The organism is Niastella sp. sgz303648, assembly GCF_059587045.1.
This window is the reverse complement of sequence record NZ_JCAPSW010000014.1, coordinates 1-115,343: the sequence shown is the minus strand read 5'-3', so window position 1 is coordinate 115,343 and position 115,343 is coordinate 1. Positions and strand designations below refer to the sequence as shown.

Annotated in this window: 75 protein-coding genes (1 of these 75 running past the window's edge); 39 read left to right on the top strand and 36 right to left on the bottom strand. The window is 43.7% G+C overall.

Annotated elements, in window-relative coordinates:
• Nucleotides 1–565 carry the final stretch of a glycoside hydrolase family 28 protein gene (locus tag AC59IL_RS30260; protein WP_496555983.1) on the top strand. The gene continues 746 nt to the left of window position 1, outside the view, so only the last 565 of its 1,311 coding nucleotides appear in the window; its start codon lies off the left edge, out of view; the stop codon is at nucleotides 563–565.
• 92 nt (nucleotides 566–657) lie between these two features.
• On the opposite strand, the gene AC59IL_RS30255 is transcribed toward AC59IL_RS30260, so the two are convergent.
• A complete protein-coding gene (locus AC59IL_RS30255) occupies nucleotides 658–5,691 on the bottom strand; it encodes an IPT/TIG domain-containing protein (RefSeq protein ID WP_496555982.1) in 5,034 nt (1,677 codons plus the stop codon).
• Nucleotides 5,692–5,898: 207 nt separating this feature from the next.
• Here AC59IL_RS30255 and AC59IL_RS30250 point away from each other — a divergent pair, with 207 nt between their 5' ends.
• Nucleotides 5,899–6,795 carry a hypothetical protein gene (locus tag AC59IL_RS30250; RefSeq protein WP_496555981.1) on the top strand — a complete coding sequence of 299 codons (897 nt, stop codon included), beginning with the start codon at nucleotides 5,899–5,901 and terminating at the stop codon, nucleotides 6,793–6,795.
• A gap of 92 nt (nucleotides 6,796–6,887) precedes the next feature.
• Here AC59IL_RS30250 and AC59IL_RS30245 read toward each other — a convergent pair whose 3' ends face one another.
• Nucleotides 6,888–11,912 (bottom strand): LamG-like jellyroll fold domain-containing protein, encoded by a 5,025-nt coding sequence (locus tag AC59IL_RS30245; RefSeq protein WP_496555980.1) that lies wholly within the window; start codon nucleotides 11,910–11,912, stop codon nucleotides 6,888–6,890.
• 418 nt (nucleotides 11,913–12,330) lie between these two features.
• Nucleotides 12,331–13,164, bottom strand: a complete 834-nt coding sequence (locus AC59IL_RS30240) for an MBL fold metallo-hydrolase (protein WP_496555979.1) — start codon at nucleotides 13,162–13,164, stop codon at nucleotides 12,331–12,333.
• 108 nt (nucleotides 13,165–13,272) lie between these two features.
• Between AC59IL_RS30240 and AC59IL_RS30235 the strand changes: the two genes are divergently transcribed.
• Nucleotides 13,273–13,662 (top strand): winged helix-turn-helix transcriptional regulator, encoded by a 390-nt coding sequence (locus AC59IL_RS30235; protein ID WP_496555978.1) that lies wholly within the window; start codon nucleotides 13,273–13,275, stop codon nucleotides 13,660–13,662.
• Between the two features lie 64 nt (nucleotides 13,663–13,726).
• On the opposite strand, the gene AC59IL_RS30230 is transcribed toward AC59IL_RS30235, so the two are convergent.
• Nucleotides 13,727–16,162, bottom strand: a complete 2,436-nt coding sequence (locus AC59IL_RS30230; protein WP_496555977.1) for a TonB-dependent receptor — start codon at nucleotides 16,160–16,162, stop codon at nucleotides 13,727–13,729.
• A 249-nt stretch (nucleotides 16,163–16,411) separates the two neighbouring features.
• On the opposite strand from AC59IL_RS30230, the gene AC59IL_RS30225 reads away from it, so the two are divergent.
• Complete coding sequence (locus tag AC59IL_RS30225) at nucleotides 16,412–18,220, top strand: DUF885 domain-containing protein (protein WP_496555976.1); 1,809 nt, start codon at nucleotides 16,412–16,414, stop codon at nucleotides 18,218–18,220.
• A gap of 51 nt (nucleotides 18,221–18,271) precedes the next feature.
• On the opposite strand, the gene AC59IL_RS30220 is transcribed toward AC59IL_RS30225, so the two are convergent.
• Both AC59IL_RS30220 and AC59IL_RS30215 read right to left on the bottom strand, forming a co-directional pair.
• Complete coding sequence (locus AC59IL_RS30220; protein ID WP_496555975.1) at nucleotides 18,272–19,090, bottom strand: M15 family metallopeptidase; 819 nt, start codon at nucleotides 19,088–19,090, stop codon at nucleotides 18,272–18,274.
• Between the two features lie 113 nt (nucleotides 19,091–19,203).
• Nucleotides 19,204–19,758, bottom strand: coding sequence for a porin family protein (locus AC59IL_RS30215; RefSeq protein ID WP_496555974.1), 555 nt, complete (start codon nucleotides 19,756–19,758; stop codon nucleotides 19,204–19,206).
• A 253-nt stretch (nucleotides 19,759–20,011) separates the two neighbouring features.
• On the opposite strand from AC59IL_RS30215, the gene AC59IL_RS30210 reads away from it, so the two are divergent.
• Complete coding sequence (locus AC59IL_RS30210; protein ID WP_496555973.1) at nucleotides 20,012–20,680, top strand: FAD-binding oxidoreductase; 669 nt, start codon at nucleotides 20,012–20,014, stop codon at nucleotides 20,678–20,680.
• Nucleotides 20,681–20,768: 88 nt separating this feature from the next.
• Here the strand turns inward: AC59IL_RS30210 and AC59IL_RS30205 are convergent, their stop codons facing one another.
• The 5 genes from AC59IL_RS30205 to AC59IL_RS30185 form a co-directional block, all read right to left on the bottom strand.
• Nucleotides 20,769–21,536 (bottom strand): rhomboid family intramembrane serine protease, encoded by a 768-nt coding sequence (locus AC59IL_RS30205; RefSeq protein ID WP_496555972.1) that lies wholly within the window; start codon nucleotides 21,534–21,536, stop codon nucleotides 20,769–20,771.
• Nucleotides 21,537–21,649: 113 nt separating this feature from the next.
• Nucleotides 21,650–24,238 carry a TonB-dependent receptor gene (locus AC59IL_RS30200; protein ID WP_496555971.1) on the bottom strand — a complete coding sequence of 863 codons (2,589 nt, stop codon included), beginning with the start codon at nucleotides 24,236–24,238 and terminating at the stop codon, nucleotides 21,650–21,652.
• Nucleotides 24,239–24,390: 152 nt separating this feature from the next.
• Nucleotides 24,391–25,944 carry a RagB/SusD family nutrient uptake outer membrane protein gene (locus AC59IL_RS30195; RefSeq protein ID WP_496555970.1) on the bottom strand — a complete coding sequence of 518 codons (1,554 nt, stop codon included), beginning with the start codon at nucleotides 25,942–25,944 and terminating at the stop codon, nucleotides 24,391–24,393.
• A 28-nt stretch (nucleotides 25,945–25,972) separates the two neighbouring features.
• Entirely contained in the window at nucleotides 25,973–29,107 is a 3,135-nt protein-coding gene (locus AC59IL_RS30190; protein ID WP_496555969.1) for a SusC/RagA family TonB-linked outer membrane protein, read from the bottom strand.
• A 282-nt stretch (nucleotides 29,108–29,389) separates the two neighbouring features.
• Complete coding sequence (locus AC59IL_RS30185) at nucleotides 29,390–30,256, bottom strand: cyanophycinase (protein WP_496555968.1); 867 nt, start codon at nucleotides 30,254–30,256, stop codon at nucleotides 29,390–29,392.
• A 249-nt stretch (nucleotides 30,257–30,505) separates the two neighbouring features.
• Here AC59IL_RS30185 and AC59IL_RS30180 point away from each other — a divergent pair, with 249 nt between their 5' ends.
• Together AC59IL_RS30180 and cphA are read left to right on the top strand one after the other, a co-directional pair.
• On the top strand, nucleotides 30,506–31,411 hold the full coding sequence (locus AC59IL_RS30180) for an isoaspartyl peptidase/L-asparaginase family protein (RefSeq protein ID WP_496555967.1): 906 nt from the start codon (nucleotides 30,506–30,508) through the stop codon (nucleotides 31,409–31,411).
• 218 nt (nucleotides 31,412–31,629) lie between these two features.
• A complete protein-coding gene (cphA, locus tag AC59IL_RS30175) occupies nucleotides 31,630–34,287 on the top strand; it encodes a cyanophycin synthetase (RefSeq protein WP_496555966.1) in 2,658 nt (885 codons plus the stop codon).
• A 61-nt stretch (nucleotides 34,288–34,348) separates the two neighbouring features.
• On the opposite strand, the gene AC59IL_RS30170 is transcribed toward cphA, so the two are convergent.
• The 7 genes from AC59IL_RS30170 to AC59IL_RS30140 form a co-directional block, all read right to left on the bottom strand.
• Entirely contained in the window at nucleotides 34,349–35,824 is a 1,476-nt protein-coding gene (locus AC59IL_RS30170; protein ID WP_496555965.1) for a PAS domain-containing sensor histidine kinase, read from the bottom strand.
• A 3-nt stretch (nucleotides 35,825–35,827) separates the two neighbouring features.
• Nucleotides 35,828–36,280, bottom strand: a complete 453-nt coding sequence (locus AC59IL_RS30165) for a response regulator (protein ID WP_496555964.1) — start codon at nucleotides 36,278–36,280, stop codon at nucleotides 35,828–35,830.
• Nucleotides 36,277–37,776 (bottom strand): sensor histidine kinase, encoded by a 1,500-nt coding sequence (locus tag AC59IL_RS30160; protein ID WP_496555963.1) that lies wholly within the window; start codon nucleotides 37,774–37,776, stop codon nucleotides 36,277–36,279. Before AC59IL_RS30160 ends, AC59IL_RS30165 begins: the two co-directional genes overlap by 4 nt.
• Before the next feature lie 2 nt (nucleotides 37,777–37,778).
• Nucleotides 37,779–38,360 (bottom strand): chemotaxis protein CheB, encoded by a 582-nt coding sequence (locus AC59IL_RS30155; RefSeq protein ID WP_496555962.1) that lies wholly within the window; start codon nucleotides 38,358–38,360, stop codon nucleotides 37,779–37,781.
• A 64-nt stretch (nucleotides 38,361–38,424) separates the two neighbouring features.
• Nucleotides 38,425–39,234: a CheR family methyltransferase gene (locus tag AC59IL_RS30150; RefSeq protein ID WP_496555961.1), complete on the bottom strand. Its 810-nt coding sequence runs from the start codon at nucleotides 39,232–39,234 to the stop codon at nucleotides 38,425–38,427.
• A 41-nt stretch (nucleotides 39,235–39,275) separates the two neighbouring features.
• Nucleotides 39,276–43,319: a response regulator gene (locus tag AC59IL_RS30145; RefSeq protein WP_496555960.1), complete on the bottom strand. Its 4,044-nt coding sequence runs from the start codon at nucleotides 43,317–43,319 to the stop codon at nucleotides 39,276–39,278.
• Nucleotides 43,320–43,592: 273 nt separating this feature from the next.
• Complete coding sequence (locus AC59IL_RS30140; RefSeq protein ID WP_496555959.1) at nucleotides 43,593–44,108, bottom strand: OsmC family protein; 516 nt, start codon at nucleotides 44,106–44,108, stop codon at nucleotides 43,593–43,595.
• 171 nt (nucleotides 44,109–44,279) lie between these two features.
• Here AC59IL_RS30140 and nrtS point away from each other — a divergent pair, with 171 nt between their 5' ends.
• The 5 genes from nrtS (at nucleotide 44,280) to AC59IL_RS30115 (ending at nucleotide 48,355) form a co-directional block, all read left to right on the top strand.
• A complete protein-coding gene (gene nrtS, locus AC59IL_RS30135) occupies nucleotides 44,280–44,477 on the top strand; it encodes a nitrate/nitrite transporter NrtS (RefSeq protein ID WP_496555958.1) in 198 nt (65 codons plus the stop codon).
• Between the two features lie 182 nt (nucleotides 44,478–44,659).
• Entirely contained in the window at nucleotides 44,660–45,793 is a 1,134-nt protein-coding gene (locus AC59IL_RS30130; RefSeq protein WP_496555957.1) for a TIGR03118 family protein, read from the top strand.
• Nucleotides 45,794–45,923: 130 nt separating this feature from the next.
• A complete protein-coding gene (locus AC59IL_RS30125) occupies nucleotides 45,924–46,715 on the top strand; it encodes a DUF4241 domain-containing protein (RefSeq protein WP_496555956.1) in 792 nt (263 codons plus the stop codon).
• Nucleotides 46,716–46,766: 51 nt separating this feature from the next.
• Nucleotides 46,767–48,188 carry a S41 family peptidase gene (locus AC59IL_RS30120; protein WP_496555955.1) on the top strand — a complete coding sequence of 474 codons (1,422 nt, stop codon included), beginning with the start codon at nucleotides 46,767–46,769 and terminating at the stop codon, nucleotides 48,186–48,188.
• 14 nt (nucleotides 48,189–48,202) lie between these two features.
• Nucleotides 48,203–48,355 (top strand): hypothetical protein, encoded by a 153-nt coding sequence (locus AC59IL_RS30115; protein WP_496555954.1) that lies wholly within the window; start codon nucleotides 48,203–48,205, stop codon nucleotides 48,353–48,355.
• A 32-nt stretch (nucleotides 48,356–48,387) separates the two neighbouring features.
• On the opposite strand, the gene AC59IL_RS30110 is transcribed toward AC59IL_RS30115, so the two are convergent.
• Nucleotides 48,388–48,726, bottom strand: a complete 339-nt coding sequence (locus AC59IL_RS30110) for a cupin domain-containing protein (protein ID WP_496555953.1) — start codon at nucleotides 48,724–48,726, stop codon at nucleotides 48,388–48,390.
• 270 nt (nucleotides 48,727–48,996) lie between these two features.
• Between AC59IL_RS30110 and AC59IL_RS30105 the strand changes: the two genes are divergently transcribed.
• Nucleotides 48,997–50,040, top strand: coding sequence for a LacI family DNA-binding transcriptional regulator (locus tag AC59IL_RS30105; RefSeq protein WP_496555952.1), 1,044 nt, complete (start codon nucleotides 48,997–48,999; stop codon nucleotides 50,038–50,040).
• 58 nt (nucleotides 50,041–50,098) lie between these two features.
• On the opposite strand, the gene AC59IL_RS30100 is transcribed toward AC59IL_RS30105, so the two are convergent.
• Nucleotides 50,099–51,133 (bottom strand): LacI family DNA-binding transcriptional regulator, encoded by a 1,035-nt coding sequence (locus AC59IL_RS30100; protein WP_496555951.1) that lies wholly within the window; start codon nucleotides 51,131–51,133, stop codon nucleotides 50,099–50,101.
• A gap of 835 nt (nucleotides 51,134–51,968) precedes the next feature.
• Between AC59IL_RS30100 and AC59IL_RS30095 the strand changes: the two genes are divergently transcribed.
• From AC59IL_RS30095 to AC59IL_RS30085, 3 genes are all read left to right on the top strand, one after another.
• Nucleotides 51,969–53,918, top strand: coding sequence for a heparinase II/III domain-containing protein (locus AC59IL_RS30095; RefSeq protein ID WP_496555950.1), 1,950 nt, complete (start codon nucleotides 51,969–51,971; stop codon nucleotides 53,916–53,918).
• 71 nt (nucleotides 53,919–53,989) lie between these two features.
• Nucleotides 53,990–54,463 (top strand): response regulator transcription factor, encoded by a 474-nt coding sequence (locus tag AC59IL_RS30090; RefSeq protein WP_496555949.1) that lies wholly within the window; start codon nucleotides 53,990–53,992, stop codon nucleotides 54,461–54,463.
• 147 nt (nucleotides 54,464–54,610) lie between these two features.
• A complete protein-coding gene (locus tag AC59IL_RS30085) occupies nucleotides 54,611–55,144 on the top strand; it encodes a DUF4199 domain-containing protein (protein WP_496555948.1) in 534 nt (177 codons plus the stop codon).
• A 352-nt stretch (nucleotides 55,145–55,496) separates the two neighbouring features.
• Here AC59IL_RS30085 and AC59IL_RS30080 read toward each other — a convergent pair whose 3' ends face one another.
• The 4 genes from AC59IL_RS30080 to AC59IL_RS30065 all read right to left on the bottom strand — a co-directional run bounded on the left by AC59IL_RS30080 (nucleotide 55,497) and on the right by AC59IL_RS30065 (nucleotide 62,114).
• A complete protein-coding gene (locus AC59IL_RS30080; RefSeq protein ID WP_496555947.1) occupies nucleotides 55,497–56,492 on the bottom strand; it encodes a DUF4466 family protein in 996 nt (331 codons plus the stop codon).
• 157 nt (nucleotides 56,493–56,649) lie between these two features.
• Nucleotides 56,650–57,054, bottom strand: a complete 405-nt coding sequence (locus AC59IL_RS30075) for an SGBP N-terminal domain-containing protein (protein ID WP_496555946.1) — start codon at nucleotides 57,052–57,054, stop codon at nucleotides 56,650–56,652.
• A gap of 55 nt (nucleotides 57,055–57,109) precedes the next feature.
• The gene (locus AC59IL_RS30070; RefSeq protein ID WP_496555945.1) at nucleotides 57,110–58,987 is read right to left on the bottom strand and encodes a RagB/SusD family nutrient uptake outer membrane protein; all 1,878 of its coding nucleotides are present in this window, start codon (nucleotides 58,985–58,987) and stop codon (nucleotides 57,110–57,112) included.
• Between the two features lie 13 nt (nucleotides 58,988–59,000).
• Complete coding sequence (locus tag AC59IL_RS30065) at nucleotides 59,001–62,114, bottom strand: SusC/RagA family TonB-linked outer membrane protein (RefSeq protein ID WP_496555944.1); 3,114 nt, start codon at nucleotides 62,112–62,114, stop codon at nucleotides 59,001–59,003.
• Between the two features lie 801 nt (nucleotides 62,115–62,915).
• Between AC59IL_RS30065 and AC59IL_RS30060 the strand changes: the two genes are divergently transcribed.
• Nucleotides 62,916–63,698, top strand: coding sequence for an RMD1 family protein (locus tag AC59IL_RS30060; RefSeq protein ID WP_496555943.1), 783 nt, complete (start codon nucleotides 62,916–62,918; stop codon nucleotides 63,696–63,698).
• Here AC59IL_RS30060 and AC59IL_RS30055 read toward each other — a convergent pair.
• The 4 genes from AC59IL_RS30055 to AC59IL_RS30040 form a co-directional block, all read right to left on the bottom strand.
• The gene (locus AC59IL_RS30055) at nucleotides 63,687–64,292 is read right to left on the bottom strand and encodes an SET domain-containing protein (protein WP_496555942.1); all 606 of its coding nucleotides are present in this window, start codon (nucleotides 64,290–64,292) and stop codon (nucleotides 63,687–63,689) included. The genes AC59IL_RS30060 and AC59IL_RS30055 overlap by 12 nt on opposite strands.
• Nucleotides 64,293–64,772: 480 nt before the next feature.
• Nucleotides 64,773–67,130, bottom strand: a complete 2,358-nt coding sequence (locus AC59IL_RS30050; protein WP_496555941.1) for a beta-L-arabinofuranosidase domain-containing protein — start codon at nucleotides 67,128–67,130, stop codon at nucleotides 64,773–64,775.
• Nucleotides 67,131–67,361: 231 nt separating this feature from the next.
• Complete coding sequence (locus tag AC59IL_RS30045; protein ID WP_496555940.1) at nucleotides 67,362–69,038, bottom strand: DUF885 family protein; 1,677 nt, start codon at nucleotides 69,036–69,038, stop codon at nucleotides 67,362–67,364.
• Nucleotides 69,039–69,235: 197 nt separating this feature from the next.
• Nucleotides 69,236–70,156, bottom strand: coding sequence for a dihydrodipicolinate synthase family protein (locus tag AC59IL_RS30040; protein ID WP_496555939.1), 921 nt, complete (start codon nucleotides 70,154–70,156; stop codon nucleotides 69,236–69,238).
• Between the two features lie 332 nt (nucleotides 70,157–70,488).
• Between AC59IL_RS30040 and AC59IL_RS30035 the strand changes: the two genes are divergently transcribed.
• From AC59IL_RS30035 to AC59IL_RS30025, 3 genes are all read left to right on the top strand, one after another.
• On the top strand, nucleotides 70,489–71,367 hold the full coding sequence (locus AC59IL_RS30035) for an AraC family transcriptional regulator (RefSeq protein WP_496555938.1): 879 nt from the start codon (nucleotides 70,489–70,491) through the stop codon (nucleotides 71,365–71,367).
• A gap of 472 nt (nucleotides 71,368–71,839) precedes the next feature.
• Nucleotides 71,840–75,808 carry a T9SS type A sorting domain-containing protein gene (locus AC59IL_RS30030; protein ID WP_496555937.1) on the top strand — a complete coding sequence of 1,323 codons (3,969 nt, stop codon included), beginning with the start codon at nucleotides 71,840–71,842 and terminating at the stop codon, nucleotides 75,806–75,808.
• Between the two features lie 77 nt (nucleotides 75,809–75,885).
• Nucleotides 75,886–78,006, top strand: coding sequence for a T9SS type A sorting domain-containing protein (locus AC59IL_RS30025; protein ID WP_496555936.1), 2,121 nt, complete (start codon nucleotides 75,886–75,888; stop codon nucleotides 78,004–78,006).
• A gap of 290 nt (nucleotides 78,007–78,296) precedes the next feature.
• On the opposite strand, the gene AC59IL_RS30020 is transcribed toward AC59IL_RS30025, so the two are convergent.
• The 3 genes from AC59IL_RS30020 to AC59IL_RS30010 all read right to left on the bottom strand — a co-directional run bounded on the left by AC59IL_RS30020 (nucleotide 78,297) and on the right by AC59IL_RS30010 (nucleotide 81,003).
• A complete protein-coding gene (locus AC59IL_RS30020; RefSeq protein ID WP_496555935.1) occupies nucleotides 78,297–79,592 on the bottom strand; it encodes an MFS transporter in 1,296 nt (431 codons plus the stop codon).
• Between the two features lie 72 nt (nucleotides 79,593–79,664).
• Nucleotides 79,665–80,114, bottom strand: coding sequence for a rhodanese-like domain-containing protein (locus tag AC59IL_RS30015; protein ID WP_496555934.1), 450 nt, complete (start codon nucleotides 80,112–80,114; stop codon nucleotides 79,665–79,667).
• A 217-nt stretch (nucleotides 80,115–80,331) separates the two neighbouring features.
• A complete protein-coding gene (locus tag AC59IL_RS30010) occupies nucleotides 80,332–81,003 on the bottom strand; it encodes a metalloregulator ArsR/SmtB family transcription factor (protein ID WP_496555933.1) in 672 nt (223 codons plus the stop codon).
• A 143-nt stretch (nucleotides 81,004–81,146) separates the two neighbouring features.
• Between AC59IL_RS30010 and AC59IL_RS30005 the strand changes: the two genes are divergently transcribed.
• From AC59IL_RS30005 to AC59IL_RS29995, 3 genes are all read left to right on the top strand, one after another.
• A complete protein-coding gene (locus tag AC59IL_RS30005; RefSeq protein WP_496555932.1) occupies nucleotides 81,147–81,698 on the top strand; it encodes a TlpA family protein disulfide reductase in 552 nt (183 codons plus the stop codon).
• Between the two features lie 2 nt (nucleotides 81,699–81,700).
• Nucleotides 81,701–82,186 carry a hypothetical protein gene (locus AC59IL_RS30000; RefSeq protein WP_496555931.1) on the top strand — a complete coding sequence of 162 codons (486 nt, stop codon included), beginning with the start codon at nucleotides 81,701–81,703 and terminating at the stop codon, nucleotides 82,184–82,186.
• A 122-nt stretch (nucleotides 82,187–82,308) separates the two neighbouring features.
• Nucleotides 82,309–82,524: a GDCCVxC domain-containing (seleno)protein gene (locus AC59IL_RS29995; protein WP_496555930.1), complete on the top strand. Its 216-nt coding sequence runs from the start codon at nucleotides 82,309–82,311 to the stop codon at nucleotides 82,522–82,524.
• Here the strand turns inward: AC59IL_RS29995 and AC59IL_RS29990 are convergent.
• The gene (locus tag AC59IL_RS29990) at nucleotides 82,439–82,804 is read right to left on the bottom strand and encodes a hypothetical protein (protein WP_496556043.1); all 366 of its coding nucleotides are present in this window, start codon (nucleotides 82,802–82,804) and stop codon (nucleotides 82,439–82,441) included. The two genes, AC59IL_RS29995 and AC59IL_RS29990, sit on opposite strands and share 86 nt — an antisense overlap.
• A gap of 7 nt (nucleotides 82,805–82,811) precedes the next feature.
• Here AC59IL_RS29990 and AC59IL_RS29985 point away from each other — a divergent pair, with 7 nt between their 5' ends.
• From AC59IL_RS29985 to AC59IL_RS29945, 9 genes are all read left to right on the top strand, one after another.
• Complete coding sequence (locus AC59IL_RS29985; protein ID WP_496555929.1) at nucleotides 82,812–83,189, top strand: hypothetical protein; 378 nt, start codon at nucleotides 82,812–82,814, stop codon at nucleotides 83,187–83,189.
• Between the two features lie 380 nt (nucleotides 83,190–83,569).
• Nucleotides 83,570–84,208: a DUF6266 family protein gene (locus AC59IL_RS29980; RefSeq protein WP_496555928.1), complete on the top strand. Its 639-nt coding sequence runs from the start codon at nucleotides 83,570–83,572 to the stop codon at nucleotides 84,206–84,208.
• Nucleotides 84,209–84,488: 280 nt separating this feature from the next.
• Nucleotides 84,489–85,163, top strand: coding sequence for a response regulator transcription factor (locus AC59IL_RS29975; protein WP_496555927.1), 675 nt, complete (start codon nucleotides 84,489–84,491; stop codon nucleotides 85,161–85,163).
• Nucleotides 85,160–86,425 (top strand): PorY family sensor histidine kinase, encoded by a 1,266-nt coding sequence (gene porY, locus AC59IL_RS29970; RefSeq protein WP_496555926.1) that lies wholly within the window; start codon nucleotides 85,160–85,162, stop codon nucleotides 86,423–86,425. Before AC59IL_RS29975 ends, porY begins: the two co-directional genes overlap by 4 nt.
• A gap of 64 nt (nucleotides 86,426–86,489) precedes the next feature.
• Nucleotides 86,490–87,872, top strand: coding sequence for a TolC family protein (locus AC59IL_RS29965; RefSeq protein ID WP_496555925.1), 1,383 nt, complete (start codon nucleotides 86,490–86,492; stop codon nucleotides 87,870–87,872).
• A gap of 5 nt (nucleotides 87,873–87,877) precedes the next feature.
• Entirely contained in the window at nucleotides 87,878–91,027 is a 3,150-nt protein-coding gene (locus AC59IL_RS29960; RefSeq protein WP_496555924.1) for an efflux RND transporter permease subunit, read from the top strand.
• 13 nt (nucleotides 91,028–91,040) lie between these two features.
• Nucleotides 91,041–92,135 carry an efflux RND transporter periplasmic adaptor subunit gene (locus AC59IL_RS29955; protein WP_496555923.1) on the top strand — a complete coding sequence of 365 codons (1,095 nt, stop codon included), beginning with the start codon at nucleotides 91,041–91,043 and terminating at the stop codon, nucleotides 92,133–92,135.
• Between the two features lie 398 nt (nucleotides 92,136–92,533).
• Entirely contained in the window at nucleotides 92,534–98,431 is a 5,898-nt protein-coding gene (locus AC59IL_RS29950) for a T9SS type A sorting domain-containing protein (protein WP_496555922.1), read from the top strand.
• Between the two features lie 418 nt (nucleotides 98,432–98,849).
• Nucleotides 98,850–100,781, top strand: coding sequence for a T9SS type A sorting domain-containing protein (locus AC59IL_RS29945; protein WP_496555921.1), 1,932 nt, complete (start codon nucleotides 98,850–98,852; stop codon nucleotides 100,779–100,781).
• Nucleotides 100,782–100,870: 89 nt separating this feature from the next.
• Here AC59IL_RS29945 and AC59IL_RS29940 read toward each other — a convergent pair whose 3' ends face one another.
• Entirely contained in the window at nucleotides 100,871–101,383 is a 513-nt protein-coding gene (locus AC59IL_RS29940) for a hypothetical protein (RefSeq protein WP_496555920.1), read from the bottom strand.
• Nucleotides 101,384–101,653: 270 nt separating this feature from the next.
• On the opposite strand from AC59IL_RS29940, the gene AC59IL_RS29935 reads away from it, so the two are divergent.
• Entirely contained in the window at nucleotides 101,654–102,136 is a 483-nt protein-coding gene (locus AC59IL_RS29935) for a YybH family protein (RefSeq protein ID WP_496555919.1), read from the top strand.
• 207 nt (nucleotides 102,137–102,343) lie between these two features.
• Here the strand turns inward: AC59IL_RS29935 and AC59IL_RS29930 are convergent, their stop codons facing one another.
• Nucleotides 102,344–105,118, bottom strand: a complete 2,775-nt coding sequence (locus AC59IL_RS29930; RefSeq protein WP_496555918.1) for a DUF8696 domain-containing protein — start codon at nucleotides 105,116–105,118, stop codon at nucleotides 102,344–102,346.
• A gap of 459 nt (nucleotides 105,119–105,577) precedes the next feature.
• Between AC59IL_RS29930 and AC59IL_RS29925 the strand changes: the two genes are divergently transcribed.
• From AC59IL_RS29925 to AC59IL_RS29915, 3 genes are all read left to right on the top strand, one after another.
• Nucleotides 105,578–106,582: a sensor histidine kinase gene (locus AC59IL_RS29925; protein ID WP_496555917.1), complete on the top strand. Its 1,005-nt coding sequence runs from the start codon at nucleotides 105,578–105,580 to the stop codon at nucleotides 106,580–106,582.
• Entirely contained in the window at nucleotides 106,576–107,265 is a 690-nt protein-coding gene (locus AC59IL_RS29920) for a LytR/AlgR family response regulator transcription factor (RefSeq protein WP_496555916.1), read from the top strand. Before AC59IL_RS29925 ends, AC59IL_RS29920 begins: the two co-directional genes overlap by 7 nt.
• Before the next feature lie 244 nt (nucleotides 107,266–107,509).
• Nucleotides 107,510–109,702, top strand: a complete 2,193-nt coding sequence (locus AC59IL_RS29915) for a DUF5723 family protein (RefSeq protein WP_496555915.1) — start codon at nucleotides 107,510–107,512, stop codon at nucleotides 109,700–109,702.
• 364 nt (nucleotides 109,703–110,066) lie between these two features.
• Here AC59IL_RS29915 and AC59IL_RS29910 read toward each other — a convergent pair whose 3' ends face one another.
• On the bottom strand, nucleotides 110,067–110,645 hold the full coding sequence (locus tag AC59IL_RS29910) for a DUF4136 domain-containing protein (protein WP_496555914.1): 579 nt from the start codon (nucleotides 110,643–110,645) through the stop codon (nucleotides 110,067–110,069).
• 313 nt (nucleotides 110,646–110,958) lie between these two features.
• Between AC59IL_RS29910 and AC59IL_RS29905 the strand changes: the two genes are divergently transcribed.
• On the top strand, nucleotides 110,959–111,174 hold the full coding sequence (locus tag AC59IL_RS29905) for a hypothetical protein (RefSeq protein WP_496555913.1): 216 nt from the start codon (nucleotides 110,959–110,961) through the stop codon (nucleotides 111,172–111,174).
• 260 nt (nucleotides 111,175–111,434) lie between these two features.
• Here the strand turns inward: AC59IL_RS29905 and AC59IL_RS29900 are convergent, their stop codons facing one another.
• Entirely contained in the window at nucleotides 111,435–113,576 is a 2,142-nt protein-coding gene (locus AC59IL_RS29900; protein WP_496555912.1) for a response regulator, read from the bottom strand.
• 77 nt (nucleotides 113,577–113,653) lie between these two features.
• Between AC59IL_RS29900 and AC59IL_RS29895 the strand changes: the two genes are divergently transcribed.
• Both AC59IL_RS29895 and AC59IL_RS29890 read left to right on the top strand, forming a co-directional pair.
• On the top strand, nucleotides 113,654–114,058 hold the full coding sequence (locus tag AC59IL_RS29895; RefSeq protein WP_496555911.1) for an Hpt domain-containing protein: 405 nt from the start codon (nucleotides 113,654–113,656) through the stop codon (nucleotides 114,056–114,058).
• Complete coding sequence (locus AC59IL_RS29890) at nucleotides 114,055–114,747, top strand: LytR/AlgR family response regulator transcription factor (RefSeq protein WP_496555910.1); 693 nt, start codon at nucleotides 114,055–114,057, stop codon at nucleotides 114,745–114,747. Before AC59IL_RS29895 ends, AC59IL_RS29890 begins: the two co-directional genes overlap by 4 nt.
• Nucleotides 114,748–115,343 lie beyond the last annotated feature (596 nt).

The window sequence follows — 115,343 nt, the reverse complement described above, 5'->3', positions numbered from 1 at the left end:
CAATTGCACCTATGGCTTTGGACACGGTTTATCGATTGGCAGTTATACCAAAGGTGGGGTATCAAACTTTCTGATTGAAAATTGTTCGTTTAACAATACCGAATGTGGCATTCGTATAAAATCGGATCGGGACCGCGGCGGCCTTGTTCAAAATCTTACTTATCGTAATCTTAAAATGACAAACGTTGGTATACCTATTTTGATATATGCAGCTTACAATGCAAAAGAACGCGACTATAGGAACCTGCAGAAAATAACGCCTGAAATTGCTTCCACCTATCCTTCGGCGCCCATTGGCGATCTGACGCCTGTTTATAAAAACATAACGTTCCAGGACATTACCGCAACTACCCAAAACGGAAAGCGTGCAGGTTTGATTTGGGGCCTACCCGAAGCGCCGGCATCTAACATCAGTTTTCAAAATGTAATAATTACTGCCGAAAATGCGTTCGGCGTTTTCTTTGCCGGGAACGTACGGTTCGAAAACTGCCAGATTATTACCAGTGAAGGCAGGAATAAACTGGCAGTTACAAATGCCGAAGTGTTCATTGATGGGAAAAAGTAAAAACAATAATAAATATCGGGTACAACTGTTTTGCTTCAGAAGCATTTATCAATGATTCAACATTCACAAAAAGCAAGCGTCCCCATCAATGGCTATTGCACAGCAAACACCCGGCTTAAATTACGAACACCCTCATTCCAGATTATAGTATATACCCCCGACATCAGGCCACTTACGCTGGTTACTGTTTGGGTGGCGTTGCGTGCCGGAATAATCGTTTTTACTTCATGGCCCAATATGTCGATAAACCGCAGCCTTGCATTTTTTACCGAAGCAGGGTGTTTGATGATTAAAATATCATGAGCAGGGTTCGGGCTCACTGTCAGTTCCTTTGAATTAACATTAGCAGGATCAACAATGGCCGTTACTTTACTATAAACAAACCCGCTGTGTGTTGCCGTGCCGCCGGGCGTAGTTACACTTACATCGCCCGATGCACCTGAACCAACAACAGCTGTAATACTGTAATCTGAATTTACCGAAAACGAACTGGCAGCTACACCACCAAAACTTATGGCAGTGGCGCCGGTGAAGCCGGTGCCGGTTATGGTAACAGATGTTCCTGTTCCTGCTGTACCGGGTGTAAATGATGTTATGGCTGGTACCGGAAACCAGGTAAAGCCGCCAAGCGTTGCCGTATTGTAAGGGGTGGTTACGCTTACATCGCCCGATGCGCCCGTGCCTACGATGGCAGTAATACTCGTATTTGAATTTACAGTAAATGAGGTGGCTGATATATTACCAAAACTTACGGCTATAGCCCCGGTGAAATTGGTGCCTGTAATGGTAACTGCAGTACCTGAATGGCCGCCGGCAGGTGAAAAAGCGGTAATGGTTGCGGGAGGAACAAAAGTGAATCCCGCCCGTGTACCTGTACCATCAGGGGTGGTTACACTCACGTTGCCGGTTGCACCATCCCCAACCGTGGCATAGATCATTGAAGAACCGATTACAGAAAATGCTTTCGCCGGTACGCCGCCAAAACTTACAGCTGTAACACCGGTTATATTTGAACCGTGAATGGTTACCGCAGTACCTGTTGTGGCTGTTACAGGCCAAAAATAATCTACAGTAGGCGGAGGATTTTTATAGGTAAATCCGGCTATAGAACCTGTACCTCCGGGACCTGTAACCGAAATATTTCCCGAGGCTCCCACCCAAACAACTGCTTTTATTATGGTATCTGAAATTACAGTAAATGAGGAAGTATACACACCTCCAAAGCTTACCTGGGTTACACCGGTAAAATTAATACCCTTGATGGTGATAGTATCATTTAAGGTGCCACTGGCAGGAGTAAAAGAAGTTATGGCAGGAAGCAGGCCATATAAAAACCCGGGGGCCGATTCAACTCCATTTGGCGTAGTAACAGTTACACTACCTGCAGCTCCCGAACCAACTACTGCAGTAATGGTTGCAGGCGATTGCACCGTGAAAGAGGTTGCCGCAACGCCACCAAAACTAACTGCAGTTGCTCCCGTAAAATTTGAACCTGTTATGGTAATCACCGAGTCTGCAACACCGTTCTTAGGGGAAAAAGAAATGATATGCGGACCGTTGGTTTTGTTTTTAAAAACATAGATGATATTAGAGGGTGCTGAGTTACCTCCGGCAGATATAATTTCAGGTCTTCCGTCATTATCCAGATCGCCTGTACAAACCCAGGCCATCTGGCCATTGCTATTATCAGTATAGGTTTGATTGGTTGCGAAACTGAGAGAATCGGCCGTGCTGTTGTTTTTGATCGCACTAACTGTGCGCGCCACATATTCATGCGAGAAGGCAAAGTCGGGTTTGCCATCTCCATCCAGGTCTTCTGCTGTTATAGAAAGCGGTGCAACACTTCCGGTCATAAGATCCTTTCGTACGGGTAAGGAAATAACACCCGGGGTAGAATTATTTTTTAAAACCGATATACTGTGAGATAATTCAGTATTGGCAATGGCTATTTCGGATTTGCCATCGTTATCGAGGTCACCAATAAATATATCCGTAGGACCAAAGGAATTGAGATGTTCAACCAATGTGGCAAAACTTACAGCCGGCGCAAAGGATAAGCTGCTGCCGCTGCTTATGTTTCGAAGCACAGCCACAGAGTCGTTATTACCGGTTAACACCACAATATCAGGTTTGCCATCGCCATCCACATCGCCCACCTTTACCGCAGTGTTGGTTATGCCCACCGGTATATCAACCCGCGCCCCCATCGAAATATTGTTAACAACACTTGTATTTTTGATTATCGTAATAAAGTAACTGTTGGTAAACACAATATCCGGTTTACCATCAGCATCCAGGTCGCCTGTGGTAAAATTCATCGCATTATTGCCTATGGAATAATCGGTGCGTTTTGTAAAATTTATGGAGCCGGGTGCAGATGCATTTTTAAAAATACTTAGCGTGTTCCAAAGCGAACCCATCGACACTATATCCTTTTTTCCATCGCCATCCATATCCACACTTTCAATATACATTAAAGGCGAGGGGCTGGCATAATCTATTTTAGGTTCAAAAGAAATGCTTCCTGCAACCGAATTATTTCTGAGTACCGAAATACCAGATCCTGAATAATTGGCCGAGGCCAGATCATTTTTTCCATCACCGTCAAAATCGGTAATACAAACAGCGTTTGGCGACAAGCCGGTAACAAAAGTGGAATACTCACTGAAAGAACCTGATGTTATATTGCCACCACCGGTAAAGGTGGGAATAAACGGTTTGGGCGAATGGGCGGTTAAAAAATTTGAGGTAACAGAAACGGCGCCATAAGCTGCACCCGGCGGCACCTTCACAACAAGCGTGTTGGCCGAAACAGATTGTATGGTTGCTCTGGCAGGTCCGAAATAAATGGTATTAAACGTATCGGTATTAAAATTATTACCGGTTATTGTTACTACTGTTCCAACGGGTCCGTTTGCCGGTGAAATTGAAGTAATGACGGGAGCCGGTGGCGAAACAAATGTAAACCCGGTTAATGAATCAGCGCCGCCGGGCGTTGTTACCTTAACAAAACCCGATGCGCCGCCAAGCACAACAGCACTGATAGCGGAAGATGAAAGCACTGTGAATGAAGCTGCCGGTATACCACCGAACCGCACATCTGTGGCGCCGGCAAAATTGGCGCCGGTAATGGTTACTTTGGTACCGATGGTTCCGGTCGTTGGCGAAAAAGAAACTACATCGGGTGCAGGTATAAAGGTAAAGCCGCCCAACGTGGCTGTGCCACCAACAGTAGTAACCGAAACATTGCCTGAGGCGCCGGTACCAACCACGGCATTAATTGTTGTTGCATTTACTACCACAAAAGAAGCTGCGGGTACGCCGCCAAAACTTACCGCTGTGGCTCCTGTAAAATTATTTCCTGAAATGGTGATTGTTTGTCCTGTGATACCTGTTGTTGGTGTAAACGAAGTGATGACGGGAGCAGGCACATACGTAAATCCATCAAGCGAATTAACGCCATGCGGCGCTGTGACCGTAACAGCGCCTGAAGCACCGCTGGCTACCACTGCAGTAATAGTGTTATCGTTTACCACCGTAAAAGAGGCAGCAGGCACCCCGCCAAAACTTACATTTGTTGTACCCGTAAATTGAACGCCCTGTATGGTTACAGTGGCGCCGGTACCGGCAGTAACCGGAGTAAAAGAAACAATCTGCGGTTTGGTGGTTCCGTTTTTCCAGATCGCCACTCTATACAGGCCCCCTTCAAAAGATATGTCAGGCTTGCCATCACTATCAAAATCGCCTGTTAATATTTGAGTATTGTAAAGCGATGCATACTTTACTATTGAATTAAAAGCAATGGCCCCGCCGGTAGTACTGATATTTTTAAAAAGCCCTACCGAATCACCACCGTTACCGGCAATTAAATCAGGCTTGCCATCGCCATCGAGGTCATTAACAGCTATGCCATCTGTACTTTTTGTTGTTGAGAAATTCACTAAACTACCAAATGAAATAGCGCCCGGTGTACTGGTATTTCTGAAAACAGCAACATTTGTACCCGTTAAAAAATAGGTGACTAACAGCTCAGGCTTACCATCGTTATTTAAATCGGCGACTACAACATTATCAGGTTGGCCGTTCCCTGTAATGTCAACCTTTGATGCAAAGGAGGCCAGGCCGGGCGTGCTTGTATTTCTGAAAATTGTTATCCCGTTCATAAAATAATTAGGCACAACAATATCTACCTTTCCATCTCCATCAATATCTGCCGTTCTTATTTCTTCAATCGACCCGCCGAAAGACTGCAGATCTATCTTTGGTGCAAAAGAAATTGTGCCGTTGCTGCCTGTGTTTCGAAGTACCGAAACATATCCTTCCAGATTAATTGTATTGATAACAAGATCGGGTTTGCCATCTTTATCAATATCAGTTACCGAGATGCCGGAAGGCTGGGTAGCCGTAACAAAATCAACTTTCGCGGCAAAGGAAATGGCTCCGCCGCTGGTTGTATTCCTGAATACAGAAACTGTATTCGCGGTCAGGTTAGTTACCACCACATCGGGTTTTCCATCGCCATCAATATCTGCTATAGCAACCGCCCTTGGGTTTTGCGATGTAGTAAAGTCAATTTTAGGTGCAAATGATATATCGCCTCCTGCGGTTGTATTGCTGTAAACCGACAAGGTGTTATTGATCCTGTCGATAGTAACTACATCAATTTTGTTATCATCATTAATATCGCCGATTGCATATTTGGTTGTTTCGATATTTGAGTCAGTCGAATCGGCCCGGCCTGCGAATGTAAAAGACTGGGGCGTAAACTGCGAGGCGCCACCGCTAAAAGTAACAATAAAGGGATTGTTTGAATACGCCGTAAGACCGTTTGCAGTAACACTAATTGGCTGAAACATGGCCCCCGCCGGAACGGTAACAGTTAATGCCGATGTGGTGGCCGCTGTAATATTGGCTTTTATCCCTCCTATTAATACAATGTTACCGGCTGTTGTTGAACTGAAATTGGATCCGGTTATCGTAACAGAAGTTCCTACCGGCCCCGAAGCGGGCGAGAAAGAATTAATAACCGGTTGCGTTAAACCTTTCAACGAAATGCATAAAACAAAAAAACAAAGAATGGCTCTCTTTTGAAGGAGTTTAGTTTTGGCTGAAGTAAGAATCATCATCGGATCAGGGAATATTTGGGAAAATAGAAAAATTTGTCGTTAAGCGGAAATATTCTTTATTCACTACTATCATCGCCGGTATATGTTCATGCACGGATATCGGCTAAAACTGCACACTTATTGCCCAAATCGACACGCTTATCAAAAAAAATGAGCATTTTAACTGAATCAATATTATTTTAATGGCAACAGCCAACATAACAGCATATGGCAACAGACGGAATAAAAATTATCGATGGCGACCTGGCCAGAGACACCTACAACCAAATAATGGATTTGTACGATTGTGATGCCAGTATTGAAACCATCAGAAAAGAAGTTCCTTTAGTTAAGACCGACCTGGGAGAAGACACCGACTTTTATCACGAGATTTTTACCACTTCCTATGCGCTCGCATTTTGGGAAATCGGGGCATTGACAGAAGATATACTGGAAGAAGTTAAACGGGTTATAGCGTTAAAAGCCGGTGTTAAGGTATGGACAGAAGAGTGCGATGAAAATGAAGGAAGGAAACGTCAGAAAGAACTGGAAAAGCTTTTTAAAAAAATATCCCGCCCAAACCTGAAAATCAGGAAACGGAAAAAATATGCGATTATAAAAAAACTCTATTTTCAGCCCGACGACTTATTGACCTTTCAACTTTCTGACAACAATTATTGTGCTGTTATATGTGCCAGGGTGACTCAAAAACGCGGTCAATGTACCTATGATTTAGCAGCAACAACCTATAAAGGCAAAGCCAAACCAACAGTTGAAGATTTAAAAACCTGCTTCATTGCGGGACTAAAAATTGGTTCAGGATATGACCCGAATACGACTTTATCATACCAACCCAATGTTGATGAAATCTGGCATTATGCGAAGGAGGACAATTTTTTCTTTGGTCTTGCCTATCGCCTCGTAACTCACAAAGATATTATTTCGTTCAGGGACAAATTTGAAGTGGTGGGAAAACTGAAGATAAAGGAAAGTTTCAAAAAAAACGGCAGTTATGGTTATGAATCTTCATTTGCCAGATTTGAAAGCATTTTCAGGGATCTGGACGGCCACATGAAAATATTCGGGCAACAAAAATTTCCTGTAACCTTATTATGTGAAGTATAACAACAGATAATTTTCCACTCTCATCATAATTGAACAAAAAAGCCCCCCGTAAAAACAGGAGGCCTTGATTGCTCTGTGCTGTCTGCAAACGTTTACTCTTTTATTATTTTTTGAATGGTTATTTGCTGTCCGTTTTTCACACGTACATAATACATCCCGGCAGCTAAACCGCGTAATGAAATGGTAGTGATTGCATTCGTGAGGTTTCTGGCAATCACCATTCTACCCAGGGAATTGTATATCTGTACAGCGGCGTCGTTGTTCAACAAACTTACCTGTACCGTAATATGATCTGTTGCGGGGTTGGGATATATAGCGGCGTCGCTTCCGGCACCGGGGTTTTCTGAACCACCCGAAGCATTATCACAGGAACCCAGCTTATCGCCATGGCATAAATGTGATTGTACGGCTGATGCGGCTACACAAAGGGTATGGCCGTTGTGACAAACCATTACTTTATTGTTACGATTGCCACATGCAACATCCTGCGTTTTGATTACGATCGAAGCACTGGTATGGCATCCTTTTGCATCGGTAACCGTTATAGTATAAGTGGCCGCTGAATTGACTGTTATCGATGCTGTTGTTTGTCCTGTACTCCATAAATAAGAATAAGGTGCTGTTCCGCCTGCGGGCCGCGCCTGAATAGTAAGCGTAGCAGGTCCGTAACCTATGTAAATGGTATTCTTTGAAATACCTGCAGTGTTCATAACATATACATCAGGAATAGTTGCTGTTACAGGAATAGGATTGGTATCATCACAATCTGTATTATTGGCAACTCCGCAGGCAACCGGCCGGCCGGCCCCTAAACCATCTCCATCGTTATCGCCATACAACAAACTGCTGTCGTTGCAATCTGTATTGTTATCTGCATAACCTGCCGGTGCAACGGCCACTGCCATCCATTTTGATATATTGGAACCATAACCATCATTATCTCCATCAACATAGTATAATTTATTTACTGTTAATTTCTGCACTACGGGTGTTGCCCCTGCATAGCGGGCATCGCCTGCCTGTGTGGCGGTTATGTTGGTTGTACCGGCGCCTGTTATATGAATCAGCCCTCCTGTAATAACAGCAACGTTTTCATTGGAAGAAGTATAGGTAACGGGTAAACCTGATGAAGTAGCAGCAGCAGCAGCAAAGTCGCTGTCGGTAACCTTTTTCTCTTCCAGAGCATTAAATGTAATTGTCTGTTCTTCTTTCATGGCTTCTGTTATTTCAAAAGCGCTCAATGCCCTGTTGTATATTTTGAACTCATCAACTGATCCTTTTAACAGCGGGTCGTTCCATTGTGATTTGCCAATATAGTTCTGATTGGTGTTGCCCAGATCAGCAGGTGTAAGCGTTATCGCACTACCCGATGTCACCAATTCGCCGTTGATATACAAATTAACGGTATTGCCCGACTGGGTTACGGCTAAGTGCGTCCAGGTGTTTAACGGAAAGGCATAGGCATAGCTAACCGATTGCTCTGCACTTGTGTTCTTTATGCCATAACGAATGGTTGACAAGCCGCCGCTAACACTGGCCTGCACAGTCAGGAACATATAATTAGAGGTGCCTGTGCCGAAATCAAAAACACGCATCCAGGTACTGAGTGCATCCATTTTCACCCAGGCAGCAATAGTAAAATCATGCAAGGAAGTGGTTAGCCCTTCACCCAGCGTTGCATAGGAAGTTGCTGTACCATTCAGCTTCAGCGCGTTGGCTGTATACCCAGTGTCACGAGTTGCAGTTGCTGCGAGTGTTCCATGGTAGCCACCCCAGCTATCTTCGGCAAAGGTGCCTGTGCTTTCATTAAAACTAACATATAAATGGCGGCCTGCCACCGGCTTACCCGATAACACAGCCGTTTCAGGACTTTGTCCTGCGCCGTTATAAGCAATTACTTTATAATAATAAGCAGTGCCATTTACAGCAGTACTATCTTCATACCGTACGGCATCTACATTGGTTGCTATGGTGTCGTAATTACCATTTTCGGTTCCGGAACGTAATACATCATACACTGCATCGTATATAAAATCCCATGTTAATGTTATTTTAGAATCGCCCGAAGCAATATGCGGATTTTGAACAGCTGCCGGTGCAACGAGGTCTTTTGTTCTCAGCTGCAAAACAGTTGAGGTATCGCTTTCCCCGGCAGTATTCAACGATGTAACCACATAATAATAGGTTGTAGCGGGGGTAAGCTTTTCATCGAGGTATTCTAATTTGGTGGTCCGGGCAGAGATCGTATCAAAAGGTCCGCTGGCGCTTAACGATCGCTTCAGGTTATAGGAACGTGCATTCGTTCCGGCAGTCCAGCTTAATTTGATCTTTGTAGCGGCCAACACTTCTCCAGTAAGGCTCGATGGTGCAACCGGTGCGGCATCTGACACCACATCATAGGTTGCAGAATAAGCAAACTGGTCACCGGTTACATTAACCGCTTTTACGCGATAAGTTGCTTTTGTAAATACACTATCTACATATGACACCGTACCACCAATATCATAGCCGGTAAACTCCTGAACAGCTACAAAGGCTGTATCCCTGCCGTTGACTTTTCTTTCCAGAATATATTTTGAACCTGTTTCTCCATTTAAATCTTTCCAGCTCAGCGTTACCTTAAAATAATCGTCGCTGTTGATGGAACCTGAAATCGGCGCACACACCAGCTTCCAGTCATGCACATATGCTTTTTGCGGGTTGTAGGCGAAATCTGATTTGTTGGCTGCATAATATTTTCCGGCAAGCGTAAGTGTATCGGCCAGCACCATAGCCCTTTTGTTTTCAACCCAATCATAAATGGCATATCGTTCAACAAATGAGGTTGTATCCAATACCTGCAGAATGCCTTTTATGTCGTTGTATTGCTTTTCAAATTGCGCCTGCTGATCCGTTGGCCAGCTTTCGGTTGTCCAGTTGGCGCCGTTGTTCCATTCGGTAATCCACAGCGGACGCTTTACTCTGTCGTAAATACTTTTTAACTGTGAGTACCATTGTTGCGGCGTTAATCCTCCCCAGTAAGCATGTATGGCTACAAAATCAACCCGGTAGTTCAACGCATCGCATTTAGCGAGGAAATCGGTGATCCAGCTGTTTTGCGGACTCGCCGGTGCAGGTGAACCTATGCGCAGCCCCGATTTCATCATATCGGGCCATTGACTAAAGGCCTGGTCTACGGTCAGGTTCGACTGGCTCGACTGGTCGGGCTCATTAAAACCAAGCAGGTGATTGACGTTCTTTTTATTATTGATATCCGTCCAGGATGGCCACCCCCCATTTTGCCTGATGATGGCATAATCATAATTGGTTGAAGCCGATCCGGCAATATTCCAGTCATAATACCAGGTACAATTTATTTTCGCGGGAGACCATCCTGCTTTTCCTTTTTTGCTGATCCAGTCCCACCTGAATACACGGATAAATGAAACGGAAGTATCTAACCCCTGCGGCATCGTATTCACAATAAGATCATCGTCATTGGCAATAAACACGCGGCTGTAACCCGATCCATCGGCATTGTTAGCCAGTGTGGCCATATAGCCTCTGTGTAGTTTGAAGGATCTTATTTTGTTATTGAAACTATCGAGGTTATTATGATAGGTTTCTATTTCGTACGCTTTTGTATTTCCCGAAAGGTTGGTGCCGGTAAATACTTCCAACGCTTTTGCTGATGTTGCATTGCCGTTCGGAATCACTGCCGTTCCGTTTTTATAAATGGCAATACGCACGGCTGAATTATTGGAAGCGGGAACTCCGTTAATGGTAACTTTATTGAGCCAGTTTGCAATTACATCAGCCGGTTTTATATTGTCGAAGAACAGCCATGAATCTTCACTATTCAATTCAACCGTTGAATTTATCAATGGTGTATTATCGCCGGTGAGATGCAGATCGGTTTTGCCGGGCACCACAAAACTGGTATTAAAAGTGGGCAGAAAAGAAGCTACCCTATCGGTAACAGTAACCTGTTGTTTTGGCCCCGTAACAACGCCGGCAGGCGCATAAGCTGCATTTTCGTAGGTTACCGAGCTTATTTCCATATCAACAGTTCCGGAAGGATAGTTTTTCCCAAAGATGAACCTTGGGTTGATATCCGTTTTATTTAACGATAATTCTGCAATTGAAAACAACGCCCAGTTGCCGGTAAATGTCAAATAGTAAGTTCCGGCTTCCTGTGAAGTAAAAATAAAGTCTTCCCTGTTGAGCGCTCTTGTTCCGCTGGTGGTGAAAACATGAGAAGTAATTCTGTCAGCAGTGGCAGTAGTTTTACCTACGCCAACCGTTATTGTTTTACTGCCTGTTGCATTGGAAACGTAGGCATGCAACATACTGAAATCATAGGTGGTATTGGCCTCGAGCGTTACAGGATAACTGTATACGGTATTCTGTATACCGCTTCCATCCCATCTTACATACAGCACCCGGCCGGTATAAGTAGCGCCGTTGTAGGTGTGTAAGTTTCCTCCTGATGATGCATTTACATCGAGGTACCTCGAAGTGCCTGCGGTGGTTGAATTGGCAGCGGCAAATAAAGTAGTAGATGTAGTTCCTGTATAGGCCCATCCGTAATCACTCGGCTTGCCGGTGTTATTGGGCGCTGTGCCCGCCCAGTTTGAAATCAGTGAAGGTCCTTTAACGGTATTGATCAATTCATCGGTTTCAACACCAGCTGCAATATCTTTTATGGTTGAAAGAGGTTCAGTATAAATATAAGCGCCGTTTTGATAAATGTAGGCCGAATCGTTATTAACGGCTATCCGTATGGTATGATACTGCCCCGCGCCGGAGGCTGTTAACGACTTAGTAGCAGCCAATTGCGATGTGAGCTTCAACGCAGCCGCATCCAACGATAACCTGAACCCTTTAACTTTAGCATTACGGGCTTCCATATCAAGTCCGCGCCCTGTAGCAGCATTCACTTTCGCCACTACTTCGAGGGTGTAATTATCAGGTATTGCATGTTGCGTTACAAGGGTATCTGTTTGCGAAGGATTCGAAAACGTTCTTCCCGAAAACAGCGTTTCAGCAAGTGTTTGTTTTACGGGTAAATTTGGAGCCTGAGCCACCATTTTTAAACTGCATACGATAGTCAGTACAAAAAGTAAATACTTGTACATACCAATAAATAATTGAATAAATAATAAAATTTATACGTAATGCGGGTTGCCGGTTAGCCAATAATGCTACCGGAAAAGCTAATGAAGCAGAAAAAGAAAGTCCCGGTATAAACCTTCCGGTGGCTCTTTGAATTAAAAATTAAAAGAATATAAATAATGTACTCCCTGAGAAGTGAAAAAAGTTGATGGTACATAAATGCAAGCGTTAGTTAGGTAATAAAGTAGGTGATCAGTAATAACATGCACAATTTATACCTAACCGCAGGACCGTTCAGGGGGGAAATTCACACAAAAATGTGGTGATTTTAGTAACCGGGGGCTTTATTGCCTCCATTATGCGCGTAGCACACAAAAGATGTAGCAAACCCATAATAAAAATTGAATGGCCCCGCCTTTGAACGGAGCCATTTTCAACTATTTAGTGCGCCAAACTCACCAGTTCCTTCCCTACCCTGTCTGCCGAAAGCCCTACCATAAATCCGCAACCATAATCGGGATAGGCAGCCAGCATCGACTGCTCAAATGACTTTCGTGTAGTATCATCGAAAATACCGGCGCCGTTGGTTGCTTTAAGTACATAAGAACAATAAGTAAGAAAATATTCTTTTTGCTTTTCAATGGCTTCAAAACCGCAGGTCGCGCCATGACCAATGTAGTATGAGCTAAAATCTTTAAGAACAGGTGAATACCTTTCAAGATTGGCCAGCCAGCGAAGAATACTGCCATCATTCATATAGGTGTGATTATTGTTGTAAATGAAATCACCCAAAAAAGCAGCCTTGTTTTCATCTTCCATAAGCCAGATAGAATTGGCATCACAGTCGCCGCCGGAACCTATATCCATCACCGTAAAATTGATGCCTGCAATGCGCACCTTTTCCCCATCCCTTACAAGTTGATTGGGATAGATCCATTTCGGTATCCACTCGTTGCCAAACATAGCAGACCATTGTTTGTGTTTGGCCTCCTCTGTTTCTGCCATTAGCTTTTTTACCGAAGGCAATGCATAAATGGGCAGGTCGTTCTGCGACACCAGATTGTATGTTCCTGCAATGTGGTCGGGATGGCCATGCGTAAGAATAATACCGGCGATAGGTTTTCCCAAATCGTCGGCTTTTTGTTTTAGCCTTCTGCTATCGCTCATCGTTAAAGTAGTATCAACAATAACGAGCTCTTTTGCTGTTTCTACAATAAAAGCATTTACCTGCAGCATGGGTTCCGCTGAAGTGTATTGATGAATTTTTGTTTGCATGTTAATTGAATTTGATTTGAACTATACTTTTTTCAGTAGCAAATATGAGTAGAGTATCTTTGACACACAATAGCTGTCAAATTTGACAGGTTGCAAAAAATTGATAAAATGATACTTAAAGGAAAGAATGTAGCTTATAAACTGCAGGGAAAAATTTACCACTGCGCCATGGACATTACCATGGATTATATAGGCGGCAAATGGAAAGGTGTAGTGCTTTGGTATTTAAAAAACGGCACGCTCCGTTTTGCTGAACTTAAAAAACAAATACCCGACATTACTGAAAAAATGCTCAGCATTCAATTGCGTGCACTCGAAGCCGATGGACTGATCAAACGGAAAGTGTATGGTAACAAACCTCCTATCCGGGTTGAGTATTCCCTCACCGAATTTGGAACTACACTGATACCTGCATTAAATGCCATTGCGAAATGGGGACGGGATCTTGGCGAAAACAGCGGAGAACTTGTTGACGCAAAAACAAACAACCAAAGCTGACCGCAATGCGCAGCATTCTATAAACCACGGGTAAGCGAGGCCCTTTTCATTATCTAACTCCCGCCTAATTTCCTGAAGGCGCTGCTGGCTTGCTCAGCACATCATCATTATTCACCCCTTTCTTCTTCGATACGTTTTCGGTGAGTTTGCCAAAGTTCCAGGTAAGCGCCAGTACCGCGCCACGCCTGATCAGGCGAGTGGTATTGGTGTTGTAGAAATTCTGGTCTTTGGTGATGTTTTTGAAATCATGCGTTTTTTCGAAGTAATTCACCGCCCTTAAAGAAATATTGAGTTTATCCTTAAATACTTTGTAATTGAAGGCCACATTATGCCAGGTGTTGAACGGATAAGTAGTTTGAATGGTCTGGGGCTCTCTCCACAAACCGAGGTAACTGCTTATGGTAAATTTATCGGTGAATTTGTAATTCGTGCTCAGATTGAAATAGCCTCCGAAACCGCTGTTCGATTGCGATGCATCGGAATTATTGGTTACCCGGGCAAAACGAAGTGATCCGTTTACAAACAGGCTCCATTTGGGCGTGATCTTCGTACTGAAATTTGCATTCAGGCTCGACTGAAATTCCTTGCCAATATTCAAACTGGTTGTTTTTGTAATACCTGTTTGCGCATCAAAGGATGAATACTGCAGAATTTTATTGTTACTATAACTTCCTTCGACATTAATGCCGGCAAATGTATTTCCCTGACCAAATCGTACCTGTCCCGAAATTGCATGCACGGTTTGCGGGCCCAGGTCGGGATTGCCAAATGAAATATTCAGCGAGTCGTTGTTGTTCACAAACGGGTTCAGATCCCAGATATAAGGTCGCTGTAATCTTTTTGTATAACCAAATACCAGCGTTGTGAGGCTGCTTACCCGGGTAGTGAACTGAATGTTCGGAAGCAACGTAGTATAATTACTTTTTACAGTTGTATTGGATGAAACAAAATTGCCGTTTACATTGGTGTATTCAACGCGGGCGCCGAGCCGTAAACTCGATTTCTTTATTTTCAAACTGTACATGCTGTACAAACTGATCACATCCTGCCCATATTTAAAATAATTTGTGTTGGCTGTATTGGTTTTAAAATTTGCCGTTTCATCGTATTTGATCAAACTCTGGTAGTCGGAACTGGCCCGGCGTAAAATGGCCTTTGCCCCCGCTTCGAGTTTACCGTTTTTGTGTATGGGTATGCTGTTATCGGCCTGTATGGTATATTGATTGTTGATGGCATAACTATTATTATTCAAATACCGGTCAGTGCCGGGGTTATCCTGGAAGCTGCTGAGCTTTGCATCATTTTTACCAAACTCACCCAAAAATCGTAAGCTAAACTCTCTTTCCTTATTCTTTTTAAAATGTTTTATATAATCGCTTCCCACATTTACACCGGGGTTACTGGCGTTGTTGCTGAGGTGATAATAGCTCACTGTTGAGGAAGAAGCGGCAAAATCGGTGGTGATCGTTTGGTCCGACACGGTTCTGTTACTCCAGCTATCGATATTGGTATATAAACTAACTGTATTCAAACTGTCGATCTCCCAGCTTAATTCTGCATTGCCAAAACTCCAGGCCGAATTATTGTATTGATCGCCATCGAGCGTTCTTTTGGCATAAGCAGTTGATGTTGTAGGAATGGTGATATTGGTATTGTGCTGTTTTACCGGATCAGAAAATCCGGTATTGAAAAAAACACTGAGTCCAAAATTGCCCGCCTTCGCATTACCATTAAGAGATAAAGCATTCAGCTTGTCGCTGGTTCTTGAAAAAGTTGAAACAGAGCCATTGTACCCCACTACCTTTTTCTTTGTGATGATATTGATCAGTCCGCCTATACCTTCACCATCATATTTTGCAGAAGGCGTGGTTATCACTTCGATCTTTGAAATCATCGCCCCGGGAAATGCTCGTAATGCTTCTTTCACGTTTCTCGCGAACATGGCAGTTTCGCGGCCATTGAGCAGCACTTTGAAATTTGATTTACCGTTAATTTTTATATTATCCTCACCGTCTACAGTTATAAACGGGGTCTTCCGAAGCAAATCGATGGCGGTTTCGGTTTTGTTGGTGGGATCGTCTTCTATATTAAAAACTATTTTATCATCATTCTGCTCTACCATCGGCCGTTGGGAAGTTACCACCACTTCTTTCAGCTCACCTGATGTTCTTGATAACTGCACACTACCTGTCTGCATATCACCTGCCTGCGAAGAAACTGTAATATCAACCCGCTTTTCGGCAAAACCTGTATGCGTAAAAGAAAGAATATAATTACCTGAATCGGGTTTATTCAATTCAAAACTCCCGTTCTCTTTCGATAAAGTTGTTTGCAGGGGTTTCGCATTATTTAATTTAAAAATGCGTACGGTTACAAAAGCAAGCGGCTTGCTGCTGTCGGAAACCGTTCCTGATAACTTTAATTTGGTTTGTGAAAACGCGCAAACAGGCAGCATGAACAGTACTGCATGTATAATAGCAGAAAGTAATAACCTTCTCATGGCTTTTGGTTTTGCTTGTGGTTGGGCGAATCGGACGTAAGAATAACGAATTTATTCGTAGACATATATTTTTATGTGATGAAAGGCGTGTAACACGGGATGCGGGGTTTTATAGTCATATATGTCATATTAACAATACACGAAAGCCTGGAAATGTGGGCTCACCGTTCATCCCATTCTGTTATCCGTTCGTGAATATACCGGCAACGAGCGTATTTTTTAAATATCTTGTTGCTGAAAAATACATCTATGAATAAATTAATACCGGTATTACTGGCGGTATGTTTAATGGCGGCCTGCAAAGACAAAGTGGCGCAAACCGCGCCCGCAGAAAGCAATAAACAACTGGCCGCCCTGTTTGAAAAATATTATAACGATCGCATGGCCCTGCTGCCTGTTGAAGCCACCATCAATGGCGACAACCGGTATAATGATCTGCTGCCCGCAGAGTTTACCGACAGCTACCGGCAAAAACTGACCGATTTTTTTACCGTCAACCTGAATGCGGTTAAACAATTCAACCGCGACTCGCTCAACGAAACCGATCGCACCAGTTACGATATCTTTAAACGCGAAATGGAAATGAGTATCGAAGGATTGGGGCATCAATACCTGCCCACCAGCGATTATTCAATAGATGGCCATGTGCCATTTAACCAGTTCTGGGCCCTTCCCCTGAGCCTGGGTCAGATGGGAAGCGGTGCAGGCGCACAGCCTTTTAACACCGTGAAAGATTATGACAACTGGCTGAAACGCGCAGCAGCTTTTAATGCCTGGGCCGACAGCTCCATTGTTTATTTCAGAAAAGGCATGGCATCGGGAAATGTACTCCCTGCAAAACTGGTGGTGAAAATGATCCCGCAAATGCAGGATATGGTGGCAAAAGAGGTAACCAAAAGTCTGTTTTACGACCCGGTAAAAAAGATGCCCGACAGCTTTCCTGAAGCAGATAAAAAAAGATTGACCGCTGCATTTACTGCTCTTATTCGCGATTCGTTGTCGCCTGCCTTTCAAAAGCTGGCCGTTTTTTTAAAGAATGAATATCTGCCCAAAGCCAGAACAACCACTGGCATTTCGGCTGTGCCCGACGGTTCTGGCCTGTACGATTACCTCGTACGGCAATGGACAACCACATCAAAAAAGCCTGAAGAAATTTATAATACCGGTTTGGCAGAAGTAAAACGCATTCGCGGCATTATGGACAGTGTAAAAAATGCCGTTGCATTTAAAGGTGATCTGAAAGCCTTTTTTGAATATATGCGTACCGACAAACGCTTCATGCCTTATAAAACTCCTGATGAAGTTTTGAATGCCTTTAGAAAAATACAGGCCACTATTGAACCTCATCTGAAAGACATGTTCGGGCATTTTCCGAAAATGAAATTCGAGATCAGGCAAACAGAAGCATTTCGCGCTGCCAGCGCAAGCGCCGAATACAAACAGGGCACTGCAGATGGAAAACGCCCCGGCATATTTTATGTACCCATTCTGGATGCCACTAAGTTTAATACTACCAGTGGTATGGAAAGCCTATTCCTGCATGAAGCCATTCCCGGTCATCATTACCAGGTGTCATTAACACTCGAAGACACTACCCTGCCAACCTTTCGCCGCTATATTTGGTATGGCGCCTACGGCGAAGGATGGGCTCTGTATTGCGAAAGTCTTGGCAAAGAATTGGGTTTATATACCGATCCATACCAGTATATGGGCGCTTTGGGCGATGAAATACACCGCGCTATTCGTTTAGTGGTAGATGTGGGTATGCACACCAAAAATATGACGCGCGAACAGGCCATTGCCTATATGATGGAAAACGAAGCCATATCAGAAGATGGCGCTGTAGCCGAAATTGAGCGGTATATGGCCATACCTGGCCAGGCTTTAAGCTATAAGATCGGTGCGCTGAAAATTCGTGAGCTGCGCAACAAATACAGTCAGCAGTTGGGTAACAAATTTTCCCTGGCCAACTTTCATGATGAGTTCCTTCATTTTGGCTGCATGCCGCTTGAACTGGTTGAAAAGGATATGGATGCATGGGAAGCCGGCAAAAAATAAGAATATCTATCTTTTTAATGATTAATCATAAGCCACCTTTTACCGGGTGGCTTATTTATTTATCACCAACAACTCGGGCCTGTATTCAAAATGCATCGTATCATAGTGATACCATTTACCGCCCCAGATGAATCCGTACTTTTCAAATATCTTTACTATCTTAAGTGGTATTCTGTTTTTATATGTCAGATCAATTTCCTCCCCTTTTGTTTTCCATGCCGCATTATCCCATTGCCAGTAATTCGAGAAATCGATATTAATGTCGATGGTAATGCCAAAACAATGCGTGCTTAACCGGTTGGTGCCGCTTATGGTTCGCCACATAAAAGTGCCGCCCGGTTTCTTAAGAAATTTCGTTACCTCAGGGTAATTATCCAGCTCCTCAGAAATTTTCTTCAGCTTATCGGCCACTCCATTTATTTTTGATACCCTTATTTTTTGATTTACACCCTTTGGCAGCCAGATTATTTCAACCAGGTTGGCTTTTACCTCCTGCTCTGTATTGCCATACATTTTTCGAAAAAAAGGTTCATACCGTATGCGGCCGGGATCATTATATTTTTTGGGAGCACTAAAATCATCGCGTGGATAGGTCATGGCACAAACCTGGTCTTCAAGGTCTGCACTATCGAGCAATGCCCTGAACGACTTATTACGTTTTCCATCGTCAAACACCATTTTCGTATTATCGTACCAGATCACCGCATTATCGGTAGCGCCAATGAATTTACCAGGATAAGCAGCCATTAGTTTTTTTATACAAGCCTGAATATCTCCTGTTTTTGTATCAATGGGCGGTGTATTTATCTCTTTTACTTTTGGCAGAAAAATTACCGCAATAAAAACAGAGGCCGCTTTTTTTAATATCATATCCCTTTTTTGATCCATTCAAGTTATTAAGAATATCGATCGTATGCAAATGAAGAAACCTCACCCCGCTCCCCTCTCCTGAAGGAGAGGGGCCGGGGTGAGGTTAAGGTGCTTTATTGATGACGGAACTGATAAAACAATCCAAGCTGCCAAACGCGGTTCATCAGGTCGGGACTTGCTTTACTGATGTCGGTAAGCCCTAAATTATACCGGGCATCAACACCCAGGCGCATTGGCGAAAGATAGCTGGCGCCAAAAGACCAGGCGACATCAGCAGTCCTCATGTCGACATCAACTTTAGTATTACCGCTTTTAAACTTTGATGTAGTTAATATACCTAATTGCGGGCCTGTTTGTAACCGAAAACCATTTCCAAACATGTATTGAGCCAGAACAGGAACATTTATATAATCCAGTTTCATTTTACCACTTGAATATTCGGCTCCCTGGGCAGAATAAACAACTTCGGGTTGAATGGCAAAAGTTTTACTTAAATGAATATGCGCCAAAGCTCCGGCATTAAATCCTGTTCTCGCATCTGTATTACTGTTGGCGTCGTCTTTCAGGTTGGCAAAGTTTACACCACCCTTTAAACCAAACTCAACATGCTGAGCAAACGCCATATTAACCAGTATAACGGTTAATGCAGATAAAAAGATTTTCTTCATAACTGATATTTTAATTAACAATGCTGATACTACTAATGCAAATGCAAGACCAGCACCCCAATAACTCTAACACATTGGTTCACAGGTATTGGCAAAAGCATCAATTTGGGTTATAATACCACACATGGATTTTAACAGTTTAAACATGTATTAATCATTGCTTTTGTTGCCGGTATGAAAGGAGCATCATAACAAGCTGTTAATATTTGCTTTTTAATTGGTAGCTTGCTATAGGTTAATAAATTGGTTGCTTATGGAATCGCATATAGTTAAGATCATCTCCATTAATCAGGTGACACACGATGTAAAAAGTTTTCGCTTCGAAAAACCTGAAGGATATAAATTTGTTCCCGGGCAGGCTACCGAAGTTTCAATAAACAAACCCGGATGGATCGAAGAACGGCGTCCATTTACATTCACCTCATTGAATAATGAACCCACACTTGAGTTTACCATTAAACGGTATGCCGATCACAATGGTGTAACCAACGCACTGCATCAGCTAAACGAAGGCGATGAATTGATCATACGTGATGTGTGGGGCGCTATAGAATATAAAGGCCCTGGTTATTTTATTGCCGGCGGAGCAGGCATTACACCTTTCATAGCCATACTGCGGCAATTATACCTCAACAACCAGTTGGCGGATAATGTGCTGTTCTTTTCGAATAAAACAACGGCCGATATTATTTATGCAGAAGAATTAGCCCGTATGCTTGGCACAAACGCCGTTTATATTATTACCCGCGAAAAAAAGGAGGGTTTTGTAAACGCAATTATCAATGAAGAGTTTTTAAAAGCACAAATAACAGACTTCAGCAAACATTTTTATGTATGCGGTCCCGATAAAATGATCGCTGATATTAACGCAGCGCTTGAAAAACTGGGAGCTACAGCAGATTCTGTAGTATTTGAGAAATAATAATCCTGAGCAAAGTCGAAGGACGCGGAAACACACCCTTCGACTTCGCTCAGGGCGCGGAGGAATCCTTCGACTTCGCTCAGGATACTCACCATTGACTATTTCTTTTTTTCTTTCGTCGCGACAAATAGTCTTTTGCGAATATGCCTGCCAGTATCAATCCGAATAAAAAGCCGCCAATATGCGCTGCGTAGGCTACGCCACCGGCTTCCTTTCCGCCCAGTGCGCCTAATCCGTTCACTACCTGAAAAGCAAACCATACACCCACCGCCAGAAATGCAGGCACCGAAATAATAAGAAAGAATATCCAGAGGTGCACACTTCGCCCGGGATGTAATCGAAGGTAAGCGGCCAATACAGCAGAAATAGCACCGGAAGCACCCAAACTGGGGATTAACAGGTTTTGTCCTAATATAAACGTGGCGAACACATGGCTCAACCCGGCGAGCATACCGCACAATAAATAAAACAGGAGATATTTCAAATGACCCAACGCATCTTCTACATTATCGCCAAAGATCCATAAGTACAACATGTTACCGGCCAGGTGAGCCAGTCCGCCATGCATGAACATCGAAGTAAACAAGGTTAAAAAAACGGGAATGGAGGTAACTTCTAATCCCGGTAACTCAAACCGCTGACCGGTATATGGGTCCCGGAGAATTTTTGCATTGGTAACAATATCATTACCGGTTAATATTTCGCCGGGAACGGTTGCATATGCAAAAGTAAAATGTGTATCGCGACCCCAGTTCTGCCAATAGATAAAAACAAAAATATTAAGTGCGATGAGAAGGTAATTAACTATAGGAGTTGTTTTCCTGTCTCTGTTGTCGTCACCAATTGGGAAAACCATTTTTTTATCAAAAATATGCAAATGCTGTTCCCCGCGGAAGAAAACTGGCAATTTGCAATAGGCAATTTGCAAACCTGCCTGTTGCCTATTGTTTATTGCCCATTGCCTATTGTCTATCGCTTATTGCCTATGGAATAAGTTATGGTCGTATAATAAAATCCTCCTATTTGCGGGCCGCCTAAAAATGAATAATAGTAATGATTCAGCAAATTGGTAGCGCCCAGTTTTATGCCCAGCGAAGGTTTGGCAAACGAATACTGTACCATACAATCAACATTAAACACCTGCGGCACATTACCGTTTACCAAAAAAGATTGCCAGTAAAAACCATTCTGGTATTTGAACGATACATTAAACCCAAGGGTGCTATATACATTATTTCCTTTAAAACCGCCATTCACTATCCACGATGGTGTATTAAAACCATCTTCCAGACCATCGTTGGCGCTGGTTCTTTTCAGGGTTTGATAACTGGCATTGGCCCATATTGAATAATGATTGCTTAACAGATACAACACATCTATTTCGGCGCCGTAATTATGCACTTCTGTTTTTGAGTTTGTCCACAACCGGTATCGGCTTTGTTTATTATTATCATATAATGAGGCAGGCATCTGCGCGCTGTCGCTGGTATTGGGTATGCTGGCTTCTATCTGTGCAATGAAATTCGAATACAGGTTGTAGTAAAAGTCGGCGTCGATCGATAGTCTGCTGCCGGCCATAATACCCCTGTACCCTATTTCAAAGGAGTGCATTTGCTCGGGTTGCAGGTAGGTATAGGTATTTCGTTGTAAAAGGCCTTTGTTCTTTTCGATGGCCGCCGCCTGAGTCATTCCCTGCGTATTTACATCATTATTTACCGCCGCCTTAAAATTATCGATGGAGCTCTTTAGCCAACTGTTCTCGAAAATACCGTTCGACATAACTTTCAATCCGCCAACGCGTTTTACACCGCCGCTGTTGATATTCGAAAAGCCTTCAAAGATACTTGGGAACCGGTAACCGTTCTGATACGAAAAACGAACGAAATCATTTTTGGTTAAACTATATACTGCTGTTAATCGGGGATTCCATTTCAGCTTAAAATATTCATACCCCGTTGCACGCAATACGGCGCTTACCTGTAATTTTTCGTTCAATATACTTTTTGAAGCATGCACAAAAAATCCATAACTGGTATAATTTAAATTATGTCCCGAATCGATTGGATTAATAAAATAATTGCCATCGGGCACAATGATATAATCCCTGAAGTCGGCCCCTGCCTGTAAATTATAACTGGTATGTAACAGCTTGCCCAGATTAAGTGTTGCTTCGGTATGTACTAACCGTGCTTTTACTTTCAGGGCTGCGCCAATATCCCAGTTATTGATCTCCTGTAATTGTTTTAATTTATCATTGAATGCTGCGGTGCCGGGCTGCGGCCTGCCTGCATCGGCAAAGTCTCTTGCTTTATGATGTGCCGTAGCAACATCATCACCCGCACTAACGTCTTTGTTCCATTCTGTTGTATAATCCTGGTACCATTTGGTACTGCCTTTAAAACCAAGATCCATAGTTTCGGCCATCGACCGCAGGTTGTACGAGTGACCGGTATTTTCTGAATTGATATAAGCCCTTGCCTGCACCAATTGATTTTTGAATTGCACAATATGCTGCTGCAGTAAATAATCCTGCAACCTGAAGCGGTTCGATCGCTGGTATATATTATTAAGATAGGCTGCGCGGTATGTATACGATATTTCTGAATTACTGTTTGGCCGGTAGTAAACCGATGCATCGCCTTTTATATTCTGCAAATGATAATCGGCTACATCTCTTTCATAGTAACCGGTGCGGGCTACAACATAATTTTTGCCACCCAGCGTAAGTGTTTTGCGATTCGATGATTCGTTGCCATAACCGTTCACCGCATCATAACCCGGGTTATCAGCGCCGGTTAAACCTGTTGTTTGATTGGCGGTGGGGTTCAAATCGTTGTGGTTATCGGCAATCCAGTCGTACCCTTTGTTAAAACCGCCATTGATTTTAAAGGCCCATTTTTTATGGAGAACCTGCGCCCAGCGAATATTTGTTTCATTGTACAATCTGGCCGAAACCTTATTAGGATCGTTTACATGATTTACACCCACCTGCTGCTGTATACTTAAACCGGGTGTGGCGAAGGGATCTTTAGTAGTAAAATTAGCCAGTCCGTTGGTAGCATTCATACCATATAAGGCCGAAGCTACGCCCTGAATAACTTCAACATGGTCGATGTCGAGATCGCCGGGCGATAATGCATTGGCAATGGGAGCGCCTATATGCGGCGACTGGTTATCAATATTATCTATCATTTGCACAAACCGCACATTGGTGGTATTGGAGAAACCACGGGTGTTGATGATCTTAAAGCCAAGTCCGGGTACAATCATGTGTACGCCTTTCATGGAACCTATGGCATCAAAAAATGAAAGTGCTGCGGTTTGCTGTATTTGCGAAGTGCTTAATTTGGAAATGCTCACCGGTGCAGTAAGCTGTTTCTCTGATAATCGGGAGGCCGATATAACAATTTCCTGTAACACATGCACCTTGCGTACGGTATCGGTTGCGGCTGGCTGCTCCTGGGCAAAGGAGGATGCTGCATAAGTAGTTAAGCATATAATACCGGCAACTATTCTTTTTACAAAACCTGTACATTGGTATATCCGGGCCGTAAGCATACAAGATAAGCAGTTAAAATGTTCGTTATTTCTTTCAGTACATAACGACACAAATATAGAGAAATATGCTTTACTCCAAAAAAAAGTGCCGCGGCCCTATCCTTCGACTTCGCTCAGGATAAAGGCCACGGCTCCTTCGACTCCGCTCAGGATTATTGCGGATACCCATCATTTTGCGTGAGGTCGATATTCAAATCTCTTTCCGACTGAGGAATTGGATACACCAACCGGTTGGTGGTTACCTGATACGATGCCGGCGACAGGTAACCATATAGTTGTTTTATTTTAATACCATACGCATTTATTACTTCCACCGCTTTACCGGTGCGCACCAGATCGTGCCAGCGATGGTTTTCAAAAGCCAGCTCTACCCTTCTTTCATGGGCAATGATATCGGTCAATGCCGTTTGATCGGTTGTTGTAATATTATGTGTAGCATTCCCGAACGCCCTGGTGCGTACCCTGTTTAACGGCACCAGTGCTTCGGCTGATTTACCCTGCAGATTTTGCGCTTCGGCCAGTAATAACAAGGCATCGGCATAACGGTATACGGGCCAGTCATCGTTGGTATTGCCTTTATTGGCATGCGGGTTTAAATATTTTTTAATATAAGGTACCCCCACTTTGCCCGATGCAGGCGTGTAATTGATAATACTCTTATTGGCAGAAATAGTAAAAATGTTATTTGAGTTGTAGGTGCCTTCTGCAACCGCTATCGAAGCATCTTTGCGCGTATCATCGGTTTCATAGGCATCAATCATATCCTGTGTGGGTGTGTTCCATCCGCCGATACCGCTGTTATTGGTAGCCACACCGGTTACAACGGTTGTATTATTGCTACGCGGCAAAAAGTAATAAATAAACTGGCTTTGCTGGCCACCCTGTAAACCTTCGAGGTATTGCACTTCGAAAATCGATTCCTTGCTGTTTTTATTGGTGGTTGAAAAAACATCTGAATATTTGGCTAACAGATCGTATCCCATGGTAGAAAGCGAAGTGAGCAGCGTTTCTGCATCTGCATATTTATGCTGGTTCATATACACTTCGGCCAGCAGCATGGTAGCGGCGCCTTTGGTTGCCTGTCCGCTTTGCTTACCCGAAACAAAAACAGGGTTGGCCATTTTGGCAATGGCATCTTTTGCATCGGCTTCAATTTGCGCATATACTTCCTGTACTGAAGAGCGGGTTAAAAAAGCCTGTTCTGCTTCAGTAACTTCATGCACAAACAAGGGCACGCCACCGAAATACCTTACCAGTTTAAAAAAGTAAAAAGCCCTGAGAAACTTTGCCTGTCCTACGATATCATTTTTTGCTGCATCGCTTAGCGTACCTCCATCGATGCGGTCGAATATCATATTGGTGCGCGAAATGCCTTTGAAACAATGAAAGTATACAGCATTTGAATAGTTATTCGAAGGATCGTCCATAAAATCGGCAATATTCTCCCGCATGGTATAAGCCGTTCCGCGGTTCACCGCGTAGTACTGGTAATGCGTATTATCTGTGCGCATTTCGCCGGTATAAAAATCATTATCCATTAAATCGCGCAAAGGTGTGTAGGCGGCTGTGAGCGCCATCCTGAACTGCGATTCGGTTTTATAAAAATTCGCTTCAGCAATCTGATCTTCGGGAACCAGTTCTATAAAACTTTTTTTACACGATACCGCCACACATGCCAGCGCTGCAATTATATATATCTTCTTCATATCAATATTTTAAATTGAGTAGAAAACATTATTTGAAACTTGCCGAAAACCCGATGGCAAAAACTCTTGGAACGGGATAAGCATTTTCGTCGATACCAATATTGCCATCCAAACCATTCAAGCTTACTTCGGGATTGATGCCTGAGTATTTGGTTAGAATAAAAGCATGTTGCACCGAACCATACACCCGTACGCTTTTAAAAGCGAGGTTGGACTTTAATGGTACACTATAACCCAGTGTTATATTTTTTAGGGAAAGATAGGAGCCGTCTTCGACCCACTGGCTGTTTACCGAACGGCCCAGGGCAGTTGTGCCCGACAACGTTCTGGGATAAACGCCTGATCCGGGATTTTCGGGCGAGCGCCACCTGTCTTTTACAGCAGCCAGCAATCCTCTTGCGCCATCGAGATTTGTTAAGTAGGCCCATTTTGAGGGGTTTAATATTTTACCGCCGTAGGAGCCTGCAATGGAAACCGACAGATCGAAATTTTTATAACTCACCTGATGGCTCATACCAAATAAAAAGTCGGGATTGGGATTGCCAATGAACGTGCGATCGTTTTCATTGATCACTTTGTCGGTCACCACGTCTTTCATTTTTATTGTGCCCACTGCCGAGCTGGTGCCATATTGCGGCGAGTTGGCCAGATCTGCGCTGTCTTTATACAATCCCTGAAAAACAAATCCAAAAAATTCGCCCAGCGAATGTCCTTCCTGGTTGCGATAGTAATCAGATGTGATGGTATTATTTCTACGGATAAATCCGGGCGCCAGTAGTTTTTTGATCAGGTTTCTGTCGAACGAAATATTGAATGCAGCATTCCACTTAACCGGCCCGGTAAGAATGTCGGCGGATACTGTAAACTCGTGCCCCCAGAATTCCAGCACGCCTACATTAGACGATATGCTCGAAAATCCTGAAGCACGTGGTATTGGTCTATCCTGTATCAACCCATCCGATATTTTGTGGTAAAAATCATAGGTAACCGAAACCCTGTTATTAAACAGTGACAAATCGAGGCCGATATCCAGTTGCTTGTTGCGCTCCCAGCCAAGCCAGGGATTGCGCAGTGTTGAAATAGTAGCACCGGGCACCAGCACGCCACTGAACACATAATTGCTGCTGGTTACCTGCGAAAGACTGGTGTAATTACCAATATTATTATTACCCGTAATACCATAGCTGGCACGTAGCCTCAAAAAACTGACTGAACGGCGGAACCTTTCCATAAAATGTTCATTGCTGATGATCCATCCTGCCGAAACAGAGGGAAAATCACCCCATTTGCGCTCAGATCCAAAGCGAGATGAACCATCGCGACGAACTGCTGCCGACAACAGGTACGTTCCTCTGAAATTATAATTCAAACGGCCGATAGCCGATAACAAAGAATAAGCGGTTGTATTGCTACTGCCTGAAGTTATAGAGGTAGCGGCGCTGATCCATTCAACATCATCACTGGGGAAATTGGTACCGTTAACAGCATTGCTTTCCTGACTGAACTGCTGCACCGAATAACCGGCCAATGCTTCGATATGGTGTTCATTGAAAAAAGTTTTGGTGTAATTCACCATTCCTTCTGCCGTCCACGAATAGTTGTCGATCGAACTGCTGGTACCCGTGGCTGTTCCATCTGTTGAAATAGAGATTGGCGAATAGCGGTTACGTGTTTCGGCTCCTTTATCCAAAGCAATATTGCCTTTTAACACCAGGCCTTTGATCAGCTCATAATTGGCGTATCCATTGGCCAGGATGCGCGTGGTTTTATAATCGTCTTTTGTTTTCATGTATTGCGCATAGGGATTCACATTAGCCACCATGCCCGCCGTTTGAACATATAACGGCATGTTGCCGGCACTATCAACCGGTGCAATCAAAGGACTTGCCTCTACTATCTTTTCAATTAACCCGCCTACGCCTTCGGTGGTTAACCGGTTATTATGATCGATGCGATAGCTGGGCGCAATACCAAATCCTGTTTTCAGCTTATTGTTAACCAAACTAAAATCCTGGTTAAAGCGGAACGAAAACAGTTTGCTGCCTGTATTTATAATAACGCCCTGCTGTTCCTGGTATCCGGCCATAATGGTCGACGATGATTTGTCGGTAGCCGATGAAATCAGCAGATCGTAATTTTGAATGGGCGCTTTGCGGGTAAGCACATTGAACCAGTTGGTTCCTTCGCCATATCGTTCGGGATTTTTATACTCAGCGGCTAAAGTAACAGGAGTTGTTTCATACTTAAGATGATCTTCATAATACTCATTTTCAAATTCGGCAAACTCACGGGCATTCATCATACGGGGTCTTCCTTTTTGAGGAATTACCTGGGTTCCGTAATAGCTGCTGAACTCAACTTTGGCATCACCTGCTTTGGCATGTTTGGTGGTAATTAATATAACGCCATTGGCCGCCCTTGACCCGTATAGCGAACTGGCAGAAGCGTCTTTTAATACCGTGAAGGTTTCAATTTCCGAAGGGTTGATATTATTGATGCTGCCCGTAATAGGTACACCATCTACCACAAACAAAGGCTGGTTGCCCGATGCCAGCGATGCGGCGCCTCTGATACGGAATTCCATTCCACGGCCCGGAGTACCGGCATTTTGCCCTATTTGCACACCGGCAATTTTTCCCTGCAACTGCTGTGCAAACTGGCCAACCGGCATATCTTTTACATCGGCAGCTTTTGTTTGAACAATTGAACCGGTAACTTCCTGCCGGCGCTGCTTACCATAACTCACTACCACTACATCAAGATTGGCGGAATTATCTTTCAATACAACAAACAGGGGCTCTCCTTTGTCAAAATCAGGGTTTTCTTTTCGAATGATCTGCGTTGTATAGCCCACATGCGAAAACGTAAATATATATACGCCTTTTTCGCCAATATTATCGAAGGCAAAAACGCCGTCTTTACCGGTTACTGTTGAATGCCTGGCGCCAGTGGTTTCGTTTTTAAGGTCAACGGTAACTCCCTGCAGCGTTTCGCCGCGTTCATCTTTAACCAGGCCTTTTACTCCCTGCCTGTTTTCCTGTGCCTGTGCCGGAAAAGCAAGCCACAAACCAACCAAAAACGGCAGTAACCACATAAGGATCGCCTGCCGCTGCACTAAGGGCATAGTTAACCCCTTCACTACTTTGTAGCGATGTTTCATCATACTTAATATTTAATTAATGAGATTTTTGATAACAGATCGCAACCTGTTTCTTAATGTTCTGATAAGAGAGGCCCTGGAAACATCCTGCATGCCTGGTCATCTGCCACGGGATGTTGCCGGGTTGGTTTTGTGACTGATAAGTAATACGTGTGGTTGGGCGATTACCACTATTGCCGCCGCAGTTTTTTTTGTTAACAGGCAGTCGGAAGCCAGAAGCATGAAATCAGCATCAACCCTCAGCAATACACTCTATTTCCCACTCGCCACTTACTTCCTGCCTTTTCATACTTCCTGCTTATGCCTGATGGTTTGATCGGTAGCTATATCATAAACCTCACCGTGCGAAAGAATGTGTACAATAATATTTTCAACCGAAATGGGCGTTCTGTCGGGAATATCTATCAGGTTGGTATAGGAAATGTTTTTTCCATTTACAATGGTCACAATACCCGAACCAATTACCTCGAGATTGTTACCGCCCGAAATAATGATGCCGGTATCTTCGGCCAGTCCAATACCCAATATACCGGGCTGAACGGCTACCGCCTGCGCCAGCCGGTTAAAACGGCCCCTTTTTTCGAAATGGGTATCGATGATAACGTTTGAAATAAATTCAAAACCGGTCGAGAATTTTATTTCTCCTTTAAGATGTGCTTTTGTGGCATTACCATCATAGATCATGGTACCGCCCATGGCCATGGCGCCGGCACTGGTGCCGGCGATCACTACCGCTTCGTTTACATATCGTTGTTTGATAATACTCATCAGTTCGGTGCCGCCCAATATTGAAGTTAAGCGAAGCTGATCGCCGCCGGTGAAAATAATGCAGTTGCAATCCCTGATGCGTTCAAGATGTTCTTCGGTATCTACCTGTTCGCGGCTGGTAATAAAAAGATGCCCTATGTTTTCACAGCCCAGCTGGCCAAAGGCGGCGCAATATGTTTTTTCCATTTGCTCAGGCATCGAAGAAGCTGTAGTTACCAGTTCAATTTTGGATGGGCCTATTTGCTCAACCAGTTTAACAATGCGGCGCAATATACCCGCTTCAAAAAAATCAAAGCGATTGGCTGGCTTACGGCCTTTTTGGTAATTGATTCCTTTATCCTCGGCGCCACCTATAGGAACCAGTACTCCTTTGATAGCTGTCATGTCCACATTAATTTAATAGATCCACACTTCAAATTTATCACATGCATCCGATGGGTATTCAAGGGAGGCTTTCTCTCTAAGCAAACCGATCGGATGCCTTTCACGCATTTCTGTTTATCAATTTCATTAAATTAAGTAACTTTTAATTACAAAAGCCACCTTTTCCTGCAGGCATCCAACGGGTTTTCGGATACCTAAAGTTATTGAACTTTGGTAAGGCCGCCTTTTAATTACCTTTAAAAACCGTTTATGAATGAACATATTGCCATTGCCATTCACGGAGGAGCGGGAACCATATCAAAACAAAAATTAACCGGCGATTTGCGTGCAGCATATGAAAACGCCCTGAAAGAGGCGCTTGATGCGGGGTTGAACATTTTGAAAAACGGCGGTTGCAGTCTCGATGCAGTTGAGGCTTCGGTTATTGCGCTTGAAGATTGTCCGTTTTTTAATGCAGGGCGGGGATCGGTTTTTAACAGCAAAGGCGGTCATGAAATGGATGCCGCGATCATGGACGGCAGCAATCTGGCTGCAGGCGCTGTAGCCGGTATAAGCCTTGTAAAAAATCCGGTAAGGGCGGCACGTACCGTAATGGAAAAATCGAATTATGTATTGCTGATCGCCGAAGGCGCCAATGAATTTGCCAAAGCACACCAGCTGCCTATGGAAACAGCATCCTATTTTTATACCGACTTCCGTTATAACGACTGGCAAAAAAAGAAACAGGGGCTTACGCAAAACAAGCAGTTAGGAACAGTAGGCGCTGTGGCGCTCGATAAAGAAGGCAATCTTGCCGCAGCTACCAGCACCGGCGGCCTTACCAATAAAATTTATGGAAGAGTGGGCGACAGCCCGTTGATAGGCGCCGGCACTTATGCCAATAACAATACCTGTGCTGTATCCTGTACCGGCGAAGGTGAACAGTTTATCAGGGCCGTTACCGCTTATGAAGTATCGTGCTGTATCGAATACAAAAAAGTTTCATTACACCAGGCATGTGCGCTGGCTATGCAAAAACTTGAAAAGATAAACGGAAGCGGCGGTCTTATTGCCGTTGACCGCATGGGGCATATTTATATGCCCTTCAACACCGAAGGCATGTACAGGGCCTGTTACCATCCCGACGGAGTAACTGAAATCAAAATTTTTGATTAACCTCCGGATCACCGGCCCTCTGCAAATCAAAGTTCGCAATTGGCAATTAGCAATTGCAAACTACCAACTGCAAAACTTTCTTCCCATCCTTAAGAAATCACAAAATCCCGTGCCACCCCCACCCTATGGCTTGCTGCTGCATTAAAATTTAATGGTATAAAAATTTTATTATTAACTGCGCATTGCACTGCACATTGACCAAAACAAATTATAGCCATATGAAAGTTTTGGATATTAAAACAACCGAAGGGCCTAACTACTGGTCGGTTTACAGACATCGCCTTGTAGTTGTGTTGCTTGATATTGAAGAGCTTGAAGAAAAGCCAACCGACAGGATTCCCGGATTTTACGACCGCATTGTACAACTGATGCCTTCACTCATTGACCATCAATGCTCGGTAGGCATAAAAGGAGGATTTTTAAAACGTGTGAAAGACGGCACCTGGATGGGGCATGTTGTTGAGCACATCGCCCTTGAAATACAAATACTGGCCGGTTTGCATGTAGCTTTTGGCCGCACCCGCCCCGCCGGCAAAAAGGGTTTGTATTATGTTGTATTTGCTTATCAGGATGCCGAAGCAGGCAGGTATGCCGCCAAAGCAGCCGTTCGTATAGCGGAAGCGCTGATAAAAGGAAGCAACTACAAGGTTCAACATGATATCGATGCGCTGAAATCAATTGCAGCAGAAAACCGGTTAGGCCCCAGCACCAACGCCATTGTGCAGGAAGCCATAAAAAGAAATATTCCCATTATAAAACTGAACGACGATTGCCTGATACAACTGGGCTACGGTTCGGCACAAAAACGAATTGAAGCAACTATTGCATCAACCACCGCCAGTATCGGTGTTGATATTGCCTGCGACAAAAACGCCACCAGGCAATTACTGCAATCGAACTATATTCCTGTGCCCGAAGGAGCTACCTTAATGCATGAAGAAGAACTGGAAGCTATTATCAACGATATCGGATATCCGGTCGTTATTAAACCCGTAAATGGCAATCAGGGCAAAGGCATCACTACCAATATTTCCGGTTACATCGATGCAATGAAAGCGTTCAGGCATGCAAAGGAAATTGCATCAACTATCATTTGCGAAAAGTTCATTAAAGGGTACGACTTCCGTGTACTGGTTATCAATTACCGGTTTGTTGCTACAGCGCTTCGTACGCCCGCCGCAGTTACCGGCGATGGCGTGCACACCATCAGGGAACTGGTTAACAAACTAAACGACGATCCCAAAAGAGGAAATAAACATGAGAACCTGCTTACCCGCATTACCATCGACGAAGCTACTCAGGCTATGCTAACCGGCCAGGGTTTAACGGCCGACTCCATTGCAGCCGAAGGGCAAACTATTTTATTGAAACCAACAGCCAATTTAAGCACAGGCGGAACGGCCGAAGACGTAACCGACGAAGTGCATCCTGCCAATAAAGCTATGTTCGAACGCATTGCGCGCATAATCGGCCTCGATATTTGCGGCATTGATATTATAGCACCTTCATTAAACGAACCTTTGAAACAAAACGGACGCACCACAGGCGCCGTTCTTGAAGTGAATGCAGCACCCGGCCTGCGCATGCATCTGGCCCCGTCGAAGGGCAAACCCCGTAATGTGGGCAAAGCCATCATTGATATGCTTTTTCCCAATGGCAACAATGGCCGCATTCCCATAATTGCCATTACCGGAACCAATGGTAAAACAACCACCACCCGTTTGCTGGCCCATATCACCAGGCAGGCCGGGTACAACGTTGGTTATACAACAACCGATGGTATTTATATTGATGACCAGATGATCGTAAAAGGCGATTGCACCGGGCCGGTATCAACAAAAACAGTTTTAAAAGATTCCGGTGTTAATATGGCTGTATTGGAATGTGCAAGGGGCGGCATTTTACGCGCCGGTCTTGGATTTGATCATTGCGATATAGGCATTGTTACCAATGTGGCTGAAGATCACCTCGGCATGCAGGGCATCGATTCGCTCGAAAAGCTGGCCCGGGTAAAATCGATCATTGCCGAATCGGTTTGCACCGGAGGCTGTGCCATTTTAAATGCCGACGACGAACGGGTATATAACATGCGTGACATTGTTTCGGCCAACGTTGCCCTGTTTTCCCTGACGGCCGATAACCCGCGTATAGCACAACATATGCAACAGGGCGGTTTGGCAGCAGTTTATGAAAAGGGGTATATAACCTTACTACACGAAAAAATGGTTTATCGTATAGCTCATGTAAAAGATATTCCCATTGCTTTTTCAGGAGCAGCCACTTATAACATTGCCAATATATTACCGGCATGCATAGCTGCCTATGCACAAAATATAGATATCAAACAAATTGCAGCGGCCCTGAAAACATTTGAGGGCGGCCCCGCCATGCTGCCCGGAAGAATGAATGTATTTGATTTCAATTCGTTTAAAATTATAGTCGACTATGCACACAATGCTCCCGGGTTGCGCGCCATTGCACCGTTTATTCAATCGTTATCGGCATCGGTAAAAACAGGCATCATTACAGGCGTGGGCGACCGGCGCAGCGAAGATATTGTTGCCCTTGGCGCCGAAGCAGCCCTGATCTTTGACGAGCTGATCATTCGCCACGACAAAGACCTGCGCGGCAGATCGGCCGAAGAAATAGACCGGCTAATTTATAAAGGCATACGGCAGGTAGCCCCTGCAAAAAAAGTATCCATTGTTCCCGATGAAATAAAATGCCTGAAACAGGCATTGAAGAAAGCCGTTCCCAACTCAGTAACAATAGTATTTGCCGAGCATATAAAAGAAGTTATCGAACTGTTGCAAAAAGCGATAAATACGCTTAATGCTAAACGCTTAAAGCCTAACGCTAAATACACTCTACTTTAAGCATCCTGCGTTCAGCATTTTGGGGTTTGCGTTCAGCATTTTGCGTTCAGCGTTCTGCGTTCTATACCAGCTCCCTGCACTCTTTCGGCAAATGCACCTGCAAGGTACATCCGGTGCCCTGGGAAGATATTACCTCCAGTTTTCCGTCGAACAGTTCAATGCGACTGAGAATATTGGTTAATCCAACGCCCTTTCTTCTTTCTTTCGGATCAAAACCTTTTCCATCGTCCTGGATCAGCAAATCAATGAAATTGTTATTGGCGGTTAATTTAATAATTACATTATGGGCCTGGGCATGCTTTATAATATTATTGAATTGTTCCTGCACAATTCGATAAAGGGCCAGCTGTTGCTTTCCGCTTAAATTATTAAGATTATCTTTCTCGCAATGGAAATTAATGGCAAAGGGATTAACGAGTTGTATGTTTTCAATAAGATCGTTTACAGAATCAACCAGTCCGTTTGTATCTAAAACCGGTGGCACCAGGGATTTTGATATTTTCCTGATTTCATTAATGGCCATTTGAAGATTCTTCACGCTCCGGAGCAACAGTTCATCGAACATTTCAGGTTGTTCCATCGAAGCCTCAATATAAGCTTTCGTCACGGCCAGTATCTGGTTGATGTTATCATGCAATTCCCTGCCAATTTCAGCCCTTTCCTTTTCCTGGCTTTCGATAGAAGCATGCACCAGTTTTCGCTGATGATCAATCCGCTCTTTGGCTATCTGGTCAGAATATTTCTTTAGTTGTTGTTCGGCGTTTATTTTTTCGGTTATATCCTGACAGGTGCCAATAAAACTGGTACCTGAATCATCAGTACGTTGCGAACATCTTCCTTCAATATATTTTTCAACGCCCGATCTGGTGATAATGCGAAATTGAATGGGTGTAAAACTTCCGGTTGCCATAGCCGTTGTCTGAGCTTTTACAACCATCGGCCGGTCTTTGGGAAACACCATCCTGAAAAATTCCTGAGCCGATAAAAAATCACCGGGTTTCAAATCGAGCAGATGGTACATTTCATCTGAACAGGCAATCAGGTGGCCCTGCCGGCTAATTTCCCAACTGCCTATTTTGGTGATCACCTGAGCCTCTGCCAGCCGGCGCTCACTTTTAAGCAGGTTCATTTCGGCAATGGCTTTTTCGTGCCGTTCGGTTGATTCTTTTAATGCACGTTTTATTTTTGGAATAACCGTAAACAATTTGTCTTTCAGCGCATAATCGGTTACGCCATTTTTGATCATCTCCACAGCCCGCTCTTCGCCTACGGTGCCCGACACAATTATAAACGGCACATGCGCACAGGTTTGTTGTTTAATATGAAATGCTGTAATGCCATCGAACCCGGGAAGCGAGTAGTCAGACAAAATGATATCGGGACTATAGCTTACCAACGCCTTAGTGAAATCATCTTTTGTTTCAACTAATAATGACTCAAAATTCAGATCGCCCTTTTTTAATTCATACATCAGCAATTCAAAATCGTTCTCATCGTGTTCGAGTATTAAGATTTTCGTGGTTTTTTCTTTACTCATAACTTACAATTGAGAGGGTTGATTTAATAGTAACCAGTAAAAGCCCAGGCTCGATACCGCCTTTATAAATCCTTCAAATTCTACCGGCTTTACAATATAACTGTTAACGCCCAGTACATAACTTTCCTTTATATCCTTGTCTTCTTTTGAAGAAGTAAGCAACACAACAGGAATAACGCTGGTGCGCTCGTCGCTCTTTAATTTTCTCAGCACTTCCAAACCATCTACCTTAGGCATTTTCAGATCGAGTAAAATAAGTTTGGGCAAATGGTCAATATCACGGTCGACATAAGTTCCTTCGCAAAAAATATACTGCAACAACTCCTCGCCGTTATTTAAATGAAGCAGGGAATTGGTAATGCCATTTTTTTTAAGGGCGCGAATGGTAAGTTCCGCATCATCGGGATTGTCTTCGCAAAGAACAATATCAATTTTACTGTTGTTGTTTTCTTTCATACTGTATGGCTTATATGTTTTGGTAATGAAAAATAAAACGTAGCGCCTTCGTCGACCTTTCCCTCGGCCCAAACCCGCCCGCCATGCTTCACAACAATTCGCTGAACGATCGCCAGGCCAACACCGGTGCCCTCAAATTCTTCATTGGTATGCAATCGCTGAAACACACCAAATAGTTTATGCGCATATTGCATATCAAATCCGGCCCCGTTGTCTTTTACATAATAAACGTTGTCGTCGTTTTTTTCAAAGGAGCCTATTTCGATCTCAGGTTGATCTTTTTTTGCTGAATATTTTATAGCATTCGAAATAAGATTGATATACACCTGCGACAGCAGGGCCGGATCGCCGTTTGCAGGCAGCAAGGCATTCACGGTTATGCGCGTTTTATTACCTGCCTGCTTTTGGCAATCGGTCACAATAGATTCTACCAGTTTATTCAAGTCGACCGGCAACCGCACTAATTCCTTACGGCCCATGCGCGAAAAGGCCAGCAGATCGTCGATCAGGGCGCCCATTTTTTTGGCATTATTCCTGATCACATTCAGCATACGCGCTGCCTCGGTATTAAGATGTAGTGAGTGGTCTTCCTGTATCATTTGAGCGTAGCCGTTAATGCTTCTGAGCGGGGCTCTCAGATCGTGCGATACCGAGTAAGAAAAAGATTCCAGTTCTTTATTGGTAAGCTCCAGCTCCAACACATTGCGCTTCAGATTGGCGTTCAGGTGTTTAATTTCCTCATCGGCTTTTTGTTGCCGTGAAATATCACGGCCGTTGGCAAACCATAAACCATGCCGGTGCGCAATGTTCCAGCTAAAACACTTCGATGTTCCGTTGCTGCAATACATGCAGGCTTCGAAAGAAAATGTTTTCTGTTGTTCTTTGGTCAGTTGCTGTACTTTCAAACCATCTTCTTCGGCAATAAATGATAACAGCGAAGAACCCTTCATTTCACCGGCAGTATATCCCAGCAGGCCGTGGGCAGCATTATTCACTTCTTCGATCTGCAGCGTTTCGGCATTGATGATGCAGATCAGGTCGGCCGAATTATTGATGAGCAATGCATATTTCTCCAATGCCAGATTTTTTTCAATCAGTTCTTTTCGCTGGCGGTGCAATTGCAGCAACACGGCCACTTTGGCTTCGGTAATTTCAGGATTCAGCGGCTTATACAAATAATCAATAGCGCCTTCTTCAAACCCTTTCATCACAAACTTATGGTCCTGCAATTCGGCCGATACAAAAATGATGGGTGTTTCGCGCGTTCTTTTGTTCGATTTCAACAGCTGGGCCACTTCAAAACCATCCATGCCCGGCATTTGCACGTCCATCAATACAAGATCAATTTCCTGTTGCAATGCAATTTTTAATGCTTCATTACCACTGGTAACACTGATCAGGTTCCTTCCGGGCCGCATCAATATCTGCTCCAGTGCATAAATGTTATTCACTTTATCGTCGACAATTAAAATCTGATGTTCTGTCTGATCGGGCATGATTATACTTTTTTTATACTGCTTAACAAAAACCGGCTGATTTCATCGAGCTGCATAATATATTGTATACAATCTGTTTTGATGGCCGCCTGCGGCATTTCGGGAAACTCGGCCGTTGCCGGGTCCTGTGCAATTGTTGTGCCCCCATGCATTCGTATCTTTTGTATACCGGCGGCGCCGTCGTTATTGGCGCCCGTAAGAACAATCCCCAATAACCTGTTTTCAAAAACCTCAGCAGCCGTTTCAAATAAAATATCAATTGAGGGCCTGCTGAAATTCAGGGGCACATCATTCGATAACGAAAAAGTGCGATTTCTTTCAATCAGCAAATGATAATCGGGCGGAGCCAGGTATATGGTACCCGGTTTCAACGGCTCTTTTTCATCGGCCTGTTTAATGTGCACTTTACATTTTCGTTGCAACACTTCTTCGAGCAGCGAGCGATCGTCACGTGCCCGGTGCTGCACCATAATGACCGGTACGGCAAAACCGGCCGGCAATTTTTGAAAAATGCGCGATGTGGCGTTTAAGCCTCCGGCCGAAACACCTATTACAATGGCATCATATGGTGGTTGCTGGTGCATGTGGCATACCTCACCCCCCGGCCCCCTCCCCCTCTCCTTGAGGAGAGGGGGTGTGGGGGTGAGGTCAGCTTGTTTTCATATATATCTTCTCTTTTCTGTCAATTTCATCAAAGTATTTTCTTTTATCGGCAAACAACAGCGACTCCTTATTGCCCAGCCCCAAAAAACCAAACGGGCACAAACTTTCATGAAAAAGCGTGATCACTTTATTTTGTAAACTCTGGTTAAAGTAAATCAGCACATTGCGGCAAAGGATCAGCTGAAATTCGTTGAACGATTTATCCATTGCCAGGTTATGCACCGAAAAAACAATGTTTTGCCTGAGCGATTTAGACCATAACACACTATTGTATTTAGCCTTGTAATAGTCAGAAAATGAGTTTGTACCACCCGCTTTAATATAATTCTCGGTATACGCCTTCATGTTATTTATTGAAGAAATGCCTTCTTTCGCCTGCAGCAATGCCTTTTGATTAATATCCGTTGCATAGATCACCGATCTTTCGAGCAACTCTTCTTCGCGCAACAGAATAGCAATTGAGTATACTTCTTCGCCGGTTGAACAGCCGGCAATCCATATTTTGATAAACGGATACGTAGCCAATCGCTTTACCACATTTTTACGCAGGCTTTTATAAAAAAGCGGGTCGCGAAACATTTCCGTTACATTCACCGTTATATCCTGCACAAACTGTTCAAAGGCCGATTCATCGCGCAGAATTATTTTTCCCAACTCTTTCAATGAATCGATCTTTTGCATTTCCATATATGCCTGTATCCTTCTTTTCACCGAAGCCTCGGAATATTCAGTAAAATCATATCCATAAACAAAGCGAACCGATTCAAGCAATTGCGTCAATTCCTCAACGTGCATAAGTTCATTGTTTTGTTTATTGACCATTCACCATTGACCACTCACCTATATAACCAAACACGCATCAGCGAAAGCAATTGCTCAACGTTCACGGGTTTGGCTACATAATCGCTCATACCTGCTTCAAGACATTTTTCCCTGTCGCCCTTCATGGCTTTGGCGGTTAGGGCAATGATGGGCATTTTGTTAAACACAGGCATTTGCCTGATCGCCTGGGTAGCTTCATAGCCATCCATTTCGGGCATCATAATATCCATCAGCACAATGTCAATGTCCCTGTGTTCGTTCAATGTATCAATAGCCACCCTGCCGTTTTCGGCCACATAACATAACATCCCTTCTTCTTCCAGTACATTGGTAAGCGAATAGGTATTGCGCATATCATCATCAACGATCAGCACTTTTTTATTTTTCAGAACTTCTTCTGTACGATGCAGCTTTCTGATAATTTGTTGCTTCTCTTCGGGCAGGCGCGATTCAATACGATGCAGGAACAGGGCTGTTTCATCTAATAACCGCTCTTTTGAATCGGAGGTTTTTAATACCACGGTATTGGCCAGCTTCTCCAGTTGCCGGGCTTCATCTTTATTCATATCTCTTCCCGTATACACAATGATGGGTATTTTATTCAGCTGCTCACTTTCCTTTATCTTTTCCATCAGCTGCAGGCCGCTCATATCGGGCAGGCCGAGATCGATGATGATACAATCGAATTTTTCATTAAGCAGCATGGCATATGCTTCTTCACCTGTATAGGCTGAGAATGATTTTACATCGCCATTACCTACCAGTTCGCGTATGGCTTTATTTTGTTGCTGGTTATCTTCTACCACCAGCAGCTTTTTTAATTTGCGGCTTATAAAATCCTCCATCCGGTCAAACGCCTTATGCACGGCTTCGCGGGTAAGCGGTTTTCTGATAAAATCAAATGCGCCCAGTTCAAGTCCTTCTTTTCGTTTGTCGTACCCCGACATAATCTGAACCGGTATATGTCGCAGTCCTGGATCATTTTTCAACAATCGTAATACTTCAGCTCCATCCAGTACGGGTAGTTTCATATCAAGAATGATGGCATCGGGCCGGTAATACCGGGCCATACTTAAACCGGTATTGCCCTGGTGTGCGAGAATGCCTTTATAATTTTTTTCGCGTGCAATGTTCAGTAGTATATGAGCAAACGATACATCATCTTCAATGATCAGAATCACTTTATCGTTATCATGAATTGAATACCGGTCGTCATCTGCTTCTTTTGGTTCGGCTGGCAAGGGCGATTTTTTTTCCTGCATTACCGGTTTACCGGCAGGCTTTCGTATTTCTATTGATTTACCGGCCGACGCAACAATGGCAGCATCAAACTGCAATGGCAGGAACAGGGTGAACACACTTCCTTTTCCTTCTTCGCTCTGCAAATGCAGTTCGCCCCCCAGCGCCCCTGCCAGCTGACGGCTTATCGATAAACCCAAACCGGTACCGCCGTATTTCCGTTTGGTTGAACCATCGGCCTGCTGAAAGGCCTCGAATACCACAGCCAGTTTATTTTCAGGAATACCAATACCTGTGTCCGAAACTGCAAATACAACTACCTCGCTTAGCTGCTGCAGCCGGCTGTTGTTGAGCGTACCATCAGGCTGTTGAATATCTATTGTCAGTTCTACTTTTCCGTTCTTATCGGTAAACTTAAAAGCATTGGCCAACAGGTTGCGTAAAATTTGTTCAAGCCGTTGTTTATCGGTGAACAGGGGTGCAGGAAAACGGTCTTTATTATACCTGATATTAAATTCAATGCTTTTACTTCGTGCTATTTCATTAAACACCTGCTGTAGTTTATCGGCAAGCCGGTCAACCGGCACTTCTTCAATTTCTATTTCAATTTTTCCGGCCTCAACTTTCGACAGGTCAAGTATTTCATTGATCAGGTTCAGCAAATCGGTGCCTGAATTGTGAATGTTCCGGGCAAATTCAACCTCTTTTGAAGAAAGCGACTGGTTTTTATTTTCGGTTAACAACTGCGATAATATCAGTATGCTGTTAAGCGGTGTACGCAGTTCGTGCGACATATTGGCCAGAAACTCTGATTTGTATTTGCTGGTGGCTTCCAGCTCCCGGGCCTTATTCTCAACTTCCATTTTAGTTATCTCGAGCTTTTCTTTTTGTTCTTCGAGCAAACCGGCTTTTTCTTCCAGCTCTTCATTGGTTTGCTGCAGCTCTTCCTGTTGTGCTTTTAATTCGGCTTCCGACTTTTCGAGCAGGTTGGTTTTTTCCTGCAACTCTTCGTTTATCTGCTGCATCTCCTCCTGCTGCGCCTGCAGCTCTTCAGACTGCCGTTGCGATTCTTCGAGCAATTCTTTTAGTTTCATCCTCGACTCAGACGAATTAAAGGCAATACCCATATTATCCGACACTACCTGCAGCAACTGCAGTTGCAACTCAGATACGTCCTGCACAGTACCAATTTCAATAACACCTTTCACCGCATTATCAAAAACAAAGGGATATACCAGAATATTTTTGGGCGATGTATGGCCAAGGCCTGAATTTATTTTTACATAATCGTCGGGCACATTATTAAAGATGATCGGCTTTTTTTCAAGCGCCGCCTGTCCTACCAACCCCTGGCCTTTTTCGATCTTATTTACATTTCCCTTGCGGTGATGAAAGGCATAACTGCCCGTGAGGTTCAAATGCCCATTTTCGGCCAGATAGATGGCCCCTACCTGGGCCTGCATATAAGTGGTTAGCTGATTAATAACGCCCTGCGCCAGTTCGTGTACATCTTTTTCGCCCCGCATTTTATCGTTCAGTTCACCGGCTCCGGTAAGCAGCCAGGTGCGGGATTCGTTTTCCTGCGATAGTTTCAGCAGGTTATTTTTCATATTGGTAAGCGCCTTACCCAATAAATCGCCTTCGCCCCGAATTTTAATTTCAGCAGAATAATCGCCTTTGGCAATCCCATCTGCAATCTGTACATAATCTTTTGAAACCTGTATCAGCTGATTAAAAGACGTAGCCAGTTCGCCAATTTCATCTTTACCCATAACAGGAACGCTCAGGCTCACTTCGCCCTCCGCAATGCGGTCTGCCGCATCTTTAATAAGCTTCAGCGAAGCGCCGATGGTGCGGATGATATAAAATAACAGCAGGGCAATAACCAACATCACCAGGCCAACAATAACCACACTTTGTGTTAAGGCACTTGTAATATAAGCCTCCTTCTGCTCAGTCAGTTGCCGGATATAAAATGTTGATGCATCTTCCAGTTCCTTTAACGCATTCAGGTAAGCGTTTATATTAATCTTCCATAAATCATCTGAATTGCCGGATATAAGGGCAGGATTACGATATACTGAATCGATAAACCGTTTTGAATACAATATGCCCGGATCGTTCATTTTTTTATTGAATACAGAAAGCAGTTCGCTTGTAGCATTTTTAATAAACCGGTCAAGATTGTATTCATATTTGCCTTTCAGATTTGCAAATTCGGCAAAGTAATGTTGTGAGAAACCTCTTTGAAGGTTGGCAATGTGCAGATGCAGGTATAACAGGCTGAGATAACATTTACTATATAACAGCAGCAAATGCGCTTCCAGTGCATTTCTTATTTCAAGGTCGCTGGCCCCGCGATAGGTTTCATTTACCTGGTCGAACATCAGGGCATTTATATCTGAATAAACATTCGTTACACTATCTATATTTTTGCTGAATGAATTAACAGCTTCACGAATGCGTGGCAGGCTATCTGCAAACCAAAAGGTTTTATTTCTTTTTTGTTCTTTCAGTAATAAATCCAGCGCAGTAATGGCTTTATCCGTTTGCAACCGCTGATTCAGCATGTCATTTTTCTCTTCACGCCCATCGGTTGCCATATAGCTGATGGAATGACTCCTTTCAGCCTGAATGGCATGTACTACGTCGGCAATTTTTTCTGTTTCCAGCACATCGTTATAAACGCTGCGCATATTGTTACGCCTGGATATTTTATCCCATATATCTGCCGATAAAAAATACAGCAGGGCGGCAAGGGGTATAACCGAAATAAGTAATAGTTTGTTCCTGATCGAAAGATTGCGGATGAATTTCATAGCAACAAAAGATTAATACGCATTATCCTTGTAATGACAGTTATTTAATTTTTGCTACTACAGACCTATGCCAGGGATGGTTTGGGATCAGACTACCCAATAAGGAACAGCCTGATACAATTAAAATCAGGGAATATGTAATGCAACTAACAGAACCTTGAACAGAATGGAGCTATCATCCTTCAACACACTGAGTTGTTTGAAGTTACGAAATTTATCTTATCTAATATAACTATTTCTTACGAACGATTTACGCAGTCGGTTCCTTATTTTTTAGCCGTCGGTGTACCTGGCCAGGTTTGTTGCTACAGGTGTTCCCGATCGTATGGTTTGGTACACCACGCAATACCGTTCGGTTAACTGTAACAGCTTTTGCAGTTTTTCATCATCGGCATCGCAGTTAAGCATAAAGGAAAGCCTGATAGACCTGAATCCAACCGGGGCCTCTTTCGAAACGCCTAAGGTTCCTCTGAAATCAAGATCGCCTTCGGCTTTTACCGTTCCGTTTTTTATTTCAATGCCAATGGCCGTAGCCACCGCGTTGAGGGTAACACCGGCACAGGCAACGAGGGCCTGCAGCAGCAAATCGCCCGAACAGGCCAGCATACCGGTGCCGCCGGTAGCAGGGTGCAATCCTGCCGTAACCAGCGCCCGGCCGGTTTCAACATTGCACGATATGCCTTCGCCAATGGCCCCTTCGGCCTTCAGGGTTATAAGTGCCGCCAGTGCATCATTGCGGTATTTTTCCTTCAGCGGAGCCTGTAATTGTTTTAGTTCCTCAGCGTTCATATGGTGAATGGTCAATGGTGGATGGTGAATAATAATTTAAATTAGCAAACGTAGTGCATCTGACAAAACGCTATAATCACACATAATAAATTTGTAATTACTATCTTACAAACACAAAATTCCGGATACGGGAACGATTGCAGCCATACAAATAAAATCAACCTGATTTGTATGACAAATAAAAATGTAAAACGCGCTATTGTAGTTGCAATCGTTGTAGGAAGCCTGTTAAACGCCATCAACAGCTACGATGTTTTCTGGTACAGCAATTTTACCACACGCAATACAATCAGAATTGTATTAACCTACATCACCCCTTTTTGTGTTTCATTGTATTCTTCTGTCAAAGCGGCCCAATCTTTAAAATAATCATGCCATAACGATTAAGGCAAATTTTTGAAATGACTGTTTAATTATCAAAAATCAAATACTCCATTTTACGGCAACTTTTATATACTCTGCCCGTATTGCATATATAAGCCTGCCACTCTTTATACATTCCAGCCCCTAAAGTACCGGATCAATTTTATCACTGCTAAAATTAGTTTAGTATGAATCTAACATTGCACAAAGCCAGTCTGCTACATGTAGCAGGCGCAGCCATGCTTTTCCTTGCTTTTTTAAATCAGGGTTGCCAGAAAAAACTGAACGATGCAGCCGGAGGACAAACAATCGGAGCCGACGAATCATCAAAACAACCAAAAACCTTCAAAGATTTTACCCAGGTAAACCTGGTAGGCAACAACGATGAATACAGTCCGGCCCGTATCGATCCGCATTTGATCAACGCGTGGGGCATTGCATTCAGCAGCGGTGGCGTGGCCTGGATTTCGGCGCACGAAAGCCATGTATCAGTTGTTTTCGATCGCGAAGGAAATGAAGTACGGCCCGAAGTGGCCATACCCTCACCCGGTGGCGCTACCGGCGGCAGTCCAACCGGACAGGTGCTCAATATCGATCCCAATGCAGCCGATTTTCATTTATCGAACAACGCAGCCGGCCGTTTCTTTTTTGTGGGAGATGATGGCATTATTTCAGGCTGGAATCCCGCAGCAGGCAATTTTGCATTAATCATAAAAAACAATGCCGGTACTGCAGCATATACCGGAGTTACTATGGCGCAAAATACTGCGGGGAATTATTATTTGTATACAGCCAATTTTTCCGGGAAAAAGATCGAGGTGTGGGATAAAGATTTTGCTTCGGTTAGTATGCCCTTTACAGATCCCGATCTGCCGGCAGACTATGGACCTTTTAATATTCAGAATGTTGGCGGCAAGTTATACGTGATGTATGCCAAAGTTGGTGAAACCGGTGATGAAGAAGTAGGTTCCGGCAATGGCTATGTTGATATTTACGATGCCAATGGCATACTGGAAAAAAGGTTTGCATCGCGCGGACAACTCAATGCTCCCTGGGGTGTAGCCTGGGCGCCGGCTTCTTTCTTTGATGGCGATCAACCGGCAATTCTTGTAGGCAACTTCGGCGATGGCCACATCAATGCCTATAGTTTGAACGGAACTTTTCTTGGTCAGTTAAGAGCTCATGGCAATCCGATTGTCATAGATGGGTTATGGGCCCTTATGTTTCCGCCATCTACATCAACCATCGATCCCAACAGATTGTATTTTACCGCCGGCCCTGATGATGAAACGGAAGGTTTGTTCGGATATATAACGAAGTGACCTAATAGCATGGATCAAAGCCGTGTCACGGTTTCAAACAGAAGAGATATTTACTCCGCTTGTTTGATATCATGCACGGCTTTGCAGTTAAAGTAATTATATTTATTTTGGCAGCTGTATCAAAGTAAGCATGCACAAATTTTATAATATTCGAACGCTTCTGCTTTTTAACCTGTCATTCATTTTATTGTTGCTATGTGCCTCCTGCTTTAATGATACGGTGGATTTTAAAAAAATGGAAGAAGAGCTGACGAAACCGAAACCAGATACTTCAAAACCAATAATTATTACTTCTTTTTCGGGCAAAGAATATCCTCAAATTTTTCAGGCAGCTTTTTATAAAGGTACCCAGGTAAAGTATCGCGATTTTTCGTACCGGTTTTACAACCTCGATATCGGAAAAATAAAAATAGAAAGCGGAAAGATCATTGCCTGCGATCCCATAGTAATGCACGACGCAACTCCTTTTACACAAAATTTTCCTATAGGTGAATTTCCTGTAACGCTTGCTATGGCAAAAACCGACAAATATGAACGGGTGGCCTTTAGCAGAATACTTTTTTCGGCTAATACTGTTGAAAAATGGGAATTTGCATTACATCGGGGGCAAAAACCTATTTCACTAAAAGACACCAGTATTTATTGTTATGGTGTTGATGCCATTACCGGCATTTATATTGATTCAGTAGCGAACAAACTTTTTAATTTAAAAAACCATAGCGCCTGGATAAATGTATTTGTAAAAAAATTCGAAGAAAACGGAAATAAAGGTTTCATTCATGATTTCGAAGGCCACAACCTGGCTACTTTTACAACCGGTTACGGCGATGGATGCTATGCTGTGTATATTGGTTTTGACAATAAGGGAAACGTTTGTCAGCTTTTAACCGACTTTGCATTGGTAGCATGGTGGAAGTTATAAAATGATTGTACCTTCAGCATTACTCACGTTAACCAATATATTTTTATCGTTATGCGTTTTTTTATTTTCCTGCTTCCTCTGCTGGCAGGCATCAACTCATTTGGGCAAAACTGTAATTGCCCGGAAGTTTTCAGCCAGGTGATGCTCAAAATGAAGACCAACTACATTGGCTATTCTGATAAAATTACTGCCGCTAATAAAAAAGAATTCGACCGGGTAACAGACAGTATACAAAGAACGGCGCCCAAAGCCGGTTTGACCACGTGCTTTGCTGCCATGCAAAGATGGCTGGGGCTTTTTAACGACGCACATATATCGATCAGGATCAATGAAGACTCATCGAATTATACAACCATTCGTAGTATGTTTAAAAATGCCGAACGGGTTTCAATGACAGAAACGGCATTCCTGCACTATCTCGAAACCAACAAAAACAAATCAGATTCACTGGAAGGCATTTGGGAAGATGAAAGTAAAACATACCGGGTAGGGTTAATGCGTGAAAAAAATCCCGGTAACCTCATTGCCTTTATTTTAAAGGCCGACAGCCTGTTCTGGATGCCCGGACAAATAAAATTCAGGTTGAAAAAAAACGGCGCCCGTTATAGGCTTACCGGCCTGGCTGCCAGGTATCATAACCTGTCGACCGGCCCTTTGCAGGTAAACAAAAACACCATACGGATGAATTTGCCATCAACGATGTTCATCTGGCATAAAGTTGAAATAAACAATGTAACAAAACCCGGCCGGGTGAACAGGTATGAAGCAACTTTCAGCAGGCCCGACAGCAATACCTGTTTGCTGGTTATACCCACCGCAGGGGGATACCAATATAAGATCATCATCGACAGCCTGCTTCAGCGGTACGATGAAGTGATTAAACGAACCCCGCACCTGATCATTGATGTAAGAGATAATACGGGCGGTACAGTAACCTGTTTTGAAAAAATAATTCCCCTGCTGTATACATACCCCATTATCAACGAAGGCGCTTCGGTGCTTTCAACCGACGATAATATTAAAGGCCTGTATGGGATTGTTGATTACCCGGGCATCACCGATAGTTTGAAAAAAGTATTTTTAAAAGAAGGCGATACATTGCGCGCTCACCCGAACTCAGTTTATAAATTATGGCCGGCCGATACCCTCAAAATGGATGCAGTGCTTCCCTATCCCCAAAAAGTATCTATTCTTATTAATCAGTATTGCGCCAGCAGCACCGAATTATTTTTATTGAAAGCACGGCAAAGCAGCAAAGTGAAATTCTACGGCATTCATACCATGGGAGCAGTAGACTATACCAATGCAGCTTCCTCAAAAATCGCCTGCAATTTGTTTTCACTCAGGTATTCTACTTCACGCTCAGATAACGCACTCACCCACCCTATCGATAATATAGGTATTCAGCCCGATGTGGTTATAGGGAATGATGTTGCTGATTGGGTAAAGTACGTTATGGAGAAAGCGAAGTAGGAAGAACCCGGCTCATGATTGCCGTTATAAATCAACGCGTAAAGGATAATTTCCCCATGAGAAATTATATTTTTCCAAAAGGAAATGATCTTTTACTTGCAGGAAATGAGCTTTTACTTACAGAAAATGAGGTTGCACCTACAGGAAATTGGTCATTGCTTGTGTAAATTCCTGCCTGCTACTTCCCACTTACCACTCACTATTTCAAAAAATCTTCCCTGTGCGGTGAAAAAACATCTATCAGCATGCCGGTTTCGAGGCAAATACAACCATGCTGTGTATGCGGAGGCACATAATATCCATCGCCTTTGCGAATAATGCGTTTTTCATTACCGATGGTCATCTCAAAAACCCCGCTATCAACATAGGTTACCTGCGAATGCGGGTGCTGGTGCAAGGTACCGATACCCCCTTTTTCGAACTTGGCTTTTACGAGCATTACCCGGTCGTCGTACCCATATATCTGCCGCTGAATGCCATTGCCCACATCTTCCCAGGGTATAGCATTTTCGAACTGAAACAGATCACTTTGTAACATATATAGTTTATTAAATAATAATATAATATTGCCTGACTGCAGTGCGTATGCAACACGCGATACATATTTTCCTTTACTGGTTAATACAACAAGTTATGCACCGGATAAAGATAAAATTTATATGAAATGTATACAATCAACACTATATCAACCGGCAGAATGCTAAATAATTTTATATGCTAAATTGGCTAACCAGTATGTGATATTACCACTTTGGGTTTTATATGGCAGGATATGATTAATTTATATGCGAAAAGCGCTAACACCCATATGGAATCAGTTAATATAAAAAAACTGGCCCAGATTCTCAATCTATCAATTGCTACCGTATCGAAGGCTTTACGTGACAGCTATGACATTAGTAAAGAAACCAAAGAAAAGGTTATTGCTCTTGCCAACCAGCTAAACTATCAACCCAACCCACATGCGAGCTTTTTGCGAAAACATAACAGCAAAACCATAGCTGTAATCATTCCCGAAATAGCCAATAATTATTTCACACTTGCCATTAACGGCATTGAATCAGTTGCGCATGAAAAAGGGTATCATGTAACCATTTATTTAACGCATGAAGATTATGAAAGAGAAGTTGCATTTACAAGGCATTTGCAAAGTGGCCGGGCCGATGGTGTGCTGATATCTGTTTCAGGCACCACAACCGATAATACCCATTTACATAACCTGAAAAACAAAGGATTGCCTATCGTATTTTTCGACCGTGTTTGTGATGGATTTGATACCGCTAAAGTAACCACCGATGATTATGAAAGCGGCTACCTCGCTACCAGGCATTTAATTGACCAGGGTTGTACAAAAATTGCCCATCTGGCCATATCGCAATCACTAAGTATCGGAAACAAAAGAACCAAAGGTTATCTGCAGGCTTTACAGGACCATGATATACCGTTCAACGATACGTTGCTGGTTGAATGTAAAAACAATAATGTACACGATGCCGCACTGATCCAAAATCTGTTGACCGAACATAAACCCGATGGCATTTTTGCAGCTGTAGAACGCTATGCCATTTTAAGCTATGAAATTTGCGATGAGCTGCATCTCAAAATTCCGCAGGATGTTAAGATCATCAGTTTCTCTAATCTGCAAACAGCATCATTATTGAATCCTTCATTAACCACTATTACCCAGCCGGCCTTTAACATTGGCCGCGAAGCTGCGACGATATTGCTGAAGGTATTAGAGAAAAAAAACTTTCAATTGAAAGAGGAGAGCATTGTATTGAAATCTACTTTGATAGAAAGAGCCTCCACTGCCCGAACCATAAAAAGTAAAAAAGTAGCGAAGATCCGATAACTGGTTACCGGTTACCTGTTGCCGGTTACCCGGTAACCGGTATCTGGCACCCGGATTGCTACGTGCTCATTCTCCTGATCAGCTCAACCGGTGTAATAATTGGTTCAAAGTCAACAATAGGTTGATCGTGCCCGTTCTTTAATATTTTTAATAATTCTGTTACGATCACTTTTCCTATGCGTGTAGGAAACTGTTCAATCGTGGTGATAGATGGCGTAATGATCGATGAGCGGGGATCGTTTGAATACCCCACAATGCGCAATTTATTGGGAACTGATATGCCTATTTCCTTTACATAATCCAATACAGTAATGGCCGATACATCATTGGCAGCCATGATGGCATCGGGGTAAGGGGCATGTGCAAACAACCGGTGCATGTCTTTACGTGCATTATCGGCCGTTAGTTCGTGATAAAACATCCATTCTTTATGGATCGGTATTTTATGCTGCGTTAATGCCTTTTCGAAACCGGCAAAGCGGTCTAAATAAATATTACAGGTTAACGGGCCCGATATATAGGCAATACGTTTGCAACCCAGTTGTATAAGATGCGATGCAGCCAGATACCCGCCGCGAAAATCATCGCCTTTTATAATACAGGCAGGATATGGGTTTACCGGCACCCGGTCATAAAACACAATGGGTATATTGTTTTCGGTTAATACATCAAAATGACTGAAATCAGTAGTAAACAGCGTGCAGGCGGCAATTACGGCATCAACCCGTGAGGCATAAAGCGTACGCGCCAATGCTTTTTCTACTTCGAGCGAATCGTTACTCTGGCAAATGATGAGGTGGTACCCATGCTCGCGCAAACCATTTTGAATAGTGGTAATAACTTCGGTATGCACAAACATCGAAATACGGGGAACAATTAAACCAACAGTATAGGTTCGGTTGGTGCGCAGGCCCGACGCCATTACATTACGGGTATAGCCCACTTTTTCAACAAATGCCATAACCCGGTTTCGTGTTGTTTTATTAACATGCGGGTGGTTATTCAGCACGCGTGAAATAGTAGCCGGCGACAAATGCAACGCTTTTGCCAGTTCCTGGATAGAATTCTTCTTGTTGTGTTTAGGGTCTTTCATGATGGCTTTAATGCAAATCGTTAGTTTGAAAATACCGCATTCACATACCCTAACCTACTGCAACATACGTTTTTTATTGTATGCTACCCGTATGCGGATTTACATTTTTGTAACACCAACTAATCATGAGCGGTCAGACGCGGTGCTGAATAGCCGGTTGGCATAGATGGCAAATTACCTTCATGGCTTGTTCCCTCCTGGTGCAGGGGTCTGACACTTGTGTATTAACCTTAAATGATTCGTGAAATCGTTTCCAGACAGTTTGCAGAAATGAAACGGGAACGGGGCCTTATAACCGTTCGGCATAGGATGGGTGGCAAAAGCAATCTGTGAACTGGTATGAATCAGAATCTCTGACTACAAACCTGCCAAAAAAAGCTGAAATCGTTTTCATACTTTGAACGATTTATTTACTGAAACGTTTTCGTAAAATTTTGCAGATTTTGCATACCGCCTTCGGCGGAAAATGCAGCTTTACCGCAGATTACAGCATGTCGCCTTCGGCGCCATGATTAACGGATAACTTCGCCACAGATGACACAGATGAATACAGATAACTTTCAATTCTAACACCCAAACTAATAGCTGTCATTCATTTAAGCGTAGCTACGTTGATAAATAAGGTTGAGTTTTGACATTAAAATCTGTGTTCATCTGTGGTCCCGCCGCGGCGGGACATTCGTTGCGAAGCAACGATGAGCATATAATCTGTGACAATTTTCCTGAGCGAAGCGAAGGAATTTGCAAACTTTAATCATCTGTTAATGCATAGTGAAACAAATGCTTTCAATATTTGCATGTATATTATCGTTACAACTAACTGAACACCTGCTATATGAAACGAACCATATTATTCCTTGTCACACTCTTTTTGTACTCATGTATTACAGCACAACCACAAAACCTGCTCAGCGGAAAATATACTGCCGCTAATTTGAAAGAAATTTTAATACCATGGGCTCAATGGATGCCCTTTCCCAAAATCAATGACCGCGCCGGATGGGCCAAAGCCAATGAACCCATGATGCAGGCCATTGTTAAACAGGCAAACACCTATATTAATTATAAATGGCCTTCCATTCCCGCCACTTCTTCCCTGCTTATTGAGCGCACCGGCGACAGGAGCGAATACCAAAGCATAAGCGCTGAAAAACGCGAAGTGCTGGCCACTTTGTTACTGGCCGAAGTATATGAAAATAAAGGACGATATATTGATCCCATCATTAACGGCGTATGGAATATATGCGAAGAATCTTTCTGGGGCGCCCCGGCCCATTTGCCTCACAATAAAGAATACAGCGGACTGATGGATGTTTCGAAACCGTTTGTTGAACTCTTCAGTGCCGAAACAGCCACCTTTTTAGCCTGGGTTGATTATTTTTTGGGCGAAAAGCTCGACGCCGTATCGCCACAAATAAGAAAGCGCATTTATTATGAAACCAACAATCGCATTTTTCAGCCGCTGATGACCAAACAACATGGATGGATGGCCGCAAATGCCAATGGCCGTCCGCCAAACAACTGGAATCCCTGGATCTGTTCAAACTGGCTGAACGCCGCCCTGTTGCTTGAAAGAGACGATAACAAACGGACCGAAATGGTAGCAAAACTGCTTACTGTGCTCGATGCATTTGTAAACCCGTATCCGGCAGATGGCGGTTGCGACGAAGGACCGGGCTATTGGGGAGCCGCAGCAGCTTCGCTGTACGACAATGTATCTATGCTGAACCTCGCCACCAATAATGCATTCAGCTATGTGTACAACGACGAAAAAATAAAAAACATGGCCCGCTTTATTTACCGGGCACAGATAAGTCCTGCTTATTTTTTAGACTTTGCCGATGCCGATCCGCAGCCAGGTATGGCCGCCAACATGATATACCGTTTTGGAAAAGATATTCACGATACCAGTATGATGCAGTTCGGCGCTTATTATCGCAAACCGGCAGATGGAAGGGGCAGCCGGTCGCATTTTTTCAGAACATTGTTCTCCTTGTTTATGCAGGATGAATTTCAGCAGGCCCCAACAGCACTTCCCCTGCCTGCCGATGTATGGTTCCCCGGCATTCAGGTAATGGTGGCCCGCGATAAACAAGGCAGCACCGATGGCCTGTTTGTAGCAGCTCAGGGTGGTCATAACGACGAAAGCCACAACCATAACGATGTTGGCAACTACATTGTATACTACAACGGCTTTCCGGTTTTGATCGACGTAGGCCGCGGTACCTATACACGCAAAACTTTTAGTGATAAGCGTTACGACATATGGTCCAACTGCTCAGAGTATCACAATACACCAACCATAAACGGAGCCAATCAGCTACCCGGTGCAGCCTTTAAGGCCACCAATGTGGCATATGATAAAAGCAAAACATTTGCGCAGCTGTCGCTCAATATAGCCAGCGCCTATTCCGAAAAAGCCGAAGCAAACAACTGGCAACGTTCTATACGGTTGAACAGAGGTAAAAATGTTACTGTTAAAGATGTTGTTACGCTTAAAAAAGCCGATCATATCACAGAGCACCTGATGACCTGCTACCCGGCCGAGGTAAAAAAACCGGGCGAGCTGGTAATACATTATCAACTTAAAAACGGCACTGCCAAAGACTTCATCATTCAATACAATGCCGGCCGCATGCAACCCACTGTTGAAAAAATTCCGTTGACAGCGATGGAAGACAAAGGCATAATGGAAAAATGGGGCGATAATATCTATCGCATCAATTTTGATGTAACCACACCTAAAACCAATGAAGTAATTCAGTTTGTGATAATGCCTCAATAGAAGGTGGCCATTTTGCTGAAATAAAATATCTTATTTTTATCATATAGTTCACCGTTGTTTATTTCAGCAATATGCAGATAAAGCCGCTGGCAAAATATAAACACACCCTGTTGTATGGCGTAGCTATGGCCATTCTGTTATTTGTGCTGAAGTGGCTCGAATTACGCTTTGTAATCATTGACCACGCACTTGAAATTTATATCGGCGCCATTGCCCTGATCTTTACTGTTCTGGGCATATGGCTGGCGCTGAAACTCACAAAGCCCAAAGTTGAAACCATTGTGATAGAAAAGGAAGTGCCTGCACCTTCGGTCAATGGTTTTACTTTCAATGAAAAGGCATTGAACGATCTCGGGTTAAGCAAACGCGAACTGGAAGTATTGCAGTTAATTGCCGAAGGATTAAGCAACCAGGAGATCGCCGCTCGTTTATTCGTTTCCCTGAATACTATTAAAACACACTCGTCGCGTATATTCGAAAAACTGGATGTGAAGCGAAGAACACAGGCCATTGAAAAGGCTAAACGCCTGAACCTCATTCCATAAAAAGACTCACTCTTTAGTATAAAAATGCCGGGTGATGCCAAAATCACCCGAAAGTATGAACGGAATTATGGGCGCATGGTTCATTTTTGTGATGAAACAAGCAGCAGTATAACAACTGCCTGTATTCATAAAACCAAAGCTTCAAACATGAAAAAAACCGTAATTGTATTTGGACTGATTGCCGGCGCCATCGTTTCCTTATTATTGATCATCACGGCCATTTGTTATATTAAAGCTGATTTTAAGGGCAGCGAGGTGGTAGGCTATACCGGTATGCTGGTTGCCTTTTCGTTTGTGTTTATTGGCGCTAAAAATTACCGCGATAAATATAATAACAGGGTCATTAGTTTTGGAAAAGCGTTCAGGATCGGGTTATACATTACGCTGGTGGCCTCTACCATGTATGTGCTGGTATGGCTGATAGAGTATTATGTTTTCTTCCCCGACTTTATGGAAAAATACTGCGCCCATGCCATCAATCAGGCAAAAGCAAGCGGCCTCAGCCAGCAGCAGCTTGATAAAAAAATTGCCCAAATGAGCTCCATGAAAGAAATGTATAAAAATCCCCTGTTTGTAGTGCTGTTCACCTACCTTGAAATATTACCCGTTGGCATTATCATTTCACTCATCAGCGCCCTTATTTTAAAAAGAAAAGGCAACCCGCAGGTTGCGATAGCATAAATAAGGCACAGGAAGACAAGGTACAAGGCACAAGCCGTTCAAATTTAGTCAGCCTGACTAAACCGCAAGACCTTGTGCCTTGTGCCTTAATAAAAAAAGTCCCGCCGAAAAGCGGGACAGGCCCGAAAGTGGTTTTTCATAGGAATTTCTTTGACTGGTCGGTCGGCAGCCACCAGGGACGGACTACGGACTATCTCTTTACGATAGAAAAAAATGATGGCTTTCGTTAAACATATTAAACTGTTGTTGACGGTTGAACATACCAACTTCCGGAACCTGCCTGCCTAACGGCATTGCTTTACCGAAGCTATGCCTGGGCATAGCAAACGGGCTTTAAAACTTTTTGATATATCTATAAGGCGTATCGCTTCATACTTATGACGGCGCTTTTGTTATCCTTGGCTATTGAATTTACATATATATAAGCCCGGTATTTATGATCACCTGTTTCAACCCATATACCGCCTTCCTGTTTCATGTTAATGACATAGTTAGGTTCATTGGAAAGATCGAGTTGTACAAAATCAGGGTCATCGATATAAATTCCGTATTTCAACTGTGCCAGGTTAAAATCCTGCAGGTTAAATGCTTTACGTTCAAATGTGCTTCTGTTAACGCCTGCAGGCAGGGTGATACCGGGTTTATAAGTAGTATCGGCAGCAGGAGAAACAAAAGCGTGATTAAAGGTGCTGGTGGTTAAATTGCGGTATAAATACACCAGGTCGATGCTGCCGGGTTTGGTAGCGGCATCTGTTGCATTGTAAGCGGCCATATCGGCTATTGAAATATACATCAGGTTACCATCAGAAATAGCGATGTTGCGTTTCATATCCATTTTTGCAATGGTATAAGGCCCCATTTTGTACGATACCTTTTCGCCATTGCTGCTTTCGGCCGAGAAAGTAAATGAAACCTGTTGTCCGCGCGCCGCATCAGGAACTACATAGTAATACCGGAGCGTGGCTGCCATAGTATCTTTTGTAAAAGATACTGTAGTTACATTTTTATTGGTAACAGAAGGATCGCCGATCTGAATGCCCACATCGGTGCCGCTGCTATTGGTGTAATAGGATTTATTTTCGAGCCAGGTTCCTGCTGCTCCGTCGATCGACGCTTCGACTTTCGCTGAAACCAGTTTTCCTTTTTCGGGCAAAATAGCCATGGCATAGGCAAATTCAATGTTATTGCCAACTATATTCGGCCCCTGGGTTCTTTTAATACAATCGTTTTGTAAAACATCCTTGGGTGTGGGAACTTCATAGTCATTCTTTTTACAACCCGCCAATACAAGCAGCGCTGCTGTTGCAAGCAAAGATGTGTATTTCAGATATATTGATTGATGTTGCATTGCATGTTATTTACTTGTTTAAAAAATCGGGAAACGGCAAACGGTAAAGGTGAACTATAAAAGAACTGCGAACTTCAGGCGCACCGCGGCTGCTTATGCATCGCCGGGATACCGCGTTACACCATCAGCTTCCGTTTGCCGTTTCACGTTTCACGCTCTATCGGGGTTGAACGGTTATTAAAACTTTATAGGTTTTTTGTACCTGCCGGTTCCCTGAAATAACTGTATACTGCTTTGGGTTCGACAGATCGGAAAAGTCAACCTTTCCTACGATCTTGGGATCCAGTTTGCAGTCGGAAGCCAGGGTGAATTGCGGATACAGGTTTTTCAGGTCGGTACCAAACACTACCGTAGCGCTTACTGTTTGGGCGGTGGTGTCAACCACAAACGATTTCAGTACGGTTACATAATCTTCACCCAGTAATTCAAAACTGCTTACATAGCATTCTGCCCTTGTAGTAATCAGCAAACCATCGTCATCTACCGGGTAATTTTTTTTGCATGAAGGCGCTGCTGCCGACACCAGTAAAAGGGCTATTATTGATTTTATGATCGTTTTCATTATTGTAATTTTTTATGCGCGTTTGGCGTTTAGCGTTTAGCGTTTAGCGTTCAGCTTATCTCCAGGGAATATTCTGTGTAAGATTCGGGTTGCGGTCGCGTTCGGCCTGCGGAATTTTGAAAATATAGTTTTGCTGATACTCACGAGCCGAAGTATTCTGATAATACCGGGTTACATCTGCACCCCATGTATCTTTTGTCATTATACCCGCAGAACCGGGAACTCCCCAGATTCTTTCTATAGCTCTCCAACGCCTGATATCAAACGAACGTTGGCCTTCGCCTATCAGTTCAATAATCCTTTCCTGTTCAATAGCGCTAAAGAAACTTGCATAGTCTGCTGTTTTTGAAGCAGCGAGTACAGGCAGGTTACCCCTGTGTCTTACTTTATTAACAAGGTCAATAGCATCGGGCAATGGTCCGCTTACTTCATTGGAAGCTTCGGCATACATCAGGTATACATCGGCCAGGCGAATCACCGGCCATGCAAAGTCGCCATCGCTACGGCCCTGACCGGCATAGTTGCGTACGAATTTGCGAAACACATAACCTGTATTGGTACCATCGGTATTATAGGAGGCAGCATAGTCTATACCATTTACAGTCACCTTCGTGCCCCATGTTTTATAAACCAGGGGAACCATGCCGGTTGGCTGAAGCGAGCTCATGCTCATCATCAGTTCATAATCCCACAAAATGGTAGCTTTCATGCGATAATCGCGATTGGCATAGGTGTTGGGATTAACCGCTGAGTTAACCCTTGTTCTTGCATCGGCAACGGTTGTGGGATTTAATCCAACCATTTTTGTAGCAAAGTCGCCGGTAGTAATTAACTGGTACCTGTCGGCTATTTCATAACGCGGCGACACCCAGCATTGCGATGCCTCTTGTGAACGGCCGGCAAAATCACGCATCAGCTCTTCGCCCTGACTGGATCCGGTGCCGCCGTGTGTAAACACAAGCAACATTTCAGGATCGCCATTGGCTTTCGGCGTAAACAGGTGATAATAGTTAGGTAGTGTATCGGCTTCCCCCAATCCATCGATTGGGCCGGGATCGCCTCCTCTGAAAAGGGTTAAACCATAATCGGTGATCACTTTTTTAAAATCCGCTGCTGCCGAAGTAAAAGCTGCCTGTGCAGAAGCGGCATCCTGGGTAAAACCTTCGAGCTCGGGCCAGCCATTCTTTTTCCAGGAGCCCCAGTACAACAGTACTTTACCGCGCAAAGCCAGCGCTGCGGCCTGTGAAGCGCGTCCTAAAACAGCCCCTTTGGCAGGAAGCGAATTGTATGCAATGGTTAAATCGCTCAGTATAGAATCCTTTACCTGTCCGATGGGCATACGCGAAAGACCTGTTGCTAAAGCATTGGCATCATCTGCATCGCTGGGTACCGTGGTACTGAGAAACGGCACATCGCCCCACATCGAAATCAGCTTAAAATAAGCAAGGGCACGCAACATACGCGCTTCACCTATAATGGTCTTCAGGTTTTTCTGTGTGGTAGTATCAGAAAACTTTGTTACCAGGCTGGAGGTATTGTCTATAACATAATTGGCGCGGTTAACGGCACCATATAAGTAACGGAACATTTTATCGAAGCTGCCGCCATAGCCCGAAGGGTTATAGTTGGCACTGTTATAGGCATCGCCCAAACGAAGGTTACCGCTGGTAGTGCTATTGCTGGCGTTGCGGGTTCTTGTATACTCTCCCTGACCATCAAAATAGTAATCGCGATCGAAGCAGGGCCTGATAGAAGCATACAATCCCATCAGGGCAAAAGTGGCATCGTTTTCAGTTTTCCAGTATTGATTAATAGCAACATCTGTGGTTGGATCCTGATTGAGCAGATCTTTTCTACACGAAGATTGAAAAAATATGCTTCCGGCCAGAACTGTTATAGCAAGTAGTGTTGAATGTATTTTTAATATTTTCATAACGGCAGCAGTTTTAAAGGCCTAATTGAATTGACAGATTGTAAGATTTAACAAGCGGGTAAGCGTTGTTGTTACTTCCTGCCTTTTCAGGATCGAGCCCGCGGAACTTAGTAAGGGTTCCAATGTTTTCGGCCGATCCGGCAATACGTAAATTATTTACACCGGCTTTGCTGAGGAGCTTTTTAGGAAGGTTATAACCAACCTGAACGTTTTTCAACCGTACATAGCTCATGTCGTCGAGCCAGAAGGTCGACATACCTGCTCCGGTAGCTCCTGTTGTTTGGTTATTATTGCCACCCAAACGAGGCCAGGCCCCACCCCTGTTATCCCATGACCATGGATTATACCAGTGGTCCCAGGTAGATGCATAGCGCGCCGCGCTGAAGTTTGCATTGTTGTAGTTGTTTAACCAGAAATCTTTACGACCCATGGCCCCCTGTACCATAAAGGCTACATCAAATCCTTTCCACATGGCATAACCGCTCAATGCGAGATAGGTAGAAGGCCGGTCGCGGGTGATGTTGGTATAGGCTTTCATATCATTGGCATCGATACGGCCATCACCATTCAGGTCTTTGCGAAGAATGTCGCCCGGTTGTGCTCCCTGAGGTGTGGCCTTATACACATCGGCCCAGGTTTGTGCAATACCAATAGCCTGGTAGGCATATACAAAGTTGTAAGGCATATCAACAAATATATTGGCGCCTGAATTTTGTACGCCCCTGCCGATATATTCGTTCCATTTTTCGAGTTTTGTTTTGTTATACGAAGCGTTTAAACTTAAACCGTAAGCCACACCAAGTATATTGTCTTTCCAGGTAAAGTTACCTTCAACACCACGGTTTCTCAGGTTACCGATATTTTTGCGTGGAGGTGCATAGGCGCCCGTTAAAAGAACCGATACATCAGAAGGACGGTTCATGCCGGTGGTAAGCCTGTCATAATAATCCAGCTCGGCAGTTAACCTGTTATTAAGGAAAGCCAGTTCAAGACCTGTATTGAACACGGTGGTTTTTTCCCATGTTAAATCGGGGTTCTGCAATTTGGCGTTGGCAAATCCTCTGATTGTACTACCGTTAATCATATAGGGCGTGCTTCCCAGCGTAGGTTGCTGCTCGTACCGGCCTACACCACTGTTATTACCTAAACCACCATACGATACACGCAGTTTACCATTGCTTAAAAAACTGCCGGTATACTGGTTAATAAAAGGTTCATTGGTAAAGCGCCATCCTACAGCCACTGAAGGGAAGAAACCATACTGGTGGCCAGCCAAAAATTTAGAAGAACCGTCAACACGGAAGTTTCCTTCGAGCAGGTACTTGTTATAAGCAGTATAGTTTATACGGCCGATGTACGAGCGAAGCCCTTCGGTAGTGGAATTACCGGCAGAAGCCTGTACATCCTGTAACGCAGCATCGATTTCAGTAAGATAGGGAGCATACCGGTCGTTGCGCGAACTGCTCTGAAAACGATCGTACCAGTATTCTTCGCTGTACACAAACAAGGCATTGATGGTGTGATTTGCAAACAGCGTTGTGTTATAATTTAACCGGCCATTCATCATGGTTTTATAACCGGTGTAGGTAGCATTGGCTATACCCGCATTGGTTCCCACCGTAACACGGCTGCCGTACGAATTGGTTTGAAAATTCCATGCCTGGTTGGGTATATTGGCATTTACATTAAACTGGTTGTAATACGTAAGCGAATAATCAACCGTACCGGTTAAGCCTCTTACCGGGCTCCAGTCAAAATACATCGTTGCATTGGCTTCCTGGCGGGTTTGCTTACTAAGACTGTTCTTATAAACAGTGTACGGGTTGTACGCCTGGGGATCTTCGCCATAGGCCATTACGCCGCCATAATGATCTGTAGCAGGATCATACGGGGTAATACCGGCAATGGCATATTGCAGATCGAGATTGGTTGAATCGGTAAACCCTTCGTCGAGGGCATAGCTGAATTTCGACCAGTTGCCATTAAATTTTATACCGGTGTTCATATTGTTGCGCACCTTATAGTCGAAATTGAAACGGGCGTTGTATTGCGAATAGTCATTGTTGAGCTGTAATCCTTTTTCATCACGCATGCCTACCGATGCAAAAAAGTTCGATTTATCATTGCCACCGGATGTACTGAGGTTATAGTTCCGGAAAGCGCCATCGCGGGTGATAACACTCCACCAGTCGGTATTCGGATAGTCAAGCGGATCGATCATGCCCAGGGCCATCCACTGGTCGATAGTACCATTTTTAAAACGTTGGTCAACAAGAGCGGTATTAACAGCAGCGAGGCGTTGTTCAAGCGTTAAGGCACGCGGATAATCAGCCATAAACGAATAGGCCTTTACCGGTTTTTGCAACGCCATATTGGAGGTAAAATTGAGCGATGTTCTTTTCGCTCCTTTACCGGTTTTGGTAGTAATAAGAATAACGCCGTTGGCGGCTCTTGATCCGTACACCGAAGCCGAAGTGGCATCTTTTAATACAGAGATCGTTTCGATGTCGTTCACGTTAATGCGGTTGATGTCTACATCGGGCATACCGTCAACAACTACCAGCGGACTGCTGTTGTTAACAGTTCCCAAACCGCGAATCAATAAAACGGCTCCGTTTTTACCGGCCATACCGGTATTTTGGGTAGCCGCCAAACCGGGCACCATGCCCGATAAAGCCGAAGAAACGTTTGGCAATGCACGGCCGGTGATCTTTTCATCAACATTCACCGTACCAACAGCGCCTACGAGGTTTACTTTCTTTTGCTTACCATAACCAACCACCACCACATCGGTGAGGTTGCTGGCTTTAAGCTTCATGGAAATGTAGTATTCGTTGCGACTGTCAACAACCAACTCGGCTGTTTCTAATGAAGTAGAAGTAAAAACCAGGGTTTCGCCTACTTCAGCAATAATTGAGAAAATGCCTTTTGCATTTGTTTTTGTTGCGTTTTTACCGCCTTTAACAGTCACAGTAACATCTGGTACAGGCGAGTTGGTTTCATCGGAAACCAGGCCTGAAATCGTTTTCAACTGAGCCTGTGAAAATAAAGGAAATAAAAACAGGAGGAGAAGGGTACTGAATGGGCGCAAAGGAATCCCGGCACGCCCCAAGCGAGGTATTGGCATAAGCAATCAGTTTAGAAGTTAGTATTTAACGACCGTAAACTTGGTAAAAAAAGCTGGAATCGTTTTCATAAATCGGCTTATTTATTTACTGAAACGTTTAAGTAGATCGCGAAATCGGCAACACAATAAGCATAAAAAACAACTGTAATGCTGCTGTGCATTTCATTGTAATTTTCAATAGAAGTCAATCACATACAGGGTTTTATCCAACAGCGTACCGGCAGTTGTTTCACCGTTATGAAACACGGCAATGCTGTTCATTCATTTTTCATAGTGTTATTGCAAAATAACCTGTTAGTATATGTTATGGGTTAAAATATACTGTTAGTACCCTATAGCTGCAAGACTTACACACTACCCAAAAACCACTAAACTTTGTTTCGGGTTTGTGCCCGCCAAGATGACCCGGTCGGACGGGGTTTGAAGTTTGTGGTTGCTACCGCGCTAAATTGTGTTTCGGGTTTGTGCCCGCCCGGATGACCCGGTCGGACGGGGTTTTTGGTTTATTGTTGCTGCCGCGATTTGGGATTTCATTACAGAAATCAAACACCTTAAAAATATAAGAGGACCAAAATTACTCAGTAAGATTCACTGAAAGAACCACAAACCTCAAACCTCAAACTATAAACTGAATTAAAGAACCACAAACCATAAACTGTTTCGCGCCCTTGCGCGACCTTAAATTAATAGCATTGCCCGAAGGGCTAAAATATGAGTAGCTCCGGGCGAGGCCCGGAGAATATTAAAGCAGTAACTTTAGCTATAGAAAGGAATACCAACAGATGACTAAAAAGGCCTCATATGCTAAAAGTATTGTCAATACAAATTGCAGATACAATTGATATCAAACAATTTAAAAACGTTTTTAAGGCAGAATTGCTGCATGAGGACTCGGATGAGTTGTTTTACCGGGTAAAAGCCCCCCAGAAGTTTGTTTATATTTTTAAATATGGTATTATTTGTTTTCTGGAATACAACGAAGTAGAGATCATGGGTTTTATTCAGGCCATTTTACCCTACTGCAAAAATCCCTACGACCAGCACATCAGCGACGAATTTGACATTGAAGTAAATGCCCCCCGTAATAAGTTTGGCTATAATAAGATAGAAATTGAAAATGCCGGTACCGAAAACCTGCGCCTGATCATGCTGCATGTATCGCAATCTGTAGCGCTCGACCATTTCAGTCAGCAAACCAACATGCTGCTCGAAGAAACAACGCACCATACTCAGCAACTCGAAAAAAAAGGGCGCCTCGATGTTTCGGGCACCAATTTGAAGAAGTATATCGGCCGCACGCTGAATATTAAAAACCGCATCGAAGCCAATCTGTATATTTTTGATTCACCCGAAGAAACCTGGGAAGATGAAGACCTGAACCGGCTCGACATAGGGTTGAAAAAAACATTCGACCTGCAGGCACGGTTCAGGACTATTCGCGAAGGACTGGAAATAGTTAAAGAAAACCTCGACTTATTTAAAGATCTGCTTCAATACCGTAACAGTATTGTGCTTGAGTGGATCATTATCATTCTTATTCTGGTAGAGGTTATTAACCTGTTTATCGAAAAACTATTCCGCTAAAGCCGCTTTTGATTTTTTAACCTTTACACTGCGCTTCGTAGCTTTTGAATTTACTTTTTTACCGTTCACTTTAACGGCTTTACCATTTACCTTTTTGGCTTTTCCATTCAGTTTGGTGGCATTGCCATTTACTTTGGTAGCATTTCCGTTCACTTTGGTAGCCTTTCCGTTCACCTTATGGGCATTTCCGTTCAGCTTTCTTTCTTTTTCATCAACACGAATGTTATGGCGTATTACCTGCCAGTACTCTTTGCCATAGCTTACAAAAATTTCAGAATTAGCCGGAATATCCTTTGTTGCCTCGATAAACACGCGCACGCCATCTTCAACATACTCCGCATTGTTCTTTATTTCTTTAACGCGTTGTAAGCCTCCGGCATCGTTTGCGTAACGGGCCAGCGCGCCTTTGTCGTTCAGTGCATCGATAACAAAATTGCGTTTTACATAGTAGATATAAGGGCTTTCATCTTTATCGGCCTGCACTTCTTTCCATGTTCTTGTTCTGCCCTTGTACTCAACAATGCGGGTCCCCTTTGGAATAAATTTCCTGGTAAATAATCCTTTTCCTGCAGCGGGTAAAGTGGATTTCTTCACGAACAACTGTTTCTCCAGTAATGCCATTCAATAAATAAATAAGTAGTTTTAAAAGATGCTTTTGCTATAAATCAAATCCAACAGGCCAATAAACGTACTATATAGATGTTGATTGTTTGAGTACAATAATATTCCGTATCACAATAACCGAAATCGGTTAAAAACCGGCGTCGAAGATAAGAACTAAAGTTAAATTTTTTGCATGCCTGCCGCATCCCCTGACATATAATCCTATGGCTTTATGCCGGCCGCTGTTTTCTTCCACATCAACACATATGTAACTCATAGAAATGATGCTCAAAAAATCATACCCAAAGGCAGGACAGTACAGGCTGGCTGTCAAATAAGTTACCGGGCAGTACAAATTGGCAGGAAAGGGCAAAAAAAAGTTAACAAGTTGAAAAGTTCACAGGTTCACGGAAACAGGGGTGAGCCTTATCAACTGATCAACTTATTAACTGATCAACTTAAGAATTAGCATCAATTCCGCATCATGCGCACTTCGCCATACACAGGCCCAACCATATTATGAGCCTTTGGCTGAAACCGGATGGTCACCTTATCCTTTCCTTTGGTTAATTCGGCCGGAACAGGATATACAATATCATAGAACTTACTGGCCTTGTATTTATTAATATCTTCTGTAGCAATTTTTACATCATTGACCAGTATGTCAAAAGCTCTTCCCCGGTTATCCATTCCCCAGTATGTACATAACAAGCTGTTTGTTTTGGCCGAATCGACCTTCATGGTGAAGGTAATGTAGCCGCCGGGTTCGGCGATACGCCACTTTCTGTTATGTTCTTCGCCGGTAATTGTTTTATCACCGCTGAAAGCATGGTCCCTTTCGGGCTGCATTTCGCCCAGTCGCAACAGATCAACAGTCGCTTCTTCTATATCGCGCCTTCTTCTTTTTTCAGCTTCATACACCTTTTGTTGTTCGGCCCAGCTTTGCGGAGTGAATTCATCCCAGTACACGCTGTAATATTCATTCTGTACCTGGTTAAAGGGCATCAGCGTAATATCCTGCGGACGGCCTGCATTCACCGATCTGAAAATAAGCGACTGACGGTTTTCTTCTTTTAACCAAGATGCCGGATTGTTATCGGTTGTTACAAAAACGGGAATGCCGGTAACCGGATCAGGTTCTTTTTCGCCCAATACGCCAGCCAGCACTACGGGGCCATAAAATACAGCTACACGGCCGGCGTTATCGGGCATGGCATTCGTGTACAACTGAAGATCGGGCCTGAATTCGATTTTATCGCCGGTTTTCCAGGTGCGGGCAATGGTAAAATATCCGTTTTCAATTTTTACATTTGTTACCAGCTGCCCGTTCACTGTTACCGATACCTGCTGTTTTGACCAATGCGGATTTCTGATGCGCAACGGAAAAGATACCGGTTTGGCAGCGCGAATCGTAAATGTTATGTTATTATCGGCAGGCAGTTTTGTCTGCTGCTCCAGCACAACTCCTTTTTCTTTCCAGTTCAATTGCGAGGGGATAAACAGGTTCACATATAAACTGCCGTCGGTACCCTGGAAATAGATGCTTTCGCCGTATTTAACATGGTTTTCCATACCCGATCCCACGCAACAGGTAAATGTATTGAACGAATCGCTGAACTCTTTTTTAGTGCCCATACGCAACGGAACAAAATAACACATCATGCCGGTGCTGTGGTTTTGCGACGACAGAATATGATTGTACAATGCCTTTTCATAATAGTCCATCAACGTGCCTGAGGGCTGCAATGCAAACAAATGCCGCGTTAGTTTCAGCATATTGTAGGTATTGCAGGTTTCCATGGTATTATCGGTAAGCATTTCGTTCAGCTGCCCCGCAGGTCCCAGGTACTCGTAGTTACTATTGCCACCCGGAGCATAGGAATGATCGTTTACCACCGTTTGCCAAAAGAAACCTGCAATGGCTTTGTCTTTGGCATCACCGGTTAGTTCATACCTTCTGATGCAACCAATTACTTTGGGTATTTGTGTGTTGGAATGTTTGCCGGGTAAAATATCTTTTTGCAGAGCAAGTGAATCAAGTATTCGTTTGTCGTGGAATTTGTACGACAGATCGAGGTATTTTTTTTCGCCCGTTAAAGCGTAGGTATTTACCAGCACATCGTTCATGCCGCCGTATTCACAATACAACATGCGCTGCAGCGAGCTGTCGGGCAAATTGCGAATGGTATGGGCTGTCCAGTCGGCCATACCGGCTTCAATGGTCAGCGCTTTTTTATTATCGCAATACAAATAAGCGTCAAGCAGGCCTGCCATAATTTTATGCACGGTATACCAGGGCGACCATGCGCCGTTGAGATCAAAACCTCTGGAACGGATGTTTCCTTTTTCTACTTCGGCCCAAACACTGTCTTCTTTGGGAATGGCGCCGAGGTAGCCATTTCGCTTGGGAGCGCAAACGGCCAGTTCATCAACGATATAATTCACTTTATCTAAAAACTGTTTGTCGTGGGTTGATGCATAGTGCATGGCGCAGGCCGACAAATAATGTCCAAGGGTATGCCCTGCCAGTCCTTCCGATTCCCAGCCTCCATAGCGTTTGCCCTTTGCCGGCAGGCCGGCATGTTCCCTGAAATCGGCCAGCAGGCGATCGGGTTCTATAACCAGCAGATAGCGCACATCGGCTTCCATGGCGGTTTTAAACGGACCATCGAGCAACTGCACATCCTGCAGGTTAAAGCTCCAGGCTTTTACCGGCACCACGGGTTTTACTTTCATTTTAGGCTGCTGCTTTTCGGGAACGTAGGATTGAGCGAATGCACCCGATAAGAGCAGCGTTAGCAGAGAAGTAGAGATAAGATTTTTTTTCATAACAATAATTAACTCGCGCAAAGGCGCGAAGCAGTTTGTGGTTTGAAGTTTGTGCCCGCCCGGATGACCCGGTCGGACGGGGTTTGTGGTTCTTTCGGTGAATCATACTGTGCGACTTTGATCCTGTTATCATTCTATGGTGTGGGGAGGTAATAATGATTTTCCAAAGCGCGGTAGCAACTACAAGCCTCAAACCACAAACCAGAAACAGGGCCTACTGCCTATTGCCTGCTACTTATAAAACCTCCATTCAGCTTTATAATTCTTCGGCAAATTCTGATTGGTCAAAATAGCCCTTACCAAAGCAACAGGCATATTGTTTTCGTGGAGTATCGAATCGTGAAATTGGCGGTACGTCATTTTACCGCTGTCGACCAGTTCGTGCTTCATAGACATAAACTGTAATCCGCCGATCATATAGGCCAGCTGGTATAAGGGACCGTAGCCTCCGGTAAAGGAGCGGCGCACCTCGCCTTCGGCATTGGCGCGTTCGTGCCCTACCCTGTCGACCAGAAAATCGATGCATTGCTGCGGCGTCCATTTGCCCAAATGATAGTTCAATGAAAAAATAATCCGGGCGCAACGGTGCATCCGCCAGAACAACATACCAATACGGTCTTCGGGGCTTTGCGGGAATTTCATATCCCACAATAATAATTCCCAGTACAGCGCCCAGCCTTCGATCCAGAAAGGCGTATCAAAATTGCGATAGGATTTATACCGGCTATTCATAAAGAACTGTAAATGATGGCCGGCTATTAATTCATGATGTACAGTAGCCCGTGAAAAATGCGGATTGTTGCCACGCATGCTCATCATCTTATCATCTTCTTCCATGGTATTGGTGGGATAAGAAATGCTCAATTCCTCGCCACCGGTAAAAAACGGATTTACGAGCTGGCGTTCGGGCGTCATCATAATCATGCGCCAGCTTTCTTCGGCAATAGGCGGAATGGTAAGCAGGTTGTTCTTTTTCAGAAAATCAACCGATTCATTGTACAGTTTCATGATGGCCTCGGGTTGTTTACCCGGCGCCACATAAGTATTCTTTACTTTTTCAAGCGCCTTCTTCCAGTCTTTACCAAAGCCCATTTCCTGCGATGCCTTCAGCATTTCGGCATCGCACCAGGCAAATTCCTTATTGGCAATATCAACCAGTTCTTCGGGTGTATAGGGAATGAACTCCATCTCCAACTGCCGGATAATTTCATCTTTACCGATGGGATAGCCAACAATGCCGCTGCCATCATCTTTACCGCCCGGCGCTGCTTTTTCTTTTTGTTGCCAAAGTTTCAGATAAGCCGCTAAACTGCTATCGAGCTTTTTATAAGTATCGGGTATCCACCACGTATAGGCAGGATCATAGCCCATATAAAACTCATACACATTTTTTGCGGCAGTCATTAATCCTTTGGTAACCCCTTCGGCGCGGCGAATCAGCTGTATTGAAATGGTAGTATCTTTTTCAAGCACATGCACCAGTTTATCAATTGTGGCTGTTATTGCTTTCATATTCGCCGCCCATTGCTGCGCATCGGGCTGGGTACCGCGACGGCGAAACTTTTCCATATCGTAAATAACGGCAGCAAAAGAAAACCAGGAGCTGAGCTGATTAAATTCTTTTTGCTCTGTTTCGAGCAACCTCAACCGTTCGTTGAGGTTGCGGTTGAACAGAATATAATCTGCCCGGCTGCCCACCGGCAGCGATTCATAATTCAGTTGCTGCAACTGTTTCAGGTAATCGCTGGTTAATGTAACAAACCGGGTGCATCGCTCAGGAGAATTTTCTACAAAATAAAACCGGTTCAAACTGCCGCGATCGGCCTCATATTGCACCATCAGGTTATTTACTTCACTCGTTTGCTGGTACAGCACCGATTGAGCAGTAGACGAAAATGTAGTTGTCATGCAAAGAATGGTTACTGCAAACCCCGCAGCAGTTTTTTGAACACACATAAGCGTGAATGGTGAATGGTGAACGGTCAATGGTTAATCGTGAAACGGCAAACGTGAATCGGTGGATCGGTTGCAGGTTTCAGGTTCCAGGGCTTTTCGGAGCAGTTACTCCCTGTACCTTGTAACCTGCAACTTGTACCTTGTGCCTTCTACTTTACTGCTTCTTCCAACACATCAGGCAGCACCGGACGCGCAGCAATGCCATCATTGATTATTTTCAGAATGCGTTCGCGTTCTTCTCCTACAAGGGTTAACCGCGGCGCGCGCACATATTCCGATCCCAGGCCTACCTGCGCTTCGGCCAGTTTAATATACTGAACCAGTTTGGTGTGAATATCCAGTTCAAGCAACGGCAAAAACCAACGGTAAATAGTCAGCGCTTCTTCAATATACCCTGCTTTTATCAGGCGATAAATAGCTACGGTTTCGCGGGGAAAGGCACATACCAGTCCGCCTACCCAGCCATCGGCGCCCATCAGCAGCTCTTCCATCGCCAGGGTATCTACACCACATAAAATTTTATAGCGGTCGCCGAACCGGCTGATCATGCGGGTAACGTTCGATACATCGCGGGTTGATTCCTTTACCGCCTGAATGTTTTCGAATTGCTGCAACTCTTCGAATAATTCAAGGGTAACTTCTGTTTTATAATCAACGGGATTATTGTAGATCATAATAGACAAATCGGTTGATTTTGCCACTGCCTTAAAATATTCAAACGTTTCGCGGTGATCGGTTTTGTATCGCATAGGAGGCAGCAACATAAGGCCGGCTACCCCCCAGCTTTTTCCCAATGCAGCCAGATTCACAGCTTCTTTGGTAGAGCCTTCGGCAATATTTAAAATAACAGGAATGTTACCGGCTTTTTCAATAGTAAGTTTTACAAGCGTTTCCTTTTCCCCGGTGGTAAGGGTGCTGGCTTCACCTAAACTGCCGCCTAAAATAATTCCATCTACACCGGCATCGAATTGTGCCTGCAATCCTTTTTCGAACAGTTTAAGATCAAGCGTGTCATTGGCGGTAAACTTAGTGGTGAATGCCGGGATAATCCCTTTCCATTTTATACTCATCTGTATTAATTTTTAATAAAGATATTATGAAGCCGGTAGTTAGGTATAGCCTGTTTTAATCAGTTTGTTACCAATTTTAACAAGTAGGAAATAACACTTTTATATTCAACATTCGATTCAATATTTAATATAGTGAAGGATTGATCATTTATTTACCAATTTTAACCTGCATGACCTTAAATTGATAATATTTTGGTAATATTGGTAAATAAGACCAGAAAGGACAACAGGGGAACATCTGCTCACCGGTGGTTGTTCCCCTTATCCGCCCCTGCCATATAATTAATCCATTTTGTACCGTATTGCTTTGCTTCCCAAACAAATCATCAAACATGAAAGTTGTTCAGTTTACAATACCGGTTTCGCAGGAGCATTCTATAATGGTGCAGGAAGACAAAATGCCTCATTTTTATAACCACCTGCACCGGCATAATGAAACCCAGATCACCTGGATTATTAAAGGCGAAGGCACCCTCATTGCAGGCACCTGTATGAAGCGTTTTCAATCGGGCGATATTTATATTTTCGGCGCCAACCAGCCACATATATTAAAAAGCGATCCGGTTTATTTCGACAAAAACAGCACCCGTGAAGTGCATGCGCTAACGGTATTTGTTGATTTGCGCGGTCCCTTTGGCAGGATCCTCGATTTGCCTGAAATGAACAACGTAAAAAAATTCATGGAGGCTACCCGTACGGGCATACAGGTACCATCTTCTTACCAGGGTGCTGTAATTGAAAAGATACTTATGGTAAAAGAAGCCAGGAACGGCATTCGCCTGGCCTGCTTTATTCAGTTGCTGCAAACGCTATGCGGAATTAAAAAATATAAAACACTTTCTTCAACCCATACCGAGTACGCCATTACCGAATCGGAAGGTTTGCGCATGAATGATATTTATCAGTATACAATGACGCATTATACCGAAAACATTTCCCTTAAGCAAATTGCCGATGTGGCCCATCTTACCCCACAGGCTTTTTGCCGGTATTTTAAAAAGCATACCTTAAAAACATATGTTGCTTTTTTAAATGAAGTGCGCATCAATGAAGCCTGCAAAAAAATAGTATCAGAAAGCTTCGACAGTCTGGCTTCTGTGGCCTATCAAACAGGTTTTACCAATGCCGTTACATTTAACCGCGTATTCAAAAAAATAACAGGCCAGCCACCGAAGAAGTTCCTTAATGAATACATGCAAAAAGTAAACTAAAGCCCCGATGTAAGAAGTAGGAAGAACCCGTTTTTCGATTGCTGATTTTGTGATTTGGAAATTTTGGGATTTCATTTATAGCAGGCTTGTTTTCCAAATCTCAAAATCTCTAAATCTCTAAATCCCTAAATCAGAAATTGCATCGTCCTGCTTCATCTTACTATTATTACTACTGTATCATCTCCTGATTGACACTCCCCAAAGAATGCATCTAAATAATATGTGTTTGCCCCAAAACTTTGCTTTTAATTTGGCACACCTTCAATAACCTGCGCTTCAAAAAGTAGCTCAAACACCAGATTTTCTCTAAAAACAATTAATCCAATTGCATAGCCTTATCAGCTAACCAGTTCAGGGGTGTGCCAACGCACCTCCGGAATGTTTTGCGCCTATAGGTCGCCGGTTACCCCCATGCCTGCATGTGTGTAATCTGCGGCCAAACCCTTAATTCCGGGATTTAAATACAATTCATATGGAAAAACGATTACCCAAACCGTTTACACTTTTTTTGTTCTTTTTTTTATTAAGCAATTATTTATCGGCTACGCCGGAATGCCCCATCATTTCAGGCAAGTTCAGTGCCGCCGACGGTACTACAGTTGATAACTCGGCAACAGGCTGGTACCTCGATGCAACACATGTTGCCAGTACCGGTTACTTTGCGGTGAAATCAAACCGGCTGCATGCCCAGGAACTGGGTGGCGAAGGCATCTGGTATTCGCGTGTATTTTCAACCGCCGGCTATTCCGACTTTCAGGTAGCCGTAAAAGTCACTGCCGAAGGCGATATGAACAGTTCGGAGTATGTGAAGATCTATTATAAAATAGATGGCGGCGCCGAAACGCTGCTCGATTCACGTACCGGTAACTTCGGCACCATCGATTTCACATCGGGCACCCTCACCGGCAGCAACGTACAGCTGATCGTGAAAATTTACAATTACAACAACGGCGGATCGCAAACTTCGAAGTATTATATCGAAGAATACCGCGTGTTTAAAGAAAAAGGTCCCTGCGCCGTTTCGGCCATTTCAGTAACCGCAGCAGCAGCCAATTCGGGTGTGCTTACCTGTAGCAATCCGTCGCTTGCATTGTCGGCAACAGCCACAGGTTCGGGCACCACCACCTGGAGCTGGAGCGGACCAAACGGATATACATCCACTGCGCAAAACCCCACCATTTCTACAGCAGGCACCTATACGGTAGTTGCTACCAACAGTACCGGCACAGGTTCTGCCAGCGTTACCGTTACCGAAAACAAAACACCTCCTGTAGTTACTGCTACCGGCGGGGCATTGGCCTGCGGTTCGTGTGTTACCATCAGCGCCACCTCCGATATCAGCAATGCCACCTATAGCTGGTCGGGCCCCAATAGTTTTAGTTCTACTTCACAAAACCCAACAGTTTGTACGGCCGGCACCTACGTTGTTACCGTTACCAATCCGGCCAATGGTTGCACAACCCAGCAATCTGTTTCGGTTTCGGCCAGTGCGGTATCAACTTTCTGGCTCGAAGACTTTAGCGGCTTAAGCAATGGCACTACCTCCGATGCAGGCGCAACAGCCTGGTCAACTTCCGTTACCGGCTCAGGCACTTACTCGGTTCAAAGCAATGAGTTCAAAGTATCATTCAGCGGCAGCCAGGGCGTCGGCATCTGGACTTCGCAATCGATTGACATTTCATCGAAGGCAAATGTTACGTTTTCGGTTGACCTGCGCAGTGAAACTGCCTCATCCGGCGACGTTTTCGAAACCACCGATTATATTCGGGTGTATTATAAATTAAACGGCGGCGCCGAAACTCTGGTGTATGAAGACCTGGCAGGTTTAGGATCAACCACCAATACCACAGCCACCGCTACGGTAAATTCTGCCTCCCTGAACGGCAGCACGCTGCAGATCATTATTAAAACAAGTAACTCTGATCCCACAGAACGTTACTACTTCGATAATATCAAAGTATCAGGCTCCAATGCGGGCACAGCCACCATTACCCCAACAGTTAACGGTACAGTAACCTGTACAGCTACCGCTCAGTTATCGGCAACAGCGAGCAGCAGTGTTACGGCATGGGCATGGACAGGCCCCAACAGCTACACTTCTTCGGTACAAAACCCGGTGGTAAGCGCCGGCGGACAATACGTTGTAACCGCCACTTTATCTTCGGGCTGCATGGTATCGGGTACCATAACGGTGCCTGAAAATAAAACAGCACCGGATATTACAGCTACCGGCGGAGCGCTCGCCTGCTTATCGACCATTACATTGAACGCAAGCTCAACGGTAAGCGGCGCCACCTATAGCTGGACGGGCCCCAACAGCTTCACCAGCACTTCAAAAAATCCGTCGGTAAGCACAGCAGGCACCTATGTTGCTACAGTAACCAACCCGGCTAATGGTTGTACCGCTTCACAATCGGTAACCGTTACTACCGGCACTGCCGCAGCAACGGCTTTTTGGGTAGAAGATTTTGCAGGCCTCAGCAACGGAACCACATCCGATGCCGGCGCTACGGCATGGACGGCCACTACCAGCGGCACCGGCACCTATTCTGTTCAAAACAATGAATTCAAAACATCTTTTAGCGGCCAGGCCGAAGGCGTATGGACTTCGCAGGCGGTTGACATCTCAGGAAAATCGAGTGTAACATTTTCGGTTGACCTGCGCAGTGAACTTGCTTCTACCAGCGATGCTTTTGAAACAACCGATTATGTTCGGGTGTATTATAAATTAAACGGCGGCGCCGAAACCCTGTTGTATGAAGACCTGGCCGGTATAGGAACTACTACCAATACCACCGGTTCTATTACGGTTACTTCCGGCGCCCTTACCGGCAGCACCCTGCAGGTGATCATCAAAACCAATAACTCAGATCCTACTGAGCGGTATTTCTTTGATAATATAAAACTCACCGGCGCCGATAAATTATCCGAAACGGCTACAGCGTCTGCCAGCGGCATTATTACCTGTCTCACGCCTTCGGCATCGCTGACCGGCTCATCTGCATCAAGCGGTTTAAGCTATAGCTGGACAGGACCGAACGGATATACTTCTACCCTGCAAAACCCGTCTGTTACCACCGGAGGTATTTACACATTAACTGTGTTCAACCCATCAACCGGTTGTAGCGGCACCGATACAGCTTTTGTAGCAGCCGACACTACGCGTCCGAATGTAACTGCATCGGCCAATCCTATACAGCTTACCTGTACTGCTACACCGGCTACACTCACAGGCGGTTCATCTACTTCGGGTGTAAGCTATAGCTGGAGCAACGGAACAGGCGTAATTGCTACCACGGCTGTTACTTCAGTAACCAATCCCGGCACCTATATCTGTACAGTTACCAACCCGGCCAACGGCTGTTTGGCATCGCAGCAGGTAGTGGTAACGCAAAACATCACACCGCCACCGGCCATAACGGCAAGCCATAGTGGTACGGTTACCTGTAACACACCCAACGCAACCATCAGCGGAACGGTATCGGCCTCAGGACTTACCTATAGCTGGATAGGACCCAACGGCTTTACTGCTACTTCGCTGACCGCAACTGTAACAAGAGGTGGAACGTATACGCTTACGGCTACCGACCCCACCAACGGTTGTAATACAAGTGCCGCCACAACAATTGACGAAAATACCGTTGCTCCCGGCGAAATTTCAATGAGCAATCCGGGTACCATAACCTGTTTAACAAGCAGTGTTACACTTTCAGGCAGTTCTTCTTCGTCGAACGTTACTTACCTGTGGACGGGCCCCAACGGATATAGCTCAACTTCAACAACGGCTACCGTTACACACGGGGGCACCTACACATTAACAGCCACTAACCAGGTTAACGGCTGTAAATCGAGTAAGTCTGCCACAGTAGTGGAAAACACGACTGCTCCTGTGATAACTATTACCAATACAAGTCCGTTAAGTTGCACCAACCTAACGGTTACCTTAACGGCAAGTACTACCTCAGCCAATCCTTCTTATTTGTGGATAGGCCCCGAGGACTTTGTTGATGTAGCGCCTACTATTATTACAAGTACTGCGGGTACTTATATCGTAACTGTAACTGATCAGTCGAACGGTTGTATCGGCACCGGGTACACCGAAGTAACAGAAGATTACAGCAACTGTCCTGCACGGAAAGCAACCACATCCAACAGCACAACAGCTACTTCTGTGGTTACTAAGTTTACTTATTCGGCATACCCCAACCCTGTTACGGGCAATAGTGTAATTGAATTTGCAACACCCGAAAATACAGCGGCAACGGTTCGCCTCTTTAACAGCTTAGGCATTTGCGAAAAAGTGTTGTTCAAAGGAAATGCAGCAGCCGGCCAGCATTACCGGTTGGCGGTTTCTGCCGCACAATTACAGGCAGGTGCTTATTATTATATCATCAACGCCAATGGAAAAGCATACAGCGGAAGATTGATTGTAGTAAAATAATATCTTAAACACCTAAAAAATCCCCCCGATGCATCGGGGGGATTTTATTTTAACCAAACCCTAAAGTTCAGATCACTATGAAACAGTTACTCATCACAGCTTTATTATTTGCATTTGCGGGTAACCGGCTACAGGCCACACCGCGTTTCGGAAATTTGGCAAACGAAACAAATGAGCCATATGCAGGTACAGGAACTACTATACCTGTTACGGCTTCGGCAGACAACAATGGACTGCTTACCTGCGCCATTAAATCAATCACCTTATATGCGAACACTACAGTAACAGGCGTTACTTATCACTGGACAAGCACCAATGGTTTCGAATCTGATTTACAAAATCCCACCATTACAGCAACGGGAACCTATACGGTAAAAGTTACCGGTTCAACAGGATCGGGTAAAGCCAGTGTAACTGTTACCGAGTACTTAACCTGTCCCGATGCTACCGCTTTTGGCAGCTCAATCGCCTGTATACCGGGCGCTTCGCTATTTGCAACTTCCCAAACGCCCAATGTTCAGTATAGCTGGGTTGGCCCATATTATTTTACCAGCACATCACAACGGCCAACAGGAGTCATTTATCCCGGCACTTACACCGTTACCGTAACCGACCCGGTGAACGGATGTTCCACTTCCAAAACAGCTGAAGTAACTTCTGCTACCATCAACACCATATGGGCGGCAAATTTTACGGTACCCGATGGCACCACACGTATCGATACGGGCCTGTATCGATGGACTGCAACACATAACGGAACCACTACCACTAAGTTCAGCCCTATAAACTATGAATTCAGGGCAGGCAATATGGGCGCCGGTAAAGAAGGCATCTTTACAACGCAGGCGATAAATATTGCCGGCAAAGCAAACGTAGGAATTGCCGTACATGTTCGCAGTTATGTTACTTCAGGTGGCATGTTCGAAGCAGATACTACGTCGATCGGCGATTACTTAAAACTATATTATAAACTGGATGGCGGCCCCGAAGTTTTGTTCGGCGAAAATATCGGCGCTATTAATAACAATTATGAAAATTACACCACTGAATCAACGGGGCCACTGTCGGGTAGCACCGTTCAGATAATCATCAGAGCCAGGGCTACAGAATCTAATGAATTTTATTACTTCGACAATGTTACCGTAACCGGTGCAAGTGGTGTTGATTTACAGGCAGGCGTTGCCGGTAATAACATGATCACCTGTACAAATAATACCGTAACACTCAATGGCACTTCGTCTTTAACGGGTGCAACTTATAACTGGTTTGGCCCCAACGGCTTTACTGCTACAGAACAAAACCCAACTGTAAGTGCTGCAGGCACCTATACCCTGCTGGTAACCGAACCCACAAAGGCTTGTACCGATACAGCCAATGTTATGGTAACGATAAATACCACGGCTCCCGTTGAAATTTCCATGAACAATCCAGGCAGCATTACCTGTTTAACCCCCAATGTTACGCTATCGGGTATATCTTCTTCTTCGAACGTTTTGTACCTGTGGACCGGTCCTAACGGATATAGTGCGGCTTCATCAACGGCTACCGTTATACATGGGGGCCTTTACACATTAACAGCCACCAACCAGGTGAATGGTTGCCAGGCAAGTAAATCTACCACGGTGGTGGAAAATACTACAACTCCCGTAATTACTATTGCAAATACAAGTCCGTTAAGTTGCACCAATTCAACCGTTTCCTTATCGGCTAATACTACAACAGCTAATGCAGCTTATTTATGGATAGGCCCCGAGGATTTTGTTGATTTTGCACCTGCTGTTACTACAGGCATCCCGGGTTTTTATATCGCAACCGTAACTGACCAGAGTAACGGTTGTACCGCTACAGCATTCACTGAAGTAACGGAAGATTATTCAGCTTGTTTAGGCCGCAAAGCAACTACCACTGAAAGCACAACGGCCGGCACTGCTGTTACGAAGTTCACCTTTACAGCGTATCCCAACCCGGTTACAAGCAACGGAGTAATTGAGTTTGCCTCGCCCGGTAACACGCCGGTAACCGTTAACATGTATAATGCTTTAGGCATTTGCGAAAAAGTATTGTTCAAAGGCAATGCAGTCGCCGGCCGCCAATACAAAGTCGCCGTTCCTGCAGCGCAATTACGCGCAGGCGCGTATTATTATATCATCAATGCAGGTGGCAAAACGTATACGGGCAGGCTGATGATCGTGAAGTAGGTAATATATTGTTTGCATAGCTTAAGTGGATATATCAAAAAGAGAAGCCCTGTTTTATACAGGGTTTCTTTTTTGAGCAACCTGAATAACCATCTCTTTAAAACGATAATTTTAATTCTACCCGCTCCGGATCAAACATACACCCGCACCCGATCTCTCTATTTAGCAGCAATGCATCAAAATAAGAATCTTTTTCTAAGAGCGCACTTGCAAATAATTTATAATCAATTTGTTATAGTATAGCATTTGTTTTTTTAAAAAAAACTGACTGTACATTTTTTAGCGGCTTGTCACTTTAAGAATTCCTGAAATGCAATTGCTTCTATACTCCGTCGCTTTTTTCCAAATAAATTAAAAGCCCAGTCAACTATTTTTATTCCTGAAAGATTATGGCATTTCATCCGGAAAAAAATAATTATTGTTGAAGAAAGGGTCAGTATTCCAATAACCAAAACAGATGCTTTGATGCCAAAGGCATCCGCTACAGCACCCGTAAGAATAGCCCCAATAGCGTAACCCATATCCCTCCAAAGACGAAACACTCCCAGGCTATTTGCCCTGTCTGCCGGATGGGTGTTTTCTGCTACTGTTGCAAGAAATGTAGGATATACCATTGCTGTTCCCCAACCAAGAATAGAGGAAAGGATAATAAAGTGAGTCATTGTTTCGGCAAATACCAGGGTAACCAATGCCAAACCCTGCAATAACATTCCCCCAAAAAGTAAATCTTTCTTGCAGAAATAGTCAGCCATCCTTCCGGTAAACAATTGCCCAATTCCCCATACGGCAGGATAAACTGCGGTTACAATTCCGATTTGCCCAATAGTAAAACCTTTTGATGCCAGCAAAACAGGGAACAGCCCCCATGCCATACCATCATTTAAATTATTGATTAAACCTGCCTGCGTTACTGAACCAAGATTCTTATTCTTCCAGGTTGTTTCCCAAAAAATCCTTTTTAACCGGGGAATGTTGCTTTTAGTTGTTTCGTAAGAAACATGATGTTTGGTATCTTTTATCAATAACCAGCTTGCCAGAAAACCTGCAAATGCCAATACAATGCCAATATAAAAAGGATAAGGACGTAACCCGTAAAGGGAAGCAATCCATCCTGTGCAAAATGCAACCACAGCAACGGCAACGTACCCGGCAAATTCATTTAGTCCCATTGCAAAACCTCTTTGCTTTTCACCCACCAAATCAATCTTCATCACTACGGTACTGCTCCAGGTAAGGCCCTGGTTTATACCTAACATAACGTTTGCAGCAACAATCCAGTTCCAGCTATTGGCAAACATCAAAACAAACGGAACCGGAATTCCAAAAAGCCAGCCAATAGTTAAGAGTTTTTTTCTTCCTGCTTTATTTGCCAAAGCACCAGTGAAATAATTTGTGATTGCCTTTACTATGCCGAAAACGATAATAAATGAAAAGATGGCTGTTTTGGCAGCAACATGAAATTCCACTTCAGCAATACGGGGGAGGATGCTTCTTTCTAAACCAACCATCCCTCCGACAAAAGCGTTTATAATTACTAATAATGTAAACTGCTTCCAGTTTTCTTTTAAACCTAATTTCACTGGCATCCTGTTAATAGCATTTTAAATCGAAATAATTTCAATACATATGAAGCCGGTAAAGCAATAACGAACAAACCATTATTGCATCGTTGGATAATTTTTGTTTATCCAGTCAATTTTTATATTGTGTTCGAGGTTTAGCAATTTGTGATTTGTGAAATTCATATCATTTAGCAACTTAAATGCAGGCCGGATATTGGGGCAATGCTCGAAAGGACAACACCCGCAATAGATAACAATGTTTTCATCTTTAGATAGTTTATTGAGTTGCTGCTTTAGTTTATCGAAATTTTCTTTTTCTTTAACAGGGCCTATGTCAATTGAGCCTTTGATAATCGCACCAGGGCCAATGCTTAAAATTACAGGTTGCTTTTCCGACGGGTTGTTAATGATTTTCGCTAAATCGGCTGGTGCAAGCAACTGTTTGGAAGTCCAGGGTTCACCATCGTTTCTTTGCCTGAAACTGTTCAATGCCAGTACTGAAAGTAAAAGAGCCGCGACTAATGGCAGAAAGAATTTGTATTTCATATTATTAATTTTATAAAACCAGGTCGAATTATGTAATAGCTATTGTTTTAAGATACAGCACATCTGTTAGCACCCGCTTCTACGTCAACAGGGTTGATGCCTTCGTAATTCCCCAGAATATTTTTTTCAGCAATGACAAGAAAGTTGGGTGGCGTTGGTGGTATTGCCTGAGTGCATCGGTTGTTATGGTGGGAATGTTTTGCATAATAAAATGGTTTTAAGATTCTTCAGGAATTTCAACAGGCAACCCTTGCATTTTCCAGTCCGGAAAGCCTTCAATAAGCCTCTTGGCTTTAAAACCTTTCTTGACAAGCAGGTTCACCGCTTCATCTGCAAACACACAGAAAGGGCCTCTGCAGTAAGCAACATATTCTTTATTCTTTGGCAGTTTTTTAATTCTTGCTGAAAGTCCCTCGAAAGGAATATTGATTGCTCCGGGAATATGGCCATTTTTAAATTCTTCCACCGGGCGAACATCCAGCACAACTACATTTTTTGATTTCATCCTCGTTAATAATTCTTCCATTCTAAGCGCTTCGAGGCTGTTGCGTTTTTCCCGAAAATCTTTTATAAGCTTTTCCATTTCTGCTATATGTTTCAGCCCCAACTCCCTTAGCGTTTGCCATGATTTATATATTTCTTCATGAGCCAGTTTATAGTGAATAAAATTTCCTTCCCGTCTGATTTCTACCAGGTTGGCAGCCTTTAATACCTGAAGATGTTGTGATGTATTGGCAACAGACATGCTGGTTTCATCCGCTATTTCTTCTACTGATTTTTCGCCTTGTCCCAGCAAATCCACAATTTCCAGCCGGTGAGGGTTGGCCATTGCTTTGATCATTGTCGCCAGGATGGAATATGCCTTATCCTTAAAAATTCTTTTCTCCATTTTTTACAATTGTTCACTAAAAGTACGTAAATTCAACTATTCAATATAATTATTGAATAGATAAAAATAATCTCCCTTTTGCTTTCTTCCAATGAGTGAATAAAAAGCCTTAGCCTGATAAAACACAGAAAAACAGGCAAAACATGAAATATACTTTAGCATTCATTGGCATCATGCTTATTGTATGTGCAGGCACTGCATTACATGCCCAGGATAAACAACCCATGATCGGGCAGCCAGCTCCTTCCTTTGAATTGAAAGGTGTTGATGGCAATAACTATTCACTGGCACAATTGAAAGGCAAGTTGGTGATGATTCATTTTGCTACCACATGGTGTCCTTTCTGCAACGCAGAAGCCCCCAACCTGGAAACGCTTTACCAGTCGTACAAAGACAAGGGAGTACAGGTATTAATCATTGATGTAAAAGAAAGTAAGGAACTGGTAACACAATCTCTTAAGCGGTTTAATTTTTCATTTCCTGTATTATTAGACGAAGATGGGAAAGTGGCTACAGCCTTTTCTCCAACAGGTGTTTTGCCCGACCTGGCAAGAGATGAAGTGGTTTTAGCCTCAAACATGATCATTGACAAGGAAGGGAAAATCTGTTTCTATTCTTTACTGAATACTGCTGCGTTTGATGCCAAACTCATCAGCGCCCGCAAAAAACTGGATGAATTACTCAGTCAACAATAACTATGATCTTTTGGAGCATCATACTTATTGCCTGTTTTATAGGGATGAATCCTCTACAGGTAACAGAAAAAGATATAGTAAGTGTATCTGTAGATAACTCCTTATTAATATCCGGAAAGAAAAGCGTTGCAATTATACGTGTTAAGGTTAAAGAAGGTTATCATATCCAGGCCAATAAGGTAACCAATGAATCACTGATTCCTGTTTCGTTAGAGGCAACCCCAAACCGGTTCTTTTTTATAAATAAACCGTTTTTTCCTCCTTACCAATTGTTTCGCCTGGAAGGTACTGAAGAAGCGCTGAACGTCTTTGACAGCATTTTTATCGTTCAATTACCGATCAAAGCAATGACTACCACTAAAGAAGGCAGGTACTTCGTGAAAGTCAGAATCAGATACCAGGCATGTAATGCCAAAACCTGTCTCTTTCCCAGAACTATTAATTTTGAACTACCTGTCATTGTAAAAAAACATAAATTGGCCGACTAATACGTCATTATCTACTTGCGGTGAACTTTTCCTTCGGGATAGCGGTTAAAGGCATCCGGTTTGCCAGGAGGGGCAATTTCAAATTTGAGCTTTAAGGTAGATGCGTAAGTCATTAAGATAGAATGGAAAAAAAACTAACACTACAATCAACAATCACTTGCCCCATCTGCGGTTTTCAGAAGGAAGAAACCATGCCAACAGATGCCTGCCAATACTTCTATAAGTGTACCAATTGCGAAGCCTTACTAAAACCTAAGCAGGAAGATTGTTGTGTGTTTTGCAGCTATGGCACAGTGGTCTGCCCGCCAAAACAGATAAATAAATCTTGTTGTAAATAATATGAAAATGAAAAAAACATTCCTGCCCTTCCGGTTCAGGACATAAAAAGCAATGAGATTTTCGACGACCCGGTTGCGGCATCAAAACCAGGTCCACCCTGCATTTGGTGAAAGATAAATGCGAATAAGGGCCAGACGATGCAGGTGGTAAAACGTATACTGGCAGGCCATTTTTTCCACTACGACGAAGCAGATATTCGTAAAGCACTCGCTGTAATGTATGGTGAAGATGAACCGGAAGATTGATCTTTTGTACAGGCATACCGGCTTTTTGCAACATGAAACTTATGTTGCCAAAAGCCGGTATGCCTTTCTGCTGCCGCATTAAGTACAATTTTACTTACTACCCGTTTTTGTTGCTTTATGTAAAGCAATACTCCCCTCTTTTTAGTATTCCGGTTTATTGGTCATTAGAAACAAAAATTTCAGGCTTTTGGGATTTTTCAGGAAATCCACCTGCCGTTTTGAAGCACACGGTTGCCACTTCCGTGGGGTTGTGGTCGTATTGTGGTCGTATTGCCGTGCCCTCTCCATGCCCCCTTAGGGCACGAAAAGGGCAACAAAAGGGCAAGCCAATAGCACGCAAATACGAACAGAAGGGCACGCCGGGGGCACGCGAAGGGCACCAGGGGGGCACCAAAAGGGCAAGCGGAGGGCAACAATAAGGCACCACGAGGGCAAGCCGAGGGCACCAGGAGGGCACCAACAAGGCACCAAACCATTAAAATCCTCACTTCTCAATTCTGTATTCAGAGCCTATACGTACAAAGTATTTCCCAAAAGCAATCTACAGGGAGCAGGTTATCAGCTATAAACAAAAGGGCACATAACAGGCTGTAATCAGGCGACAAATACGCCAAAAGCGGACAAATGTGAGTATAAACGAGTATTAATGAGTAAAAGTGAGCGAATGTGAGCAATTGCGAATGGCCCCTTTTTTTACCGCTTTATGTTTGTGATGGAAATCGGCCAATGGATATACCGGTTACTTCAAAGGTTTGTTTCCGTTAGTAAACCAATTTGTTCACTTTCAAAATCATGTTTTATGGGACGAATCAAACAAGGACCTCTTGGTAACGTTTCGGGAAAAGTAGGAAACGTAACTATTTCAAAATGGAAAAACAAATCCGTTGTAAAAGAGCGTCCATCCGAATCGAGCAAGCCCCCTTCTAAAAAACAACAGGAGCAAAGGGCTAAAATGACCGTAGCAGGTCAGTTTATGCGCACCGTTAAAGAAGTGGTAACTCCATGTTATCGCGACTTAACGGTTAAGATGACAGGCTTTAATGCCGCGGTAAGAAACCTGATGAAGTTCGCTATTACGGGTCAGTTTCCCGACTATGGCATCGACTACAGTCAGGTGCTGTTATGCCGTGGCGAAATCAGGCAGGTTTTTAAACCTACCGCTTCATCTGCAAAAACTGATACCATTACGTTTACCTGGACCACGGGTAATGGTATTGGCAAATCCAGGCCCGGCGACAAGGCCATTCTGATTGCGCATTGCGAAGCCATGAAGGTTAGTGCGTATACGATAGATGGCCCGCCACGCAGCGCCGGTACCGCTGAGCTGGAAATGCCCGGCTTTGGTGGACAGGTGGTGCACACCTGGGTTGCCTTTATCTCGGCCGACGGGTCTGAAGTATCAGACAGCGTATATGCCGGCGAGGTAACCATCACGTAATGGTATACGCACCTTATCCTAACGTTGCAAGTTTCAGGTTACAGGTTTCAGGAGTATACATAACCGGGCAAAATACTTTAGTTGAGCCACTGTAACCCGACAATTCGGGATCGCTCCGGACCATATAACCTGGAACTTGCAACATTTTATACCGGACAAATAACAGTTACATAAAGCGTAATTCACATTCCATCATTCTTCAAAAACAGATTATTACGTAGAAATTCGCCTCTCTAAATTTCTCCAAATTTAACCAGTAGTTTAGCGGTAAATTTAGCATATGAAACTGCTGGTAATAGAAGATGAGTCCAGCTTATTACAAAGTATCCAGGAATATTTTACACAGGAAGATTTCCTTTGTGAGGGGGTTACTACGTATGCAGAGGCTGTTCGTAAAGTGGAGGATTTTACTTATGACTGTATTCTTCTTGATATAAACCTGCCGGATGGCAACGGCCTTAAGCTGCTTCAATACCTTCGCCAGTATAAAAAGGAGGATGGTGTAATAATTATTTCTGCGAGGAATTCTTTAAATGATAAAATTGCCGGCCTTGATTTGGGTGCAGATGACTATATCACTAAACCATTTCATCTGTCAGAACTCAACGCAAGGGTAAAGGCTTTAATTCGCAGAAAATATGCGCAGGGCACAAATATTCTTGAGTTGGGTAACCTTCAATTAGACCTGTTATCGCGAAATGTAACCTGCAGCCAACAAAAAGTTGCGCTTACCAAAAATGAATTTGATCTGTTGGCATATCTTTTAAATAATAAAAACCGGGTGGTCAGTAAGCAAGCGATTGCAGAACATATATATGGCGATCAGTCAGACAATATGCCGTCGTTTGATTTTGTTTATTCACAAATTAAAAACCTGAAAAAGAAATTAAAAGAAAAAGGATGTGATGATCTCATTCAAACCGTGTATGGATTAGGTTATAAATTGTCATTATGAGCAAACCGTTACTTCAAAGGAATACCCGTTTTTTATTGATATGGCTGCCTGTTGTTTTACTGGGCTGTTCCCTTGTATTTTATCTTTTAATGAAGATGCAGGCACATCACATGCAGGAAAAGCAATTGCTGCTTAAACAGCTTAATATATGGAATACATTTATAACAAGCGCTGGAAACGTTGCAATGCACGTAACTGGTGAATATGACATTACCGAGGGCAAATCGGGTTCTGATATTGAATTAAATAAGCCGAAGGACACAACCGTTTATTATGCCGACAAAAAACAATCATTGCCTTTTGAAATATTGACCGGCCGGTTTTCATGGAAGGGCAAAACCTGGCTGGTAACAACGTATAGTTCTTCTACTGAAATTTCCCATCTGATTATAAAAGTATTTTTAGCAGAAGCATTAATTCTTTTTCTGCTTCTTATTGCCATTGTTAATTTAAACCGTAAAAGCTCCGGCCTTCTTTGGAAACCATTTTTCACCACAATGACAAAAATGAATGAATATGATATTACCCGCAACCAATCCTTAGCATTACCAGCACAAACGGGCACCACGGAATTTGATGAATTAAACAAAACACTTACCAACCTGATTGACAAAGTAAACAGCGCTTATCATAATCAAAAACAGTTTGTAGAAAATGCCTCTCATGAAATACAAACCCCTTTGGCAATCATACGATCAAAACTGGAATTACTTATCAACCGGCCTGATCTTACCGAAAAAGCAGCTTCCCTGTTAGGCGATATTACAGAAGCAAACGACCGGTTAAGTCAAATGAACCGTACATTATTGTTGTTGGCAAAAATTGAAAATAGCCAGTTTCCTGACACAGAAGAAACCAACATCACCCCCATACTTCAACAGATATTAAATAATTTTAAACTTCATTACGATAATTTCCCTGCATTAACGACTAATATTGAGAGCAGTGTAATTGTCAAAGCAAACCGTTCATTAATTGAAATATTAATTTCCAATCTGGTAAACAATGCCATTATTCATAACAAAGCAGATGGGGAAATTAATATTACGCTGCAACCCGGCCGGTTCATTATTGAAAACACAGGGTCTCCACTGGAAATTAACCCCGAAGAACTATTTGAACGATTTAAAAAAGGCTCTCATCAAACTAAAACAACCGGCCTTGGGTTGGCCCTGGTAAAACAAATCTGCCATTTGTACCATTATGAAATTACTTATGAGTACAATAGCGGCTGGCACAAATTAACGATAATCTTTAAGTAAAGTACCTGCCTAATTTTCTCCAAAATCTTCTAATAGCTTTAGGGCCACAAATTCATAGCCCAACATGTTATACAAAGAGATGAAATGGTTTAAGCTGGCAGGCGCATTAATGCTTTGTTGTAACGCAATGGCGCAAAACCAGGTCGATACACTGATCCATCTGAAAGGTGCTATCCTGTTGGCCGAAAAAAATTATCATTTATTGCAGGCCCGGAAATATGAGGCAGCCGCTGCTACTAAAAATGTAGAAGTGGTAAAATATAGCAGGTTGCCTGCTATTGACGCTACTTATCAGGCCGGTGTTGCTACTGCTAATAATCTTATAGGTGTATTTTACCCAAACGGCATTTTGCCTATGAGCGGTCCACCTTCTTCCGGCAACAATTATAACCCGGCAACAGGTAGTGCCGCCAGTGTATTATTAAACTGGCAGGCAATAACCTTTGGCCAGCGTAATGCTCAAATTAATTTGGCTATGGCCGAAGCCAATACGCAAAATTCAGGCTTTCAGCAGGATTTATTCCTTCATACAATTAATGTAATAAGCGCCTATCTGGATGTATTGCTAACTTACGATCTGGTTACTGTACATCAGCACAACATAGAGCGGGTTCAAACGAATCTTAAACAAAGCAGGGTATTGGCTAATAGTGGCATTAAGCCAGGCGTTGACACCGCCTTATTTTTATCAGAACTTTCCAAAGCAAAAACTGATTGGCTGAAGGCACAAAAACAATTACAAACCGGGCAATGGCTGTTAGCCCAGGCCATAGTAACAGATGCGTTACCCGTGCCGGCAGATACCAGCTTCCTGAATAAATTACCGCAGATGTTAACAGGCAACGACACGTCATTTACCGACCATCCTGTTATAAAGTATGCGCAGAGTCAGCTTCTATTAAGCCAGTCAAAAGAACAACTCTTAAAGAAATCATATCTGCCTAAATTAACCGTATGGGGAACTGCTTTTGCAAGGGGTTCGGGATTTCCGGCAGATGGATCAATAAAAACATGGGATGGATTGAGCTTAAGCCGGTACAATTATGGAGCTGGCCTGCAGCTTGCTTTTCCTATAATGAAATATGGTGAGGTGAAACGCCAGATTCAGCAACAAAACCTTTTGTCAAAAGCCACCGGGGAAAGATTGATGGAAGAAAAAGCAACGCTTACCACGCAACAACATATTGCCAACACAACTTATCAGAATAGTCTGGCAGTGGCCGCAGAAACAGAACAACAGCTTAAATCGGGACGTTATGCTTTTAGCGCCATACAAACAAGATACAATACAGGACTGGTAAATTTTGCAGATTTGATCCAGGCGCAATACAATTTATTGAAAGCTGAATTGGATGTAAAGCAGGCCTACTGGGATGCATGGAAAGCCTTATTGCTGCAAGCTGCGATAAAAGGTGACGCCAATGTTTTTCTAAATGAAATTAAGTAAATACAATGCTCCGGTTAATACAATTTGCCCTTCGTAAGCCAATTACAATAATCGTATTTGTGGTGGGCATTCTGCTGTTCTCTATTCTGGCCATCAGAAAATCAGCAATAGATATATTCCCTGCTGTTAATACGCCTACGATTTATGTGGCGCAAACCTATGGCGGATTATCACCCCAACAAATGGAAGGATTTATTACATCCTATTATGAGTATCATTTTTTGTATATCACCGGTATTAAAGCGGTAGAGAGCAAATCCATCCAGGGTTTGGCTTTACTTAAATTACAATTTCACGAAGGCACCAATATGGCCAATGCAATGGCAGAAGTAATTTCCTATGTAAACCGCGCACGTTCTTTTATGCCCCCTGGTACACTGCCTCCATTTGTAATGCGGTACGATGCCGGTTCTGTTCCCGTAGGGCAACTGGTGTTTAGCAGCGAAGAACGTTCCTTAAACGAAATCCAGGATTTGGCGCTGTTTAAAGTGCGCCCCATGTTTGCGGCATTGCAGGGTGTTTCGGCACCCCCGCCTTTTGGTGGCAACCAGCGTACAATTGTTATTAAAGCCGACCCCGAAAGGCTAAGAAGTTACAATATTACAGCCGATGAAGTAGCAACGGCCATTGCTAAAAACAACCCTATTTTACCTGCCGGGAATATCCGGGTAAATGATAAGGCCATTATTACTTCTTCTAACAGCGTGGTAGATAATTTTAAGGAACTGGAAAATGTAACCGTAAAGAATAGCAACGGAACGCCCGTTTTAGTAAGAGACCTTGCTACTGTAGATAATGGAGCAGATGTTACTACGGGTTATGCATTAATCAATGGCAAACGTTCGGTATATATTCCCGTTACCAAAAGAGCCGATGCCTCTACCTGGGATGTAGTGCAGGCTGTTAAAAAAGCTTTACCTGATATGCAGGCAGCTATTCCGAACGATATAAAAGTTTCTTATGAATTTGACCAGTCGGGCTATGTAATTAATTCGCTTAAAAGCTTATTATTTGAAGGTTTGCTGGGGGCATTATTAACCGGCTTAATGGTATTGCTCTTTTTAAGAGACATCCGCAGCGCCGCTATTGTAATCATCACTATTCCATTAGCACTTTTAACTGCCGTAGTATGTTTATACTTAACGGGTCAAACGATTAATATTATGACGCTGGGTGGCCTCGCTTTGGCTGTAGGCATCTTGGTAGATGAATCTACAGTTACCATAGAAAACATTCACCATCATTTGGAGTTGGGCAAAACAAGGGCAAGAGCTATATGGGATGCCTGTAAAGAAATTGCTGTTCCCAAAATACTGATCCTGCTTAGCATTCTGGCGGTATTTGTTCCGGCTTTATTTATGTCGGGTGTACCCAGGTCAATGTTCCTGCCACTGTCAATGTCGGTAGGCTTTGCTATGATTGCCTCTTTTCTTTTGTCACAAACCCTGGTACCGGTTTTGAGTAACCGGCTGATGAAAAAAACAATTTCCGGCAATAAGAAAACCAACCTGGAGGGATTGAAAAAAAGATTAACGGCCGACATTCAAAGATCACGCAAACTGGCCTGGTTATTAGTACCTGTAACAATTATTTTAGTGCTCTCAATTGCTTACGTTGGGTATAAAAAATCGGGAACGGAAATCTTTCCCAAGATAGACGCAGGCCAATTGCAGGTAAGGCTAAGAATGCCGCCCGGTACAAGGATTGAGCGTACTGAAGATGCCACCAAAAAAACATTACAGCTGATTGAAGAAGCAGCCGGCAAAAATAATATTGCAATCACTTCTTCATTCGTTGGATTACAACCTCAATCTTATGCAATCAACCCTATTTTCCTGTATACAAGCGGCCCGCACGAAGCCGTAATTAAAGTAAACCTGAATAAAGGTGCAGGTATCCCTATTGAAAACCTGAAAGAACAATTACGATCATCAATAGCAAAAAATATTCCTGGTGTTGCAGTTTCTTTCGAACCGGCTGATCTGGTGGATCAGGTAATGAGCCTGGGAGCTAACAATCCTGTTGAAATAGTAGTGCAGGGAAAAAACTTAGCGCAGAGCCGGGAGATTGCCGGTAAATTAAGCCAGTCGTTATCGCAAATACCCTACCTGCGTGATGTACAGATGGCGCAATCATTAGATTATCCCACTATCCAGATCAATTATGATCGCATACGCACCGGGCAAATGGGCTTAACGGTTGAACAGGCCGGTAAATCAGTCGTTGAAGGAACTTCTTCCAGCCGCTTAACCACACCGGTGTATTGGTTAGACAAAGCTTCCGGCAACGCTTACCAGGTACAGGTAGAATATCCGCAATTTGTAATGAACAGTCCGGAACAGGTAGATCAGATTCCGGTTGGAAAAGCCGGTGACAATACTATTTTCCTGAGAGATATTGCTGAATGGAAAAAAACAAATTCTGTTAGTGAATATGACCGTATAAACCAGCAACGATTTATTACCCTTACAGCGAACATGTATAAACAGGATTTAGGCAAAGCAGTAACAGACGTAAACCGGGCTATCAAAAAACTTGGAGAGTTACCGCAAGGCGTTAAAGTATATTTGCGTGGGCAACCCGAAATTTTGTACCAGATTAACGACGAATTGTCGACCGGTTTATTATTGGCTATTGTAGTAATCGGCTTAATGCTCACGGCTTATTTTCAATCATACAAATTATCATTAACCGTGTTATCTGTACTTCCTGGTGTATTGGCAGGGTCTGTGTTGCTATTATGGATTACCGGCAATACGATGAATATTCAATCATTCATGGGGTGTATCATGGCGGTAGGCGTTGCAGTGGCAAATGCCATTCTGTTAGTAGCAAATGCCGAACAACTACGGCGCCGGCCAAACAATACCGGTGTGGTCGGAGCGCAGGCCGCTGCCAACCGCTTCCGCCCTATTGTAATGACAAGCGTTGCCATGATAGCAGGCATGATACCAATGTCATTAGGATTGGGAGATACCGGCAAACAAACCGCACCGTTAGCCATCGCGGTAATCGGGGGATTATTATTCAGCACTTTTATCAGCCTATGGTTAGTGCCATTGGTATATGATTTATTAATTGGAAATAAACGTGTAGCCGGTGTATCACTTGACCCTAATGATGAAACCTCTGTTTATTATGATAACAATATTTAATAATATACCAGTTATGAGAATTTTTGCAGGCATTGCATTATTACTTACTATAACAGCATGTAATGAGCAACAACAGCAGCCGGTAAATGCCCCAAAAAACGAAGAAAAACCAGATTCTGTAAAAGCGTTTGTGTTGGGAATGGATTCTGCAAAAAAAATGATTTCATTGCCGGGCGAACTATTGCCAAAGGAAAACGCTGAAATAAGAGCAAAAACACAGGGATACATCAAAAAACTGAATGTAGATATCGGTTCTAAAGTGAATAAAGGACAGGTACTGGCTTTGATTGATGCCCCGGAAATTAATAGCCGTGTACAGGAGTTAAATGAAAAAGTGAAAGCAGCCAGGTCGCGTTACCTATCCAGCAAAGATTATTTTGAACGCATTTCCACTGCTTCAAAAGCCGATGGTGTAATTGCCCCCAGTGAGTTGGAAAGAACAAAAAATGAAATGATGGCCGATAGCTCAGACTACAATGCAGCGGTATATGCAGCATCATCGTACCGGCAAATCGGAAATTACCTGGCTGTTGTTGCACCCTATAGTGGCATTGTTACCAAAAGAAATATCGTGGTAGGTTCATTTGTTGGCAACCCCAATGAAAAACCGTTGTTTGAGTTACAGGATAATACCACCTTAAGACTGAGTGTAGCCGTGCCGGAAATTTATACCAATGCCGCCTTGTTGAATAATACCGGTGAATTAACTACACGTTCCCTGCCCGACAAAAAGTTTAAAGCTAAACTGGTTCGTAAAGCAGGCAGTATTGATAATGCCACCCGCAGTGAGGTTTGGGAATTTGAAGTTCCTAATACAACAGGGGAATTAAAAGCCGGAAGCTATGCAGATGTAAAACTGCAATTCCTGCGCCCACAACAATCGTTTACAGTACCGGTTTCAGCAGTAGTAACAACGCTGGAAAAAAAATTTGTGATAAAAATTTCGAATAATAACACACAATGGGTTGATGTAAGACCAGGGTTTAACATGGGTGATAAGCAGGAAGTTTTTGGCGATTTACAAACCGGGGATATATTGGTACTAAAGGGCAACGAAGAGTTAAAGCCAGGCACAAAAGTAGTTGCATCGTTGAGCAGTAAACAATAGGTCAGGTAACAGTTACATAAAGCCGTTATTCACATTACATCATTCTTCAATTTGTGATTATGCATAATAAGTGTAATCACCTATTAATAATCGTTATGTATCAGATAATTCTAACTTATCATTAGTTGATTCGCACCACTCAAAGAATATTGCTAAAATAAATGTGTTTGCCCCGAAACTTTGCTTTTATTTTGATGCACCTACAATAACCTGCACACTTCAGGCGCCATTCCTATCGCCTGCATTTCGGCCTGTTCATTACAACAATTTTATTGCCTTATCTGCCAGTCACCTGATATCAGCATAGGTGTGTCATAACTATTAGCCCCCTTCGGCAAGCTACCGGAAGGCTAATGACGCATCATGCAGCTACACCCATGTGAACAAACACCCAAAATATGCAACAACGAGTACCCAAATCGTTTTCTCTTCTTTTGTTTTTGTTTTTATTGAGTAATTATTTGTCGGCAACGCCGGAGTGCCCGATCATTACCGGAAGCTTTCCCGGCGCCAACGGAACTACTTCCGATGCGTCGGCAACCGGCTGGTATCTGGATGCATCACATGTGGCCGCTACCGGTTACTTCGCCGTAAAATCAAACCGCCTGAATGCTACCGAACTGGGTGGCGAAGGCATCTGGTATTCGCGCGTATTTTCAACCGCCGGGTATTCTGACTTTCAGGCGGCCGTAAAAATTACTGCCGAGGGCGATATGAACAGTTCGGAGTATGTGAAGATCTATTATAAAATTAACGGTGGCGCAGAAACGCTGCTCGATTCACGTACCGGTAACTTCGGCACCATCGATTTCACATCGGGCACCCTCACCGGCAGCAATATACAGCTGGTAGTAAAAATTTATAACTATAATAACGGAGGATCGCAAACTTCGAAATATTATATTGAACAATACCGCGTATTTAAAGAAAAAGGCCCCTGCGCCGTTTCGGCCATTACAGCAACTGCTACTGCAGCCAATGGCGGTGTACTTACCTGCAGCAATCCATCGCTGGCATTATCGGCAACAGCTACAGGCTCGGGAACAACCACATGGAGCTGGACCGGCCCCAACGGATTTACATCCACCGCACAAAACCCTACCATTTCTGCAGCAGGCACCTATACAGTAGTTGCTACCAACAGCAGCGGCAGTGGTTCAGCGAGTGTAACTGTTACTGATAATAAAACAGCGCCTGTAGTTACTGCCACCGGCGGTGCACTGGCCTGCGGCTCATGCGTAAGCATCAGCGCTACTTCAAATGTGAGTGGCGCTACCTATAGCTGGACGGGCCCCAATAGCTTTACTTCCACATCGCAAAACCCAACGGTTTGTACAGCCGGCACCTATGTTGTTACCGTTACCAATCCGGCCAATGGTTGCAGCACCCAGCAATCCGTTTCGGTTTCGGCAAGTGCTGTTAGTACTTTCTGGCTCGAAGACTTTGCCGGTTTAAGCAACGGTACCACCTCCGATGCAGGTGCAACAGCCTGGACAACCTCCGTTACCGGCTCAGGCACTTACTCAGTACAAAACAATGAGTTTAAAACCTCTTTCAGCGGCAGCCAGGGCGTTGGCATCTGGACTTCGCAGTCGATTGACATTTCATCGAAAACAAATGTTACGTTTTCGGTTGACCTGCGCAGTGAAACAGCTTCGACCAGCGACAATTTCGAAACCGCCGATTATATTCGGGTGTATTATAAATTGAACGGCGGCGCCGAAACGCTCGTGTATGAAGACCTGGCGGGTTTAGGATCAACCACCAATACCACAGCCACCGCTACGGTAAATTCTGCCTCCCTGAACGGCAGCACCCTGCAGATCATTATCAAAACCAGTAACTCTGATCCCACAGAACGTTATTACTTCGATAATATCAAAGTATCCGGATCAAATGCAGGCACTTCTACGGTTACTGCATCCTCAACCGGAACAGCAACCTGTTCGGCCACAGCTCACTTATCGGCCACAGCCAGCAGTTCGGTGAGTGCATGGGCATGGACAGGACCGAATGGTTTTACATCATCTGTACAAAACCCTACAGTAAGCGCCGGCGGACAATACATTGTTACTGCTACGCTTTCTTCGGGTTGTACCGTTTCTTCTACCGTTACCGTTCCTGAAAATAAAACACCACCCGATATTAACGCTACCGGCGGAAGCCTGGCGTGCCTGTCGGCCATTACCTTAAATGTAAATTCATCAGTAAGCGGCGCCACATACAGCTGGACCGGGCCCAACAATTTCACCAGCACTTCAAAAAATCCATCGGTTAGCACAGCAGGTACGTATACCGCTACTGTTACCAATCCGGTGAATGGTTGTACCGCATCACAATCAGTAACCGTAACTTCCGGATCTGCTGCAGCAACGGCTTTTTGGTTAGAAGATTTTTCAGACCTCGGCAACGGCGCTACTTCCGATGCAGGCCCAACGGCATGGACATCTTCCAGCAACGGAAGCGGAACCTTTTCTGTACAAAACAATCAATTTAAAGCCTCATTCAATGATCAGGTAGAAGGCGTATGGACTTCGCAGGTGATAGATATCTCCGGAAAAAAGAGTGCTACGATTTCAGTTGACCTGATCAGTGAAGTTACCTCCGGCAAATCTTTGGAAACAGAAGATTACATCAGGGTGTATTACAAATTGAATGGCGGCGCCGAAACACTGGTATATGAAGACCTGGCGGGCATTGGCAACACCACTACCGGCACGGCTTCGATTACCGTAGCGTCCGCTGCCCTTAGCGGCAGCACCTTGCAGGTGATCATTAAAGCAAGTAATTCAGACGAAAGCGAACGGTATTATTTCGATAATATAAAACTTACCGGCGCCGATAAAACTGAGATCGTTGTGGCATCCGCCGGCAATGCTATTACCTGTACTACTACATCGGCAACATTGCTCGGCAGTGCAACCGCCGGCGGTGTAACATACAGCTGGACGGGACCCAACAATTTTACGTCGCCTTTACAAAATCCGGTTGTATCCACACCGGGTATTTATACGCTTACCGTTTACAACCCGGCTACCGGTTGCAGCAGCACCGATACAGCGCTTGTTGCGCTGAACACCACGGCGCCAGACGCCGGCGCAACCGTTAGCGGACAGCTAACCTGCGATGCCGTATCTTCAGTTACCCTTTCAGGCTCTTCCTCAACACCGGGAGTAACATATGGCTGGACAGGCCCCAATAATTTCTCCTCAACAGAGCAAAGCCCTGTAGCAACCAAAACAGGAACCTACACCTTAACTGTGACCAATCCTGCAAACGGTTGTACCGGCACTGCAACCGCAACTGTTACCAGAAGCAATGCGACCACCGGTACCGCCTGGTTGGAAGACTTTACACTGCCCAATGGCACAACAGTCGACAATGGCGCAACCAGCTGGTCTACTGCCATTAATCCTTCAACAACGTTGTTCTCGGTACTGAACAATGAATTCAGGATCAGCAACAGCAGCACCACCATTGGCAGCGAAGGTGTGTGGACATCAGGTTCTATCGACATCACCGGAAAAACAAATGTGTCTATATCGCTTGGTGTAAGAAGCTCTATCATCAATGGAGCAGTAATGAACACCGATCCTACTTACGGCGACTACATCCGCTTCTATTACAAACTCAATAATGGCGCTGAAGTGATGTTTGCCGAAAAAACAGCCGACATCAATAATCACAGCACTACGCCTGCTATTGTATCTGTTGCCGGATTAAGCGGTACCAGCTTACGCATCGTGGTTCGTGCAAGAGCAACCGGTAACGACGAGTTTTATTATTTCGACAATGTACAGGTTGTAGCCACCGGCGCTGCCAATGTAACAGCTACGGCTACCGGCGGAGCGCTTACCTGCACCACTAATTCAGTTACCCTGCAGGGCGCTACTTCTGCCTCAGGAGCAAGCTACGCATGGAGCGGACCGAATGGATATACATCTTCGGTACAGAATCCGGTAGTTTCCACAGCCGGTAATTACTCATTAACTGTGTCGATGGGAAGTTGCACCGCAACTGCGACAGCTATAGTGAGCACAGATACAACGCGGCCTAACATTGCGGCTGCTACGCCGGCACCACTTACCTGTACTACTACCAGCACTGCCTTAAGCGGAAGCTCTTCTACTTCGGGAGTAAGCTATAGCTGGAGCAATACCAGTGGTGTAATTGCTACCACTGCCAGTACATCGGTAAACAATACAGGTTCCTATACCTTAAAAGTTACCAACCCGGCCAATGGTTGTTTTTCAACTGCAACAGCCACAGTAAGTATAGATACAGCGCGCCCCAATATTGCGGCAACCGCTTCGCAACTTACCTGTACTACTACCAGCGCTGCCTTAAGCGGAAGCTCTTCTACTTCAGGAGTTAGCTATAGCTGGAGCAATGCCGGTGGTGTAATTGCTACCACTGCAAGTACATCGGTAAACAATACAGGTTCCTATACCTTAAAAGTTACCAACCCGGCCAATGGTTGTTTTTCAACTGCAACAGCCACAGTAAATATAGATACAGCGCGCCCCAATATTGCGGCAACCGCTTCGCAACTTACCTGTACTACTACCAGCGCTGCCTTAAGCGGAAGTTCTTCCACTTCAGGGGTTAGCTATAGCTGGAGCAATGCCGGCGGTGTAATTGCTACCACTGCAAGCACATCGGTAAACAATGCCGGTAACTATACATTGAAGGTTACCAACCCGGCCAATGGTTGTTTTTCAACCACCATTAAAACAGTGGGTATTGATACTACACGTCCTGTTGCTGTTGCAATTGCTACACAGCTTACCTGCGCTTCAACAACTGCTACCTTAGGCGGCGGTTCCAATACTTCAGGTGTTAACTATAGCTGGAGCAATGCAGCCGGTAGTATAATCGCTACCACTTCCTTTACATCGGTAAACAATGCCGGTACTTATACCTTAAAGGTTACCAACCCGGCCAATGGTTGTTTTTCAACCGCAGCTGCTATTGTTAGCATCGATACAACGAAACCCAATATTACCGCATCGGCCACTCCGATTCAGCTTACCTGTACCCAAACACCGGCTACACTCAGCGGCAGCTCTACCACTTCGGGAGTTACCTGGAGCTGGAGAAACGGAAGCAGTGAAGTTGCAACTACAGCCATTGCTTCGGTAACCGACCCCGGTACCTATACCTGTTCAGTTACCAACCCCACCAACGGTTGTATGGCATCGCGGCAGGTAGTGGTAACGCAAAACATCACACCGCCACCGTCGATAACTGCGAGCCATACGGGAACGGTAACCTGTAACACACCCAACGCAACCATCAGCGGAACGGTGTCGGTTTCAGGACTTACCTATAGCTGGACAGGACCAAACGGTTATACCGCTACTACCCTGACCGCTTCAGTAGTAAGAGGCGGAACCTATACACTGAGGGCCACTGATCCCGTCAATGGTTGTTATACAACCGCCGCTACAACAATTGATGAAAACACGGTTGCTCCCGGCGAAATTTCGATGAGTAACCCGGGTACCATTACCTGTTTAACCCCCAGTGTTAAGCTTTCGGGCCAGTCTTCATCGTCGGACGTTACTTATCTGTGGACGAGCCCCAACGGGTACAGCTCTGCTTCATCAACGGCTACCGTTACGCATGGCGGCACTTACACGTTAACAGCCACTAACCAGGTTAATGGTTGCAAAGCAAGTAAGTCAACCACGGTGGCGGAAAATACGACTGCTCCCGTGATAACTATTACCAATACAAGCCCGTTAAGTTGTACCAATCCAACGGTTACCTTGTCGGCAAGTACTACCTCAGCCAATCCGTCATATTTGTGGATAGGCCCCGAGGACTTTGTAGGTGTAGCACCTACTATTATTACAGGTACTGCGGGTACTTATATCGTAACTGTAACTGATCAGTCGAACGGTTGTATTGGCACCGGGTATACTGATGTAACGGGAGACATCTCTAATTGTGGAAGAAAAGTTACCACAATTACAGGCAGCAGAACTTCAACCGGCGTTGAAAATACAACAGCAACCACTGCCGCTGTTACGAAGTTCACCTATACAGCGTATCCTAACCCGGTTACCAGCAACGGGGTAATTGAATTTGCCTCGCCCGATAATACGGCAGTAACTGTTAGCATGTATAATACTTTAGGTGTTTGCGAAAAAGTGTTGTTCAAAGGAAACGCAGCCGCCGGACAGCATTACCGGTTGGCAATTCCTGCCGGGCAATTACACGCAGGCGCTTATTATTATATTATAAACGCTGGCGGTAAAACGTATTCGGGAAGATTGGTTATTGTGAAGTAAGCACAGTATTAAAAGAATACACTATATAACGATGCCACGGCTTAAAAGCCGTGGCATCGTTTTTTTATTTTCAGCAGTTTTTTCATATTACCACATGCACAACCGAAATAACACTAATCAAACCATCGTAATTCAACTGCAACACATTTATTTTTTATTAATAACGACAAAATAATTACATACACTCAGATTATTGTATACCGGCATTAAAAATAACACATCACACCAAATGCAGTACCAGCAAGCATTTCACAAAACATAACAGATTCAAAAACACAAATAAAAATTTAGAACAATATGTATAAATATATCAGCAACAATTATACGTAGTTCAAAAAGAATGCATTGTTATCAACAAATATTTACATTACTTTGTTCCTTTAATACCGATAGAAGTACCCACTAAAATCCGAACCCGATGAAACAAATCTACCGCCTTTACGGAACCCCTCCGCTTATAGGCTGCACTCTGATACGTAATGCGTTTTCACTTTTAATTTTCACTTTACTTACAGCTACCGGCTTTGCACAGGTGAATGCCTATGCAAAGGTTACCGCTATTACAACTACCAGCGGCAAATCGGTTTTAACGCTCAGTAATCTGAACCAAACGTATCACACATTTGCAGCAGGGGAACAGGTTGTTGTTATTCAAATGCAGGACAACGTTATTGGCACCAATACCAGTAACGCTACAACATTTGGCAACCTTTCGGCCATCAGCAATGCAGGCTTTTATGATGTGGCCACTATTTATTCAGTAACGTCGACCACAATGACGCTTACAAGTGTTTTGGGAGCAACATTTACCATTGGAACGAACAGCAGCGTGCAGGTGGTTAGCTTTACACAGCTCAGTACCGGCAGCTTTACCACAACTGCCAATATCACAGCGGTACCCTGGAGCGGAACGCTTGGTACTGGTGGCGTAGTGGCTGTGCAGGTACCGGGCACATTAACGCTGAAGCATACCATTAACGCCGATGGACAGGGTTTTGCAGGTGGCGCCATTTCGGCCAACTATGAAGATGCATGCGAACCTACGATTTACAGGACCGCCTCAACCAACTATGCCGCAAAAGGCGAAGGAATTTACCTGGTAACCAGCACTACCTATGCAAGGGGGCGCGCCAAAATAATTAACGGCGGCGGCGGCGGCAGCGACGACAACGGTGGCGGCGCAGGCGGTGGTAATTTTTCGGCCGGTGGCGATGGCGGTCCGGGGTGGACCTGCACCGGCACAGATGCAGCAGGCGGTTTTGGAGGCATTACATTAGGCACTTACCTTACAACAGGCACCCGTTTATTTATGGGTGGCGGCGGTGGTGGCGGCCAGGGCAATAACGGAACGCAAACAGCCGGCGCCAATGGCGGCGGTATTGTGATTATAAAAGCCAGTGTTTTAACCACCAGTTGTACTTCAACAACATTAAGAATTTCTGCCAACGGAAATAGTTCAGGCAGCACTACCGGCACAGGTAACGATGGCGCCGGAGGCGCAGGAGCAGCAGGTACTGTTCTGTTACAGATAGGAACCTTTAGCGTTCCTGCAACCTGTCCGCTTTTGATTCAGGCCAATGGCGGCGCCGGTGGTAATGTAACCAACGCTGATGCACATGGCGGCGGCGGTGGCGGCGGCCAGGGCGCTGTATTATTTTCAAATGCTTTGCCTACCACCAATATTACAACCACTACCACACCAGGTTTGGGAGGCTTAAACAGCAGCTCTACAGGCGCTACCAGAGCCAGCAGCGGTGCAGGAACCGCCAATTCAGGTATTATCGGTGGCATTGGTTCGGTTTTGCCGGTACACTTACTGTATTTAGCGGCAGAAAATAAAAACAAAAAAGCAGTTGTAAACTGGACGACCACCAATGAATGGAATTCAACATTCAACGTGCAGCATTCAACCGACGGTATTACGTTTACCACCATCGGCACTGTAAAAGGAACCGGTAACAATAATACAAACACCAGCTACTCCTTTACCGATCCGAATGCAGTAAGCGGTAAAAACTATTATCGCCTTGAAATGATCAGCGATGCACCGGCCAAGGCAGATTACTCAGCTATTGTATCTGTTAATTTGTCTGAAGTGCAAACTGTACAGCAGGCATGGCCTAATCCTGCACACGATCATTTCAGCGTTCGTGTAAGCAACGAAAACCTGAATAAAGACCATCAGGTAACCATTTCAGACCTTACAGGTAAAATTATTTATACCAATACCTATAAAGCAGGTAACCCGATCATTACCATAGCTCCCGGTAAACAGCTAAATCCCGGATTATACATGTACAAATTAACCTGCACAGGTTCTGAACAAACAGGAAAGGTGATTATACAATAACATATTTTATTAAATAGAAAAAAGCCCCGCCAGAGCGGGGCTTTTTTGTTACTTTGATCCCCTTACATCTTACTTCCTGCTTCGGGTAATCACTTCCTTTGAACAAACATTTTATTTATTCCTGATAACTTTTGCCTTAGTATTGAAATCTCATTTCCCAGCGGAAGGGCGCATGCATAATTAAACCATATCAGGAAATAGCTATCGCCTCCCCCATTTGAAACTATATTCATATATATAATAGGCGATGATGCAAAATCAGGTAACGTAACGCCGCTTCCGGCATTAATGATAAAGGAGGAAGCAGTAGCGCTCAAAGTTGCATTGGGACAAACAATCCGGGGCCCACAATCATATAGCCATTCGTCATAATAGGTAAACGTTACCGTGTAGGAACCGGCAAACGAAGCAGGAATAGCATTTGGATTAACATTAGCAATTGTAATGCTGTTCGCCGTATTGGAAATGGTCAATAACTGATCCTCCGGACATAAATTCTTACCCCCCTGAGGTATGGGCAATTCGCATTGGCCATAGGAAAATGATGACAGTAAAACCAGGCCGGCCATCATGGCTAAACCAGCCGTTTTTGCTTTTTTCATAAATAAGTGTTTTTGGTTATAGCTAATTTACTGAATTAACACCTATATCCCATAGGGCTAACGGTTATATAAAATTTAAATAAGGTAACAGGTCATAAAAAATATTTATACAATTAAGTTAAGTGTAGCGCGATATCGCCTGCAAACGAGCCCCAATTCGAGGGATGCCCTTCTTTTTGATCTGTTCCGTTTTGTACAATTCAGCAGGCTCTGGCGCCTGTAGTTTTGTGATGATCTCCTACTAACACGTAAAAATTAACACCCAATAACATGAGAAGAAATTCATTGTTGGCAATACTGTCAACAATAGCAGCAGCCTGGTTTTGTTACAGCTGCAATGAGGCCAAACCAAAATCACCCTCATCGATCGATGAAGCAAAAAAAGCGATAGCAGAAAGCAATGATATTTACTTTAAGGCTTTTGCAACCGGCGACTCATCGCTTTTCATCGACCGGTATGCCGAAGATTGCTGCATTATGCCGCCCAATTCACCCGCTATGTGCGGGCCGCATGCCGCCCTTGCCTTTTTTCGAATAGCCTATGACAACATAGGCCTGCGGAACGGCAAATTCACTACCACAGCGGTTTATGGCGAAGGCGAAAACTTTGTAACCGAAGAAGGGTTATGGCAATCGTTCGATAGTAATCATGTGCTGTTTGATAATGGAAAGTTTTTGGTGCTGTGGAAGAAAACACCCAAAGGCTGGAAGATGTTCAGGGATTCGTTTAGCAGCGACAGAAATCAGAAGTAAGAGGTTGGAAGTCAGAAATCTGAAGTCAGAAGACTCCGATGTTTAAATACACTAAACAAAACCGAACCGCGGGTTTTTCCGACATCCGACATCTGACTTCTGACTTCCGGAAAAGCATAAAAAAATCCCCCCGATGCCTCGGGGGGATTTTCTATCCTTTACTCGTTCTGCTTTAAACTAAAAATACGTTTACCTCATACTTTGTACCTACTGTTTCACCAGTGTAAGTACATCGGTATTTCCTTTTCCATCATTTATATGTACGTAATAAACTCCTTTTGTTAATCCACCAATGAAAACAGGCACCTGGTGTTCGCCTTTATTCAGCTTAACGGTTTGCTGATAGTGCACACGACCTGTAATATCACTTAAATACACTGTAACGGCCGACTGCTGTGCTAAGTTTAAATAAACAGTAGTTGCTGATGCAGCGGTTATCGAAGGCCTTAACTGAGCCAGGCTGGCGCGTAACCATTGCAATGATTGAATTGAGCTATACACTATATCGCCCTGTACAGGCATAATTTGCAAACGGTAATACACTGTACCGCTGCCCGGTGCATTATCGGTATAATTATAAGAAGTTTTACCTGTCTCGCTGCTTACCTGACCAATATTCGAAAAACGAACACCGTCGGTTGAGCGCTGTACACTGAAATATTTTGAAGCAAACTGCGCATCGGTATTCCATGTTAATGCGGCAGCGGCATCACCTGATTTTTGAACGTTGAACGATTTCAGCTGCAGGGGCAATATCGATATGGTACTGGCCACGCTGAATTGAGTAAGCGTTGCAAAATTACCACCGGCACGGAAATAAGGATTGCTGCCGCTGGCCGGGGCCTTAATAGTTTGTTCAACAATATATGTACCGTTCGACCGGATGATTCCTGTTTGGGTACGATCGAACATCGATTGCTCATCACTACCCTGCCATCTCAATGCCAGCGTTACATTACTTCCGGCTAATGTTGCTTCCGATACCAGCCAGGTACGGGTTACTCCGGATGCAAAAACTCCGCCGGGAATCACCTGATCGTTTACAGCAATTGTAAAATTATCAACAGTGCCTGCATTGGTTAACTGTATCGGGTTATAGGCTGCAGGGGTAGGACCTACCGGAAAAGTAACAGCGCCATCAGAGGCATCTAACTGTTCAATGCGAAGTCCGCCAATACCGGTATTTCCCGAACCGGTGCTTCCATTACCGGTTACAACCCAGCTTGTAGCTGCATCGGTAAAGGTACTGGCCGCAAACGGCGTGCTGCCGGTTTTCATGGTCAATATATTACTACTGGTAACCAGTTTGGCGGTGCCGCCCAATACCAGATTATTACTAACATCTACATAAGTCAGCAAACGTTTATTACCGGTGCCATTGATCTCGAGCGATCCATGATTGGCAGGAAACACATTCTGGTCGCGGGTAGCAGTATACGCAACTGTTCCCAGAATGCTGAAGGGGCCGGTCATATTATTTACAGTACCGCCACTTACAGTAAGCTTTGCAGTACTTTCAATAGCAATACTTTTAAAATAGGCGGTGCCGGTTCCATCGCTGATATTCGGCATATTGGTTGGCCAGTTAGGCACCAGCACGTCGATGGTATTATCGGGTACACCACCGCACCAGTTCAATGCTTCTTCCCATTTGGTATCTTTTGCACCCAGCCAGGTTCCACTGCGACGTACTGTTAATGTTTTCGCATCGGAAGTGGCCGGAGGGCTGCAGGGGTTACCGATAATAACGCGGTATTTATAACCATTCATAGCCATCGTGATAGCCGCAAGCGGAAGCCTTGCAGCGGTACCTCCTGTTATATTTGTCCAGGTTACACCATTTGTACCATTATCGGTTTGCCATTGATAGGTAAGTGTTGCACTACCAGTAGCAGTAACCTTAAATGCAGTATCGGTATTGGCACATGCAGTAACATCGGTAGGTTGTAACGAAACAGAGGCCAGGGTTCGTATGCTTAATACACTTTGGTTGGTACTCGTAGCGCATTGAAGTGAGGGATAGCTGGCTACCAGACGAACGAAATAACTATTTCCGGAATAAGGTGTAAAGGCGGTTAAATTTAAAGTATTGGTTGTACTGCCACTGTAAACCGCATCATTGGCAATATCGGTCCATGTAGCAACTGTAACCGGTCTTATTTGCCACTGATAAGCCATCAACGCAGCTTCACCGGTAGCCGTTGCTGTAAAACTGGTGTTACCACCGGGGCATATAGTTGAACTGAGCGGCGAAGCATTACCCGGACTTGGGAATGCCGGCTTCGCCTTAACATGCAGTGTATCCACAGCAATACTTGTATACGAACAACCGGTTGAAGTTCTGATAACGTTAAAACGGTATAAATAGCCATCCATCGCCAATGTGGCGGCAGGATAGTCAATATCATTTGTAGTTGAACCCGCATAGCCGTCGGCCGGGTTTACATTACTCCACGATGTGCCATTGTTGGCACTAACCTGCCATTGATAGGTAAGAGTGGCATCATTTGCAATGGCAAAACCAGTTATATTACCTTCACACACCGTGTTTCCATGAGGGCTGCTGGGAATAACAGGCGATGCATTTACCGTAAGCAAAGCTCCTGCCGAAGTTGTTGTGCCGGATCCGTCGGTTGCTATTAACCGGTACATGTTTCCGTTAAGCCCGGTGGTAGTATTTAAAACGGTTAACGTAGCTGTAGTGGCGCCGCTGTAGGTAGTGCCATCAGTAACATCAGTATAAGTGCTGCCACCATTAACACTCACCTGCCATTTAATGGTAGTAGTGCCGGAACCGGCAACGGTTGATACTGTGAAAGTAGCATTGGTTCCTGAACAAACAGTGGCAGGTTGCGGGGCTTGCCCAAGAACAGGAGCCGCCCAGGCAGCAGAGGCAATACACAACAACCACAAAGTGGTGATGATTATTTTAAGAATAAGGCCCAGGTATATCCTGGTAGGATAGCGTGTAAAAGTTTTCATACGTACAGATTAGTTTAAAAGGATGTCGTTCGGATTATAACGATCACGAGTGGGTTATTGAAGAATGGCGGGAAAGAATGAAGAGGTCTTCTTTCAGATTTGATTAATGATGCAACGTTAAAAGTAGAAATTTTTTATTTCTGCGCATATCCATTTCATGTATATAAAATGCCAACATATGAATATAAACCACGCTCATTTTTAAACGAATAACAATAAGTTTAAAACACCATGTTTAAAAAAGCCCGTACCATATTCATTTAAGAAATAATATCAACGTTGAATCAATTGGCAATCTGCAATTGACAATTGGCAATTCGCCACGAGGCTGTGTTTGCTTTTTTTGACTATTGCTTATTGGCTATTGCTTATTGACGGTTTGTTTTCACATTTCACCCTTTCATCTACACAAATAATGTTATATATAAATTTTAAGTAGGTTGCAGTATAAATAATCAAATGCGCTCTGCCTATACCATACCAGCCATTCATATTGCAGTATGGTCGCTATTGTTTGCAGTGCCCTTACTCATATTTCAGAATGTGCCGCAGTACATTGGTTTGCCGCACGGATATTTTGTTATTACCAACCTGTATCATATCGGGTTGTTTTACGGAAATGCTTATTATTTATATCCCAGGTTGTTTAATAAAAAATGGTGGTGGTTATATGTGATCGCACTGATAGCCATTGTCAGAGTTTCTTTCTATTTAAAAATAGCGGTATTGCATTGGGCCAACCCGGCCTTTGCTGTTACCGCAAATAATTACCGCATTGTATTTTTTCCGCCGGTTGGATTTTTAATAGCATCCATTATTTTCAGGGCCATCCTCAATCGCATTAAGCAGGAAAAACGCGAAAAAGAAATTAAGGCCGAACGGCTCGATTCAGAGTTAAAGCTGCTTCGATCACAGATCAATCCGCATTTCCTGTTTAATATGATGACCAATATGGTTGCGCTGGCCCGGCAAAAAAGCGACCTGCTCGAGCCTTCGCTTATTAAACTATCTGATCTGTTACGGTATATGTTGTATGGGCCGGGTAAAGAACAACTGCGCATGAGTGAAGAAATTGATTATCTGAAGAGTTACATCGAATTACAGCAACTGCGTTTTGGTGATGCGGTGCAGTTGCAACTGGATATAAATAATTCCGCCGCCGATTGCTTTATTGAACCCATGCTGCTGGTGCCTTTTGTTGAAAATGCTTTCAAGCATGGCGTTGGCACTGTGGCCGATCCGTTTATACATATTCAGCTGCATACGAAAAACAAAAAACTGTTCTTTCGTGTTACCAATAATTACAACGGAAGTAGTTATTCTTCAAAAGACAACAGCCCGGGCATTGGAATTGCAAATGTTATAAACAGGCTGAACCTGTTATATCCCAACAAACACGATATCAAAACAGAAGATACAGGAACACAATATCAGGTTACTCTAAATATTGCATTATCATGTTAAACTGTATAGCGGTAGATGATGAAAAGCTGGTATTAAACCTGCTGGCCGACAATATTCGACAGGTTCCTTTCCTGAACCTTGTTGCTACCTGCCGCAATGCGATGGAAGCGGCTGAAGTGCTGCAAAAAAATGAAGTTGATCTCATCTTTCTCGATATACAAATGCCTGGCCTGAGCGGCTTACAGTTTTTGCAAACACTGAACCGGCCGCCGATGGTTATTTTTGTTACAGCTTATAAAGATTATGCCTTTGAAGGATTTAATCTCAATGCCATCGATTACCTGCTGAAACCGGTTTCATTTGAACGTTTTGTAAAAGCCTGTAACAAAGCGTATGAATGGCACATCCTGCAACAAAAACAACCGGCGCACCGTGATTCTTTCTTTGTGTATGTTGAATACAATCTGGTAAAAGTGATCATCAATGAAATATTGTACATAGAGGCCATGAAAGACTATGTAAAAATATTTATCAATACCTCAGCAAAACCCATTATTACAAAGGCCAGCCTGAAAGCCATGGAAGAAAAGCTGGCAGGCCACCGTTTTGTTCGTATACACAAGTCGTATATTGTTTCGGCCGATAAAATAACTGCCATCAAACGCGATCTTATTTGTATTGATAAAGTAGAGCTTCCCCTCAGTGAAAATTATAAAGCAGGAGTTGATAAGCTGATTAATTAGTTGACAAGTTGAAAAGTTAACAGGTTAACAAGTTAACGGGTTAACTTGTTAACCTGATCAACTGATCAACTATACATCGTACATCTACTAACCATAACCAGTATTTACCGAACCCCGGGAAAGAATACCTGCTCAGCTAACCAATTAAAGAACAAACTAATATTATTTTATATTACCTTGCGCCCCGGCTTTGAAATCTGAATATAACATCATATTTTGACCACTAAATCCAAATCCCTAAGTCATGAAAAAAACCCTTGCACTTACCCTGATTGGTTGTGCACCTCTTCTTGGTTTTTCGCAACAGTTTATCGGTTACTCGTACGACAACTACTCTGGCGTACAGGGCATCATCCAAAACCCGGCATATGTAGCCGCCAGTAAGTACAAAGTAAATTTCAACATTTTTTCAATGAATGTGCTCGCCGGCAATAATGCCTACGAGCTAAAGAACGAGCGGTTCCGCAAGTTTAATTTTTCGGGTATGGAAGAAGGAAAGGATTTCTTCAAATCTTCCAACACCGATAAAAAAAATCTGTGGCTGAATGCCGATATACTCGGGCCCTCGTTGTTGATCACTACCAGCCGTAAAAGCGGTATTGGTTTGTATACCCGCATGCGAACCATTGTAAATGAAAATAATCTCAGCGATAAAACATTTCGCAGTTTCGGTGCCGACAGCGGCTTTTACAACACCCAGATACAGGAACAAAATGTTTCGGTAAAAGCACATGCCTTTGCCGAAGCCGGCTTAACGTATGGCCGCATCATTCACTACAGCGCCGAGCATGTATTGAAAATGGGTGTCACCGCCAAATATGTGGTAGGCATAGCTTCTGCATCCATGTATTCGAACAAAATGCTGGTGAACCTGACCAAAACCAATAACTTCAACCAACTAAATGGCGACCTGAACGTTCGCTACTCCTCTAACCTCGATAATATTGATAACAACTTCGACGATGTGTTCAATAGTAAATCGGGCAACAAAGGCTGGGGCGCCGACATCGGATTTTCGTACGAATGGCGACCCGAAACCATCGGATGGCTTGTATCGGACCCTACCCTTTATAAAATACGCATAAACGCCGCAGTTACAGATATCGGGTCGGTTAAATACAACAATTCACAGCATGGCAACAGCTATGCCGTTGACGGAACAGGCCGTACTACCGATGACCTCAACAAAAACGACGGTGAAACCTTTAGTAAATACTTTTCACGGCTCGATAGCATAGGCATACTCACTACACAGAGCCATGAAGATAAAATGAAAGTAAGTTTGCCAACAGCGTTTCGATTCGATGTAGACTACCACATCTGGAAGCGCCTGTTTATAAATGCAGGTACTGTGGTGAACCTGATCAATGCAAATAAGAACCAGTACAGCGCACATTATACTACTTCATACACCATTACACCACGCTTCGAAAAAAAGTGGATCAGCCTGTATTCGCCCTTTTATTATAATGCCGCTCTTAAAAAGATGGCCTGGGGCGCCGGTTTTCGTTTAGGCGGAATTTTTGTTGGTTCGGGTTCGGTACTGTCGAACATATTGAGCAGCAAAAATATCAGCGCTACCGATGTACACTTCGGTTTTACAGTTCCTATATATCAAAACAGACGTATCAAGCGTGCCAAAGCCGAAGTAGTAGTTGTTGAGCGTACAAAATCGCAACCACAACCGGTTCAGGAAGTACCTAAACAACCGGTTGAAGAGGTGAAACCGCAACCAGCTCCGACTCCTGCTCCAACTCCGGCGCCAAAAACCGATACAGTTGAGAAGAAAACTGAAGTGGTAAAAGAAGTGCAGGTTACACACGATAAAGACAATGACGGCGTAACAGACGAAAAAGACGAATGTCCTGATGTTGCCGGCGAAGTTGCTTTAGCAGGCTGTCCTGATAAAGACAAAGACGGCATTGCCGACAAAAACGACAAATGTCCTGATGTTGCCGGTACAGCCAAATACAATGGTTGCCCCGTTCCCGATACAGACGGCGATGGAGTGGATGATGAAAACGATAAATGTCCTACAGTAGCTGGTAAACCCGCTAATCATGGTTGCCCTGAAATAAAACAGGAGATCGTGAAAAAGGTGAATGTTGCTGCGAAGAGCATTTACTTCCTCACCGGTAAAGACATCATTCAAAAAGTTTCGTATCCCAAACTCAATATGCTGGTAGGCATTTTGAATGCAGATAAAGAAATGCTGATCAGTATTGAAGGGCATACCGATAACAAAGGTAAACCGGCTATCAACCAGCGACTGAGCGAAAAACGCGCACAGGCTGTGAAGAATTACCTCGTTAAAAAAGGTATTGCCGAAAACCGTATCACTGCTCAGGGCTTTGGAAACACCAAACCCATTGCCACCAATGCAACGCCTGCCGGTCGTGCTAAAAACCGCCGTGTTGAATTGCATTTGAGCTACTAAGTTTCCACATACACCAATTATAGTTTATGGTCTCCCGACAAATCGGGAGACCTTTTTGTTTGCCGCAGATGCTTCTGTTCCGCCTGCGGCGGAACGATTTATTGCCACGGGATTGCACAGATAAACAAGGATATTTTCGAATGTCGGAGATCACAATAAAAATTAATCAGTCTTAGAGTTTGACAGTTTTAATTAACTCAGGTTGGCATAAATCTTATACTGAACACCGCGAATGTATTCATCTGTGTAAATCCGTGCAATCCGTGGCAAACCCATGCGTTGCGCCAGCAACGCATCTGTGGCATCCGCACAAAAAATCCCGCCACACGGGCGGGATTCCTCTGAAATGAAACACCTGATCCTGTTATTTCTTTACCACTTCAAACTTGCGGAATATTGAATTCACGCTGCTTTGAATTTCTTTTTTAGAAACGTTGCGGCTGTTCACCTCGTCGGTTGTCCAGCCCTGCCAGATGGTTTTATCTGTTTTGGCATCTACCATTGTTATGGTTAATGTACCCTGTTGAACTTCGGCAGTACTATTATCATATCCCATAAAAGTCGACGGATAATAAATAGTTCCGTAACGGCGATAAAACGGATTGTAATAAATACGGCGATAAGGTGTTGAATAAACAGGGTTGGCTTGTTCTTTGGTTGTTTTTTCAACCAGCAGATCATAGCTGACCAGCACATCCGGTTTATTTTTATCCTCACGCCATCCTTCTTTTTGCAGTTTGGCCGTTACCGCTTCCTGCACATGATTCTTCATAAATTCCTGATGCCTGTTCTTATCTTCTTTCTTATTACTTTCTATCCAGGCAAAGGTTTTATATCTGCTGAAATCGGCCGTTTCATCTTTCTCAACATAGGCCGGTGTAGCACAACTGATAGCCAGAACAATTGGCAAAGCCAGTACCAGCACAGCTTTTAGCATTTTCATAACATTCCCTCCTTTTGTATTGATTGCTATATTATAAACGTAAAAACTGCCCCGGGAGTAATTAAGGCTTTGTGAAAGTTTGTATAACGAAATGTTAGAATTGGAAGGCTGAAGGCTGAACGCAAAACGCTTAACGCTTAACGCAAAAAACAGTTCAGGCGTTCAGCATTAAGCGTTCAGCGTTAGGCATAAAAAATAGGCGGCCCTGAAGAATCAGGGCCGCGTGTCACATGAGAAAATTATGCAGCAACCGCTTAGGTTTCCGGGATGATTGCTGCAGCTATTTTTACCCCGGAAATATGTTTATTATTTATTGAAAGCAAATCACAAACAAGTAGGAAAGGTGTTATGGTTCAGGCATACCAATAGCGGTATTCTTCGTACACTGGCCAATCGTTATCCGGTAAATGAATTGGAAAATAGTGTAATCAGGCAAAACAGATATATCAGTTTTCGGCTTCCTGATTTATTGAATGTTGTAAGTTCCCTGCTTAATACGCTTACCTGGACAAGCGGCTGCAAGATATAAAGGATTGAGGAAACATTCAATGGAATCTTTCTCATGGCTTTTGTTTTACGGCTATTACTGATCTATACTATTATTATACTTTTTTAAGTGTTCCTATGAACAGGTATGCAAGATACAAAAGGTCTGCGTAATAAAAGTGCACTCACCATCCCGTTGCACAAAATTTACAACCGGCCACATAAATATTAACCACAACTTATCATGCCGCTTCCACACAAAGGATCATTTTCAATGCTGCAACAATGAATTAACTTCCCTACCTATGCCCGCACTTTCAGCGCCGATACGAGGTAAGATATTTTGCTATGCAGTTCTTCGGGGCGGAATGGTTTATGAATAAAATCGGTAAAACCTTTTTGCAGCAGATCGGCCTGCATATTGTCGTACACCGCCGCTGTAAAGGCAACGGCAGGTATCGAAGCATTCAATTTGCGGATCTCTTTCAGGGCAGTGGCTCCGTCCATTTCAGGCATTTCAAGGTCGATCAGCAGCAGGTCGTAGGTGTCTTTTTTGAACTGTTCAAGTGCTTTGCGTCCATTGGTAGCTTCGCTTACCTGAATGCCCCACTTGGTTAAAAATCTTTTTGCGATAGATAAATTCACCGGATTGTCTTCTGCAATCAACACTTTTATTCCTTCCAGTGAATGCAGGTGTTTAATGTTATCTTCATTAATATATCGCTTACGTGTTTCGCATATCTTCAGCTCAACCGTAAAGTGAAATGCACTGCCTTTATTTTCCTCGCTTTCGAGTAGCAGATCGCTGTTGAACATGTTCACTATACGCTTTGTAATAGCCAATCCCAAACCGGTACCGCCGTATTTACGAGTGGTATTTACATCGGCCTGGGTAAAGCTGTCGAAAATTTCCTTGTGCTTGTTTTTAGGAATGCCGATACCGGTATCCATTACAATGAACTGCAGGGTGCTTTTGGCGCTCGACGAAAACAACTTCCGCGCTGCCATCGTAATGGTTCCCTGGTGAGTGAACTTTATAGCGTTCGATAATAAGTTGCTCAGTACCTGGTTCAGCCTGGTTTCATCGGTAGAAAACTCGACATCCAGTCTGTCGTCGATATCTATTTTAAATTCAAGACCCTTCGATTTTATCTGTGGTAAGAATTGTGTGCCCACTTTCAGCATAAACTCTTTAATATTCACCGGCACATCGGCCAGCTCAACTTTTCCGGCCTCCATTTTATTGTAATCAAGGATGTCGTTGATGAGCATCATCATGTGCTCCGACGAAAACTTCAGAATATCCAGATGCGCGCGTTGCGAAGGCAGGTGTTCTTCCTGCAATAATAAATTCGAAGCGCCGATAATTCCGTTCAGCGGCGTACGTAATTCGTGGCTCATGTTGCTGAGGAAGCGCGATTTGGTACGGGCGGCCGCTTCGGCCTTTTCTTTCGCTTTCATCAGTTCAAACTCGGCCATTTTAACGTTCGATACATCGAGGATACTGATCTTGGTATAACCGGTATCTTTATAGGCAAAAGGCACCACACTCACAAAGCCGTAAAACGTTCGGCCGGTTTTGGTGGTAAGGGTTAGCTCACCCTGCCAGTTGCGCAATTCGGCCGAGAGCGATTCTTTTATAGAGTTGAATTGCTTTATATGGTCTTCATCGAACCAGTTATCGATCAGTGTGCCTTCAATTTCGCGTTTTTCGTTTACCTCAAACATTTCAAGCGCCCGTTTATTACAACTGGCAATGATATTCGACTGGCTGAAAATAATAAATACCCCGTCGAGTGAGGTATTGAAGATGGTATCACCGAATTTCTTTTCCTGAAGGATGGCCACCTCATTGTCTTTATTTACCCGTAAAATCGAATACGAGAAAATAATGGTCATGGCCAGTGAAATCACCAGGTTTCCGCTGTACAGCTGCGAATACAGGGCTTCGTTAATAGCCTGTACGTTATTTATATACGGACAAATTTTTACACAGGTGAGCGAAGAAATAACCGTTATAGAATATACCGATAGCAGCTCCTTAAAATTTCGCCGTAGGCTAACCACAAACGTTAATACCACAAAATAGGGGAAGTATAACAGGTATTCCCCTGCCCGCAAGCCCTCGATATAACAAATAACTATAAGGTATAAGTTGATATTGATCACCGCGATTATGCGGCCTGTTTCGAGCTTTCGCTTGGAGCCAAAATAAAATGCAAGGAGGAAAAAATAGGCTGATGTAATATTCACCAACGCACTGATATACAGTTTGTGGTAGAAGTAGGAGAATACAGAGAAAAAATTAAGTAACAGGGCAAGCAATATGAACTGATTGAAGCGGATGATCCTCTTGCGAAGATCTTTTGAAATGCCTTCATACAGTCCTGAATGAACTATCTCCCTGTAAATAGACCATACAAGATATAATAATTTCTCCTTCATAGAGTTATTGGATTAGAACGAATGGTTTCATTCTAAGGTGCCCTAATTTAACGAAAAAATGGATAAACTATTTTAAAATGAATGCATCAAATTTCCCTAAAAAATTCATTTTCAACGAAAAATTAAACAGTAATTATCTCCATAGTCTGTATGAAGATGATTTCCAGTATATAGAAGAAATCTTTGGAACCACCCTAACGCATTTTGATGAAGATTTTAAAGCAATACATGTAGCCTATAATACCGATAACCTTATTGACCTGAAAAAAGCTGTTCATAAAATAAAACCCACCTTTGGTTTTGTTGGTTTGATGGCTGTACAACAAATTTGTAAAGATTTTGAAGATATTTGTCAAAAAGCAAAAACTACCAACGAGCTTAGTTCGGAGTATCAGCAAATTGTAACTACTTTAGCAGAAAGTAAGGACCTGATTGCATCGGAATACAGCAAGTTGAAAGAATTCAATTCCAATCTTTTATGAAATGGACCTGTGTTATAGTCGAAGATCTGCAGGTAGCGGCCGATTACCTCGCCAAATGTTGCGAAAAAAGCGGCGTTTTAGAGGTGAAGGGGCATTTTACCAATGTTGAACAGGCGCTCGACTACCTGAACAAAAACTCTGCCGACGTATTATTCCTGGATGTGGAAATGCCCGGCGCCACAGGATTCGATCTGCTCGACCAGCTCGCATATTATCCGAAAGTAATACTTACTACTTCAAAATCGGAGTATGCCTATAATGCGTTTGAATATAATGTTACCGATTTTCTGAAAAAGCCATTTACCTACCAACGTTTTCAGGAGGCCCTGAATAAAATAACCACCGCAACAGGCGAAAACAACATCAGTAGTACGGCTACCGATCATATATTTATTAAATGCGACGGCAAACTGGTTCGTTTAAACAACGACGATATATTGTATATTGAAAGCATGGGCGATTACGTAAAATTTGTTACGATCGATAAAAAATACATCACTCATAACACCATCAAGAACCTCGAGGAAAAAGTAAACCGGCAATGCTTTATTAAAGTACATAGGTCGTACATAATTAATATCAACAAGATTGATGACATTCGCGAAAACGACCTGTATATCAAAGGCAATGAAATACCGGTAAGCAAAGCCCATAAGGCCGATGTACTGAAGCGGTTGAATATTATCTGATTGTATACAGGTACCCAATCAACGTAAAACATACCGGTACTTAATCGAAACTTTCTCCCTTTTTAACGGCAATTCGCTCCCAAATGGCTAATAATTTTCTGTTTACAGGTCATCGTGAGCATCTTTGTTATCACAAAAGGCCTCTAACACGAAATTGCCTAAAACCCTAAAACATATTCAATTGTGACGGTTATCAATTGACCCTATCCCTAAAACGGAAGAAAAGTGGAATCCAACAACTATGAAAACTAATGAGTGCTAAATCTCCAGCCTGCTCATAATACGGATTTCATTAAGAGGAGCCGAACCCCAAAAGGGTTCGGTTTCTTTTTTAAGGCGCAAGCTACAAGTTACAAAGCACAAGGGTACCCGTGGAATTGCATTCCTGGCCCTGAAAGGAGCCCGGTCAGATTGATTTTGAGCGGTATATATAGGGTTCCATACCTGTTGTTAACCCATCGTTTTTGCAAGACCTTGTTTTACAATGCAATGGGATCACACAAATGCAGAAATTACTACCCTTTGTTAACCCCCTGGCTACCCCCTTCGTGTGTTGTCTCGTCCTGAAATCACTTTACATATTTAGGTACTAAGTA

Bases quoted from the DNA above. Each gene is read 5' to 3' on its own strand.
- AC59IL_RS30015 (WP_496555934.1), bottom strand. From the start codon at position 80,114: ATGAAATACAAATTCTTTCTGCCATTAGTCGCGGCTCTTTTACTTTCA.
- AC59IL_RS30020 (WP_496555935.1), bottom strand. From the start codon at position 79,592: ATGCCAGTGAAATTAGGTTTAAAAGAAAACTGGAAGCAGTTTACATTA.
- AC59IL_RS30070 (WP_496555945.1), bottom strand. From the start codon at position 58,987: ATGAAAATATTAAAAATACATTCAACACTACTTGCTATAACAGTTCTG.
- AC59IL_RS29995 (WP_496555930.1), top strand. From the start codon at position 82,309: ATGGAAAAAAAACTAACACTACAATCAACAATCACTTGCCCCATCTGC.
- AC59IL_RS30080 (WP_496555947.1), bottom strand. From the start codon at position 56,492: ATGCAACATCAATCAATATATCTGAAATACACATCTTTGCTTGCAACA.
- AC59IL_RS30030 (WP_496555937.1), top strand. From the start codon at position 71,840: ATGGAAAAACGATTACCCAAACCGTTTACACTTTTTTTGTTCTTTTTT.
- AC59IL_RS30035 (WP_496555938.1), top strand. From the start codon at position 70,489: ATGAAAGTTGTTCAGTTTACAATACCGGTTTCGCAGGAGCATTCTATA.
- AC59IL_RS30160 (WP_496555963.1), bottom strand. From the start codon at position 37,776: ATGCCCGATCAGACAGAACATCAGATTTTAATTGTCGACGATAAAGTG.
- AC59IL_RS30075 (WP_496555946.1), bottom strand. From the start codon at position 57,054: ATGAAAACGATCATAAAATCAATAATAGCCCTTTTACTGGTGTCGGCA.
- AC59IL_RS30010 (WP_496555933.1), bottom strand. From the start codon at position 81,003: ATGGAGAAAAGAATTTTTAAGGATAAGGCATATTCCATCCTGGCGACA.
- AC59IL_RS30155 (WP_496555962.1), bottom strand. From the start codon at position 38,360: ATGCACCAGCAACCACCATATGATGCCATTGTAATAGGTGTTTCGGCC.
- AC59IL_RS29980 (WP_496555928.1), top strand. From the start codon at position 83,570: ATGGGACGAATCAAACAAGGACCTCTTGGTAACGTTTCGGGAAAAGTA.
- AC59IL_RS30210 (WP_496555973.1), top strand. From the start codon at position 20,012: ATGGAATCGCATATAGTTAAGATCATCTCCATTAATCAGGTGACACAC.
- AC59IL_RS30095 (WP_496555950.1), top strand. From the start codon at position 51,969: ATGAAACGAACCATATTATTCCTTGTCACACTCTTTTTGTACTCATGT.
- AC59IL_RS30225 (WP_496555976.1), top strand. From the start codon at position 16,412: ATGAATAAATTAATACCGGTATTACTGGCGGTATGTTTAATGGCGGCC.
- AC59IL_RS30120 (WP_496555955.1), top strand. From the start codon at position 46,767: ATGCGTTTTTTTATTTTCCTGCTTCCTCTGCTGGCAGGCATCAACTCA.
- AC59IL_RS30045 (WP_496555940.1), bottom strand. From the start codon at position 69,038: ATGACAACTACATTTTCGTCTACTGCTCAATCGGTGCTGTACCAGCAA.
- AC59IL_RS30040 (WP_496555939.1), bottom strand. From the start codon at position 70,156: ATGAGTATAAAATGGAAAGGGATTATCCCGGCATTCACCACTAAGTTT.
- AC59IL_RS30110 (WP_496555953.1), bottom strand. From the start codon at position 48,726: ATGTTACAAAGTGATCTGTTTCAGTTCGAAAATGCTATACCCTGGGAA.
- AC59IL_RS29950 (WP_496555922.1), top strand. From the start codon at position 92,534: ATGCAACAACGAGTACCCAAATCGTTTTCTCTTCTTTTGTTTTTGTTT.
- AC59IL_RS30145 (WP_496555960.1), bottom strand. From the start codon at position 43,319: ATGAAATTCATCCGCAATCTTTCGATCAGGAACAAACTATTACTTATT.
- AC59IL_RS30150 (WP_496555961.1), bottom strand. From the start codon at position 39,234: ATGCACGTTGAGGAATTGACGCAATTGCTTGAATCGGTTCGCTTTGTT.
- AC59IL_RS30200 (WP_496555971.1), bottom strand. From the start codon at position 24,238: ATGCTTACGGCCCGGATATACCAATGTACAGGTTTTGTAAAAAGAATA.
- AC59IL_RS30105 (WP_496555952.1), top strand. From the start codon at position 48,997: ATGGAATCAGTTAATATAAAAAAACTGGCCCAGATTCTCAATCTATCA.
- AC59IL_RS30025 (WP_496555936.1), top strand. From the start codon at position 75,886: ATGAAACAGTTACTCATCACAGCTTTATTATTTGCATTTGCGGGTAAC.
- AC59IL_RS30220 (WP_496555975.1), bottom strand. From the start codon at position 19,090: ATGATATTAAAAAAAGCGGCCTCTGTTTTTATTGCGGTAATTTTTCTG.
- AC59IL_RS29965 (WP_496555925.1), top strand. From the start codon at position 86,490: ATGTTATACAAAGAGATGAAATGGTTTAAGCTGGCAGGCGCATTAATG.
- AC59IL_RS30165 (WP_496555964.1), bottom strand. From the start codon at position 36,280: ATGAAAGAAAACAACAACAGTAAAATTGATATTGTTCTTTGCGAAGAC.
- AC59IL_RS30140 (WP_496555959.1), bottom strand. From the start codon at position 44,108: ATGAACGCTGAGGAACTAAAACAATTACAGGCTCCGCTGAAGGAAAAA.
- AC59IL_RS29920 (WP_496555916.1), top strand. From the start codon at position 106,576: ATGTTAAACTGTATAGCGGTAGATGATGAAAAGCTGGTATTAAACCTG.
- AC59IL_RS30255 (WP_496555982.1), bottom strand. From the start codon at position 5,691: ATGATGATTCTTACTTCAGCCAAAACTAAACTCCTTCAAAAGAGAGCC.
- AC59IL_RS29975 (WP_496555927.1), top strand. From the start codon at position 84,489: ATGAAACTGCTGGTAATAGAAGATGAGTCCAGCTTATTACAAAGTATC.
- AC59IL_RS29890 (WP_496555910.1), top strand. From the start codon at position 114,055: ATGAAATGGACCTGTGTTATAGTCGAAGATCTGCAGGTAGCGGCCGAT.
- AC59IL_RS30100 (WP_496555951.1), bottom strand. From the start codon at position 51,133: ATGAAAGACCCTAAACACAACAAGAAGAATTCTATCCAGGAACTGGCA.
- AC59IL_RS30050 (WP_496555941.1), bottom strand. From the start codon at position 67,130: ATGAAAAAAAATCTTATCTCTACTTCTCTGCTAACGCTGCTCTTATCG.
- AC59IL_RS30060 (WP_496555943.1), top strand. From the start codon at position 62,916: ATGCTAAAAGTATTGTCAATACAAATTGCAGATACAATTGATATCAAA.
- AC59IL_RS29960 (WP_496555924.1), top strand. From the start codon at position 87,878: ATGCTCCGGTTAATACAATTTGCCCTTCGTAAGCCAATTACAATAATC.
- AC59IL_RS30125 (WP_496555956.1), top strand. From the start codon at position 45,924: ATGCACAAATTTTATAATATTCGAACGCTTCTGCTTTTTAACCTGTCA.
- AC59IL_RS30085 (WP_496555948.1), top strand. From the start codon at position 54,611: ATGAAAAAAACCGTAATTGTATTTGGACTGATTGCCGGCGCCATCGTT.
- AC59IL_RS29985 (WP_496555929.1), top strand. From the start codon at position 82,812: ATGTTGCCAAAAGCCGGTATGCCTTTCTGCTGCCGCATTAAGTACAAT.
- AC59IL_RS30170 (WP_496555965.1), bottom strand. From the start codon at position 35,824: ATGAGTAAAGAAAAAACCACGAAAATCTTAATACTCGAACACGATGAG.
- porY (WP_496555926.1), top strand. From the start codon at position 85,160: ATGAGCAAACCGTTACTTCAAAGGAATACCCGTTTTTTATTGATATGG.
- AC59IL_RS30205 (WP_496555972.1), bottom strand. From the start codon at position 21,536: ATGGTTTTCCCAATTGGTGACGACAACAGAGACAGGAAAACAACTCCT.
- AC59IL_RS30065 (WP_496555944.1), bottom strand. From the start codon at position 62,114: ATGCCAATACCTCGCTTGGGGCGTGCCGGGATTCCTTTGCGCCCATTC.
- AC59IL_RS30000 (WP_496555931.1), top strand. From the start codon at position 81,701: ATGATCTTTTGGAGCATCATACTTATTGCCTGTTTTATAGGGATGAAT.
- AC59IL_RS29935 (WP_496555919.1), top strand. From the start codon at position 101,654: ATGAGAAGAAATTCATTGTTGGCAATACTGTCAACAATAGCAGCAGCC.
- cphA (WP_496555966.1), top strand. From the start codon at position 31,630: ATGAAAGTTTTGGATATTAAAACAACCGAAGGGCCTAACTACTGGTCG.
- AC59IL_RS29895 (WP_496555911.1), top strand. From the start codon at position 113,654: ATGAATGCATCAAATTTCCCTAAAAAATTCATTTTCAACGAAAAATTA.
- AC59IL_RS29925 (WP_496555917.1), top strand. From the start codon at position 105,578: ATGCGCTCTGCCTATACCATACCAGCCATTCATATTGCAGTATGGTCG.
- AC59IL_RS30235 (WP_496555978.1), top strand. From the start codon at position 13,273: ATGATACTTAAAGGAAAGAATGTAGCTTATAAACTGCAGGGAAAAATT.
- nrtS (WP_496555958.1), top strand. From the start codon at position 44,280: ATGACAAATAAAAATGTAAAACGCGCTATTGTAGTTGCAATCGTTGTA.
- AC59IL_RS29900 (WP_496555912.1), bottom strand. From the start codon at position 113,576: ATGAAGGAGAAATTATTATATCTTGTATGGTCTATTTACAGGGAGATA.
- AC59IL_RS29990 (WP_496556043.1), bottom strand. From the start codon at position 82,804: ATGTTGCAAAAAGCCGGTATGCCTGTACAAAAGATCAATCTTCCGGTT.
- AC59IL_RS30190 (WP_496555969.1), bottom strand. From the start codon at position 29,107: ATGATGAAACATCGCTACAAAGTAGTGAAGGGGTTAACTATGCCCTTA.
- AC59IL_RS30185 (WP_496555968.1), bottom strand. From the start codon at position 30,256: ATGACAGCTATCAAAGGAGTACTGGTTCCTATAGGTGGCGCCGAGGAT.
- AC59IL_RS30115 (WP_496555954.1), top strand. From the start codon at position 48,203: ATGATTGCCGTTATAAATCAACGCGTAAAGGATAATTTCCCCATGAGA.
- AC59IL_RS30180 (WP_496555967.1), top strand. From the start codon at position 30,506: ATGAATGAACATATTGCCATTGCCATTCACGGAGGAGCGGGAACCATA.
- AC59IL_RS30240 (WP_496555979.1), bottom strand. From the start codon at position 13,164: ATGCAAACAAAAATTCATCAATACACTTCAGCGGAACCCATGCTGCAG.
- AC59IL_RS30215 (WP_496555974.1), bottom strand. From the start codon at position 19,758: ATGAAGAAAATCTTTTTATCTGCATTAACCGTTATACTGGTTAATATG.
- AC59IL_RS30230 (WP_496555977.1), bottom strand. From the start codon at position 16,162: ATGAGAAGGTTATTACTTTCTGCTATTATACATGCAGTACTGTTCATG.
- AC59IL_RS29910 (WP_496555914.1), bottom strand. From the start codon at position 110,645: ATGAAAATGCTAAAAGCTGTGCTGGTACTGGCTTTGCCAATTGTTCTG.
- AC59IL_RS29940 (WP_496555920.1), bottom strand. From the start codon at position 101,383: ATGAAAAAAGCAAAAACGGCTGGTTTAGCCATGATGGCCGGCCTGGTT.
- AC59IL_RS29930 (WP_496555918.1), bottom strand. From the start codon at position 105,118: ATGAAAACTTTTACACGCTATCCTACCAGGATATACCTGGGCCTTATT.
- AC59IL_RS30005 (WP_496555932.1), top strand. From the start codon at position 81,147: ATGAAATATACTTTAGCATTCATTGGCATCATGCTTATTGTATGTGCA.
- AC59IL_RS30195 (WP_496555970.1), bottom strand. From the start codon at position 25,944: ATGAAGAAGATATATATAATTGCAGCGCTGGCATGTGTGGCGGTATCG.
- AC59IL_RS30250 (WP_496555981.1), top strand. From the start codon at position 5,899: ATGGCAACAGACGGAATAAAAATTATCGATGGCGACCTGGCCAGAGAC.
- AC59IL_RS30090 (WP_496555949.1), top strand. From the start codon at position 53,990: ATGCAGATAAAGCCGCTGGCAAAATATAAACACACCCTGTTGTATGGC.
- AC59IL_RS30245 (WP_496555980.1), bottom strand. From the start codon at position 11,912: ATGTACAAGTATTTACTTTTTGTACTGACTATCGTATGCAGTTTAAAA.
- AC59IL_RS29955 (WP_496555923.1), top strand. From the start codon at position 91,041: ATGAGAATTTTTGCAGGCATTGCATTATTACTTACTATAACAGCATGT.
- AC59IL_RS29945 (WP_496555921.1), top strand. From the start codon at position 98,850: ATGAAACAAATCTACCGCCTTTACGGAACCCCTCCGCTTATAGGCTGC.
- AC59IL_RS29915 (WP_496555915.1), top strand. From the start codon at position 107,510: ATGAAAAAAACCCTTGCACTTACCCTGATTGGTTGTGCACCTCTTCTT.
- AC59IL_RS30130 (WP_496555957.1), top strand. From the start codon at position 44,660: ATGAATCTAACATTGCACAAAGCCAGTCTGCTACATGTAGCAGGCGCA.